Consider the following 115,343-nt stretch of genomic DNA (forward strand, 5'->3'; position numbering starts at 1 on the left):
GGCGAGCGGGCGCCACCCGGATTCTGGCCAGTACGCACGGTCACGAGGTCGGCTGGTCCATGCTGCCGGGTGCGCGGCAGGCATTGCGCGCGATCGGTGAGCACACCGATGTCGTCACCTATGTCAGCAGATATACGCGTGGTCGGTTCGCCTCGGCGTTCGGGCCCGATGCCGCGCTCGAATATCTTCCGCCGGGAGTGGATACCGATGTGTTCCGGCCGGATCCGGCCGCGCGTGCGGCATTGCGCGCGCGCTACGGCCTCGGCGATCGCCCGACCATCCTGTGCCTGTCCCGGCTGGTTCCGCGCAAGGGCCAGGACGCGTTGATCGTCGCCATGCTCGAGATCCGCGCGCGGATTCCCGGTGCGGTACTGGTGGTCGCGGGCGGCGGACCGTACGAGGAAAAGTTGCACGGGCTCGCGGCAGCCATCGGCGTCAGCGATGACGTGGTCTTCACCGGACGGGTCCCGTCCAGCGAGTTGGCGGCCCATCACACCCTGGCCGATGTCTTCGCCATGCCGAGCCGCACCCGCGGGGCCGGACTCGATGTCGAAGGTCTGGGCATCGTGTACCTGGAGGCCTCGGCATCCGGAGTACCGGTGGTCGCCGGACGCTCGGGCGGTGCGCCGGAGACCGTGCTGGAGGGCAAGACCGGCCGCGTCGTCGACGGACGCAAGACCACCGAGATCGCCGACGCCATCGTCGAGATCCTGTCCGACCGCGATGCCGCCGCCGAGATGGGCGCGGCGGGACGCGCCTGGGTCGAGGAACAGTGGCGCTGGGACGGTCTGGGCGCGCGACTGCGCCAGCTGCTGCAATAAAGGCGACGGCGGCTCACAGGTTCGGCCTGTGATCTACTACGCTCGGGCTGTGAACGAGCGTCAGCGAGTGAACCAAAGACACAGCGCGCATCTGCGCACGGCGGAGTCGAGTGTCAGCGAGGCGCAGCAGTGAGCGAGCGTAGCGAGCGAACCATGTGCCAGCGCGCTCTGCGCACGGCGGAGTCGAGTGTCAGCGAGGCGCAGCAGTGAGCGAGCGTAGCGAGCGAACCATGTGCCAGCGCGCTCTGCGCACGGCGGAGCTGAGCGTCAGCGAGGCGCAGCAGTGAGCGAGCGTAGCGAGCGAACCATGTGCCAGCGCGCTCTGCGCACGGCGGAGCTGAGCGTCAGCGAGGCGCAGCCGTGAGCAGTATTCAGATTGCTGATCAGACGTTTGTCGCCGCCCCCGGGGCCGCGGTCGCCGAGATCCTGGCCGGGGCGAACAATTGGCGCCGCTGGTGGCCCGATCTGACCCTCGGCGTCCGGGAAGACCGGGCCGACAAGGGTATTCGCTGGTCGGTCACCGGTGCGCTGACCGGAACCATGGAGGTATGGCTCGAGCCCGCACTCGACGGGGTGATCCTGCACTACTTCCTGCATGCCGAGCCGAAGGCGCCGACACGGGATCTGGCCGCCGCGAACCGGGCGCGCCGGGTCGCGGGCAAGGATATGTCGTTCGAGATCAAGGCCAGGCTGGAGGCGGGCCGCGCGGCCGGTGTCGCGCCGGCACACGCCGCACCGACCGCCCGCTGACGCACACGAGCACAGCACAGCAGCTGAAAGGAATCGTTGTCCGCCATGGCCGACAGGACCCAGAGGTCGATCATCATCGATGCACCGTCGCGGCGGGTGATGTCCGTCATCGCCGATCTGGAGTCCTACCCGGAGTGGGTCTCGGCGGCGAAAACCGTTGAGGTGCTGGAGAAGAGCGCCGACGGCCGGGCCCGGACCGCGCGCTTCGTGCTCGATGCCGGAGTCGTCAAGGACACTTACGTGCTGTCCTACACCTGGCGGCCCGATGATAAATCGGTCAGCTGGACGCTGATCAGCGGCGAACTGCAGAAGGCGCAGGACGGCACCTACGAGCTCGTCGACCAGCCCGACGGCACCACCGAGGTGACCTATGAGCTGACCGTCGACCTGAATATTCCGATGATCGGCATGTTCAAGCGCAAGGCCGAGAAGGTGATCACCGATACCGCGCTCAAGGAACTGAAGAAACGGGTCGAAGGCTGATCACGCACAAGCCCGAGGCGGCCGGTACTCGGGTCGAACTATTCATCGGCAAAGGCGGAGTCGGCAAGACGACGTTGGCCTGCGCTACCGCCATGGCCTATGCCCGGGCGGGGCAGCGGGTGCTGGTGGCCTCGCTGGATCAGGCGCATTCGCTCGGTGACGCGCTCGGCTTCCGATTTCCGCACGATCCCGGCACCGTGCCCGGGATCGCGAGCGTACTGTCCGGACTCGATGTGATCGAGGTCGATTCCCTTGCGCTGCTGGAGGATCGGTTCCGCGAGGTGGTGCGCGTGCTCGCGACCGGAACCGATCACGATCACGGCATCGACCTGGCCGCACTGGATCCGGCCGAGCTGACCGGACTGCCCGGTGTGCAGGAACTGCTGATGCTGGTGGAGATCACCCAGTTCGCCACCGAGGACGACTGGGATGTGATCGTCGTGGACTGCCCGCCCTCGGCGGATATGTTGCGCATCATCACCGCGCCGGAAACCCTGCTCGGATACGTGGAGCGGATGTGGCCGCCGCACGCGCGGACGATGAGCATGGTCGGCACCGATGTGCGGCGCGCGGTGCTGGCCACTACGGTCGAGCGGATCGTCAAGGCAGTCACCGAGGTGCGCGATCTGCTCGCCGATCACCGACGAACCGGTGCGCGACTGATTACCGTCGCCGAACAGGTCGCCATCGCCGAATCGGAACGGGTGCGTTCGGCAGCGGCACTGCTCGGTCTTCGGTTGGATGCGGTGGTGGTGAACAAGGTGCTGCCCGCCGTGCCCCCGCCGACCGCACTCGAGGTGGCCGCCCATCCCGCCGTGCAGTGGTATGTGAATCGACGCGCCGAACAATTGGATGTGGTGAACCGGCTGCAACGGGGTATGAACGGGACACGGGTGCTGATCGCACAGCACACCGGGCCCGAGCCGGTCGGGCTCACGTCCCTGTCCGCGCTGTCGTATGCGATGGATTCGGGTGAGCGGTTGAATGCCGACTCGAAGCTGAGCGACAATCCGGCTGAGGTTCGCACAGGTTCCGGCGAGCCGGTGGTTCGATTGGAATCGGGCACCGGTCTGCATTCGGTGTACGCGTTGCGGATGCACCTGCCCGTCGTCGATCCGGCGACGCTGCGACTGGGACGAGTGGAGGACGATTTGATCGTGGGAGCGGACGGGGTCCGGCGCCGGGTGCGCCTGGCGCCGGTATTGCGACGGTGCACGGTCGACGGCGCCGAACTCGACAGCGGCTATCTGATCGTGCGATTCCACCCGGACCCGGAAGCGTGGCCGGTATGAGCGAGCGAATCATGTCACAGCGTGCATCGCGCATGCCGGAGCCGAGCGCTAGCGAGACGTGGGTATGAGTGATTCGAACGGCTGGACCGGCGCTGCCGAGCCCGGTGACGGCCTCGGCGAATTCGCCGCGGAATTGAAACTGCTGGCCGAGGCGGTGCTCGAACGGGTCGAACCCGTGCTGCGGCGCGCCGCCGACGGAGAGCCGGACTGGTCGAGTTGCAGTTGGTGCCCGATCTGTGCCGCCGCGGCGCTGGTGCGCGGTGAGCATCACGATGTGCTCGCGGTGGTGGCCGATCACGGTACCGCGATCGTCACGGTGCTGCGCGAGGCGCTCGCCGGGGTGCCGGTCGATCCGGTGATGCCCGAAGACGATGTACCGCACGATCATTCGTTCGCCCCCGAAAGGCACGACGACCCACCGGACACGGAATCCACACCCGCCGACTCGGATACCCGCACCCGGCAGTCGAACTCGTCCGGGCGCAAGCGATCCCGCTATGTCGGCATCCCCGTGACGATCAAGGCATGACGGCGCGAGTAGCAGATGCGCGACCGCTGACCGTCGGAATCGACGTCGGCGGCACCAATATTCGCGCATCGGTGGTCGACGGCGACGGCGAGGTGCTCGACACCGTGGTCGCGCCCACACCGCATTCGGCGCGGGCACTGGAGAACGCGCTGGACCGCGCGGTCCGCGAACTGTGCCGCAGACATCCGATCAGCGCGGTCGGCCTCGCGGTGGCCGGATTCATCAACGCCGATCGCTCGACGGTGCGCTTCGCACCGCATCTGCCCTGGCAGGACACCCCGGTCGCGCAGCGGCTCACCGAACGCCTCGAACTACCGGTGATCCTCGAGCACGACGCCAATGCCGCCATGTGGGCCGAGTACCGCTTCGGCGCGGCGGCCGGCGGGCACAATTCGGTGCTCGTCGCAATCGGCACCGGCATCGGCGCGGCGCTGCTCATCGACGGCGAACTGTATCGGGGCACGCATGGCGTCGCACCGGAGCTGGGGCATCTGCAGGTGGTGCCGCAGGGCCGGTCCTGTCCGTGCGGTAAACGCGGCTGCTGGGAAAGGTATTGCAGCGGAACGGCTCTGGTCGACACCGCGATCGAAATGCTGGCCACCGATCCGGTGCATTCGACGGTGCTGGCGCGCGAGGTGCTGCGCGATCCTGGTTCGCTGACCGGACGCCGGGTGGCCGGGGCCGCCCAGGACGGCGACCCGTTGGCCGTCGCGGTTATGGCCGATTTCGCCCGCTGGCTCGGGCTCGGGTTGGCCTTCGTCAGCGATATCTTCGATCCCGGACTGATCGTGATCGCCGGTGGCGTAAGCAGTTCGGCGCCGCAGTTTTTGGACGAGGCACGCGAGGAGTACGCGCGGGCGATCACCGGCGCCGGGCATCGGCCGCTCGCCCGGATCCGGACCACACAGCTCGGTGAGGCGGCCGGGATGATCGGCGCGGCGGAGCTCGCCAGGGCCACCCTCGCCGAGACCGGCCGCGGCCGTTCCTGGGCGGCTCGTTCCACCCACTGAGCGGTCCGTTATCAGTCCTCGAGAACATGTGGTGAGATACGCCGCTCGGCTTGGATGTGATCTGTACCCAGCGGTAAAGTCGGCAACAGACGGTTGTACTCGTAAACGATCCCGGCCGCGGGGGTTAGGACGCCATGCTCTACTGGATGCTGAAGTACCTGTTCCCAGGACCGTTCATGCACCTCTACAACCGTCCGACGGTCGAAGGCGTGGAGCATATCCCCGCCGACGGGCCGGCCATCCTGGCCGGGAACCACCTGTCCTTCTCGGACTGGTTGTTCGCTCCGCTGATGAGCCCGCGTCGGATCAGCTATCTCGCCAAGGCCGAGTACTTCACCGCCCCCGGCTTCAAGGGTCGGCTGCAGAAGTTCTTCTTCAGCGCCACCGGCCAGTACCCGATCGACCGCAGCGGCGCCTCCGCGGCCGAGGACGCGCTCAATGCCGCACGCAAATTGCTCGACAAGGGTCACCTTGTCGGCCTCTACCCGGAGGGCACCCGCTCCCCCGACGGTCGCCTGTACAAGGGCAAGACCGGGTTGGCGCGGCTCGCGCTCGAGACCGGCGTGCCCGTCATACCGGTCGCCGTCATCGGCACCTTCGAGGTCTGCCCGCCCGGCCCGTTCCGCTGGCGCCGCCACAAGGTCACCGTCAAATTCGGTGCCCCCATCGACTTCTCCCGCTACGAAGGTATGGGCGGCAACCGTTTCGTCGAACGCGCTGTCACCGATGAGGTCATGTACGACCTCATGCAGCTCGGCGGCCAGGAATACGTCGATGTCTACGCCGCCAGCCTGAAGAAGGGCGTCCCCAGCGGCTCCGCCCCCGAAGCCACCCGCATCCCGGAAACGGCGGCGGGCTAGCCTCTTCCACTTCCCGAGCCCGGTGCCGAACGCACCGGGCTCGTTCGGTTTCGGCGGTTCCACAGCCCGGCACATATCGTTGAGTCGTGACGGTGCGCGCAAAGATTTGCGGGATCAGATCCGAAGACGATCTGCGGATCGCGCTGGCCGCCGGTGCCGACGCCATCGGATTCATCTCCGGAATCACCCATTTCAGCGAAGATGCCCTCGATGCCGCGCGCGCGGCGGCGCTGTCACGACTCGCTCCGGCCTTCGTCACCCGTGTCCTGGTCACCCATCTGGAAGACGCGGCCGCCATCGTCGACCTGGCCGACCGAGTCGCGGTGGATGCGATCCAGGTTCACGGACTCGTCACCATCGACACCGTCCGTGAAGTCCGCAAGACCGCCGGTGGCCGGAAGGTCGTCAAGGCGGTGCACGTCACGGGACCGGAAGCCGTCGATACCGCGCGCCAGGCCGCCGCGGATTGCGATGCGGTACTACTCGATTCGCGCACCGAGGACCGCTTGGGCGGCACCGGACGCACCCACGACTGGTCGGTGAGCGCGGCCGTCGTGGCAGCGCTGCACGAGCTGGGCTGCCCGGTGATCCTCGCCGGTGGTCTCGGTCCGGACAATGTCGCCGATGCCATCGCACGGGTGCGTCCGTTCGCGGTGGACGTCAATAGCGGCGTCGAAACAGCCACCGGGGATAAAGATCCCAACGCATGTGCGACGTTCGTGGCAGCGGCGCACGGGGCATTCGTACCTCGAGTTCCACGGCCATGAGCCACCGGTTCCGGCGAGCAGTGTCGCCGCGGCTGCCCGCAATCACAGGGCCGACAATGGCCTTTTGCCGCCGATGATCAGTGGCCGGCATTGGTGGCGGACTATCTGAGTACCGGACTGGTCGATCTGGAGGTCGACAGCGACCCGCTCGATACCGGCGACTTCGCGATGATGCAGGGGCGATTACACGCAACGCCCGTGGCCGGTCAGCCAGGACGTCTACTGGTGGCACGGCGGCACCATCGAGTTGGCCGCCGCCACGCAGCACACCGGTGAATCGCTCTGCATCTATCCGTCGGACGACTTCCGCGCCGCATTGAACGAACTCCCCGAGCCCTGACGAGATCTACGTCACACGGTAGTACCTCTCGCATCCCGGCCGTCACGTTTCGGACCGCTCGACCGTCTTATGCGTAGCCGGCTGTCGATCGAGAAGGAGATGACAATGCCTGTGCTGTTCATTCGTTACGACGTGGCGCCACGCGGCTCGGACAGGAGCCCGCGATGAGCTCGAAGGCGGCCCAGCATGCCGACGCCGCGGACGAGCGCTACCGCGCCGCAGCCTTCGTGAAACGGTCGATCAACAAGGTCTTCCCGACGCACTGGGCCTTCCTGCTCGGCGAGATCGCCTTGTACAGCTTCATCATTCTGCTGATCTCGGGTGTCTACCTGACGCTGTACTTCGATCCGTCGATGACCGAAGTGGTCTACGACGGCGCGTATCAACCGCTGCGCGGCGTGCACATGTCGGCCGCGTATGCCAGCTCACTCGACATTTCGTTCGAGGTGCGCGGCGGTCTGTTCGTCCGGCAGGTACACCATTGGGCCGCACTGATGTTCCTGGCCGCGATCATCGTGCACTGCCTGCGGATCTTCTTCACCGGTGCGTTCCGCAAACCGCGCGAAGCGAATTGGGTGATCGGCTCTACCCTATTGGTCCTGGCCATGTTCGAGGGCTACTTCGGCTACAGCCTGCCCGATGACCTGTTGTCGGGTACCGGCCTGCGTTCGCCGCTCGGCGGGATCACGATGAGCATCCCGATCGTCGGAACCTGGATCCACTTCGCCCTTTTCGGCGGCGAATTTCCGGGCGAGGTGCTGATTCCGCGGCTGTTCATCACGCATGTGCTGCTGTTCCCCGGCATCATGCTCGCGCTGATCGCCGCGCATATCGCGCTGGTCTGGTATCAGAAGCACACGCAATTCCCGGGGCCGGGGCGCACCGAGGGCAATGTCATCGGTGCGCGCATCGTGCCGGTCTTCGCCGCGGACCAGGGTGCGTTCTTCATGTTCACCCTCGCCACGGTGGCGATCATGGGCGGGGTATTCCAGATCAATCCGATCTGGGAGCTCGGGCCGTACAACCCGGCGCAGGTGTCGGCGGGTTCACAACCGGACTTCTACATGATGTGGACCGACGGCCTGGCCCGGCTCATGCCACCGTGGGAGATATACCTCGGCAACTACACCATCCCGGCGGCGTTCTGGGTTGCCCTGGTGATGGGCCTGGTGCTCGTGATCCTGCCCGCCTACCCGTGGATCGAGAAGCGGCTCACCAAGGATTACGCGGCCCACAATCTGTTGCAGCGGCCGCGAGATGTGCCGGTGCGCAGCGGAATCGGCGCGATGGCTATCACCTTCTATCTGGTGCTGACGCTCAGCTGTGTCAATGACATCATCGCGTTGAAGTTCGATATCTCGCTCAATGCCACCACCTGGATGGGCCGCATCGGCCTGTTGATCGCGCCACCGATCGCGTACTTCATCACCTACAGGTTCTGCATCGGTCTGCAGCGCAGCGACCGGGCGGTGCTCGAGCACGGCATCGAGACCGGCATAATCAAGCGACTGCCGCACGGTGAGTATGTCGAGGTGCACCAGGCGCTCGGACCGGTCGACGAGCACGGCCATCCGGTGCCGCTGGTCTACCAGGGCGCGGCGATCCCGAAGAAGATGAACAAACTCGGTTCGGCGGGCAAACCGGGCACCGGCAGCTTCCTGCGACCCGATCCCGTGGCGGAATCCGAGCGACACTTCGAGATCGAGCACGCCGAGGAACGCAAACAGCTCGCCGTGCTGCAGAAGTACCAGGACCAAAGCACCGACGGCGAAAGGCACACCCCATGATGTGGCTCACGCGCTCGCATGAGCCGGCTACCGAGGACTACGGCCTGCTCGTCGCGGCCGCGACGGTGGCCGCCGAAGCCACCGCCCGCACGGTCCGCGACCTGTTGCGCGACAACGGGATCCGCGCCACAATCGGCCCGGCTCAGCCCGCCCGACACCGGGTACTCGTCTTCCCGGAGGACGCCGTGCGCGCATTCGAAATCCTCTGCGACAACACCATCTGAGGGTTCGCACCAGAAGGCCCCGAGCCATCCGGGTTCGGGGTCTTCGGTCATCCGGCGTCCGGCCACGAAATGATCACCGAAGTGGAATGCTGTCAGGTAGACAGTTCCGAGCGGTATGGGAGCGAATCATGAGTTTTCAGAAGATTCCACCGGGGACCCGAGGGTCCCGACCGCCGTCACCCAATCCGGTGTTCCGTTTCCTCATCCAGGCGATGGAGCGATACCACCGATTCCGCCACGACCGATTCATGGGGATGGACCTGGTCTATCTGACCACCGTCGGCGCGAAGAGCGGTCAGGAACGTCGGGTGACGGTGAGCCGGTTTCCGGCCGATGACGGCGGCTGGCTGATCGTCGCCTCCATGGGCGGCGCGATCCAACATCCGGGCTGGTATCACAATATCGCCGCGCATCCGGATCAGGTGTGGGCCGAGGTGGGCGGTACCAAGTACCACGTCACGGCCGAACAGCTGGACGAGCAACGGCGTGAGCAGGCATGGAAGCAGATCACCGCTGTGCAACCGCGCTATCTCGGCTACCAGAAGAAGACCGACCGGCTCATCCCGATCATCGAACTCCGGCCACGTAGCTGATACCGGGCGCCTGTTGGCCGAGCCGACGATGGGAGTTCACACGGTGTTGGACTCCCTGCGCCAAGGTAGGCCAATGACTGGTTCGGACTTCGGCATCTCCCGGCGCACCCTGCTGCGCACCTCCGCCCTCGGTCTCGTCGCGGTCCCCGCACTCGCCGCCTGCTCGAAGGACGGGCCCACACTGGTCCGTCCGCGCCCGAAACTCACCCACGGCGTCGCGGTGGGCGATCCGCGCACCGACGGCGCGCTGATCTGGGCGCGCTCGGATCAGCCCGCGAAGCTTATCGTGGAGACCGCGGCCACCGAATCCTTCACCGACGCCAAACGATTCACCGGCCCGATGCTCACCCCGGACTCCGACGGCACCGGACGCGTGCGCGTCAACGGTCTGCCCGCGGGCCAGCAGGTGCACTACCGGGTCACCCTGGAAGGCGAGGACGGCGCCACCTCCGAACCGATTACCGGGGTGTTCCGCACCGTGCCCACCGGCGCGTCAGATATCAAGCTGCAGTGGTCCGGCGATGTGGTCGGCCAAGGTTACGGCATCAACCCCGAACTCGGCGGTATGAAGATCTTCTCGGCCATGGCCGCGCGCGACCCGCACCTGTTCATCCACTCCGGTGACTCGATCTACGCCGACGGCCCGCTGCAGGAATCGGTGACGCTGCCCGACGGCCGGATCTGGCGCAATACCGTTTCCGAGGCGAAAAGCGCTGTCGCGCAGACCCTGGCCCAGTTCCGCGGCAACTACGCCTACAACCTGACCGACCAGAACTACCGCCGCTTCAACACCTCGGTCGCCCAGGTGGTCCAGTGGGACGACCACGAAACCGTCAACAACTGGTACCACGGTGGCCTGGTCGCCGAGACCAAGGGCTACAGCGAGCGCAGCATGGACGCCCTCGCGACGCGCTCCTGGCAGGCCTTCCACGAGTGGATGCCGTTGGAGCCCAAGGAGGCGGTCGACAGCCGCCTCTACCGCAAGATCTCTTACGGCCCGCTGCTGGACATCTTCGTCCTGGATATGCGGACCTATAAGGACACCAACGACATCGACAACGGACCCACCGGTCGCATCTTCGGCCCGGAACAGACGAAGTGGCTCATCGAGGGTCTGCGCGATTCCAAGGCCACCTGGAAAATCGTCGCCAACGACCTACCGCTCGGCCTTGTCGTCAAGGACGGTGAACAAAAAGTCACGGCCTACGAGGGCCCGGCCAATGGCGACAACGGCGCCCCGTCCGGCCGGGAAACCGAAATCGCCCAGGTACTCTCGGCGATCAAGGCGAACAAGGTGGGCGGCGTGGTCTGGCTGACCGCGGATGTGCACTACACCGCGGCCCACCACTATTCGCCCGAGCGCGCCGCCTTCACCGACTTCGACGAGTTCTGGGAGTTCGTGTCCGGACCGCTGAATGCCGGTGCGTTCGGCCCGAATCCGCTCGACGGCACCTTCGGTCCGGAGGCGGTATTCGTGCACGCGCCGACCGTTCAGAACGCCTCACCGCTGGACAGCTTCCAACATTTCGGTGAGGTGCTGATCGATGGCAAGTCAAGGGAACTGACGGTCAACCTGTGCGATGCGACCGGATCCGTCCTGTTCAGCCAGCGGCTCGCGCCGCCGGTCCGGTAACCCTTGGAGATCGAACGAGCATCGGAGGCCCCGCTGTGGTTAGCTTTCGGTCCATGAGCACGCCGCACACTGTCGCCGCCGAAGAATATCTACCTCGTGACACCGCGGATGTCGTTCGTACGGTGCGGAATTCACGCGGTCGCGCGGAAAACCTCACGGTGCGTGGCGGCGAACCGATCGACGATGGTCTGTCGTTACCCGATCCGCGCGCGGTGGTCTCGCTGCGAAAGATGAATGCGGTGCTCGATATCAACCTCGGCAGGCGCACCGTGCGAGTGCAGGCGGGCGCCAAACTCTCCGATATCGATCGCCGCCTCGGCGCGCACGGGCTCGGTCTGCCGATCGTCGGCGACCACCGCGACATCACCGCGGGTGGTTTCGCCTCGGTCGGCGGTGTCAGCACGGCATCGCACAAGTACGGCATGTTCATCGATCAGATCGTGGACCTGGAGTACGTCGATCCGGACGGACGCATCGGCACCTGCGGTCGCAACCACCACACCGAGCGTTTCCACCGGATCCTCGGCGCCGGCGGACGCGCGGGCATCATCACCGCACTCACCCTCGATGCGGTCGATATCGATAAGGACCACACCTGGCTCACCACCGACGCCGACCGCTTCCTGGACTTCGACTCCTTCGTCGAACACGCCTATGCCGAAATCACCCGGCCGGGTAATGTCGCACTGCAGGTCGGTCGTTGGGTCGATACCGCGCCACTGAAGGTTTCGCGCCCGGTCGGCACCGGCCATGTGCAGTTGGGGACCGTGCGGTTCGGTCAGTGGTCGAGTCTCTACCCGACCACGCCCACCCGCTCGCTGCGGGCGCGCCGTGAAGTCGGCACCAAGACCAGGAAGTCGTTGGGCGTCATAGCCTCTGCCGCGGGCGGCCGCGCGGGTGCACCGGTGCGCAATGCCGCGGCGGGAGCGCTCATGTTCGCCCCGAAGGTGCTGACACTGCGCGATGCGGAGTATCTGGCCGATACGGTCATCAGCTCCTCCGAGCGCGGACCCGCCTACCGGGTCGCGATTTTCGCGCCGCTGTCGACCTACACCTCGGTTTTCTACAGACTGCACGATTTGTTTGCTGGACACCGGGAGCGGACCGGATGCTTCACCGTCATCTCCGCGATGACCTACGGCGTGCGCTCGAAGTACCTGCGTGAGGAGGCGCAAGCGCGCGGGCTCGCGGTCGAGGACCACGGGCTGATCACCTTCACCTGCCGTTTGCGGCCCTCTGCGCTGCCCTCAGAACTGTTGCGCGACATCGTTACCGGAATCGATGAGATCTGCGCATCCGAACGCGCCCTGCGGTACGACTCCACGGATTAGACTGTGTCGCGCCGCATATAGTCGCCAGAAAATAGCTTCACCGCCCATGTGGCGGTTCGGCTATCTGTGGGCGACGGCGGTCGACTTCGGCACTGTCGGCGGGGTGTCGATGCGTTGGTTCAGCCCATCTACGGTGAAGGTTGCTCTGATGCTCGAATTCCGCACTGCCCCGACCCGTTTGCCGGATCGTAAGCGTCAGCGGCCCGAATCCGTCGAGGGGCTGCGGGTTCTCGTGACGGACGCGTGTTCCGAGATCGGTCACGCCACAGCCACACTGCTTGCCGCACACGGTGCGCAGCTGCTGCTGGTCGCCCGGCGCGGGGATCAACTCGTCGCCGGCTGCAATCAGATCGTCGATGCGGGCGGTGCGGCGAATTGGTTCCGCTGCGATATCTCCGCACTAGGTGATGTCGATCAGCTCGTCGGCTGGGTGCTCAGCGATTTCGGCCGGGTCGATGTGCTGATCAACAATGCGGGCCGTCCGCTGCGCCGACCCGTATCGCAATCCCTGGACCGCTTCCGCGACTACCAGCGCATGATGGCGACCAACTACTTCGGTCCGCTGCGCCTGACGCTCGGCCTGCTGCCCGCCATGCTGGAATCGGGCTCCGGCCACGTGATCAATGTGGGCCCGTGGAGCCTGAAGACCGGTGCTACACCGAATTTCGCCTCCTACGCCAGCTCCCAGGCCGCCTGGACCACCTTCGGTCAATGCGCGGACGCCGAACTGGCACCTCGCGGCATTCAGGTGACCGCCGTGCACTATCCGGCCGTCCAGCCGGAAACGGGCACCATCGCGCACTATGTCACCGAACCCGCGCTGGAACCGACCGAGGCCGCCCGCCTGGTCGAAACGGCCATCCGCACCCGCCCGGCCCGCCTCGAACCCCGCTTCGCGCGCACCCTGCGCGGACTCGCGTGCGTCGCACCGCGCTCCACCAACCGCATCCTGTCCCGCTGGGCCCGAGCAGACGTATCCGCCTAGAACACCTCCTACGAGCGTCCGCGATTCGTGCTGCCCGCACCGATCGACGGGTCTCGAATCCCGATCGCGATCATTCGTTGCGACGCCGCGCCGGGCCACGGTCGTCAGCCCGTCGCATGCGTGAGATTGCGCCCGAAACGCCGAAGCGCCCCACCGGAATCCGGGGGGCGCTTCGTAAAGAGCTATTCGCTCAGTGCTTTTCCGGGCCGAGGTAGTACTCGAACACCAGACCGGCGGCCGCACCGAGGATGCACACCACACCGATGCCGATGAGCCAGAACTGGAAGAACGCCAGGCCCAGGGCGGTGATGGAGCCCGCGCCGGCCAGGGTGATGGGCCAGAAGCTGCCGGGCGAGAAGAAGCCCAGATCGCCCGCGCCGTCCACGATCTCGGCATCCTCGTAGTCCTCCGGGCGCAGGTCGAGGCGACGTGCGACGAATCGGAAGTAGGTGCCGATGATCAGCGACAGACCGGCGGTCAGCACCGTCGCGGTGGTGCCCGCCCATTCGACACCGGTCCGCGACTGACCGGTGAAGTAGCCGTAGACGATTGCCACGATGACGAAGAACACCGTGAGCAGTTCGAAAATCCGCGCTTCGATCTTCATTTCAGATCAGTCCTCACTTGCTCTCTACCGCGGACGCGCTCTTGGTGTCGCGCTTGGTGTTGAACGGCTGTGTGGTGGTCGCGACCGGGGATTCACCAATGGACTCGAGCGCCTCGGCGTTGGTCTTACCCGCCTTGCGCGCATCGATGTACTTGGTGAACTTCTCCGGCGATACCGCACGGACCTCGAAGTTCATCATCGAGTGGAAGGTGCCGCACATCTCGGCGCAGCGGCCGACGAACGCGCCTTCCTTCTCGATCTTGGTGATCTGGAAGACGTTATCCGAGTGGTTTTCCTTCGGGTTCGGCATCACGTCGCGCTTGAACAGGAACTCCGGCACCCAGAAGGCGTGCACCACATCGGCCGCGGCCAGCTGGAATTCGATGTTCTTACCGGTCGGCAGCACGAGCACCGGGATCTCGGTGCTGGAGCCGACGGTCTCGACTTTGTCGTAGTGCAGGTAGGACAGGATCTCGTTCTCCGGCTTGCCGTGCACCGGGCCCGGCTGCGGGTGACCGTCCTTGGTCCGCTCCTTGTACTCCTCGAGCTGCTCCTGGTTGGCGTCCTCGCGGGCCTTGTCGATGCCGTCGAAGCGGTAGCCGTCCTTGAAGTCGACATTGCGGTAGCCGAACTTCCAGTTCCACTGGAAGGCGGTCACGTCGACGGTCACGTCCGGGTTGGCGACCTTCTCGTGCACGTAGTTCTGCACGACCACGGTGAAGTAGAACAGCACCGCGATGATGACGAACGGCACGGCCGTGTAGGTCAGCTCCAGCGGCACGTTGTAACCGGTCTGGCGCGGGAACTCCGGGGAGTCCTTCTTCTTGCGGTGGAAGGCGACGGTCCAGAAGGTCAGACCCCACACCAGCACACCCATCGCCAATGCCGCGATGACCGACCAGGTCCACAGCTCCCGCATCCGGGTGGCCTGCGGCGTGATGCCCGAGGGCCAGCCGAATCGCAGCCAAACATTGTCGATCGAGCAGCCCGAGACGAGCATCGCGGTGATCCCCAAGGACACCGCCAGCCCGGCCCGTCGAAGGATGCGGCCCTGCCGACCCTTCACGGGGCGTGCCCCGATCTCGTCGCTCGCCTTGTGCGCCACGCTCACGCCTTCCTGGTCGCCACACATTCCGACAGTGCACCGCTCGGGGTGCGATCGCCCGGCGGTACGTCTTAAGCACGTTTCAGGGCATTCCGTCGGCCGCTTGCTTCGCGCGCGATCCAACTGAGAATGTCCTGAGTACTACGCAGCGTAGACCAAACCGGCGCCCCGTTTGACGTCGGGTCGCATTCGACACTCCGCCGCCCCGGGGGTTGATCCGGTCACCCGGACATCGTCGCAGTACAAGGCGTGCGATGCGGCCGGATCGGCCAGGTGCGATGCAGGCGGACAACATTTCGCAGTGCAACTGTCCGGTGGGCGCGACACACGAATCCGCCCGGTGCGGCATACTCGGACACGAGATTTCGTCCTGTGCGCCCACCTATCGGGCGCAGCCACCCAATGAATCGGGCCAGCGCCCGTACCGAAGCGGAAACGAGGTTGCCGACGCCGTGTGTGGACTGCTCGGATTTCTGACATCTGATGCGGCAACCGACGACCGTCGGGGACGGCAGCCAGCGGAGCTGGCGGGGTGGGTGAACACCGTGGAGCGGGTGTACGACGCCCTGCACTGCGTACGCCATCGCGGCCCGGACGAGCGCGGCACCTGGCACGACGATCATGTGATCTACGGCTTCAACCGGCTGTCGATCATCGATATCGAGCATTCGCACCAGCCGCTGCGCTGGGGTCCGGCCGAGAACCGGGAGCGCTACGCGCTGACATTCAACGGTGAGATCTACAACTATATCGAGATCCGCGAGGAACTCGCGAAGGCCCATGCCGAGGAGTACCCGGACGGGAAGATCTTCGAGACCGAGGGCGACAGCGAGGCGATCGTCGCGGCCTTCCACTACTGGGGTCCGGAGGCGGTGCGCAAGCTGCGCGGCATGTTCGCGTTCGCGATCTGGGATACCGAGACCCAGGAGTTGTTCCTGGCGCGCGATCCGTTCGGGATCAAGCCGTTGTTCCTGGCGACGGGGCCCGGCGGCACCGCGTTCGGCAGTGAGAAGAAGAGCCTGCTGGAGCTGCTGCCCGCACTCGGGCTGTCCGATGGGCTGGATCCGCGGGCTTTGGAGCACTACACGGTGCTGCAGTACGTGCCGGAGCCGGAGACCCTGCACAAGGACATCCGTCGCCTGGAATCCGGGCACTACGCGACCGTGCGGGCGGGCGAGGCGCCGCAGGTCACCCGTTACTTCGATCCGCAGTTCAAGGTGCGGGCCTTCGCACCCGGGTCGGCGGCCGCCCGCTACCGCGATATCGCCGAGGCCCTGGAGGACTCGGTCGCAAAACATATGCGCGCGGATGTGACGGTCGGATCGTTCCTGTCCGGCGGCATCGACTCCACCGCGGTCGCGGCGCTGGCCATGCGGCACAACCCGAAGCTGATCACCTTCACCACCGGCTTCGAACGCGAGGGCTACTCCGAGGTCGATGTGGCCGCCGAGAGCGCGGAGGCGATCGGCGCGCGGCACATCGTGAAGGTTGTCTCCCCCGCCGAATTCGCGGCCGCGATCCCCGAAATCGTCTGGTACCTCGACGATCCCGTGGCCGACCCGGCGCTGGTTCCGCTGTACTTCGTCGCCAAGGAGGCACGCAAGCACGTCAAGGTGGTGCTTTCCGGCGAGGGCGCGGACGAGCTGTTCGGCGGATACACGATCTACCGGGAACCGTTGTCGCTCAGGCCCTTCGAATACCTGCCGCGTGGCGTACGCAGGCTGGCGGGCAAGCTCTCGGAGCGGATTCCGGACGGCACCCGCGGTAAGAGTCTCCTGCACCGAGGCTCGCTTCCCTTGGAGCAGCGCTATTACGGCAATGCGCGCAGCTTCAGCGATGCGCAGTTGCGTGCGGTGCTGCGCGAATTCCGGCCGGAATGGACCCACCAGGACGTCACCGCGCCGATCTACGCGCAGTCACGCGGCTGGGACCCGGTCGCGCGCATGCAGCATCTGGATCTCTACACCTGGCTGCGCGGCGACATCCTGGTCAAGGCCGACAAGATGACCATGGCGAATTCGCTCGAGCTGCGCGTGCCGTTCCTGGATTCCGAGGTGCTGAAGGTCGCCGAACAGCTGCCCTACGAGCAGAAGATCACCAAGGAGACCACGAAGTACGCGCTGCGCCAGGCACTCGAGGGCATCGTCCCGCCGCATGTGCTGCACCGGGCGAAGCTGGGTTTCCCTGTCCCACTGCGGCATTGGTTGCGCGGCACCGAACTCTACGACTGGGCGCACCTGCAGATCGCCGAATCGCAGACCGATCACCTGCTGGACAAGGGCGCGATCAAGGGCATGCTCGAAGACCACCGCGCAGGCCGCGGCGACCACAGCCGCCGGTTGTGGACGCTGCTGGTCTTCATGGTCTGGCACGGGATCTTCGTCGAAAAGCGCATCACCCCCGACATTCAGGAGCCGGTCTACCCCGTCTCGTTGTAGCCACTCGCGCCGCGCACATTGTGTTGCGCAGCACGGCGGCACCGTCGTCTCCGCGCAATGCGACTGTGCCGCACATCTTTTCACACGCCGCGCATGGATGCGCCCAGCGAATTCGTGCGCGGCGCAACAAGACGCGCGCAGCACGTGGATCAGAGCGACGCGCCGCCATCATCTCGGTGCGACGCGACCGTGCCGCGCATTTTTCGCACGACATGCATGGGATTTGCCGGCGAATTCGTGCGCGGCGCGCTAAAGCGTGCGCAGCGGGGCGTTGGCCGAGCGCGGCGAGTGGGCAGATGCGAACGGCCGCACCGGATACGGTGCGGCCGTCGGGATCGGCGTCGGTCAGAGGAGGGGCTTGATATCGGCGGCGGCTTCGGGACCGTAGGCCTTGGTAAGGCGCTCGAGGGCGTCGTCCTTGTTGAGGGTCCACTCCTGGGTGCCCATGGTCTCGAGTACGAGAACCGCGATGAGCGAACCCAATTGGGCGCAACGCTGCAGCGAGAGTCCGGCGGTGTGGCCGGTGAGGAAGCCCGCGCGGAAAGCGTCGCCGACGCCGGTGGGCTCGACCTTGTTCACCTCGGGGACCACGCCGACGATCACCTCGGTGCCGTCGCGGTCGACGATCTGCACGCCGTCCTTGCCGAGCGTGGTGACCCGGATACCGACCTTGCGCGCGACCTCTTCCTCGCTCAGACCGGTCTTCTGCAGCAGCAGCGCCCACTCGTACTTATTGGTGAAAAGGTATGCGGCGCCGTCGATCAGCTGCACGGCCTGATCGCCGTCGAGGCGGGCCAGCTGCTGGGACGGGTCGGCGGCGAACGGAATGCCGAGTTCCCGGCATTCCGCGGTGTGGCGCAGCATCGCCTCGGGATCGTTGGCGCCGATGAGCACCAGGTCCAGGGTGTGCTGCTCGGCGAGTTCGCCGATCGAGATGTCGCGGGCCTCGCTCATCGCGCCCGGGTAGAACGACGCGATCTGGGCCATATCGTCGTCGGTGGTGCAGACGAAGCGCGCGGTATGCGCCTGGTCCGAGATCCGGACGGTGGAGCAATCGACACCGTGCTTCTCGAGCCAGGCACCGTACTCGGCGAAATCGGCGCCGACCGCGCCGACGAGCAGCGGCGTGCGATTCAAAACGCCCATGGCGTAGGCGATGTTGCCCGCGACACCGCCCTTGCGGATCTGCAGATCATCGACGAGAAAGCTCACCGAGACGTGGTCGAGCTGATCGGCCAGCAGCGCGTCGGCGAACCGTCCGGGGAAACGCATGAGGTGGTCGGTTGCAATGGACGCGGACACGGCGATAGACACGAGGCTGAGCCCCTTCGAGTAGGCGGCAGACGACGAAAGGCGCGGGACACAAAACCCGCGCCTTCACCGTATCAACTACTGCATCCGCCGAGCACGACTTCTTCGCCCGGCTGCAACCGGCCGGGGGCCGAGATGTCAGTTGAAGGAGTCGCCGCAGGCGCAGGAACCCGTCGCATTCGGGTTGTCGATCGTGAAGCCCTGCTTCTCGATGGTGTCGACGAAGTCGATCGAGGCGCCCTGTACGTACGGCGCGCTCATCCGGTCGACGGCCAGCTTGACGCCGCCGAAGTCGACGGTCAGGTCGCCGTCGAGCGAGCGGTCATCGAAGAAGAGCTGGTAGCGCAGGCCCGCACAGCCGCCCGGCTGCACGGCGATACGCAGGGCGAGGTCGTCGCGACCCTCCTGGTCGAGCAGCGCCTTCGCCTTGCTGGCGGCGGCGTCGGTCAGAGTCACACCGTGGGTGGTCGTCTCGTCTTGCACAGTCATGAACTCTCCTCAGGACAGCTGTGTTCAACCCGTGAACAGCGCACGGCTCGTGGCTACAACACCACTCAGCGGGCTGTTATTCCCCCATCTTGCCACCACCGGGTACTGCGGTGGACACAACCTCCCACGGACCTCATTTCCTGCGGGGTACCGCATCGAATAGCCTGGTCGCGTGAAATTGTTCCGTCGCGGCGAGTCCAGCACCACCGACGAGAGCGCCGACCAGACGGCGGGCTCGGACGGCGGCTCGACCGCAGTCTCCATCACGAAAGCGGCCACCGCCACCGAGGGCAAGGGCCGACCGACTCCGAAACGCCGTGACGCCCAAGGCAAGCGGCGCGGCCCGGTGGCTCCGGCCCCGCTCACCGCGAAGGAGGCGCGCGCCCGGCGCAAAGCCACCCGCGGCAGCCGCGAGGACCGCAAGACGGCCTCGGCCGAGCGTCGGCTGGCGGCCCAGGACCGGCGCGCCAGGATGCTGGCCGGCGAGGACAAATACCTGCTGCCCCGCGATCAGGGCCCGGTGCGGGCGTTCGTGCGTGACATCGTCGATGCCCGACGCAACCTGGTGGGGTTGTTCATGCCGATGGCGCTGGTCCTGATCCTGTCGATGTTCGTCGCGCCCGCGCTGCAGACGATTGTGACGCTCGCCATGCTGGTGATGATGTTCTTCATGATCGCCGAGGGCTTCCTGCTGGGCCGGATCGTCAACGGACGGGTGCGTGAGCGTTTCCCGGAGAGCACCGATACCGGCTACAAGCTGGGGTGGTACGCCTTCGTCCGCGCCTCGCAGATCCGCAAGATGCGGGCGCCGAAGCCGCGGGTCGGCCCCGGCGACAGTGTTTGATTTGCAGCGCCTTCGGCGCTGCGTGTTCGCGGCCCGGGAGAGCGGAAAGCGAACCGCCAGCCGAACGTGCATCCCTCAATGGTGATGTGAGTGGGCGATGATGGCGGATAGATCGGACTGCAGGCGCTGGGCGTCGCGATCGGTGACATTCGCTGATCCGGCGTGACCGCCGCCTCGTGTGATGAGGACCGCGAAGCCCACTACGACTGCCATGCTTACGAGAAAAGTTATCATGGCAGTAATTTTGCGCTCGGTGATTTACCGCCGAAAGTGGCTGTTCTGACATTGTTCGTAAAGATTCAGCCAGGTATGCTGTCCGCATGCTGTCCAAGGTCGCGGTGGTGCTGTCGGAGCGCCTGGCCATGTTCGAATTCGGCGTGGTCTGTGAGGTTTTCGGGCTCGATCGGACCGCGGACGGACTGCCCGGATTCGATTTCAAGGTGTGCGGGGCCGAGCCGGGGAAGCCGCTGCCGTCCACCACCCCCGGTATCACTGTCACACCGGAGTTCGGGCTGGAGGAGTTGGCGAAGGCCGATCTGGTGGCGATTCCGGCCTTTCCCGCTTCGGCCTCCGAACATGGGCTCGATCCGCGGGTCGTCGACGCGATACGGGATGCCTCGGATGGTGGGGCGATCGTGCTCACCGTATGTTCCGGTGCGTTCCTGGCCGGGGCGGCCGGTCTGCTCGACGGTCGCAAGTGCACCACGCATTGGCGCTATGTCGACCAATTGGCGGCACAGTTTCCGCAGGCCACGGTCGATCCCGATGTGTTGTTCGTCGACGAGGGCAATCTGATCACCTCGGCGGGCACGGCCGCGGGCATCGACGCCTGCCTGCATCTGGTGCGCCGGGAGATCGGCAGCTCCGTCGCGAATGCGATCGCCCGCCGGATGGTGGTGCCGCCGCAGCGTGACGGCGGACAGCGCCAATTCATCGAGCGTCCGGTGCCAGAGTGCACCTCCGACAGTCTCAGCTCCACGCTGCAGTGGATGAACGAAAATCTCGGCCTGCCGCACACCATCGACGATCTGGCCGCCCGCTCGATGATGTCCACCCGCACCTTCGCCCGCCGCTTCGCCGCCGAAACCGGAACCACACCGGTGAAATGGCTGACCAATCAGCGCGTGCTGTACGCCAAGCATCTGCTGGAGGACACCGACGAGGGGCTGGAACAGATTGCCGCACAAGCCGGTTTCGGATCCGGTGCGCTGCTGCGGCATCACTTCCAGAAGGTCGTCGGCATCGCGCCGACCGAGTATCGCCGCCGGTTCGGCGGCGCGGAGGCGACCGAGCAGCGCGCCTGAGCGAGCGAACGCCGCCGACGCGGTCATGCCGGAGCCGAGCGGCAGCGAGGTGCAGGCATGAGCGAGCGGATTGATACGGTGCTGCCGTGTCGGATCGCTCATCTACCAGCAGTCGCGCGCACCGCATCCTCGTGCTCGGCGGCGCGCGATCCGGTAAGTCGGCATTCGCGGAAGTGTTGGCGGCAGAGGGCGGCCCGGTGCGCTATATCGCTACCGCGATTCCCGATCCGGCCGATCTCGACTTCGCCGAGCGCATCGCCCGCCATCGCGACCGCAGGCCCGCGGACTGGACGGTCCTCGAAAGCGCTGATCCGGCAATGGTTCTCACCGCCGCTCCCCCGGCCGGAACCACACTGATCGACGATATCGGGACCTGGCTCACCGCCCGCATCGACGCGCGCGCGGCCTGGGATGCCCCGCGCGGCACCATCGCACCAGACACGGACGCCTTGGTCGCCGCGGTCACCGCCTACCCCGGCCGCTTGGTGATCGTGACGCCCGAGGTAGGTATGGGCGTCATCCCCGCCACCCGCTCCGGCCGCCTTTTCCGCGACGAGATCGGGACCCTCAACCAGCGCCTCGCGCAAACCTGCGATGAAGCCTTCTTAATTGTCGCCGGGCTTCCCCTCCGCTTGAAGTAGGACCGCACGGCAGCTGACGTCGCGACCTCGGCCAACTGCAGGGCACCGCGGTCCATGCCGCGGCGCAGGCAACTGGTGCGGCGACCACGCACCGCGAATCACTCGCGAGAGCCGCGCCCCTCCGCATGCGTCATGCGGAGGCCGAGTGGAACCGCGAGCGCGCGGTACGAGGCATCAGGTAGGGCGCGGGTGGTGTTGGTGCGATTCGCCTGAAATACGAGCGCACCCCTGCGGCGATCATGCCCCGTCACCAACGGGAGCCGCGCCCTGCGGGGCGTCGCGCCAGCCGTCCACGCTGCGCCGTACGGACCATCAGGTCCGACCGCGAGCACGCGAGACAAGACATCACGTAGGGCGCGGGTGGTGCAGCCCACCTGAAAAACGAGCGCACCCCTGCGGCGATCAACGCGTCACCAACGGGAGCCGCGCCCTGCGGGCCGTCGCGCCAGCCGTCCACGCTGCGCCGTACGGACCATCAGGTCCGACCGCGAGCACGCGAGACAAGACATCACGTAGGGCGCGGGTGGTGCAGCCCGCCTGAAATACGAGCGCACCTGCGATCATGCCGCGTCACCAACGGGAGCCGCGCCCTGCGCGAGTGTCGTGCCAGCCGTGCAGGATGCGCCGTCGGACCATCAAGTCCGACCGCGAGCACGCGAGACGCGGCATCAGGTGCCGGGGTGGTGGTGCGGACTGGCGGGGGTGGCGGCAAGATTGGGCCCGGTATGGACTGCGCGGTGTAGGAATGAACTGCCCCGACCCGGAAAGGCTCGATAGTGACAGACGGATTCGGACCGGTGGTGCCACCCGATGCGGGGGTTCGGGCGGCGGCGGAGCAGCGGCAGGCGCAGCTGACCAAACCCGGTGGGGCGCTCGGGCGGCTCGAGACACTCGGGAATTGGGTGTCGGCATGTCAAGGTGTGTGCCCGCCGAAGCAGTTCGAGCGGGCGCGGGTAGTGGTGTTCGCCGGAGATCACGGCATTGCGCGCCACGGCGTTTCGGCCTATCCGAGTGAGGTGACCGCGCAGATGGTCGCCAATTTCCTCGGCGGTGGTGCGGCGGTGAATGCGCTGGCCGCAGTGGCGGGTGCGAGCGTGCGGGTCGTCGATATTTCCGTCGACGCCGATACCGATCCGCAGGTCGCCAAGCACAAGGTGCGGCGGTCGAGCGGGGCGATCGATCGCGAAGACGCGCTGAGCGAGGATGAGATCCATGCCGCGCTCGCCGCCGGCAAGGCGATCGCCGACGACGAGATCGATGCGGGCGCCGACCTGCTCATCGCGGGCGATATGGGCATCGGCAATACGACACCCGCCACCGTGCTCATCGCGACCCTCACCGATACCGAACCCATCGCCGCTGTCGGCCGGGGCACCGGCGTGGACGATGCGGGCTGGATCCGCAAGGTCGCCGCGATCCGCGATGCCATGCGCCGCGCCCGCCCGGTCGCCAAAGACCCGGTCGAATTGCTGCGCGTAGCCGCAGGCGCCGACTTCGCCGCCCTGGCGGGCTTCCTGGTACAGGCCGCGACCCGACGGACTCCGGTCATCCTCGACGGCGTGGTCGTCACAGCGGCCGCCCTGGTCGCCGAGGACCTGGCCGCCGGTGCCAGCGCCTGGTGGCTCGCGGGCCACCGGTCCACCGAACCCGCGCACACCCTCGCTCTGCGCCACCTCCGCCTCGAGCCCCTCCTCGACCTGGACATGCGCCTCGGCGAAGGATCCGGCGCGCTGACCGCCCTCCCCGTCCTCCGCGCCGCCGTAGCCACCCTCGCCGAAATGGCCACCTTCGCGGAAGCCGGTGTGAGCACAGCAGATTCGGCCGCCGAAGCCGAAGCCGAAGCCGAAGCCGGGACCAGCATCGCCGCCGAAGCGACCGCGCAACCGGACTTGCGGAAATAGACCTTGGCTGCACGCGCCTCCAGCGACCAGCGAAACTCGCACCGCGAACCAACGGACCGCGCCCTCGGTCGGAAGTACCGCGACGACCGCCATCATCCGCAGACGATCCCGTCTTGCGGGTCGCCCCTGGCCGCTAGCGGCAACACACGCGTCGAGCCTCATGCGGACCTGGCGCTCCGAGCCGACGGAACGCCCGGCATGAACGGCGCGCGGCGTACGGCGGGCGCGGCGGCGGTTTCGCTGCGTGGATCCGGCGATGGCGACGGTCGAGCGATTACAGGTCGGCGAATATGAACGGTGTGCGGCTTGCCGTGTCGTGGCTGACGGTGCTGCCGGTGCGGGGGCCGGACAGTGTCGATCGGAGCGCGGCGGGGCGGGCGATTGCGTTGGCGCCGTTGGTGGGCGTGGGACTCGGGGCCGCCGGGGTCGGGTTGCTGTGGGTGCTGGCGTGGGGTGGGGCGAGTGCAGCGGTCGCGGGACTGGTGGCAGTTGCCGGGTTGGCGCTCATCACCCGGGGGATGCACCTGGATGGGTTGGCCGACACGCTGGACGGGTTGGGGTCGTATGGTTCACCCGAGCGGGCCAGGGAGATATCGAAGAGTGGTGACACGGGGCCGTTCGGTGTCGCGGCGATTGTGTTCGCCGTTGGGGTCCAAGCGTTTTCGTTCGCCGCGCTGGCCCAGGCCGAGCGTTGGTTCGCGGTGCTGCTCGCGGTGGCGGTCGGCCGAGTGGTGGTGGTCCTCGCATGTCGGCGTGGCATCGCCGCCGCACCCGGCACCGGCTTCGGCGCACTGGTCGCCGGGACCCAGCACCCGATCACCATTGCATTCTGGTCCGCATTCGCCGTTGCCGCGGGCATACTCGCCGTCCCGGACCATCGCTGGCTCGGCCCCGCCGTTGTCCTTGTCGCCCTGGGCATTTCAGCCCTACTGATTCGACACTGCAGCCACCGCTTCGGCGGCCTCTCCGGCGACATCCTCGGCGCGACACTCGAGATATCCGTCGCCATCACCGCCGCCGGGCTAACCCTGGGCACCTGAGTCGGCCAACGCGCACCAAGCACCGGCGAATGTGCATCGCCCCGAACGCAGCGCCGAGGTGTGCGGACTCGGCGGAAAGGTGAACGCTCGGGCCCGAACGGCGGCGGCATTCACTCGCATCGGGCGCCTGCCGACATCGCGGCTTCCTCAGTCCGCTTATTACGCACACGAGCATCGCATGCGGACGCACTCCCGCGACGAGATAGCTGGCACGGTGCGCGCATTGTCTGGGTCAGGCAATACAGTGGACGGTATGTCTTCCGAGCGTCTGTATTTTCGTCAACTGCTGTCCGGTCGAGATTTTGCCGTGGGTGATCCGATCGCGACGCAGATGCGAAATTTCGCGTATCTGATCGGCGATCGGGAGACCGGCGAGTGTGTGGTGGTGGATCCGGCGTATGCGGCGGGTGATCTGGTGGATATCGCCGAGGCTGACGGGCTGCGGCTGACCGGGGTGCTCGCCACCCATCACCATCCGGACCATGTCGGTGGCACCATGCTGGGATTCACCCTGCGCGGGGTGCGGGAGCTGCTCGAAAAGACGAGCGTTCCGGTGCACGTCAATGCCGAGGAACTGTCCTGGGTCGCCAATGTCACCGGTATCGCGCCGAGCGAACTCACCGGACACGAGCACTGCGACAAGGTCAGCGTCGGCGCCTTCGATATCGAACTGCTGCACACCCCCGGCCACACACCCGGCAGCCAGTGCTTCCTGTTCGACAATCGCCTCATCGCGGGCGACACCCTCTTCATCGACGGCTGCGGCCGCACCGACTTCCCCGGCGGCGACTCCGATGCCATGTTCCGTAGCCTGCGCTACCTAGCCGATCTATCCGGCGACCCGGTCGTCTACCCGGGTCACTGGTATTCCCAGGACCCCTCCGCGGCGCTCTCCACGGTCAAGGACGCCAACTACGTCATGCGCCCGCAAACCCTGGAGGAATGGCGCACGTTCATGCCCAGCTGAACCACGAACGGCACACGGCTGCGGCGTGCGCGAGACTGCCGCAGTCACATGCCGCGCATCCACCCGTGGATATCGGCGAAGGTGCCGCGCTGGATCCCGGTGAGAGTGTCACGCAGCGCCATGGTGACCTCGCCCGGCTCACCACCGCCGACGGTGAACTCACCATCGGCGGAACGAACCCAGCCGACGGGTGTGATCACGGCGGCGGTACCGCAGGCGAAAACCTCGGTGATCTCACCGGATTCGGCGCCCTTGCGCCACTCCTCCACCGAAACCTTGCGCTCCTCAACCACATAGCCCGAATCGGCGGCGAGGGTGAGCAGCGAATCGCGGGTGATGCCCGGCAACAGCGATCCGGACAGTTCCGGGGTGACCAGCCGCGCCTCGGAACCGGAGCCGAAAACGAAGAACAGGTTGTTGGTGCCCATTTCCTCGACATAGCGACGCTCACAGGCATCGAGCCAGACGACCTGATCGCAGCCCTTCTCGGAGGCCTGCGCCTGCGCCAGCAGCGAGGCCGCGTAGTTGCCTGCGACCTTCGCCTCACCGGTACCGCCCGGTGCGGCCCGCACGTATTCGGTCGACAGCCAGACCCGCACCGGCTTCACACCGCGCGGGAAGTACGCGCCCGCAGGCGATCCCAACAGCAGGTATTTATAGGCGGAGGCGGGCTTCACGCCGAGCCCAGCCTCGGTGGCGAACATGAACGGCCGCAGATACAGCGACTCCTCACCACCGGCCGCGGGAACCCAGCCGCCGTCGACCTCGAGCAGCTGACGCACGGATTCGATGAATAGTTCCTCGGGCAGTTCCGCCATCGCCATCCGGCGCGCGGACTTGCGGAAGCGCGTCGCATTCGCGTCGATTCGGAAGCAGGAAACGCTGCCATCGTTCTGCCGGTAGGCCTTCAGACCCTCGAAGATGGCCTGGCCGTAGTGGAACACCATCGTCGCCGGATCCATCGCCAACGGCCCGTACGGCTCGACCCTGGCATTACCCCAGCCTTCGCCCTCGGTGTAGTCAATGGAGACCATGTGATCGGTGAAGAAGCGTCCGAAGCCCGGTGCCGCCAGAATCTCCTGTACCCGCTGCGCCGGGGTGGGCGCGGGATGCGGAACATGGGTGAACTGTGCGGCAACGGTCATGAGGCAGATCCTATCGGGCGCGATCTCGCCGCGGTGCGAGTGTCGGCGCGCCGCGAATGTACCAGCGTCACCTGCCGACATCCGCAGTGCACAGCGCGACGCCGACTACTTGGTTTTCGTGTCGACGAACGGCGGACGCACGACCTCGCAGCGCAGGCGGCGGCCGCGCACGTCGACCTCGACCTCCGCGCCGGGTTCGAGGCCCGCCGCGGTATCGAGCAAGGCGAGGGCGATACCGATCTGCAGCGACGGCGAGAAGGTGCCGGAGGTGGTTTCGCCGACGGGCGCATCCGCACGCAGCACGGTCTGTCCCTGGCGCAGCACGCCCCGATCAAGTGCCTTCAGCCCCAACAGGATTCGACGCGGACCGGCCGACTTCTCCTGCTCCAGTGCGGCTTTACCCCAGAAGTCGGCCTTCTTCCAGCCGATCGCCCACCCGCAGCGCGCCTGCACGGGCGAAATCTCCAGCGACAGTTCATGTCCGTGCAGCGGATAACCCATTTCGGTGCGCAACGTATCGCGGGCGCCGAGCCCGGCGGGCTGCCCATCGTGCGCCCGGACCTGCTCGGCGAGCGCGCGAAACAGCGGCTCGGCATCGGCCCAGCGGGGCAACAGCTCGTAGCCGTGTTCGCCGGTGTATCCGGTGCGACAGACCCGAATCCGGCGGCCGTCCCATTCGGCGTCGGCGTAGGCCATGTACTCCATATCGGTCGGCAGCCCGAGCGCGGTGAGCACCTCCGTCGAGCGCGGCCCCTGCACCGCGAACACCCCGTAATCGCGGTGCTCGTCGGTCACCGTGATGCCGTCGGGCGCGACCTTCTGCAGTTCCGCGACCACCGCGGCCGTGTTGGCGGCATTGGGCACCAGGAAGATCTCGTCCTCGCTGACGTAATAGGCGATCAGATCGTCGATCACACCACCGTCGGGGGCGCAGCACAGCGTGTACTGCGCCTTGCCCGGCCGGATCCGACCGAGGTCGTTGGTGAGCGCCGAGTTCACGAAATCCGCCGCGCCCGCGCCGCGGACAGTGGCCTTGCCGAGGTGACTCACATCGAAGAGGCCGACGGTCGCGCGAACTGCCTGATGTTCGCCGACTGTCCCCGCGTATGACACCGGCATTTCCCATCCGCCGAACGGTGCGAACTTCGCCCCGAGTTCGACGTGGACGCCATGGATCGGGCCTTGCAGCAGGTTCGCTTCGGTCACCGGCCGAGCTTAGCCCGGCGGTGGCGTCGCGATGCGCCACCCGGAGCAGACCGAATAGCCTGTGCTCATGACCGCTGTTGCAGATCGCTCGCTCGGACCGGACCTGGACCTGGTCGACACCATCAGTGCCGACACCGACGTGTTGGTGATCGGCCTGGTGGCCGGTGACGACGGCCCGACGATCGCCACACTGGAGGACGAATTCGTCGACAACATCCTCACCCCGGAGGTCCGCGCGGCGCTGCAGGAACAGCTGCGCGCCGTCGGCGCGAAGGGTAAGGCCGAGGAGCTCACCCGGATTCCCGCCCCCACCGGCCTCGATGTGAAGAGTGTGCTCGCCGTCGGACTCGGCGCCGCGGACAAGATCGATGCCGAACAGATCCGCCGCTCGGCCGGTGTCGCGGGACGTGCGCTGACCGGTGTCGGCCGGGCCGTGACCACTTTGTCGGGTCTCGAGGGCGGCATCGGGCCCACCGCTGAAGGGTTCTTCCTCGGCGCGTACACCTTCACCGCGTTCAAATCCGACAGTGCCGACGGCAAGCCGGACGAGCAGCCCGTGCGCAGGGTCGAACTCCTGGTCGGCGATCCGAGCGTGTCCTACCGCAAGGGCTTCAGCCACGACTGGGTGATCGCCGAATCCATCGCCACCGCACGCGATTTCGTCAACACTCCGCCGAGTCACCTGTACCCGGCCGAATTCGCCACCCGCGCGAAGGCTTTGGCCGAGTCGGCGGGTCTGCAGGTCGAGGTGCTCGACGAGCAGGCGCTGGCCGACGGCGGCTACGGTGGCGTGCTCGGCGTCGGCAAGGGCTCCTCGCGCCAGCCGCGCCTGGTGCGCCTGACCTACAACGGCGGCGCCAAGAAGATCGCGCTCATCGGCAAGGGCATCACCTTCGACACCGGCGGCATCTCCATCAAGCCCGCCGCGAACATGGAAAATATGACCTCCGATATGGCGGGCGCCGCCGCGGTCATCGCCGCGACCATCGCCGCCGCCAAGCTGGAACTACCGGTCACCGTGATCGCGACCGTGCCGATGGCCGAGAACATGCCGTCGGCCACCGCGCAGCGCCCCGGTGATGTGCTCACCCAGTACGGCGGTAAGACCGTCGAGGTGCTCAACACCGATGCCGAAGGCCGCTTGATCCTGGCCGACGCCATTGTGCGCGCGGGTGAGGACGATCCGGAGTACCTCATCGACGTCGCCACCCTCACCGGTGCGCAGATGGTCGCGCTCGGCACCCGTACCCCCGGCGTGATGGGCACCGACGATTTCCGCGACCGGGTCGCGCGGCTGTCGCGGCTGGCCGGTGAAAACGGCTGGGCCATGCCGCTGCCCGCCGAACTGCGGGCCGATCTGAACTCCAAGGTCGCCGATCTGGCGAATGTCGCATCGCACCGCTGGGGCGGCATGCTCTCGGCCGCGATTTTCCTCAAGGAGTTCGTCCCGGAGGGTGTGCAGTGGGCGCACCTGGACGTCGCTGGTCCGGCCTACAACACCGGCGGCCCGTTCGGCTACATCGGCAAGGGCGGCACCGGGGTTCCGGTCCGCACTCTGGTTTCGGTGATCGAGGACATCGCGCACGAGGACGCGGCGGAGTAATCGAATGCCGGTGCGGCGTCCGGAATTTCCGGGCGTCGCACTCGGCGGGCCGCGAACAAATTGAACGAAAGTCTTACAAATCGCCCAATTCGCGTTCCAGCGCCCGCTGGCGCTCGATCCGCTTGCGGGCGTCGTAGTCGCGCATCCGTTGCGGATAACCGGTCTTGCGGACGTCGTAAACGGGAATCCGCAAATCTCCGGCTAGCCGCTGCGCGCCGCGCTCGCCGACGACGCGACGAGTCCATTCACCATCGGCCGCGACCAATACGACAGTGACATCGGTCACGGTCGTCTTGGGCTCCACGTAGCCCTCCACCCCGGTATGGGTACGCACCCACTCGGCGAGGTAGCGCGCATCGTCGCCGCTACCCGAACCCGCACGTAAAGCCCTGCCTCCCCGCGCCGCGCCGCCTCGGAAACGATCCAGCAAACCCAAGGACGCCGACCTCCTTCCACCGGTGACCCACTGCTCGGCATCGGTCATTCCATCTTGCCAGCCCTGTGTAGTTCGCTGCCCTGTGCTACACGTCTCGCGGGCGAGTGCAAGGATGGATCGCGGTACAAGAACCACACAGATCTCCGGTGCCACGCACAATGATCGGTGGCTTTCGGACACCCATCGCGACCCGCGGTGGGTGTTCGCAGTGAGATCAACTGTTGTAGAACCCGTCGAGCAGTCAGAGGAGTCAACGGACATGGCCTTCTCCGTCCAGATGCCGGCTCTTGGTGAGAGCGTCACCGAGGGAACGGTGACCAGGTGGCTGAAGCAGGAAGGAGACACGGTCGAGGTCGACGAGCCACTGCTCGAGGTCTCCACCGATAAGGTCGACACCGAGATCCCGTCGCCGGCGGCGGGTGTGTTGTCGAAGATCGTCGCCGCCGAGGATGACGTCGTCGAGGTCGGCGGTGAGCTCGGTGTGATCAGCGAAGCCGGCGAAGCGCCCGCACCCGCCGCCGCACCCGCACCTGAAGCCGCACCTGCACCCGCCCCCGCACCGGAGCCGGAACCGGCCCCCGCGCCGGCCGCCGCCGCTGCGGCCCCCGCGCCCGCGGCTCCGGCCGCCCCCGCCCCCGCCGCCGCGTCGGGCACCCCGGTCAAGATGCCGGAACTCGGTGAGTCGGTCACCGAGGGCACCGTCACCCGCTGGCTCAAGCAGGTCGGTGACCAGGTCGCCGTCGACGAGCCGCTGCTCGAGGTCTCCACCGATAAGGTCGACACCGAGATCCCCTCGCCCGTCGCGGGCACCCTGCTGGAAATCTCCGCGCAGGAAGACGATGTCGTCGCCGTCGGTGGACAGCTCGGCGTGATCGGCAGCGGCGCCCCCGCGGCCGCCGCACCGGCACCCGCCGCCCCCGCACCGGCCCCGGCAGCTCCGGCTCCCGCCCCGGCCCCTGCGCCCGCGCCCGAACCGGCTCCCGCCCCCGCGCCTGCTCCGGCGGCCGCCGCTCCGGCGCCGGCTCCCGCCCCGGCACCCAAGCCGGCTCCGGCTCCGGCCGCCACGGCTCCGGCGCCGACCCCGGACACCTCCGGCAACGGCGCGACCCCGTACGTCACCCCGCTGGTCCGCAAGCTGGCCGAGGAGAACGGCGTCAACCTCGCCACCGTCACTGGTTCCGGTGTCGGCGGACGCATCCGCAAGCAGGATGTGCTCGCCGCCGTCGAGGCGAAGAAGGCACCGGCACCGGCACCGGCCGCAGCCGCCCCCGCGGCGGCCGCACCGGCCGCGAAGGCGCCAGCCCCCGCGGCCCCGTCGCAGCTGGCGCACCTGCGCGGCACCGTGCAGAAGGCGAGCCGCATCCGCCAGATCACCGCCACCAAGACCCGGGAATCGCTGCAGACCACCGCGCAGCTGACCCAGGTGCACGAGGCGGATGTCACCAAGATCGCGGCGCTGCGCAGCCAGGCCAAGGCCGCGTTCAAGGACCGCGAGGGCGTCAACCTGACGTTCCTGCCGTTCTTCGCCAAGGCGGTCGTCGAGGCGCTCGGCGTGCACCCGAATGTGAATGCCAGCTACGACGAGGCCACCAAGGAGATCACCTACCACGCCTCGGTGCACCTCGGCATCGCCGTCGACACCGAGCAGGGTCTGCTGTCCCCGGTGATCCACAACGCCAGCGACCTGTCACTGGCCGGACTGGCCCGCGCCATCGCCGATATCGCCAACCGCGCCCGCACCGGCGGCCTCAAGCCGGACGAGCTGGCCGGTGGCACCTTCACCATCACCAATATCGGCAGCCAGGGCGCGCTGTTCGACACCCCGATCCTGGTTCCGCCGCAGGCGGGCATGCTCGGCACGGGTGCGATCGTCAAGCGTCCGGTGGTGGTCACCGATGAGACCGGCAACGAGTCCATCGGCGTTCGGTCCATGTGCTACCTGCCACTCACCTACGATCACCGCCTCATCGACGGTGCCGACGCCGGTCGCTTCCTGACCACGATCCGGCACCGGCTCGAGGAAGCGGCGTTCGAGGCGGACCTCGGTCTGTAGTCGGAAAGGGTCGTCTGTCGCGTATGAAAGTGGTGATCGCCGGTTCGTCCGGGCTGATCGGGACGGCACTCGTCGCGGCGCTGCGCCGCGAGGGGCACGAAGTCGCCAGATTGGTACGCCGCTCACCCAACGCGCCGGACGAATACCGCTGGGATCCCGCTCGCGCCGATCTGGACGAGCGGGCCCTGCGGAGCGCCGACGCACTGGTCAACCTCTGTGGGGCGAGCATCGGACGACGGCGCTGGAACGGCAGCTACAAGCAGGAGCTGCGTGACAGTCGGCTCACCCCGACCGATGTCCTGGCCAATGCGGTCGCCGCCGCTGGTGTGCCGGTGCTGGTGAATGCCAGCGGCGTGCACTACTACGGCGGCGCCACCGGCAACCGGGTGGTCGACGAAACCACCCCCGCGGGAACGGGTTTCCTCGCCACTCTCTGCCGAGACTGGGAGGCCGCGACCAAACCAGCCGTCGACGCTGGCGTGCGCACGGTGTTGTTGCGCAGTGCCGTGGTGCTGTCCCATCACGGCGGCATGCTCAGCATGCTGCAGCCGCTGTATTCGCTCGGCCTCGGCGGGCGACTCGGCAATGGACGGCAGTACACGCCGTGGATCTCGATGGCCGACGAGATCGGTGCGATCATCTTCGCACTCACCCACGACAGCATTGCCGGGCCGATCAATTCCGTCGGTCCGGCACCGGTCACCAATGCCGAATTCAATCGGGCCCTGGGCCGTGTGCTGCACCGGCCGGCCCCATTCGTGGTGCCCGCGTTCGCATTACGCGCGCTGATCGGCGAATTCGCCGAAGAGGCAATCCTGAACGGGCCGCGCGCGATTCCGACGGCGCTGGAAGAGGCGGGGTATCCGTTCCAGCACCAGACGATCGGTGCCGCGCTCGCGGCTGCCTTGGGCCATGATGACGACCGATGACGCTGGACCCGAAACCGGCGGTGCGTTGACCGCGCGCCGACATTCACCGGCAGCACAATGGTCCAGGCACCGGAGCCAATTGCCAAGCGTCCCCACGGAGTAGATCGATGACTGAGCTAGACACCCGAGGTGCCACCGTCATCCGTGACGCGCGCGCGGGCGATCTGCCCGAGATCCTGGTCATCCACAACGCGAATATCGCTACCTCCACCGCCATCTGGGATCACGAGCAGGTCGATCTCGACGATCGGCGCGCCTGGTTCAGCGACCGCACCGCCGCCGGGCTGCCGATTCTGGTCGCCGATATCGGCGGTGAGGTTGCCGGTTACGCCAGCTACGGCCCATGGCGGACCCGATCGGGTTACCGCTTCACCGTGGAGAATTCGGTCTACGTCGCCGACCGTTTCCACCGCCGCGGAATTGCGAGTGCCCTGCTCACCGAGCTGATCGAGCGTGCCCGCCAGGCCGGTACCGTGCACGCCATGGTCGCCGCAATCGAATCCGGCAATACCGGTTCGATCGCGCTGCACGAGCGATTCGAATTCCGCACGGTCGGGGAACTGCCGGAAGTGGGCCGCAAATTCGGGCGCTGGATGGACCTGACGCTGATGCAACTCACCCTGCCGGTCGAGGGCGACTGAGCCGCACGGACCAGCGCGCCCACTTGCACCGATGCCAAACGTGGCAACCATGTGGCATCGCCCACATCGGGTTGGTTTATCGAATCGACACACTCGGCGTACCGTCGAGGACGTGAACGACACGCGCACCACCTGGTCCGCCAGATTCGATACGACCCCGATCGTGGTCGAGGATCTCGGACTCATCGATTACCACAGCGCCTGGGAAATGCAGCGGTCGATTGCCGCGCAGCGGGCCGCCGGGGACGGCTCCGACCATCTGCTCCTGCTGGAGCACCCGTCGGTCTACACCGCTGGGCGCCGCACCGAGGCCGAGGATCTGCCGATCGACGGCAGCCCGGTGGTGCAGGTCGATCGCGGCGGCAAGATCACCTGGCACGGACCGGGCCAGCTGGTCGGCTACCCCATCGTGCGGCTGGCCGAGCCGGTGGATGTCGTGCACTACGTGCGCAGGCTGGAAGAAGCGCTGATCACCGTCTGCACCGGCCTCGGCCTGGATTGCGGCCGGGTCGAGGGTCGCTCCGGTGTCTGGCTGGCCGCGACCGAGCTCTACTCCGAGCGCAAGGTCGCCCAGATCGGCGTGCGGGTACAGCAGGGCGTCGCGCTGCACGGCATCTCGCTCAACTGCAATCCCGCGCTCGACGGCTTCCAGGCGATCGTCCCCTGCGGCATCCGCGACGCCGGTGTCACCACGCTGACGCGCGAACTCGGTCGCGAGGTCACGGTGGCCGAGGTCAAGCCGCTCGTCGCCGATGCGATCACCCGCGCGCTCAATGGCGAACTCCCGGTGACCGCACGCGATATCGTCCGCGCCGCACCGGCCGTGGAGCCCGCGAAAGCCGAATGAGCCGGCTGCTGTCGCGTTGCCCGAGACAGTGACGGACTGCATCCGACGGTGGCGCGCGGCAGGCGTAAGGTCGATCGAGTGACCTCAGCTTCAGCACCGGCAGGACGCAAACTGCTACGCATAGAGGCGCGCAACGCGGAGACCCCGATCGAGCGCAAGCCTCAATGGATTCGGACCCGAGCCAAGATGGGCCCCGAGTACACCGAACTCAAGGGCCTGGTGAAACGCGAAGGCCTGCACACGGTGTGCGAGGAAGCGGGTTGTCCCAACATCTTCGAATGCTGGGAAGACCGTGAGGCCACCTTCCTCATCGGCGGCGAACAGTGCACCCGCCGTTGCGACTTCTGCCAGATCGACACCGGCAAGCCCGCCGCACTCGATCGCGACGAGCCGCGCCGGGTCGCCGAAAGCGTCCAGGCGATGGGCCTGCGCTACTCCACCATCACCGGCGTCGCGCGCGACGATCTCGGAGATGGCGGCGCCTGGCTCTACGCCGAAACCGTCCGCGCCATCAAGGCTTTGAACCCGAACACCGGCGTCGAACTGCTCATCCCGGACTTCAACGCGGTCCCCGAGCAGTTGGCCGAGGTCTTCTCGTCACGCCCCGAGGTGCTCGCGCACAACCTGGAGACGGTGCCGCGCATCTTCAAGCGCATCCGTCCGGCGTTCCGCTACGAGCGCTCCCTCGCCGTGCTGACCGTCGCCCGCGAAGACGGCCTGGTCACCAAGTCGAACCTGATCCTCGGTATGGGCGAAACGCCCGAAGAAGTCACCCAGGCCATGCGCGACCTGCACGAGGCCGGCTGCGACATCCTCACCATCACCCAGTACCTGCGGCCATCGCCGCGCCACCATCCGGTGGACCGCTGGGTCAAGCCCGAGGAATTCGTCGAGCACTCCCGCATGGCCGAGGAAATCGGATTCGCCGGTGTCATGGCCGGGCCGCTGGTCCGCTCCTCGTACCGCGCGGGCCGCCTCTACGCCCAGGCAATGGCCCACCACGGCCGCGAAATCTCCCCTGCCATGGCGCATCTCGCACAGGAGGGCACCGCCGCACAGGAGGCCAGCTCCGTATTGGCCCGCTTCGGCGGCTAGTCGATCAACATCCCGGCTGGAACGGGAAGCACTGCGGTTCGGGCTGAGCCGGAGCCTGCGGTGCCAGCGGGGCAGCTGGTTCAGTACTCGACACGGGGCGCGGCTGAACGGCGCTACCGCGCTCGTTCACGCCCGCGGAAACCAGGATCCAGATCGTGCCGATGACAACCGCGACGATCAGCAAGGTCGCGAGATGTTGCGGGAGGCCGGGAATGAGCTCGACTCCTTTCGCCAGCGCGGTCGAAGTACGCCTGCGCACTGCGGACACCCGTCGGCGGAACAAATCCTGGGTCGACCGCTCCGCGGCGGGCGGGGTTGCCGGCCGCGGGGTTGCCAGCCGCAGGGGTTCCGGCTCAGCCTGTGGTGGAGTCGGTATCGATTGCGGGGCGGAGTCGACCCACGACGACCACGCGTCGGCGTCGGGCGACGACGACGGTGCCGACTGCGCCTGATCGGCATCGACAGCGGCGATCGGTTCCGGCTCTGCCGGTAGCACGGATACGTGCGAACGCCCCGCATCCGAGCGAACCGCAAGCCGCGAGCGTTGCGCACCCCTCGCCTGAGCCCCGACGATGTCGGCTGCCAGCCATGGCGGGTACGGAGCCGAGGGAGGCGGCTGCAGTCCGGCGGATACCGTCCCCGTATCCGCTATCGCGGACGAAACAGACTGCGGCCCATCGTGCTTCGACAGTGATACCGCTGCGACCAGCGCCGTCGAGTTGTCCACCGTCGTTGTCGAATGATCGTCGACAAGAACTTCGGTGATATCGGAAGGCCGCGGCAGGGCCGACTCGAACCGTGGTTCGGAAAGCCCATCCGCATCCGGCCGTCCGGCAGCCACACTCGAACTGTCGACCGAAGCCGAGATAGCACCGAGCGGAGCAGATGCGCGGACAGCGCCGACCAGCGCCCTGGATTCCGAACGCATACGACGTCCCGACTCCGACGGAAATCCCTCGGCCGCGAGATCCTCGACGGTGACCACGTGCGACAGGTGAAGCTCGCCGAGTAACGCGTGTACTTGCTCCGCGGTCCAGATCAGCTTCCGATTCGCCGTCCGATGAAACCAAGCCCGCAACCCGGCCGACGAACCGAGGACCACACAGTTGCCATGCTCGGACCCTTCGATATCCAGCACGACCGACGCGTCCCGAGGTGGCACGACCACGACCAATCCATCGACGAAGGCGTCCGGATGCCGCTTGCGCACCAACTCCTCGAGATCGAGCACATGGCTCGTCACTCGGTCGAACGGACTGGTGTCGCAATCGCGGACAGGAACCGGATCCCCCTGGAACTCGAGGAGCCGCGAGCGCCCGCCGGCCTGGCCCGAAACCCCGGTAGCCACCTCGGCGGCAGCCTCCTCGGCTTCGATCACGACCATCGCGCGTGGTGTGAACACCACCAGGCCCGCCTCCCGCACAGTCCCCTCGGAGTTGCGATCGGGCCGGTGACATCCCGAAATGGCAAGCCCCACAATGACATATTGACCGGTCCACGTTCGCATCCAGTCGAGCACGCACTGCTCGGATCGCGTAACCGCCGCCCGTTCGTTGACAACCAGCATCGAGGTCACCCTCCCTCTCGTCCGCACAGTCGACCCACCAACGGTATTCAGCGCGACCGCCTGACGAGAATTCGAAAGGCACCGTAAGAGTGTGGTTTTGGCGACAAAAGGTGTCACTACACCGGCGTGGCGGCGACAGACCGGAGTGTCGCGGCGAGCCGCCGGGTCGGTGTTGTCGGTTGAGAGGAGGCCGGATCCCCCCGGCGAGTCGAGTCTTCTCCCCCGAAGACATCGTCAAGAGCGGCAGCCGCGCGGACGAGCCGCCGAATTCTGGCGAGGTGCGCGGAGTGGGCGCACCCAACCGCCCACTCGAATTTCACTGCCGCACTTGACTTTATCCGACAGCAGCGAGGATACGGTGCAAGTCAGGTTGTTGCAGAGTGCGCCGCCTGGACGACACCGAGTTGCTGCATCATCCCGAGCGTGTCCCAGCACACCCAGTTTTCGACGATCTCGCCGTCCTGGAAGCGACTGATTGTGATTCCCTGAACGACCGCTGATTTGCCGGTCGGTGGCATGCCCATCATCTCGCCGTCGTTGGTGCCTGTCCCCGTCCATCGGGTAGTGACGAAATCGCCCTCGGCGATCTGTTCGTTGACCAAGAACCGTTGATCCGAGAACGCGGCGAGATACATCTGCACGAGCCTTTTGAAGCCGTCGGGGCCATGGACCTCGGCGAACGGGTTCTGTGGATCGTGGTTGATGCAGTCAGCCGCGATCACCTCGTCGAATACATCGAGATCTCGCGCGTTCCATGCGTCGAAGATGCGCTTGGCGGTGGCCTTGTTCTGCTCTGACATGGCGCTTCCCTTTCGATTGACGGTGCCGAACTGGCGGCGGCCGTAGTCGCTACAGGCAGCATTCGCGATGCCCGGCATCGAGTGTGGTTTGGCGCGCGGCCGCGATGCCAGCAGCGGATCCAGGCGCCGCGACCCGGTATGTGGACGCTCTCATCACGGCAGATGCCCGTCCGAATGTCATCGGCGGACATCAGCTACCCGCCGATCACAAACCCTGAAACCGGTGTACCGCAATCATTGTGCGCCTCTTTCGTACGCGAGGTAAGGGGCAACGGAGCTGTCCCGTGCTCGCATGATGTCTACCTGCGGGTGGATACCCCGGCGGTCACATACGCGCCGCACGTCACCAGCCTCGTGCAGACTGGTCGGTCGACCAATTTGCCGGAACGGCTCGCGCCCTGAGCTGTCGTACCCGATTACGCGCAACAGCCGACCACACCTGTCCCATCGCACACTTACACAGCCCCTGGGCCGCGTCTGGCCGGATGCTGAACCCCAGGTACACGCCAACCCGAACGCAAATGAACGCATCGGATCGCCCGATCCGTGCACGCGATGCGACCGCTGGTGGGAAGCTCGAAGGACCGTAAGTGTCGACCGAGAAAGCGAGACACATGGTCGAGAAAGCGAGTGCGTCCGCAGGGACCAACGGTAAAGGTGTGACGGCACAGCGACCGGAGGACATCCGGAATGTAGTGCTGGTCGGGCACAGCGGATCAGGTAAGACCACGTTGGTGGAGGCGTTGGCGCTCACGGCGGGCGCGGTGAATCGCGCGGGCCGGGTGGAGGACGGGACGTCGCTATCGGATTACGACGAGATCGAACACCGCCAGCACCGATCGGTGCAGCTGTCGGTGGTGCCGATGGTGTGGCACGGGATAAAGATCAATCTGCTGGACACCCCGGGATACGCCGATTTCGTCGGTGAGCTGCGCGCGGGTCTGCGTGCGGCGGATGCGGCCCTGTTCGTCATCTCGGCGGCCGAGGGCGCCGAGGCCGTGAGCGGTGCGACCCGCGCGCTGTGGGAGGAGTGCGCGGCGGTCGGGATGCCGCGGGCCATCGTGATCACCCACCTCGACACCGCACGCGCCGAATTCGACGAGATGACCGAGACCTGTCGACAGGTACTCGGCGGCGGTTCCTCGGAAAACATTCTGCCGCTGCATCTTCCGGTGTACGGACCGAAGAGTCCGGACGGTCATCGCCCGGTGACCGGATTGGTCGAGCTGCTGCCACACTGCATCGCGGACTACTCCTCCGGCGAGGAGGTCCAGTGCGAACCGTCCGACGATCAACTGCCGCTGCTCGAGGACGCGCGCAACCGGCTGATCGAGGGCATCATCGCCGAGAGCGAAGACGAAACCCTGATGGAGCGCTATCTCGGCGGTGAGGAGATCGAGCTGGCGGCGCTGGTCGAGGACCTCGAACGCGCGGTCGCCCGGGGCAGCTTCCATCCCGTCCTGTTCGGCGCGCCCGCCCCGGAAGGGGCCAAACAGGGGCTTGGCACCATCGAACTGCTGGAGCTGATCACCGGCGGATTTCCCACACCGTCGGAACACGCGGTCTCGGCGATCAACACCTCCGACGGCGCGGCGCCGACACCTTTGCACTGCGATCCGGACGGCACCTTGGCCGCCGAGGTGATCCGCACCGCCTCGGATCCATATGTCGGCCGGGTCTCGCTGGTTCGCGTATTCTCGGGCACCCTGCGACCCGACGACACCGTGCATGTCTGCGGTCACGGCCTGGAGGACCGCGGCCACGAGAGCCACGATGTGGACGAGCGCATCGGCGCCATCACCGCACCGTTCGGTAAACAGCAGCGTCCACTCGGCCAGGCCATCGCCGGTGATATCGCCTATGTCACCAAACTGAGCCACGCGGAAACCGGCGATACCCTGTCCGGCACCGCCGCACCGCTATTGATCGAACCATGGCAGATGCCGGATCCCCTGCTGCCCATCGCCATTCAGGCACGCAGCAAAGCGGATGAGGACAAGCTCTCCAGCGGCCTGGCCCGGCTGGCAGCCGAGGATCCCGCGATCCGGCTGGAACAGAATCCCGACACCCACCAGATCGTGCTGTGGTGTCTGGGTGAGGCGCACCGCGATGTCGCGCTGGAGCGGTTGCGCACCAGGTTCGGCGTGCAGGTCGACGTGATCGATCACAAGGTCGCGCTGCGAGAAACGTTCGCGGGCAAGGCGACCGGTAAGGGCAGGCACGTCAAACAGTCGGGCGGGCACGGACAGTACGCGGTCTGCGAGATCGAAGTGGAACCGCTGCCGGGCGGTTCGGGCATCGAATTCGTCGACCGGGTGGTCGGCGGAGTCGTACCGCGACAATTCATTCCGTCGGTGGAGAAGGGTGTCCGCGCCCAAGCCGGGCGCGGAGTGGCGGCCGGATACCCGCTCGTCGATATGCGCGTGACTCTCTTCGACGGCAAGGCGCATTCGGTCGATTCCTCCGATGCCGCATTCCAGACAGCGGGCGCGCTCGCGCTGCGCGAGGCCGCGGCCGCCGCCGGTATCGACCTGCTCGAACCGATCGCCGAAGTATGGGTGGTGGTAACCGACGACTATGTCGGTCCGGTACTCAGCGATCTGTCCGGACGCCGCGGACGCGTCCTCGGCACCGAACCGCACGGCACCGGCCGCACCCGCATCCACGCCGAGGTGCCCGAACTCGAACTCACCCGCTACGCAATAGATCTGCGCTCCATCTCACATGGTGCGGGTGATTTCACGCGCTCGTATATCCGGCACGAACCGATGCCGAACGCGCTCGCGGGCGCGGTCCGCGCCCAGGCCGGGAAATCGGGCTGATACCAAGCGCCACAGGATGATTCGCTAGCGTCGAAGGAGCCGGTTGATCAAACCAGAGCGTTTCGTTGTCGATACCGAGCATTTCGGCAAGATCGTGATCACGCGGACCGACGAAAGAGTAGTAACCACACCGGTATTCGACGATGCCACCGTGGTGACCATCGAACGCATCGGTCCGCGCACACGCCAGCGCGTGCCCATCGGTACGCGCAATGCCAAGCACCTACGGGCATCGATCAATGATCGCCCCATCAGATTGACGGTCGGGCGCGGGCATTTCTACTATCGGTGGACCTATCGCGCGATCGCCGAGGTCGACGGCAAGATTTGGCGGCTGATGCCGACGAATCTGCACTCCAGCACATTGATGCTGGGGCAAAAACACCAGGGCGATCATGTACTCGGCGAATTCATGCTGACGGGGACGCACCAGATCGATGTGGTGTGGGCGTTGCCGTTCACATCACGCGACCACGAGATAACCATTCAACAGCCGACTGCGCAGGATGCGCTCATCGCCTACGCCTTGGTTGCGGCGTTCGGCACCGGCGGTGTCTCGCTGTGGGAGATAGTCCACATGGTGCTCCCGATCTGAACTCCGCTGTCGTCCAGATACGGTGTCCGCGATCGTGAATGTTTTTGCGACGGCTCGCGTGTTCGGCCGCGGATACGATTGGCGGTAGTAGAAGGGCCGAGTGCTGGATGATGTCTTGCCGTAGATATGGAAGGCGGAGTGGGCGCGGTGTGCCTCGCACGGCATCCGCGCCTCCCGCGGCTGGTCGCACTGAAGCTGCGCGATCGTGAATTGCCCGCCGACAATGAGATTCGAGCGCGGTGGACAAGCGTTTGCGCCGAGCTGAACGTGCGGCGGGCCCACCCCCTCGGAAAGGGATGGGCCCGAACCGTTCTCGCTAGCTCACCAGGTTCTTCCGCAGTTGTACGAGGGTGCCGCCGTCGAGGCCCAGGCCCTGCGTCAGGAACTTCCCGAAATCGCCATAGGCCTGCTCCATCGCAGCGATCGCGGTATCCAGGTACTCGTCGCTGACCACTTGCAGCGGAATGAGCAGATCGGGATTCTGCATCAGACCCGCCTGCTTCACCTGCTCGCGCAACTTGGCATCCGCCGCGGCGCGATACTGATTCGACAGCAGATAATCCTGCCGCGCAGTCTGTTCGGGCACCCCGACGGCCCGCAACACCACATACGTCAGCCAGCCAGTCCGATCCTTACCCGAGGTGCAGTGATACAGCGTCGCCCGATCGGTCGCCGCCAGATCCCGAATCGTCTGCCCGAACTTCGCCCGCGAATCATCGGTGAAGAAACTCCGATACACGTTCGCCATGATCTCCTCGGCCTTCCCGTTCCCGAGCAGCTCCTCCTGCTTCTGCGGATCCCGAGACTGAATCGCCGCCAACATCTGCTGGAACAACCCGGTGTCATCAATCGGCCGCGCCACCTTCTGCACCCCCGCAGGCACCTTGTCGGCCCCCGCGAACTGCACCTCCGCCGGCGTCCGCAGATCAATAACGGCTTTGAGGTTCAGGGTTCCCAACTTCTGTACATCGGAGTCCGTCAACTTCTCCAACGAATCCGACCGAATAACCTTCCCCGCCTTGACCTTCCCGCCGTCATACGTCCGATACCCCCCGATATCCCGAACATTGACCGCCCCCTGCAAATCGATCTTCCCGCCGACCGCCGCAACACTTGGCTCGGCCACCGCCGAAGGCTGCACCCCCGTCGCAGTCAACGCCAACGCCGCCGCAGCAGCACCTATCAGTGAAACAAGTGAAATCCTCATGGCGCGGGACAGTAGAACCCACCCCACCCCTCGTGCGCGACTTCCCACCGATCCCGCCGCGGTTACCCCACTGACCGGTATTCCCGTGCCGTTCAATGGGATTGAGCCTGTTCCTTCGGCGCAGAACACCCCGGCTTGCGAGCGAAACCCCGAGATCGGTTGCGGCTGTGCCGAAGAAGTATATGCCTACCCGAAAGCAGCCGCACGGTATACAGGTTGCGACCAACTGCGGCGGAGACTGAAGCAACGTTGGTGAATCGCTCTGCTTCGGCAACATTTCCGTCGGCTTCGACTCAGGCGTCGTACTCGACGGCTTGGTCGAAGTGTCTGTACTCGACGGCTTAGTCGAGATGTCCTCGGTCGCCTTCGGCCGCGAACCATGCGGCTACCAAAGGTGTTGCGACACTGAAGGAGAAGACTTCTTCGGCCGCCCACGCTGCCAAACGGCCCACCGCTCGAGCGACGAGGTCGCGGACCACCATCCGGACCGCTGCGACGATTCCACCGGCCATGCGCACCGCATCGGAGGCCGCCTTCGCTGCGGTGACGCCGCCGACAGCTTCGCCTCCGTCCTCCCCCAATGCCGTTTGCGCTGATTCGATCGCATCGATCTCCACCGCATCCACGAATAACGGTGGGAGAAAGGCGCACAGCTTTCCGAACGCGTCGGTCGGCAGTGAAACCGCCTGTGCCGCTTCCAATTCCTGCGACAGGGACTGGCCGATCTTTTCCACATTCGTGGCGTGGTCCGCAGCTTCTCCGGCTCCACCGAAACTTCGCTCATCTACCCCCCGTACATCCCGGTTCCCGAAACGCCTTGCGGTCGAACCGGTGTGGTGCGCGATTACCCACTACAGCCAGGACTTCTGACGGAAAGCCCCCGGAAAACGACAGAGCCCCATCCGTCGAAACGGATGGGGCTCCATGCCTTCAACGCAGAAGCGAATCTGCGCAGCGACCGACTTACACGTCGAAGTAGAGCTCGAATTCGTACGGGTGCGGACGCAGGTTCACCGGCGCGATTTCGTTTTCGCGCTTGAGGTTGATCCAGGTCTCGATCAGGTCCGGGGTGAACACGTTACCTTCGGTGAGGTAGTCGTGGTCGGCCTCGAGGCGGTCGATGACCGAAGCCAGGCTGGTGGGGGCCTGCGGGATGCCCTTGGCCTCCTCCGGCGGGAGCTCGTAGAGGTCCTTGTCGACCGGGGCCTTCGGCTCGATCTTCTTCTTGATGCCGTCCAGGCCGGCCATCATCATGGCGGCGAAGGCCAGGTACGGGTTACCCGAGGAGTCGGGCGCACGGAACTCGATGCGCTTGGCCTTCGGGTTGTTGCCGGTGACGGGGATGCGGACCGCGGCGGAGCGGTTGCGCTGCGAGTACACCAGGTTGATCGGGGCCTCGTAGCCCGGGACCAGGCGGTGGTAGGAGTTCACGGTCGGGTTGGTGAACGCCAACAGCGACGGGGCGTGGTGCAGGATGCCGCCGATGTAGTGGCGCGCCAGATCCGACAGGCCCGCGTAGCCGGCCTCGTCGTGGAACAGCGGCTTGCCGTCCTTCCACAGGGACTGGTGCACGTGCATGCCCGAGCCGTTGTCGCCGAAGAGCGGCTTCGGCATGAAGGTGACGGTCTTGCCCTCGGCCCACGCGGTGTTCTTCACGATGTACTTGAACAGCTGCAGGTCGTCGGCCGCGCCGAGCAGGGTGCCGAACTTGTAGTTGATCTCGGCCTGACCGGCGGTACCGACCTCATGGTGGCCACGCTCGAGTTCGAAGCCCGCGTTCTGCAGGTTGGTCGAGATCTTGTCGCGCAGGTCGACGTAGTGGTCGTACGGGGCGACCGGGAAGTAACCGCCCTTGTTACGGACCTTGTAGCCGCGGTTCAGGGTGCCGTCCGGGTTGAACTCCGCGCCGGTGTTCCAGGAGCCCGAGATCGACTCGATCTCGTAGAAGGCGCCGTTCATGCCCGAGTCGTAACGGATGGAGTCGAAAATGTAGAACTCGGCCTCGGCACCGAAGTAGGCGGTGTCGGCGATGCCGGTGCTCTTCAGGTACTCCTCCGCCTTGCGCGCGACGTTACGCGGGTCGCGGCTGTAGGCCTCCCGGGTGAACGGGTCGTGCACGAAGAAGTTGAGGTTCAGCGTCTTGGCCTGACGGAACGGGTCCAGGCGCGCCGTGCTGAAGTCGGGGAGCAGCAGCATGTCCGACTCGTCGATGGACTGGAAGCCACGGACGGAGGAGCCGTCGAACGCTAGCCCTTCCTCAGCGAGGTCAGCGGTGAAAGCCTTCGCGGGGATCGAGAAGTGCTGCTGCACACCCGGAAGATCACTGAAGCGGATGTCGACGTATTCGACTTCCTCTTCCTTGATGTGCTTGATGACCTCGTCGGCCGTGCTGAACGTCACTTGTTCTCCTTACGGATCGGTTCCCAGCCAGTGTCGATTGCATGGGTTCGTCGCGTCCAGACGCTATGGACGCGATGTTTCCCAGCAATCAAGGCTGTGTTTCGCCAGTGTTACACGTGCGGCTGGCCGGGTGTTGATGGCCACCCGGGCTCGAACAGCATCGTAATCCTGTCCTTTTTACCAGCGCCCGCCGAGGTCACTCGGGTTAATGCGGTGTCCTACGACCGGTCGTAGAGGCCTATTCTGGGGATCATGGCACGCATCAGCGGATCCTGGCTCTCCGGACCTTCGGCCGACCCGGGCGATCCGGCAACCCCCGAGTTCCCCGGTCAGCACCTGGGTCTGCCGCGCTCGGGCGCGGGGTCACTGGTCGGCATGTTGCGGCGGATCGTCGCGCTCGTGGTGGACTGGTTCATCTCGCTCGGTGTGACCGCAATCATCGTTCGACCGAACCCGGACAAGATCATCGCCGGCATGGATATTCCGGCCGGGAAGCCGCGCCCGTCGAATTTCGAGGCGATTGTGAGTGCGCTCACGACTCCCAACCTGCTCGTCTGGTTCGTGATCGGCGTCGTCGCGGTGTCGTTGTTCGGGTATACGCCGGGGCAGTACTTCCTGCGCCTGCGCGTCATCCGCGTCGATGCACCGGTGGCCGTCGGCGTCCTGCGCGCGCTGGCCCGCCAGGTGCTACTGGTCTTCGTGGTTCCGGCACTGTTCACCGACGCCGACGGTCGCGGCATGCACGACCGCGCCACCGGCACCGCGGTCGTCCGCTCGCGCTAGTACCTCCGGGCGGGCGTCGGAACAGTACGCTCCGGCGGTGTCTCTGAATCCGGTCATGCTGGCGGTCCGCCTGTTCCTCGAACTCGCCGCCATTTCGTCGTTCGCGGTCTGCGGTTGGCTCGCGTTCGATTCGCCTTGGCGCTACGTGCTGGTTGTAGTGCTGCCGCTTGCCGCCGCCGCGGCTTGGGGCACGTTCGCGGTGCCCGGCGATCCGAGCCGCAGCGGAAATGCCCCGGTCGCGGTGGACGGCTGGGTCCGGCTGCTGGTCGAGATCATGGTGCTGTTCGGTGGCGCGGCCGCATTCTGGCTCGCGGGGCTGCCGCGTTGGGCCCTGGTCTTCACCGCGGTACTCGTCGTCTACCACGTCGTCGGCTACGACCGGATCACCTGGTTGCTCGGCGTCGGGCGAACCGGAACGACTCCTTAGAAATGCGAAGGCCCGCATCCCATGGGATGCGGGCCTTCAAACAGGATCAGCGCCGGCGGATGGTGCGCTGCACTCCGCGCATCTTGGCGCCCGCGGGCATCGGGCCCTTGGGCAGTGCGGGACCGCTGCGCGAACTCAGTGCGGCCAGGCGACCCTCGATGAGGTCCATGCGCTTGGCGTCGATATTGCGGGGCAGCTTGGTGAGGTGCTTCTGCAGCTCCTTCAGCGGGATCTGGCCCTCATCGTTGCCGATGATGATGTCGTAGATCGGGGTGTCGCCGATGAGTCGCGCGGTGCGCTTCTTCTCCTGTGCCAGTAGCGACTTCAACCGCTGCGGGGAACCCTCGCCGATCAGGATGACGCCCGGCAGACCGATTACCCGGTGCACCGCATCCATCTGAGTGGTGGCCGCGACGCCATTGCTGACCCGCCATTTGCCCTGCAGATTGTCCAGCACCCAGGCCGCCGCACCCGCTTGGCCCTCGGCCTTGGCGTAGACATTCCGCTGCACCCGGCGACCGAAGATGATGAACGCGACGAGCACACCGAGCAGCAGGCCGAGCGGCAGCAGGAACCACTGCAGCCCGAAGATCAGGCCGACCACCAGGAAAACGACCGTGATGCCGACGATGGCGCCGATCATCAAAGGCAGCAGCAGCTTGTCTTCCTTGCGCTGCATCTGGAACGCCTGCCAGAGCTGCTGGCGGCGTTCTTTCGACTGCTGCTTGCGGGCCGCCTTAGCCGCGGCCTTCGCTTCCTTCGACGGCGTGCCGCCCTTGCCTACTGCCATATTCACAGGATAGTGGCACGTCGGGTGGGTGCCCCCACCGCGTCAGTTGACGCCGCGACGCGCGATCTCACCTAAAGCGGTGAGATCCAGATCACCCGAGGTCTCGGTCCACCCCATGGCACGCAACTCCGCAGGAGTGCCGACACCGAGCGCGTCACGCAGGCCGACCGCGACCGAGCGGGCGAGTCCGCGCAAAGTGTCCAAAGACAGTGGCCAGAGCAGGGTGCGAGTCCAATTGTCGATCTCGCGCCGTGCGACGGGTTCGCGCCAGCCGAGATCGCGCAGCATGCGTTCAGCGGTCGGCGAGATGGGCTGCGCGAGATAGGAATTGCCCGCCAATTCGACGGACAGTTTGATGTCGTATTGCACGAATTGGACGTATCGATTGCCGGGCGCGGCAATGACCAGCGTTGCCCGCGAAGGTAGTTCCGACAGGCACTGTGCCAGCGACCGCACGAATAGGTCCCAATCCGTGGTCACCGGCTCACTCATACTCCCCCCGGGGACTCGCACTGGGCCGATCATACGCCGAGCTACCTGAGACACCAGCCGAAACTTATTGACCGAACATGACCTTCGCCGTGCTGATAGCGAGAGCGGATAGCCTGCCGTTCTCACGAACGACAGGCTCCTTCGTCACATGGTCGCGGCAATCCGCCGGGGCGTCACATCTTCCGATTCCGGAACCCGGCCGAGCCCGCGGAAAACGGGCACCTCCAGCTTGCGGCTCGCGGGCCGCAATCCCCACGACGCCACCACGCACAGCGCGAAAAAGCCGGTGTAGATCAGATGATTCGCGGCGGAACCGTGCGCGATATGCGAGGCGAATCCGCCGGTCAGGTCGAAAAACGCACCGGCATAGGCCCATTCCTTCACCAACGGAAATCGCGGGACAGCAAGTGCCATGGCGCCGAGCACTTTCCAGAATCCGAGGATGGTCATGACATAGGTCGGATAACCCAATTCCGTCATGCCCGCAGCGGTCCCGCCGCGATGCAGCAGGTCGGCGATACCGCCCGATGCCAGGACGAACACCGTCAACCCGGTAGTGGTCCAGTAGCCGATCGATCGTGCGTTGCTCATGGTTTCTCCTGCCTGCGCGAGCGTTTCCCGCTGTCACACCCCTGACCAGCGCGGGGCCCGAGATGTGACAGGCAAGGCTCAGCCCACCTGCAGTTCCATGAGTTCCAAGGTCTGCGGGTCGGCGAGCAGATCGATCGCCACGATCCGGCCTTCGGACACGGTGAAATCGAAGACCACGCGCGGTTGGCCGCCGACGGACCACACGAGGCCCGCCCGTCCATCGATGAGCGCGAGCTGCGCCGCCCTGGCCCGGCCGGAGAAGGTCTGCGCGACAGCGTTCGCACCGGACGCGCCCGCGGCACCGGTGGCGATGGCCGCGGCGTCGACGCGCAGCACCACATCCGGATCCAGCAGAGTCAGCAGCGCCTCGAATTCACCGCTGCGCGAGGCGGCGAGGAATGCGTCGACGACCTCACGCTGGCGATCGCGGTCGGCGGCGGCTCTGACACCCTGCACCCGCCGCCGCGCCCGACTCGCCAATTGCCGTGCGGCCGTGGGAGTTTTGCCGACGATCGGCGCGATCTCGTCGAACGGCACGGCGAACATGTCGTGCAGTACGAACGACAGCCGCTCCGGTGGGGCAAGGGTGTCGAGCACGACGAGTAGGGCCAGTCCGATCGAATCGCCGAGCACCGCTTCCTGTTCCGGGCCGTCGACATCGGGCACCGGTTCGAATTCGTCGAGCGGTTCCTCGCGCCGTGTCTTGCGGAACTGCAGCATATTCAGGCAGACCCGGGCGACCACGGTGGTGAGCCAGCCACCCAAATTCTCGATCTCGTCGCTATCGGAACGGCTGAGTCGCAGCCAGGCCTCCTGGACGGCGTCATCGGCTTCGCTGCCGGAGCCGAGCATGCGATACGCCACCGCGAGCAGATGTGTGCGGTGCTCCTCGAAGCGCTCGGCAAGAAATTTCTCGTCCACTTGTCACATTCTCCCGTTCGGGCTGGTCATGTACGTGAACTGGAAACCACAACCGCGAACAAGGAGCGAATGATGACCGCTGGACTGCAGACCATCGTGTACCCCGTCACCGACCTGGTCAAGGCGAAGAGCGTGTACGGCGCACTATTCGGCTCGGAGCCCACCGCCGACACCCCGTACTACGTCGGCTACCGGGTGGCGGGCCAGGACGTCGGCCTGGACCCGAACGGCCACAAGAAGGGTATGACAGGCCCGATCGGCTACTGGACCGTCGATGACATCGAGAAACAGTTGGCCACCCTGGTCGAGGCCGGTGCCGAGGTGACCCAGCAGCCGACGAATGTCGGCGGCGGAAAGCTGATCGCGACGGTCGAGGACACCGACGGGAATGTCTTCGGCCTGATGCAGCCGTAGGCGAGGATCGAACCATGCCCCACGAGACCTATGACGTGCGCCCGATCGGCCGGGTGCGCTCACCGTTGACCGATCCGGCGGATGCGCCGAAACAAGGCGACGAAGGCGCACCGCCCGCCGAGATCGTGCTCGATCCCGAGGTCACGGCGGGCGTGGCGGGCTTGCGGCCCGGCGCCGAGGTGTTGGTGTTCACCTGGTTGCACCGGGCGGATCGGGAGGTGCTCGCGGTGCATCCGCGCGGCGACCGCACCCGCCCGGTCACCGGGGTGTTCGCGACGCGCGCACCGCATCGGCCGAATCCGATCGGGCTGCATCGGGTCACGATCGCCGATATCGATGGGGCGACGCTCACCGTGCACGGTTTGGAAGCAATCGACGGCACACCGGTGCTGGATCTGAAACCGGTGCTCGGTCCGACCGCTGAGCGCTGAGTGACACCCCCGTTCCGGGGGCTGGACTATCGACCAGTAGCGGTCGATAGTTCTCGAGTGACTGTGCTGTTGCGTGGTGTGGCCGGTGTTTTGTTGATGCTCGGCGTGCTGGCGCCGGTGACGGCGGCAGACCCGGTCGGTGTGCCGTTCCAGTGGTCGCAGAGCTTCATCACCGCGCCGGACGGCACCCGGCTGCACGCCGATATCCTGCGCCCGCAGGGCATTTCCGCGGATACGCGCACGCCGGTGGTGATGACCGTCAGCCCGTATCGCTCACATGCCGCCTACTTGAGCGTGCCGCGTCTCGAGGGTGGGCCGTCCACCGACGACCTGCACGTCGCGATGTTCCTGAATGCGGGCTATACCTACGTCATCGTGGATCTGCGCGGCTACGGCGGCTCGTCCGGATGTCCGGATTTCGGTGGGCCGGGCGAACGCTCGGATGTGGCTGCCGCCGTGAAGTGGGCGTCGGGGCAGCCGTGGTCGACCGGTCGGGTCGGCATGATCGGCACCTCCTACGAGGCCTGGACCGGGATGATGGGGCTGGCCGCCAAACCCGCGGGCTTGGCCGCCGTCGCGGCGTTCGGACCCGATGTCGACCCGTACGCGTACATGTACATGCAGGGTGTCGCTTGGAAGTTCTCCGGTAAGCCGGTCACCGAGAGCGGCATTCGCCCAGCCGAGATGACGGGTTTCGAACACCTGCTCATCGCCTCCACACCGGGCCGACCCGACGACTCCCCCGAGTACCAGTCCAATGCCGTCCAGGTTTCGGCGGGGTGCTACGAGCAATTCGCGGCGAACACCACCAACCATGACGCCACCACTGCTTTCTGGCGTGAGCGCGATCTCGTGGAAGAGTTGCGCGGCAATACCATTCCGCTGTTCGTCGGCCAGGGCTTTCTCGATTACAACACCCGGGCGTATCGCATCTTCGACGTCTGGAATGCGCTCGGTCCCGGCGATCATCGCGCTTGGTTCGGCCAATGGGGCCACAGCGATTGCGACAGCAAATGCGGTGCACCGGATTTCGATACCCAATTACTCGCCTTCTTCGACAAGCATGTCGCCGACCGCGATATCGAGGTGCCCGGCCCGCGCGTGACGGTCGGCCAATTCGATGGCGGTTGGCGCTCCGAAACCGCATGGCCGCCCGCTGACTCGCGCCGCATTCCGATCGACCTGCGCACCGGGACCTATACCGATCGCGGCCTGCTGCCCGGACCCGATCGCGAGATCTGGTCCATTTCCGAGCCGCTGAGCACCACCCAGCACATCTCCGGAATTCCGACGGCGTCGCTGCGCCTGTCCGGTCCGCCGACCGCGACGGTCGCGGTCGAACTATTCGATATCGCTGCCGACGGCCGCGGCACCATCATCACCCGCGGCATCGCTCCGGTCGCCGATACCGCCGAGATCAGACTGTTGGCGCAGGACTGGCCGATCATTGCCGGGCACCGCCTCGGCGTGCGGATCACCGATGTCGTCGACGACGTCTGGTCCCATACCGCCGCCAATGCCCAGGTCACCGTCGTCTCGGCGCGCCTGGACCTGCCCCTGCTCAGCACCCCGCGTACCCCCGACCTCATCGGCGGGACCAGCGAGGCCTGGGCGAAGTGGCGCGACCAGAAGGTCCGCGCGCTCGGCCCCGAGGTGTTGAATGCAGTGGTGCCCATGAACTTGCCGAATGCGGCCGGCCCTCGATGACAGGTAACGCCGCGCAGACCCACCCCACGCCGGTGGTCGTCGATACGGACGTCGCCGAACGCCTCGCGCAGGCCTTGCGCTGCGCGACGGTTTCCTACGAGCCGTCGGATACCGCGGAGCCCACAGAACCCAGCGACTCAGCATTCGTCCGGCTGGGCGCGCACCTGGAACAGTCGTTCCCGCTGGTCCACGCCGAACTGGAATTGGAGCGGTTCGGACACAGCAGGCTGTATCGCTGGCCGGGCGTCGAACCGGATCGGGTGTCGGCGATTCTGCTCGCCCACCAGGATGTGGTGCCGGTCGACGATCTGCAGCGGTGGACGCATCCGCCGTTCGCGGGCGTGGTGGACGACGAATTCATCTGGGGCCGCGGGGCAATCGATGACAAGAGCCGATTGATCGCCATTCTGGAGGCGGTGGAATCCGCACTCGCCGCCGGAATCCGCCCGCGGCACACCATCTATCTGGCATTCGGGCACGACGAGGAAGTGTTCGGCGATGACGGCGCGGTGCGCATGGCGCAACGGTTGCGCGAATCCGGTGTGCACGCGGATCTGCTGCTCGACGAGGGCGGCGTCATCCTCGACGATATCGCCGACGGCATAGACCGGCCGGTGGCCTCGATCATGGTGGGCGAGAAAGGCTATGCGACCGTTCGCCTTTCGGTATCGGCGGTGGGCGGACATTCGTCCATGCCCGGCAGACAGACCGCGGTCGGACGGATCGCCCGCGCGGTCGGCCGAATCCAGGACCATCCGATGCCGCTGCGGTTGACGCCGGTGGTGTCCGACATGGTCACCAGACTGCGCCACGTCATGCCCGAATATCGCCGCCGCCTGCTCCGCTTCGCCGGACTGGCCACGCCGGTGATCATCCGGATACTCGCGGCCCGTCCGCAGACCGAGGCGATGGTGCGCACCACGACCGCGCCGACGGTCATCCGCGGCGGCGTCAAACCCAATGTGCTGCCGCAGCAGGCCGAGGCCCTGGTGAATTTCCGCATCCTGCCCGGCGATTCGGTCGAATCGGTGCTCGCACACTGCCGTAGGGTGGTGCGCGACGCGGACGTGCGGATCGAACTCGTCGGCATGACCTCCGAACCCTCCCCCGGCAGACCGCCCGGCCCGGCATTCGACATGATCGCGGGCCTGGCCGAGTCCGTCGTGCCGGGCATCGCGGTGACCACCGGCATCGTCCCCGGCGCCACCGATTCCCGGCACTACGACGACCTCGCCGCCACCCGCTGCAACTTCGCCCCCATCCTGCTGACCAAGGCGGATGTGGAAACGATCCACGGAACCGACGAGCGCATCTCCCTGGTGAACTACGCTCGGCTCATCGAGTTCAACCGGCGGCTGATAGATCAGCTCGCGGCGCCGCCACCTACCCGAGGAGCCGATGCATGACAACCGATCCGAAGGCCGGCGAGTCCGCCGAGCCGACACCGGTCACCGAGGGCCAATTCGACGGCATCGGCAGCCGAATCGCTTGGCGCGCATGGCTTCCCGATACCACCGCGCATGCGGTGATCGTGCTCGTGCACGGCGTCGCCGAACACTCCGGCCGCTATGCCCATGTCGGAAAGCGACTGGCGGACAATGGTTTCGCGGTCTACGCGCTCGACCATCTCGGCCACGGCAAGTCAGCGGGCAATAACGCGAATATCGGTTCGATGGCCGGCTCCGCCGACAATGTCGCGGAGATGCTGAAGATCGCGAGCCGCGAACATCCGGATGTGCCGCGGTTCCTGCTCGCGCATTCGATGGGCAGTCTGATCACGTTGTATCTGGCGGTCCGCGCGCCGATCGACGTCGACGGCATCGTTTTGTCGGCGCCGCCGCTGGATATCGCGGTCGGCAATCTGCTGCAACGCCTGCTCGGTCCGCTGCTGTCCCGGTTCGCGCCGAATGTCGGTGTGCTGAAACTGGATTCGTCGATGATCAGCCGCGATCCCGAGGTGGTGCGCGCCTACGACAACGATCCGCTGGTCTTCCGCGGCATGCTCCCGGCCCGAACCGGGATGGAGATGCTCAATGCCACCGAGTTCGTCAAGAGCCGTCTGGACCAGCTCACCGTGCCGCTGCTGGTGTTGCACGGCACCGCCGACGCCATCGCGGCACCGTCGAGCACCGATCTGATCGAGCAGGGCGCGGGTTCGAAGGATCTCACGGTGATCCGCTACGAGGGCCTCTACCACGAGGTCTTCAATGAGCCCGAACAGGACAAGGTGCTCGCCGATGTCCTGGAGTGGCTGCGGGCCCACGTAGCGGACCAGTGAGCCGCTAGCGGTAGTTCGTCAGGCAGGTCTGCTCGCCGTCGAGGACTCCGGTGCGGAACGCCGCCAACCGTTGGAAGCCGCTCGCCACCACTTTGCCGTCCACATCGCCGGCGACCAGACCGTCGGCGAGCAGTCCGGAGACCGCCTCGTCGAGATCGTTCGCCGACAGCCGCGGATCGCTGGCCGGCTCGCTCAGCTTGGTCGTCACGACTCCGGTGAGGCATGCGGTGCGCAATCCCGCGGTTTCGGCCCCGGTGACCGAGAGCTTGCGTTCCTGTTGCACCGCAAGGACATACCGCGAGATGAAGACCGCGAATGCGTTGTAGTCACCGTCCACCACCGCCGAGAGCGGTTCGTCGTCGCCCTTCATCGCCCCGCCGCGTTTGGCGAGTTCGGGCACATCGGTGCCGATCTTGTTCGAACTCGGGCAGTACGAGACCGGCTCGGTGGCGGTTACTTTCGAGCAGTTCTTGATGATCCCGTTGTAGTCGTACTGCGGCGCCTGCTGCAGCGGGAAGATCTTCGCCAGCGCCTTGCTCAGGCTGGTCAGCGATGCCACGTCGACCGGAAGCTGGGCGTCCTGTTCGCCGTCCTCATATGTCGTCGGCAGGGTGCCCCGACGCTGCTCGATCTCCTTCTTGTTGATCTTCTTGCAGCCCTGGGCGCCGTCGGTGTAGCCGATCTGCACCGCGGTCACCCGCTCGAAGGCCGAACCGTGCACATTCTTCGGGTTATCCGGATCGGTATCGCGCACCGCGATGGTCGCGCCGAGGACCGCATTGAGCCCGTCGGTCATATTCAGCGTGAAATGCGCCGAATTCCCTTCCGCCACATGGCGCAGGAACACACCGGCCAGGCAGTCGGCCTGCTGCTCCTTCACCAGTGTCCCGGTGAAGAATCCGGCGATCTTGGCCTGCCCCTGGATGGAGTGACCGTATTCGTGCGCGAGCACCATCACGATCGCCATATCGCTGTACTTCTCCTGCAGCAGCGGCAGCAGCACACCGCGGTCCCAGCCGATGGTGTGGTCCACGCTGCAGTAGGCGGCGTTGACCAGGTGATAGGTGCTGGACTTGCAGAATGTGATCGCCTGCTCCTTGGAGGCCTTGGCATCCCAGGAGATGTAGCGGCTCACCGGCTTGAAGGTGCCGGGAAAGTTCTTGCCGTACTCGGTCTTCCAGAAATCTTCCAGGTCGGCGATGGTGTTGAGGGCGAGTTTGTCGACCGCGCCGCCGTCGCCGTTCTCCGCGGTGAGCGGTGCGTCCGGCACCCCCCTGCGCGGGCCGCTCGGACCGCTATTGGAGACCGCGCCGGTCAGCTCCCACGGATTGTCCGCGGTCACCGCGCTCGCCCCCGGCTGGCCCGTCTTGCTGTCGCAGCCGACCAGCGCCGCGCCGACCAATAGCATTACCGCGACCACCCCGAACCGCAGCCGTCTAGTCCTCATCAGGTCTTTCCTCCCCGAACTCACTGTGGGTCCGTCCTCGGCGAACCCGACCCGATGGGGCAGCCGCCTGCCCGTCGAGCGATCACATGGTAATCGCAGAAACCCCTGCGCGCGTATACGTCTGAGCGCATTCGCTCCGTCAGGCGTTCAACTGCACCTGTGCCAGTATCGCGCGGTGATCGGATCCGGGAATAGTGAGCGAGCGGACGTCGGCCGCCGTGCCATCGGCGACCAGAATGTGGTCGATGCCGATCACCGGACCCCACCGACGATCCGCCGGATAGGTCAGCAGCGGCCCGGCACCCGCCTGATCCGCCGCAGCGACGAACCGGCCGCGCAGCAGATCGCGGAATGCCGAATGATCGCGGGTGGCATTGAAATCCGCGCCGACGATCGCGGGACCCTGTTGCGCGTCCAATATTTCGCGAATCCTGTCCAGCTCCGAACTCCAGGCCGGGAAGTCGACCGACGGCGGCACCGGATGGAATGCGAACACCGCGACCGGTCCGCGCTGTGGATGCTCCATGGTGGCGGACAGATTGTTCATCCAGAATCCGTCGTATTTCTTGGTGTCCCGCAACGGATATCGGCTGTAGATCCCGGTGCCGTTGCCGCCCCCACGTGGCTGTAGGAACTGATGTGGCAGCAACTCTTCGATTCCAGCTGCCGCGAGTCGCTGCGCGACCTCCGGTGTCAGCTCGTCGACGGTGAGCACCTCGACCCGGTTCTCCCGCACCGCCCGAACCACCGCCGCCGCATCCGCCTCGCCGAACAACAGATTCGACTGCATGACCGAAACTTCCGGCCCACTCGCCGCCCGACCCTCCGGAACGAACATCGGCACCTGCATCCACAGCACCGACGCGACGATCACCCCGGCCACCGCCGCACTCTTCCACCCCCGCGCGATCAGGAACAACAGCAAACCCAACCCCGCCCCGAGCATCAAATACGACGCACCCGACGCCAACAGCACGAGAGCCTGCCGCCGCCACGTCCCGAAATGCAGCACGATCCCCAGAACACCCGCCACCAAGGCGCACCAGCCCAGCCCGAGCACCACCCACTCCACCCATTTACGCATGCCCCGACCCTAACCGGCAGCGATGGAGACCCGGTGCGGCGATTGTGGAGATCCCGTGGGGAAACACTCCACCTACACTGGCCGGCAGAGAGTGAGGTGGTCGCGATGTATGTAGAGGAGTTCACGGCGACGGGTGCGCTCACCGCGGACGCGGCCGAGGATCTTGCCCACACCGCGGGCCGGTTCACCTCGCGAATCACGGTGACCTGCAGTGGGCACACCGTGCTGACACCGGTGCTGCCGTCGTGTTGGGACGAGTTGCGTGTGCGCGCGGGCAGCACGGTATCGGTCACCGCCGAGCGGGGGTACTGCCCGCTCGACGATGAGGACCGCATCGCGCTGCGGGAATTCGTGCGCCGCTTCCAGGTGCTGACCGCGGTCGGTCCGGCGCGACTTCCGCTCAGTGGCGGTGCATCTGCTCGACGAGCACGGCGGCGTCCGTGGTGAGCGAACCACCAGCGAAAGCCAGTGTGGCCAAGGAACGTTCGGCCGCGGCCGGATGGCCCGCGCCGCAGGCATCGGTAACCACAATCGGGAGATAGCCCAGGTCCAGGCTGTGCCGGACGGTGGGTTCGATGCCGACCTCCACAGCGATGCCCGCAATGGCGTAAGTGTCGATGCCCAAGTCGCGCAAGGCGATATCGAGCGGCGTCGCCGCGAAGGCCGACATGGTGATCTTATCGATGACCACCTCGTTCGCACCTGGCGTCAGCTCGGGGACGAGCTGATATTGGGGTGACCCCTGCGGGAAGCTGGAATTCACCTCGTTCGGGTTGTCTACCCGCTGCCACTCCATGGCCGTGCGCAGTTGCGCGACACCGGCCGCTGCGGGCGGCAGCGACATATGCCGGGTGTAGAAGACGCGGAAACCGTTCTCCCGCGCCGCATCCCGCAGCTGCACACAGGTCTGGACGATCTTGTCGCCGTCCGGCAGCTGCCGCACGATGCCGACCTGCATGTCGTAGACGATCAGCGCCATCCTGGTCGGATCGCAGGCATCCGCGAGGGTCTGCGGAATGCTCAGACCGTAGGCGTATTGCATCAGGCCGACCCCACCTTCGTCCGGTCATAGGGCTCGGCGACGTCGACGGCGGGATCCATCAGCGCCTCCAGCGGCAACGGGGCCTGCACCGGAACGTAGGTCCATTCCAGGTGACCGGCCTTGGTCAGCGGGAAATCGGCGACATAACGTTTCGCCTCCTCCACGCTTTCGACCTCGAATACGATCACCACGCCCGGCTCGTCGGCGCGCGCATAGTTCTCGCGCACGATGCCCGCCTTCCACAGCCGCCACACATTGGCGACCTCCTCGGGGAGATAAGGGGTGATGGTCTCCATCGTCACGCCGGGCTTGAAGCTGTCGAAAACGATGACTTTCACGGGAATCGAACTCCATGTCTGCAGAATGTGGTGCGGCCGCGCCGCAGTGCGAGTTCCATGTAAGCCCGATGATTACAGTGTTACAAGAACGCACTTTTTGGTGAGTACCGGGAGGCGAGCAATGCCGGAGAAGCGCTATTACTGCGCGGTGGAGGTGACCGTCGATCTCATCGACGGCAAGTGGAAGCCGGTCATCCTGGCCCACCTCAAGGAGGGCGTGCGCCGCTACGGCGAATTGCGGCGCCTGATGCCGAGCACCAGCGAGAAAATGCTCGTCCAGCAACTGCGCGACCTGGAGTCCGACGGCCTGATCCGCCGCACTACTTTCGATACCGTGCCGCCCCAGGTCGAATACGACCTGACCGAGGAGGGCTGGAGCCTGGTCCCGGTGCTCACCGCCCTCTACGAATGGGGACAGAAACGGGCCGACCGCGCGGGTATCACCCTGCCCTGAGCGAAATCGCCGACGGTAGTCCAATAGCGGCCGCCGTGCCCACTGAGAACCACCTTTCGACTACCGTCGGCGCGGGTCAGCCGCCGAAGACGCGCTCCACCACGGCTTTTGCGCGGCGGGTGATGCGCATGTAGTTGTCCAGGAACTCGCTGCCGTCATCGTTGGGCCACCCGGCGACCCGCGCGACGGCCGATAGTAGACGGCCCGGGCCGGGGAGTTGATCGGCCGGCTTGCCGCGCACGAGCACCAGTGCGTTGCGCGCCCTGGTCGCCGTGATCCAGGCTTCGCGCAGCAGCGAAACATCTTCGATCGCAAGCAATTTGGTCTGCTCGATGACATCGAGGGATTCCAGCGTCGAGGTGTTGTGCAGTGCACGCACATCGTCGGCGTAGCGCAGCTGCATCAGCTGTACGGTCCATTCGATATCAGCGAGACCACCGCGTCCGAGTTTGGTGTGGGTCGCCGGATTCGCACCGCGCGGCAGGCGTTCGGCATCCACCCTGGCCTTGATGCGGCGGATCTCGCGCACCGCCTCCGCCGATACCCCGCCCTCGGGATAGCGCACCTTGTCGATGATGTGCAGGAACCGGACACCGAGGTCCTGGTCCCCGGCCACCTGATGCGCGCGCAGCAGGGCCTGCACCTCCCACGGCTGCGCCCACTGCTCGTAGTAGGCGGCATAGGCGGCCAGCGTGCGCACCAGCGCACCGTTGCGCCCCTCCGGGCGCAGTCCGGCGTCGACCTGCAGCGGCGGATCGGTACTCGGCGCACCGAGCAACCGCTGTACCTTCTCCGCAATGCCGATCGCCCATTTCACGGCCTTGGTCTCGTCCTCGCCGGGACGCGGGTCGCAGACGAAGAGCACATCGGCGTCGGAGCCGTAACCGAGTTCCAGGCCGCCGAGTCGCCCCATGCCGATCACCGCGAAATCGGCCGGTGCCTGCGCCCCGAGTTCGACCTCGCTGGCTCGAATCACCGCGCGCAGTGCGGCTTCCAGCACCGCGACCCACACCGAGGACAGCGCCCGGCATACCTGGGGCACGTCCAGCATGCCGAGCAGATCGGCCGACGCCACCCGCGCCAATTCGTGTCGGCGCAGCGAACGGGCAGCGGCCACAGCACGTTTCGGATCGTCGTAGCGTGCCGCCGCGGTAAGGATCCCGCGCGCAACGTCTTCCGGCTGCGGGCTGAGCAACAGCGGCCCGCCCGGACCGTCGGCATACATCCGGATCGTGTCCGGTGCGTTGATCAGCAGATCCGGCAGATATTCCGAGGAGCCGAGCACGATCATCAACCGCTGCGCGATCGCGCCCTCGTCGCGCAATTCGCGCAGGAACCAGATCTGATCGTCCAGGCCCTCCGAGACCCGCCGGTAAGCGAGCAGTCCGGCATCGGGATTCGGTGTGTCCCCGAGCCATTCGAGCAGGGTCGGCAATAGCAGCGCCTGAATCCGGCCCTTGCGCGATACCCCGCCGGTCAACGCTTTCAGATGTCCCAGTGCGTTTTCCGGGGCCGCATAGCCGAGCGCCGCCAACTGGCGGATCGCCGCGTCCGGGCTCAGGCGCAGCGCGTCGGGATCCAACTTGACGACCGATTCGAGCAGTGGCCGATAAAAGAGCTTGGCGTGTAATCGCCGCACCCGCACCGCGTTTCGGCGAATCTCATTGCTCAGCACGCCGACCGCGTCCTGCCGTCCGTCCGGACGGATATGGGCCGCGCGCGCCAGCCAGCGCATGCCCTCCTCGTCATCGGCGGCGGGCAACGTGTGGGTGCGCTTGAGCCGCTGCAACTGCAGCCGGTGTTCGAGCAGGCGCAGGAACTCATAGGAAGCGGTGAGATTCGCCGCATCGTCGCGGCCGACATAGCCGCCCGCCGCCAACGCCGTCAGCGCCTCGATGGTGTCCTGCACATGCAGGGTCTCGTCCACCCGTCCGTGTACCAATTGCAGTAGCTGCACGGCGAATTCGACATCACGCAAGCTGCCGTGGCCGAGTTTGAGTTCGCGTTCGCGCAGATCGGCGGGCACCAGATCCTCCACTCGGCGCCGCATCGCCTGCACATCGGCGACGAAGTCGGGGCGCTCGGAGGCGGTCCACACCATCGGCATCAGCGCGTCGCGGTACTGCTCTCCCAGCGCCAGATCGCCGGTCATCGGCCGCGCCTTGAGCAGTGCCTGGAACTCCCAGGTCCTGGCCCAGCGCTTGTAGTACGCGATATGCGAGTCCAGGGTGCGCACCAGCGCGCCCGCCTTGCCCTCGGGCCGCAGTGCCGCGTCGACCTCGAAGAAGGCCGCGCTGCCCACGCTCATCATCTCGGCAGCCAACCGGGTGGCGGTGGCATCGGCCGGTTCGGCCACGAAGACGACATCGACATCGCTGACGTAGTTGAGTTCGCAAGCACCGCTCTTGCCCATGGCGATCACGGCCAGCCGCACCGGCACCGGCGCATCCTTGCAGACCCGGGACACCGCCACCGCCAGCGCCGCGGTCAGCGCGGCATCGGCGAGATCGGTGAGATGGCGGCCGACCACCTGATACGGCAGCACCGGCTCGTTCTCCACGGTGGCAGCCAGGTCCAGCGCGGCCAAGAGCATCAGCTGATCGCGATATCGCTTGCGCAGCAGCGCAACTGCCTCGGGACCGGACAGCTCGGCCCGGTACAGCACGGCATCCGTATGCGGACTCTCGGCCGGTACCGCTTGCACGGCAGCCAACAGATCAGCGATCAGCTCCTCGCGCGCGGGCAACTTGTCCCGCAGCAGAATTCGCCACGCCGGAGGGTCCGCGACCAGATGATCGGCGAATGCGCTCGATGATCCGATGAGCGCGAAAAGCCTGCCGCGCAAGGCGGTATCGATCCGCAGCGTCGAATCGAGTTCGGACCAGTCCTCGCCGAGCGCCGCCTGCAACCGCGTCAGCGTCAGCAGTGCGAGATCGGCATCGGGCGCGCGCGACAGCGCCCACAGCACCGGAATGGAGTCGATATTGTCCCAAGCCAACTCTCGTAACGAGGCGGCGGCGGTCGGCTCGAGCAAGCCGAGCCGACCGACACCGGGGACAGCAGAACGAGCAGACGGCGGCCGGACCATAACTCCAACTTAGATGGCCCTTCATCTCTTTCCACCCGGCCGGGGTGGAAAGAGTCGCAAACGTAGCCGACCGCGGCCGCTAGCGACTGCTTGCAGGTCGCTCGAAAAGGGGCCGCCAGCGACTGCTTGCAGGTCGCTCGAAAGGGTCAGCTTCAACCGGCTAGAGGCCGAGGTACTCCTTCAGCTCGTACGGGGTCACCTGGCTGCGGTAGTCCGCCCATTCCCGGCGCTTGTTGCGCAGGAAGAAGTCGAAAACGTGCTCGCCGAGCGTCTCGGCGACCAGCTCCGAGCGCTCCATCGACTGCAGCGCCTCGTCGAGCGTGCCGGGCAGCTCACGGAAGCCCATGGCGCGCCGCTCGGCGGCGGTCAGCGACCACACGTCGTCCTCGGCCTCCGGCGGCAGCGTGTAACCCTTCTCGATGCCACGCAGACCGGCGGCAAGCAGCACGGCGAAGGTCAAGTATGGGTTGCAGGCCGAATCTGGGCTGCGGATCTCGACACGCCGCGAGGATGACTTGTTCGGGGTGTACATCGGCACCCGCACCAGCGCGGAGCGGTTGGACCGGCCCCACGAGGCCGCCGTCGGCGCCTCGCCGCCGTGGATGAGCCGCTTGTAGGAGTTCACCCACTGGTTGGTGATCGCGCTGATCTCCGGGGCGTGCTCGAGGATGCCCGCGATGAAGGCCCGTGCGGTCACCGACAGGTTTTGCGGATCGTCGGCATCGTGGAAGGCGTTGGCCTCGCCCTCGAACAAACTCATATGGGTGTGCATTGCCGAGCCGGGGTACTGGGCGAATGGCTTGGGCATGAAGGTCGCGCGCACGCCCTCGTCGATCGCCACTTCCTTGATCAGGTAGCGGAAGGTCATCACGTTGTCGGCCATGGACAGCGCGTCGGCGTAGCGCAGGTCGATCTCCTGCTGTCCCGGGGCGCCCTCGTGGTGGCTGAACTCTACCGAGATGCCCATCGACTCCAGCGCGTCGATGGCGTGGCGACGGAAGTTGGGGGCGGAATCGTGCACGGCCTGATCGAAGAAGCCGCCGGAATCGGCCGGGGTCGGCATGGAGCCGTCCTGCGGGCCGTTCTCCAGCAGGAAGAATTCGATCTCCGGGTGCACGTAGCAGCTGAACCCGACGTCACCGGCCTTGTTGAGCTGACGCCGCAGCACGTGGCGCGGGTCGGCCCAGGACGGCGAACCGTCGGGCATGGTGATATCGCAGAACATACGCGCGGAGTGCTGATGGCCCTTGCTCGTCGACCATGGCAGCACCTGAAAGGTGGAGGGATCCGGCCGCGCGACCATATCGGCCTCCGACACCCGGGCGAAACCCTCGATGGCCGAGCCGTCGAAGCCGATGCCCTCTTCGAAGGCGCCCTCCAGCTCCGCCGGAGCGATGGCAACGGACTTCAGATAGCCCAACACATCGGTGAACCAGAGACGCACGAAGCGGATATCCCGCTCTTCGAGCGTCCGCAGCACGAATTCCTTCTGGCGATCCATGTCGCCGAGCGTAAGCACCCGGCGTTAAATCCGTGTTACATACACGCTTAGGGATTGCAATCCCATCATTCGGAATGAGTCGCACGGAGTGCAAGATCGCGTTGTGAGCGAGCGTCAGCGAGTGAACCAAAGGCACAGTGCGCCGCCGCGCACGACGGAGCCGAGCGTCGGCGAGGCGCAGTCGTGAGCGGGGAATCAGCAGGTCAGACCGGCCTCGGGCACCTTCAGATCGGTGAGGTAGGAGATCACCGCGTCGTCAAGGCACTGGTTACCCGCGACCAGCGCCGCGGTGTGTCGGGTGCCCCTGTAGGTGATCAGTGCGGCGCCCAACTGGTTGGCCAGATCGACACCGGCTTGATACGGGGTCGCGGGATCCTCGGTGGTCGACACCACCACCGTCTGCGGCAGACCCGGCGCCGAAACCTTGTGCGGTGTGCTGGTGTTCGGCACCGGCCAGACGGCGCACAGTTCCAGCGGTGCGCTCCCGGTGCCGCGGCCGTCGTCCAGGAACGGCGCCGCCTTGCGGTATTCCGTGTCCTGTCGACCCGTCACCGCACGATCGTTGATCGGCGGATCGTCGACGCAGCGGATGGCGTTGAAGGCCTCCTGCGTGTTGTCGTAGTTACCGTCGTCGCGGCGGCCGTCGTAGAGATCGGCCAGCTTCAGCAGCGTGTCGCCCCGCCCGTCGCGCAATTCGGACAGGCCGACGGTGAGCACCCGCCAGAAATCATCGGAGTAGAGCGCCTGCTGCACACCGGTGATGGCATCGCCGTAGCTGAGTCCGCGCGAATCGGTGGTCGCGGCCGGTTTGGTCTCCAGCGGATTCACCAGCGCGCGGAACTTCGCGACCGCCTGGGCCGGATCGGTGCCGACCGGGCAGTCCGCCTGCTTGGCGCATTCCGCGGCATAGGCTTCGAATGCCTGCTGGAAGCCCGCCGCCTGTCGCAGTGATTCCTGCACCGGATCCTGGGATGAGTCCACCGCACCGTCGAGCACCAGCGCCCGCACATTGCCCGGGAACTTCTCGGCGTAGGCCGAGCCGAGCTTGGTGCCGTAGGAGTAGCCGAGGTAGCTGAGCTTCGGATCGCCGAGGACAGCGCGAATCACATCCATGTCCTGCACCACCTCGCGGGTGCCGACGTGGGCCAGGAATTCGGTGCCGGTGCGCTCGACGCAGTGACCGACGAACTGACGGTTTTCGTCCTCGGCCTTGGCGATGCCGTCCGGGGTGTTGTCGGTGGGGGGTTCGGCGCGTTCGGCGTCGTTCTGCTGCGGGGTCAGACAGGCGATGGTCGGGATCGAGGAGCCGACACCGCGCGGATCGAAGCCGACCCGGTCGAAGCGCTCGGCCAGCGGCGTCTTACCCGCGATACCCGCCATCGACAGACCCGATACGCCCGGCCCGCCGGGATTGAGCAGCAGTGAGCCGATCCGCTTGCCGCTGGCCGGAATTCGGGCCAACGCGATCTGCGCGGTCGCGCCGTCGGGCTTGGTGTAGTCGACGGGCACGGTGATGCGGGCGCATTCGGTATTGGGCGCGGGGCGGTCGTCCGGGGAGCCGAAATCGTCGCAGGAACCCCAGTTCGCGGTCTGGCTGTAGAACTTCTCGAGGCCCTGGGGAGGTGTGGGTAACGCATTGCCCGGCCCGCCCTCGGATGCGCTGCATCCGGCCGCCACCACCGCCAACGTCACCGCGACCAGCACACCACGCGACCCACTCCGCACCACAGACATGGGAAAGATCCTGCCACTGCCGTGCGTGCGGCCGCCCGGCGGCGCGGATACGGCTGTGACCAAATGCACCGTCATCGCCCTTAAGTCGCGATCGCACGGGTGGCAGACTGGATTCGTCACACAACCCGGGGACCCGGACGGGCCTCGAGGCGACACCCACGAAAGGGACGATGATGTCCGTATCCGAATCGGAGACCCCTGCCTACGGCGCTGCCCCGGCTGCCAAGCCGGCCAAGCGCAAGACGCGGGTACCTCATCTGCAGCAGATGAAGGCCGATGGCGAGAAGTGGTCGATGTTGACCGCCTACGACTATTCCTCCGCTCGCATCTTCGAAGAAGCCGGAATTCCGGTGCTACTGGTGGGCGACTCCGCCGCCAACGTCGTCTACGGCTACGACACCACGGTGCCGATCACCGTCGACGAGCTCATTCCACTGGTGCGCGGCGTGGTCCGTGGTGCACCGCATGCGCTGGTGGTGGCCGATCTGCCGTTCGGCACCTACGAAACCTCGCCGCAGCAGGCACTGGCCACCGCGACCCGGTTCATGAAGGAGGGCGGTGCGCACGCGGTCAAGTTGGAGGGCGGTGAGCGGGTCGCCGAGCAGATCGCGCTGATCACCTCGGCCGGTATTCCGGTGATGGCGCATATCGGCTTCACCCCGCAGAGCGTCAATACCCTCGGCGGTTTCCGGGTGCAGGGTCGCGGCGACGGCGCCGAGCAGCTCATCGCCGATGCCATCGCGGTACAGGAGGCCGGTGCGTTTTCCGTGGTGATGGAGATGGTCCCCGCCGAGCTGGCCGGCCAGGTTACCCGCAAGCTGACCATTCCGACCGTCGGCATCGGCGCCGGCGCGGAATGTGATGCGCAGGTGCTGGTCTGGCAGGATATGGCGGGCTTCACCAGCGGCAAAACCGCCAAGTTCGTCAAGCGGTTCGGCCGGATCGGCGATGAATTGCGTTCCGCCGCAGCTGCTTACGCCGACGAGGTGCGCCGAGGGACCTTCCCCGGCCCCGAGCACAGCTTCTGAGTTCACGATGACCGGCCGAACAGTGCACGCACCAGCGGCACTGCTCGGCCAACCCGCGCGACCGATGCTCGATTGGGCCACGGGTGTACTCACCGATCGCGGCGTGAAAATCGTTGGGACGCCGGAGGAAACGCGACGGCGGGCCTGGTCGTTGATCGTGCGCATCCCGACCGATGCGGGTCCGACGTGGTTGAAGGCCAACGCTCGCGCCGGTGCACACGAGGGTCCGCTGCTGCAGGCATTGGCCCGGTTGCGGCCCGGCAGCGTGCTCGAACCGCTTGCGGTGCAACCGGATCACGGCTGGTTGCTCAGTCCCGACGGCGGTGCCACCGCGCAAGATTCCGCGGCCGCGTGGGCAGAGTTGGTTCGCCGCTACGCCGACCTCCAGTTGGCGATGGGCGATCACATCGATGAGCTGCGCGCCACCGGCACACCGTATCTGCCACCGTCCCAACTGATCACGGTGTATCGGCATTTCGAGCCGCGCGTTCCCGGCCTCGGCGCGGCGATCACCGAAGCCGGCGCGGCGCTTGCCGAATTCGGCAGGCTGAGCATCGAACACAATGATCTGCATCCGGGAAACGTGTTCACCGATTCGGACATGTTGTTCGACTGGGGCGATGCGGCAATCACCCATCCGCTGCTGTCCTGGCGCGTGCTGCGCGGTCCGCACCGCTCGGAATACCTGAACCGGTGGCGGCAGTCGTGCGCCGTCACCGATGCCGAAATCGCCCTCGTCGACCGGCTGGCACCACTGGTCGCCCTGCATCCGTGGCGCACCATCGACGCGTCACCACCGCGATTTGCGCGCTTCCTGCAGGGCTTGCTCGACGATCTGCGCGCGGGCTTCGGCTCGGTTTGATCGGCGGCACGCAGCAAACTCGCGCGGGCCAGGCGCGGCAAATAATGGCAGACTCGAAGCCGACAATGCCGACACGAGCAGAGGTACCGATGCCGCAACCCCGTTGGATTTCACGCAGCACGCTAGTGGTGGCGGGGCTATTCGCCGCCGCGGCGCTCACCGCCTGCGGGAGCGACACCAGCCCGGCCCCCACCGGCAGCTCGAGCTCCACCACCGGATCGGCGACAGCCACCAGCGCGGGCAAGACCACCAGCGCACCGACAACGACCCTGGAGATCTCCGACGCGTCGGCTACCCAGCTGTGCGACATGATCCGCCCGGAACTGTCGAACTGGCGGGTGCAGGGTCCGACACTCGGCCGGATCGGACTCAATGCGCTGGTGCACGAATGGGCGCTGCGCAATGGCGGCATCAACGGCCATGTGCTCGCCGATAAGGCGATGATCGACCGGATCACCACCAAGAGCTGCGCCGATGTACACCAGCAGGCAATCGAGGCGCTGGAACTGCCCGATCTGGCTTCGGGAATCGCCTTCTGATGCGAACCCTCTACCCCGCGATCGAGCCGTACGAAACCGGCATGCTCGATGTCGGCGCGGGCCAGTCCGTGTACTGGGAGGTCAGCGGCAATCCCGAGGGTAAGCCCGTGGTGTTCCTGCACGGCGGACCCGGTGGCGGCACCGAACCGTTCCACCGGCAGTTCTTCGATCCGGCCGCCTACCAGATCGTGCTGCTGGATCAGCGCGGCTGCGGACGGTCCACCCCGCATATCGCGGACGGTGCGACTCTGGAGACCAATACCACCGCACATCTGATCGCCGATATCGAAGCGCTGCGTATTCGTCTCGGCATCGACCGCTGGCAGGTATTCGGCGGCTCCTGGGGTTCCACGCTTGCACTGGCCTATGCGCAACAACATCCGGAGCGGGTCACCGAACTGGTGCTGCGCGGGATATTCCTGTTGCGGCGCAAGGAAATCGACTGGTATTACAACGGCGCCGCGGGCAACATCTACCCCGACGAGTGGGAGAAGTTCCTGGCCCCGGTGCCGGTGGACGAGCGCGACAGCGATCTGGTGCAGGTGTACCACCGGCTGCTGCACTCCCCCGACGAGCAGGTCGCCGCAGCGGCCGCCATCGCCTGGTCCACCTGGGAGGGCGCGACGAGTTCGCTACTGCCGCACCCGGATCGGGTGCAGGAGAGCGCCCAGCCACGGTTCGCGCTGGCCTTCGCCCGGATAGAGAACCACTACTTCGTCAATGGCGGATTCCTCGACGAGGGACAACTACTGCGCGATATCGACAAGATCGCGCACATCCCGGCCGTCATCGTGCAGGGTCGCCACGATGTCGTCTGCCCGGCGACCAGCGCATGGGAACTGCATCGCGCCTGGCCCGGATCGGTACTGCACATCGTGGACGACGCCGGTCACGCCGCCGCCGAACCGGGAATCACCCACCATCTCGTCGAGGCGACCGACGGATTCGCGAAAGTGAGCTGATCATGGTCAGGGCCGGAACCGCCATCGTCGCGGCACTGCGCGACGACGTCGACCGGCTGTTGGCCGCCGAACCGGACGTCCGCGCCGACGCCTGGGATTCGGTGCACCAGATGCGGGTCGCGACGCGCAGACTGCGCAGCGTGCTGCGCTCGTACCGCACGCTCTTCGAGGCCACGCCGATCGCCGAGATGCAGGACGAACTGAAGTGGCTGGCCGAACTGCTCGGTGTTGCCCGCGATGCCGAGGTGCGGGCGGAACGGTTCGCGGCACTGCTGGCCGCACACGCACCGCAGGATGAATTCGCCCGGCTCGCAACGGAATCAGCTGTGCCAAAGGCGGCGGGCAGCGCCTATGTGCCCGGCACCACCGAGTATGTGCGCACCGATCTGGTCGACGCGGAGCGAGCCCGGTACCGAAGCGCGCATGCCGAGATCCTCGACGCCCTCGATCACCATCGCTATCACGCACTGCGCCACCGTCTTTCGGCCTGGCGCACCGACCCGCCCCTCGATGCCGACAAGTCGAAGCAGCCCGCCGCCGAAGTCTTCGAACGTATCCTGCGCAAGGACCGCAAACGCCTACAGCGAATGGTCTACGCCGAGCCCGCCGTCTCCCCCGCCGAGCGCGTCGAACTGCTGCACGACATCCGCAAGGGCGCCAAGCGCCTGCGCTACTCGTGCGAGGGCGCGATCGACGTACTCGGTAGTGCCGCAAAGGATCTCGGTACCGAGGCGAAACGCCTGCAAACCGTACTCGGCGACCACCGCGACGCCGTCGAATCCCGCGAAGCCATCCTGGCGCGCGCTGCTCAGACCCACGCCACCGGCGTCAACGCCACCATCTACGAACTACTCGCCGACGCCGAAGAAATCGCTGCTGGCGAAGCACTGGCCAGGTATCCGGCCGCGGCCGCGTTCGTATCGGGTTGACCGGAGTCAACTGTGGGGTGGCACCGCCACCCCACAGTTGACTTCGAAACATGCCTAGGGCCGCAGCACCGACACCAGGAACTCGGTCTGGTCGTACACCGTCTGCTCGAAGACGTCGTCGAAGTAGACATCGAAATGCCCCACCGGATAACGCTTTACGATCGCGTGCTTGGTGCGTTCGGCCGCGCGCAGTGTCGGCTTCGCCGGTGCGATGGTGTCGTTGTCGGCGACCGCGTAGAAGACCGGCATCTTCAAAGCCTTCGCCCGGCGGCCGGGAGAATCGAACAGTGTCGAGAATGCCACGCGGGCGGCGACTTTCGGTTCGTAGGTCTCGCTCTCGTCGGCGAGCCTGCCATAGCCCTCCGGCGCGTCCGGCGCGCTCATCAGCGCCGCCGAACGCTTGCGCCCGGCCAACCGAACGCGAACGGGCTTGCGCCGGATGGGACCGACGAGCAGATCGGTGGCCGCGATGGTGGCCACCTTGGTCAGGCTGGTCGGCCCCTTCGCCATGGCCGATGCCCAGCCACTGGTGAACGGAACCTGGGCGACGACAGCCGCGATGTAGTCGTCGTCGGGCGCGACCGACAACACATGGCCGCCGCCGAAAGAGGTGCCCCACAGCGCGATACGGGTCGCGTCGAAGCCGCGCAGCGTGCGCGCGTAGGCGATGGCCGAGCGCCAGTCCTCGCGCTGCCGGGCGATATGTAGTAGCTGACGCGGTGCACCCTGACTGGCCCCGAAATGCCGGTAATCGAATACCAGCACACCCATCCCGGCGGCGGCGAAACGCCGTGCGTACCTATCCAGACCCATCTCCCGGTTGGCGCCGAGTCCGTGCCCCATCACGACAAGTGGGCGAGGCTTCGGGATGCCAGCCGGGGGATACAGCCAGGCAGCGCAGTGCTCGCTACCCGAGGGAAAACTGACCTCGACACGTTCCATGGCACCTCACCGTACTGTTTCGGTCCGAACTATTGCCCCCCGACCGGTCACCAGGTCAGGCCAGTGAACAAAGTACCCCTAGATCAAAGTAGGCTAAACGCTGCGGACGAGTTGGCCGGGCGGCCGCGGTGATGGGAACGGGCACGCGAGTGCCGCCGCCCCTCGCCGAGGAAAGTCCGGACTCCACAGAGCAGGGCGGTTGCTAACGGCAACCCGGGGTGACCCGCGGGAAAGTGCCACAGAAAACAGACCGCCCACGATCCCTCGGGATCGTGCGGTGAGGGTGAAACGGTGCGGTAAGAGCGCACCAGCGCCCCGGGTGACCGGGGCGGCTAGGTAAACCCCGCCCGGAGCAAGGTCGAAGGTCGCACCGTTCGCGGTGCGGCTGCGCAGGTGTTCGAGGGTTGCTCGCCCGAGCCTGCGGGTGGACCGCTCGAGGCACCCGGCAACGGTGTGTCCAGATGGATGGCCGTCACCCGGTGTGAACCGGGGACAGGATCCGGCTTACAGGCCAACTCGTCCGCCCCTGCAATCCGGTGCTCGCCGGTGCCATGATGGAAGTGACCGCTGAGCCGGAATTCGGTGCGGTCAGGCACTTCGCACGGGGTGTAGCCATGGATATTCTTTCTGTTATCGGTGCGATTTTCGGGATGGGGGCGATCGCGGGTGGGGTGCTCACCGCGATGAGCGCACGCATTGTCGCCCAATACGAGAAGGGGCTGGTGTTCCGGTTCGGCCGCGTGGTCGGAACCCGAGATCCCGGACTGCGCATGCTGATTCCGTTCATCGACCGGATGCGCAAGATCTCCACACAGATCGTCACCATGCCGGTGCCCGCGCAGGACGGCATCACCCGCGACAACGTGACGGTGCGCGTCGACGCGGTGGTCTATTTCCGGGTGATCGATCCGGTGTGCGCGGTGGTTGAAGTGCAGAATTATCTGTTCGCCGTCGGGCAAGTGGCGCAGACGTCCTTGCGTTCGATCATCGGAAAGAGCGATCTGGACAGCCTGTTGTCCAATCGTGAGGAGCTGAACAAGGGGCTCGAGATCATGATCGATAGCCCGGCGCTCTCCTGGGGTATCCATATCGATCGGGTGGAGATCAAGGATGTCTCGATTCCGGATTCGCTGAAGCGTTCGATGTCGCGGCAGGCCGAGGCGGAGCGGGAACGACGGGCGCGAGTGATTTCCGCCGAGGGCGAATTGCAGGCGTCGAAGATGCTGGCGCAGGCGGGCGCGCAGATGTCGGAATCACCGGCGGCACTGCAACTGCGATTGCTGGAAACCGTGGTTCAGGTTGCGGCGGAAAAGAATTCGACATTGGTGCTGCCGTTCCCGGTGGAATTGCTGCGGTTCCTGGAACGCGGTACACCGTCCGCGGCGACCACCGCTGAGTCCAACCCGACCGCATCCGAATCCGCACCGGAGATCAACCCGCCCGACCCGACACAGGCGCTCGGTCAGGGCAACACGCCAGCGGTCGAACAGGATGGAACGCGCCCGTAACACGACAGGCGTATACCGATACGGGTACGGCAGCTATTGCGTGCCGCACCACCGCATCGGTAGCACAACGTAAGGAAACCGGGCCGATGTCCATACTGATTCCCGTGATCGCGATCATTCTCATGATCACCGTGGGGTATGTGTTGAAATACCTGCCCAATTACTTTCCGTGGCTGAAGGATTGAAGTTTTCGCTCAGCAGAGCATCTTCGCCATCTGATAGATCGCCTGGGCCTCTTCCTTGGAGGCCTCGGTGGTGCCCTTCGTGCGCTTGATGACGTTCTGGACGACTTCGTCCTCGCCCTTGCCGCCCTTGATGTCCTTGCAGGTGTCGACCAGAATGCCGCTGATCTTGACGTCGTCTTTGCCCTCGGCGAGCTTGGGGAAGGCGCTGCGGTAGCTGACGACGAACGTCCCCGCCTTGACGTTGTCAATTGTCTCGCCGCCCGCGGACTTGGCCGCCGAGGTCGTCGCGGGAGCGGCGGAAGAGTCTTTGTCATCGCCGCAACCGGCAAGGAGCAGGGCTAACACGGCGGAGCTGGCCGCGATAGCGGCGGTAGTTCTGGTCACGCAGCGGGATGCTAGCGGCACTTGGGAAACGTCGCCTCCCGTCTGGTTAACGGAAGGCGACGAAAACCGCATTGTCGACGGTGAGGTCAGAGCGGGTTGACCATGAAAACCTGAGCCCAATACGCCGCCTGCTCGGGACCGAGCAGAGGCATCAGGTAATCGAAAAGAATCGTTGACATCAGTGGATAACTCCCAATTGTCGACGTACAGGTCACTTGCGAATGTGCGGGAAAAGCTCGATCCCGCCACGCCGGGGAACCCTAGCAGTCGGGGTGTGACCTCGCCGGGCTCGGCGTGTCCGGCATGGCGATTCGGTTGGAACTGGCCTAGAACGTGAGCGACGTCATAGAGTAGGCGCCGTTGGTAAGACCCGTTGCCGGTCCGCCACGAAAATCACATTCTTCGATCACGGAAGCAGGTCACAACTCTATGCGGATTGTTCGTTCACTGGTCGCCGGTGCGCTGATCGCCGGGGCCGCATCGGTTTTCGCCGTGCTGGGCACCGGATCCGCCTCGGCGGTCGCGGTCACCCCGCTGGCGGGTGGGGTCCAGGTCGACCTCAACCCGGCCGACACCGCCTGGGTGTACCAGAACCACATCGGGCAGACCATTGCCGGTCTGCCGCATCCGTCGGCGGCGTCGTTCGGCGAGGCGCTGGACGCGGCCGCGGGCGTTTCCACCAGCGTCCCGGGTGGCCGGGTGACCTTTACCGTGTACGGGCCGCTCAATGAATTGAACGGCACCATGTTGGCACTGCAGTAGAGACCGACTGCGACAGCGTGGAACTCCACCAGCGGATCGTGTCGGCGCCGGTCGATTTCGGCGCCATTCGATCCGAATTCGGATTGGCCTCGGCGTATCCCGCCGCGGCCACCGCGGCGGCCCGCGACGCGATCGACGCGTTCGCGGGCACTCGCGCCGATCGCACCGATATTCCATTCGTCACGATCGACCCGCCCGGTGCCATGGATCTGGACCAGGCGGTGCATATCGAACGCACCTCTTCCGGTTTCACCGTCCACTACGCCATCGCCGATGTCGGCGCTGTAGTAGACCCCGCAGGCCCGCTGGCTCAGGAAGCGGGCGCGCGCGGCCAGACCTTCTATCTCCCCGACGGCATCGTGCCGCTGCACCCGCCGATCCTGTCGGAGAATTCCGCAAGCCTGCTGCCCGACCAGACCAGGCCGGCCGCCCTCTGGACCATCGAATGCGATGAGAACGCGGAACCACAGCGATTCACGGTGATCCGGGCCACCGTGCGCTCGCGCGCCCGACTCGACTACGCGAGCGTCCAGGCCGACGCCGACACGAACCGCCTGCATCCCTCGATCGCGGCCCTGCCGGAATTCGGCAAGCGGCGCATCGAGGCCGGGCTGGCACGCGGCGCGATCGGGCTGCGCCTGCCCGCCCAGAGCGTCATCCGTGACGACAAGGCCGTCGGCCACTGGCGTCTGGTGGTGGAACCGCGCACCGCCGCCGACGATTGGAACGAGCAGATTTCCCTGCTGACCGGCATGTGCGCGGCGCAAATCATGTTGAACGGCACCGGATCCGATGGTGCGCCCAGTGTTGGTGAGCGCATCGCATTGCTGCGGACGATGCCGCCGCCCATTGATTCGGCGATCGCTTCGATGCGCAGGACCGCTGCGGCGTTGGGGGTTGACTGGCCTACGGAACAGTCCGTGGGGCGGATGTTGGCTGGGCTCGATCCGAATGCGCCGGCGACGTTGGTGTTGATGTCCGAGGCGACCGGGTTGCTGCGTGGTGCCGGGTACACGGTGCTCGATGGGGCTGTCGCAGGGGCGAATGGTTCTGGGGCGGGTGCTCAGTCATCGGGTCGTATGCGATCGGCGGGCGATACGCCCTCGACGGGCGATGCCGAATCGCTGGGCGGCTCTGGCGCACCAGACAGATCGGGTTCCGTCGGTGGTGCGGGCGCGCCAGGCAGTACCGGTGCAGTCGGCGGCGTGGGCTCGCTTGGCAGTGCGGGTACGGTCGGCGGCAAGGGCTCGGTGGGCGGTGGGCGGACCGGAGCCAAGCTTGCGAGCACCGCTCAGACCGCGAACAACTTGCAGCACAGCGCAATCGGCGCGCCCTATGCACACGTCACCGCTCCGCTGCGCCGCCTCGCCGACCGTTTCGCCACCGAGATCTGCCTCGCCCGCTGCACCGGAACCGAAGTCCCGCAATGGGTCCGCGATGGCTTGCTCCCCACCGCCGAGTCGATGAAGCGCAGCGACAGCCTCGCAGGCAAGGTGGAACGCGCCTGCATCGACCTCACCGAATCCACCTTGCTCGCCGAACGCAGCGGCTCGATCTTCGAAGCCGTAGTAGTACGTGAAGCCAACGGCACCCGCCCCGCCGAGGTCTTCATCGCCGACCCGCCAGTAGTAGGCCCCTGCATCGGCGCACCGCCAGAAGGCGAGCAAGTCCAGGTCCGCCTGGTCGCCGCCGACCCCACCACCCGCAAGATCAGCTTCGGCTACCCCATCTGACGCCCCTACTTCACGCACCATTGCGCAATACCGACGCTATGCTGGGACGATACGGCCGGTCGTCAGGATAACCGGCCACGTCGATGGCCCGGATGCGCCGCGAAGCATCTCCGTGATGGAATTCGTTGTCTGCCAAGACTTCCGCTCCCTCGGGAAGGGTATTCCCGCGCGCCGGTGACGGCGGCGCGGGTGCGCACCCGCCCCGAAATCCGCCGGCAGCGCCGTCCGCGTTCGCATGGGATCGATGTGGCGGATGAGCCTTGTCTGCGCGGTTGTCGTGGTGGCGACCGGGTGCGGTACCTCCGCGCCGTCCGACGCACTGCCGCTGCGTCAGATCGGGCAGCTCGATTTGCGGGTGCGGCAGTGCGATTCGACTATATGAGCCTCGACGCCGGATCCGGCCTGCTGTGGGTGGCGCATATGGGTGCGGGCTGCGGTTGTGGGGTTCACCTCGGAAGTGGGGAGCGTGGGATGACCGATCCATTGGCATTGGAGATTCGCCGACAGCAGATGATTCATCGGCTGCGGGAGTTGCGCGGGCAGCTGGCCAGGCTGGACGCCGACTACGGTTCGTTGCAGGCCTCGGGGATATTGGTCGATACCGAGGGGATCGGGGCGCTCACGACCCCGGCCTACTGCATTGCCGGGGCGCGAGAAGTCTTCGAGGAGACCATGATCGAACTCGATGCCGCCGCCGATGCACTCGATCGCGCCGGGGTGTACACGACCCGGCTGCGCCCGGTCGTGCTCGAGTAATAAATCTGTCGGTGCCTGCGGCTACAGTCACCTGCCATGAACCTCGCGACCGCGACCGTCGCCGATATCGTCGACGCGATCACGCCGCTCGACGCGCTCGAGCGGCAGCATATCGAGGACACCAGGGCCTGGTTGGCCTCGACCGATGATGTGTTCCGTCGCGTCAAACCCGACACTCCGCCACGGCATCTGGTCTCGTATGTGGTGCTCGTCGACCCGCGAGCCCGCGCCGTCCTGCTCGGCCGGCATCTCTTGGCGGGACTGTGGCTGCCGACCGGCGGCCACATCTCGCCGGGAGAACATCCGCTGACCGCCGCCGGACGTGAGGCCGCCGAGGAGTTGGGCATCGATCCCGAATTCACCGTCATCGGGACCGAACCGCTGTTCCTCACCGTCACGACCACGATCGGCATCCACAGCGGACACCAGGATGTCAGCCTCTGGTACGTCATCCGCGGCGACCGCACCCGCGAATACACCTTGGACCCGGGCGAATTCGCGCAAGCACGCTGGTGGGATATCGACACCTTCGACCGCACCGACGCCGATCCACATTTCGCGCGCTTCCTCACGAAACTCGAACCGTTACTCCCCGAAAGGATTCCGAACCCTTGAACGACTACCGATCGGCCTCGTCCGGCCCCACGTACTCGATTCCGGTGACAATGTCGGGCAGGATTCTGGTCACTCGATCACCGGCACCGACAGTGCGAGCGGGCAAGAACTGTTGGTAGTGCACGATTTCGTGTTGGTCGCGCACGGTATCGGCGATACCGGTCACGATCACACACCAGCCGAGGGAGGTTTGGTGGTCGATCGCGTCCACCTCGTAGGCCACGACTTGACGATCGAGCGAACCGGTCGTCGCGGCGTCGGCATAGATGACCAGATGCTCCTCGACCATCGCGTGGCTGACCGGGCGAATCGCGGGTAAGGCGTAGCGCGAGAAGGCGACACGCCCGAATCCGATCGTGCCCAGCAGGTGCAGTGCGGTATCGACCGACAGTTCGCGTGACTCCCGCACACCGTGTGCTGCCATACCCCATTGTCCACCAGTTCGCGGCGCGAAGCAGCCGGTATCGGTCACCTCACTCTGGACAAGCGGTGATCATGTTGCCTACCAAGCAATTACACGGTACGAAGGATAAACAGGTAGCGGTTTCCGAAGGAGCCGTTCGTACCCGCCGAAATCGGGCGCAGTAGAACGGCCACGTCTCCGGGTCCCGAAACGTGGCCAACCAATACTCAGGAGGAATTTCGATGCCCGACGATGTGCGGTCGAGCTCCCGGACCGGCGCCCGCGGCGGCAGCAGCCGAAGCACGTGGCGTAGTCGGCCGCGACGATCATTCGGTCCCGCCAAGGAGCTATCCGGAAACGCGACCGCGTTCGCCGATTCCAGCGATCGGCTGGTGCGCCGCCTCTTCGACACCGGGCTGCGGCTGCACAAACTCCGCATGGTCTTCGATCGGCCGGATCCGAGCGCCGCAGAGTTACGAACAGCCAGCGATGCGATCGCCGCGATGCTCGACGATCTGGATGGGCTGATCCGCGAAACCGGACTTGCCATGCTGGATCTCGCCCACGAACGCGACACCGAGACAACCGAATCACCGCACAGCCAAGCGATACACGCCGGCCGTCTGACGAACCGTCGCGGCCGACTACGCTGACAGAGTGTCTGGCACCCTGTGGGTGTTGCAGGCATCGGTTTGCGCGAGGTAGCGGAGTCGGTGCACCATCGCCGGATGAGGGTGCGGCAGTTGGGCGGGGACGAGTGGACGGTCGCCCGGGAGATCCGGCTAGACGCGCTGGCGGGATCGCCGCCGGGAACATTCGCCTCGACGTTCGAGGTGGCATCGCGGTGGGATGAACCGCGGTGGCGGCAGTGGATGGGTACGCGGCTGCTGTTCGTCGCCGAGCGCGACGGCGGGGTCGTCGGCTCGGCGGGTATCGTCACAAAATCCGATGACAGTCCACCGATCGTGGTGTCGGTCTGGGTGAATCCGCGCGCACGCGGCACCGGGGCGTCGGATCTCCTGCTGGCCGCCACCTTGGACTGGGCCAGGGAATATGGTCACAGCGAACTTCGGCTCTGGGTTGTCGACGGCAACCTGCCCGCCGAGTCTCTGTATCTGCGAACAGGTTTCGTCTTCACCGGCCGCCGACAGCGCTGTGGGGAGGATGATCCGCGGCTGGAGAAGGAGATGTTCATCGCGGTGCCGCCGGCTCGGCCTCTCGACGGACACGAGCTGTCATGAGATCCGCACTTGCCACACAGCACCGAAGTCCGGTCTTCACAACCCGGCCCGCCGCACCCCGCTGACCTCCAGCGCCGCGAAGACCGCAACCCACGCCGCGCCGATCAGCAGGAACGCGACGCCGAGCCCGGTCAACTCGAGCAGACCTGAGAACGGCAGCACCACCAGCGCCAGCGCCGAGACCACATTGACCCCGATAACAGCGACCGCATGGCTCGGCACGAGGTCCGGGTACCCGGCAATGAGCAATAGCGCGAGTCCGCCGCCGACCATCGCGACGCCGAAGGGAATGGACCAGGCGGTCGGCAGCCCCAACGGCCCGCTCAGCGCAGCCGCCCCGGCCAGCATGACGACGCCGAACACTCCGGTGCCCCAGCCGTCCAAGCGCAGTACGGTACGCAGGTAATCGGTGCGCGCGACGAGTGTGCTCATCTTCTTCTCCTTTGTCGATCCGGTAGCCGATCGGCTCCCGAAACCGACCATGCCGGACCTGAGGTGAAGGTCTCAATAACCTCTGAGGTCATGGCCGAGCGCACGCGACGCTGATTAGCCTGCCCAGGTGGCGGTAAATCAGACGGAATCGCGGGCCGGCGCCCTGCTGCGCGACTGGCGGCAGCGGCGCAGGCTCAGCCAGCTCGATCTGGCGCTGGCCGCGGACAGCTCCTCGCGCCACATCTCCTATGTGGAGACCGGACGGGCCAAACCCAGCCGAGCCATGATTCTGCGGCTCTGCGATGCGCTGGAGGTGCCGCTGCGCGAGCGCAACACCCTGCTGCTGGCCGCCGACTACGCACCCGCCTACCGGGAGAGCAGTCTCGACGACGCCGACCTGGCCTCGGTCCGCTCCGCCCTCGACATCATGCTGACCGCGCACGAGCCCTATCCGGCGGTCGTGGTGGACCGGCTGTGGAATGTGGTCACCGGCAATAACGCCATGGGCCTGTTCATGGCCGATATCCCCGAAGCGCTGATGCTGCCGGAGCCGAATGTCTACCGGCTGGTGCTGCACCCCGACGGCCTCGCGGCCCGTCTCGCCAATCTGACCCAGGTGCGAGAGTTGTTCCTGGAGCGACTGTCTCGCCAGGTCAATGCCACCGGCGACGCCGAGCTCCGGACACTCTACGACGAGGTCGCCGCCTATCCCCTTCCGCTGGGCTGCACCGATGAACCCGATGACGATGCGGCACAACCCAATCCGTTCGAGGTCCCGCTGCGCATCAGAACTCCGTTCGGCGAACTACGCATGTTCAGCACCATGGCCACCTTCGGCGCACCGGCCGATGTGACGCTGTCCGAGCTCGCGATCGAATTGTTCTACCCACTCGACGGATTCACCGCGACAGCACTGCGCGGGCTCGCGGCGGCGTACACCCCGTCGACGGATCAGATGGGTTGGAATCCGCTGCCGACACCGCCGGTGGCGTCGACGGCCTGAAGTATCTGATCGATCGGTGCGAAGAATGCCGGTGAGTGAATGGGATTCGCGGGGAAGATGCACGGGATATTGAGTCCGATGCCACCGATTCCGGTCAGCCGCCCCTGATTCATGCCGACCAGTCGATCACCGACGGTGACCGGACCACCGGAATCGCCCGGCTTGGAACAGGATTGGTTGATGGTGGTGCCCTCCAGCGAACCCCAGACCACACCGCAGTCGAATCCGCTGCTGCGCCCACTCGTACACACCGGTTCGCCGGGTGCGGGCGCCGCACCGAATCCGGCGATGGTGGTCGGCCCGACATTGCGCACGGGCGTGACCTTGGCCGGATCGAATTGCAGCACAGCGAAATCGAGACCTTCGCCCTCATCGGAGTACGCGACCGTGCCGATCACACCGACATCCAGGAAGCGCTCGGCGCCGAACCGCGCGCCGGTCGGGGCGCAGTGCCCCGCGGTCAGCCCGACCAGGCGCCCGTCGCTGTCGTAGCCGATCGTGGTCAGCGAGCACGCGGCGTTGGTATCGAACACCAGACCGGAACTGCCGCCGACCACCGCATTCCCGGCGGCCTGCGCGGTCCCGGCGAATCCCGTGGCGGCCACGGCCGCCGAACACAGCGCGATCGTCGCGAACCTCACGGCAACTACTCTCCTTCTCGAAAAGCGCTGGCCGACATCGCAATCGACTCAGGCGTTGGCCAACCGCACACGATGGAGAGCCGCCTACGACAGCTGCGGCCACTCCGGAAACTGTAGTTCACGCTTCGTGTGCAGGGTTAGGCCACACCGCTCAGGCGTCGAGCATTTCGGCGCCGAGCTCCCGGTCCGGGTCCGGATCGGCCGCCGCGAGCGCCGAGTCCAGCTGCACCGCGACCTCGCGAACGTGCGGTTCGGTCATCATGTGCAGGTGGTCACCGGGCACCGGAACCAGCGTGAAGCGCCGGGCCGCGTACTGCTGCCATCCGTTGTTCGCGCTGTCGAACATGCTGCCGACGGCCTGGTGCGCGAGATCCACACCCGGTGGCAGGCCCTCCTCGGCGCGCAGCAGGGTGATATCGCGGTCGTAGGGTTCGAGCTGGTACTCCAGCAACGCCGTGTAGTTGGCGTAGAACACTTCGTAGAGCCGCCGGATCGCCTGCGGTGAACTGTCGGCGGGCAGAATTCCCGACCGGATCGCCTCGGCGAGCATCGCATCGAAGAGCTCCTCGGATCCGTGCACGCCGGGTTCGAAATCGACGAGCGCGGCCTGATTTCCGCGGGCGTACCACAGCAATTCGAGGAAGAACCAGCGAATGAGCTGTTCCTCGGCGATGGGTTCGCGGGACTGCTGACGCAATGCCATGGTGTCCAGCAGTGTCACACTGGCCACCTCCCACTCGGGCAGTTGCCGCGCCATCTCCAGCGCGACATTCCCACCGAAGGACCAGCCGGCCAAGTGGTAGGGGCCCTCCGGATGCACACGACGCACCGCAGCCAGATAGGACTCGGCCATCCCGACGATCGTCTTCTCCGGGGTACTGCCCGCGTCCGCGCCCGCGGCCTGCAGGCCGTAGATCGCGCGATCCGGATCGAGATAGCGGGCAAGGGTCAAGTAGCACAGCACATTTCCGCCGATCGGATGCACCAGGAACAGCGGCGGCTTGTGCCCGCCGACGGTGATCGGCACCAGCGGGTCGAAGGTGCGCCGGGTACTTCCGGACCGGATCAGCGCCGCGAGTTGGGCGGCCGTCGGCGCGCCGATGAACAAATCCAGCGGTATTTCGGCGCCGAAGCGCCGGGACAACCCCATCACCACGCGCATGGCGCCGATAGACGTCCCGCCCGCGGCGAAGAAATCGTCGTCGAGGCCGATGGACCGTAGACCCGCGTATTCGGCGAGTAGCTCGACTGCGGAGTGCTCGTATTCGTCCGCCGGCTCCCGTTGTGCGGTAACCGATTCCGGTGCGGATTCGACGATCGAGCGCAATGCGCCGTCGTCGCGTTTGCCGCTGGGAGTGCGGGGCAATTCGTCGAGGAAGACGAATCGCGACGGCACCATATGCGCGGGCAGTACGCCGCGTAGATCGTGGCGCAATGCCGCCAGATCGGTCTGCTCGGGGTCGCCGACCAGGAAGGCGATCAGCGCACCGTCGATGCCGCCGAACCCCCGTGCCACCACGGCCGCCTCGGTGATGGCCGGATACTTCTCGACCAGTCCGAGAATGCACAGCTCCACCTCGGCGGGCTCCACCCGGAAACCGCGGATCTTCACCTGACTGTCACTGCGGCCGAGGCAGACGAGATCGCCGGAGGCCAGCCGCACGCCGAGATCGCCCGTGCGATAGAGGATTCCGCCGCCGTGGGTGGCTACGAACCGCTGTGCGGTCAGTGCCGCCCGGCCCTGGTAACCGCGGGCGAGGGACCGGCCGCCGAGGTAGATCTCACCGATCACACCATCGGTCACCGGACGCAGTGCGCTGTCGAGCAATTCGACGGTATCGCCGTCGACCGGGCGTCCGATCGGCGGCAGCGCCGGGTAGTCGTCGGGTGAGCCCGCAAGGGTGAATACCGTCGCGACATGGGATTCCGTTGGGCCGTATTGGTTTTCCAGCAATAGACCCGGCACTACTTCGCACAGCGCGCGGATCTCGTCGGTGATGCGCAATTGCTCACCGGAGGACGCGAGCACTTTGAGGTCGACCGGGAACTTGCGCCGGGCGACAACGGCCTCCGCGAAGGCCTGCAGTGCGACATAGGGCAGGAACAGCCGCTCGATACCCTCGCTGATCACGGTATTGAGCAATTCCTCGACATTGGCGCGCAGATCCGCCGAACTCACCCGCAGCGTGGACCCCGCGGCCAGGGTCGTGAAGATCTCCTGGAACGACACGTCGAAGCTCAACGGCGCCAACTGCAGTGTGCTGGCCAGATCCATGCCCGATGGGCTGCGGTTCTGCCAGTCCACCAGCGTGCTCAGGCCGCGGTGCGGCATGGCGACGCCCTTGGGCTCGCCGGTGGAGCCGGAGGTGAACAGCACGTAGGCGAGTGCGTCGGGCGATAGGTAGTCCGGGACAGCGAACTCTGTGCCACTGTCGGCCGTCGGATCGAACACTTCCGCCGTGTCCAGCACAAGTCGAACATTGTCGACGATTTCGGCATAGGCGGCGTCGGCGATCACCCGGTGCGGGCGGGCGCGGTCGATCATGAGATTCAGCCGGGCCCGCGGGTAGCTGACATCGAGCGGGACGCAGGCCGCGCCCATTCGCATGAGTGCCAGCACCAGCAGCACCAATTCCGGGCGACGGCTCATCAGGATGCCGATCCGGTCGCCGGGCCCGACCCCCAAACCGTGCAGCCATCGGGCGAGTCGTTCGCTGCGCTCGATCAGTTCGTCGTAGGTGAGGCTGGATTCGTCGCCCTGAACAGCGATGGTGTGCGGATTGAGCGCGGCCGCGTCGGCGACGAGTGTGCCGACATCGCGCGCGGTGGCCGGACCGGTGCCGCGATCGATCGCCGCATCCGGATCCGCGACGATCGCCGCCAGCATGCGCAGCTGAGTCACCGCGACGGTCTCGCACTGGTCCTTGGTCAGCGTGTGATCACCGTTGACCCGCACCCACATTCGGCCGTCGCGCGGATCATGGGCCACGGTCACCAGCAGCTGGAAATTGGTGTCCTCGCGAACGTCGAAGTCGCGCAGGGTGACTCGGTCCGTACCGAGGATCGGTGCGAAGACGTGGTAGTTGATGAAGTTGAATGCCGTCTCGAACGCCGGCCCGCCATCGGCGAGGATCGACCGCAGTGGATAGCGTCGGTGCGGGTAGGCGTCTCGATCCCGGCGCGCAATCTGCTCTACGGCCGCACGCCAGGTGGTGGCGGTGTCGTCCAGCCGCATCGGCAGCGTGTTCAGGAACAGGCCCGCGACGCTCTCCGCGCCCGCCCGGTCCGGTCGGCCGTGGCTGACCACGCCGGTGGTGATATCAGCGCGGCCGGTCACCGTGCGCAGGGTCAGGCAGTGCGCCGCCAGGTAGACCACCTTCTCCGGCACCTGATGCCGGGCCGCGAAGGCGGTGACCCGCTCGGCGAGCCGACGCGGCACCAGGGCGGCCGCCTGCGGGTCCTCCACTCCCGCGCCCTCGTGGACACCGAGGGCGGTCAGCGCGGTCGGCTCGGCTCCGGCCAGCGCCTCGCGCCAGAACTCGCGGGCCGAGTCATCGTGCAACGCGGCGATTTCGGACTGGGCGTACTCGGCGAGGACAGTCGTCGCATGCGGCGTGTCATCGATACCGGTTTCGATCAGTCCCAGCTTGTTCAGGTAGTCGACCAGCAGCTCGAGCACTGAGGTCGCGACACTCCATCCGTCGAGGATGGCGTGGTGGAAGCTGAGCACCAGGTCGACGGTCTGCAGGGTGCCCTCGGACGGCTGTAGGAATACCCGGACGGCATGTAGCGGTGCGCGTGCGAGGTCGTACCGGGCGCGCCTGCGTTCCTGCGTGTAGTCCTCGACGTCCTGATCGGCCAGCACCGGATCGAGATCGGAGACATCGACAATGTCCATCTCGTACTCGATCGCGGTATGCACGACCTGTAGCGGGACCGAATACCTGCTCAGCTCGAACGAGGAGCGCAGTGCGGGCTGACGGCGCACCAGCCGGTCGAATGCGGCGCGGAATTGCGCGGCGTCCCATGGCATTTCGAACCGGTAGCGGAATACGTCCTTGTAGGTGACCGAATCCGTGCGCTCGATGCTGTGGAAGAGCATGCCGAGCTGCAGCGCGGTGGCCGGGAAGGCGTCCTCGGCCTGATGCAGTGCGGCGCGGTCTATCAGCGGCACGGTCGCCAATGGATCGGCGATGCGAATCCGGTTGCCGTCCGGACCATCCGAGACTATCTGAGCCAATTCGGCGATGGTCGGATGCTCATAGAAGGCATCCACAGCGAAGAACAGCCCGGCGCGCTCGGCTGAAGTCCGTACCGAGAGCGCGAGTATGGAGTCGCCGCCGTGGGTAAAGAAGTTGTCGTGTACACCAATCGAGTCGATACCGAGCACGCTCCGCCAGAGGAGTGCCAGCTCGGCCTCGACCGGTGTCCGCGGTTCGATCGGCACGCCGACGAACTCCGCATGCTCCGAAGCCGCCGCCCGTGCCAGCGCCTTGCGATCGGTCTTGCCGTTGGGCGTCAACGGAATCCGGTCGACGCGCAGCAGCCGCGTCGGAATCAGGTAGCGGGGCAGGCGAAGCGCGATCTGTTCGGCGATCTCGTCACCGGTGACGGCATCTCCGACGAAATATCCGACCAGATGCAATCCATGTGTTTCGGACTGCTCGTCGACGACAACCGCGGCGCGCACACCCGCACAGCCCAGGATGGCGTTCTGCACCTCGCCGAGGGTGATCCGGTTACCGCGGATCTTGACCTGATCATCGAATCGGCCCAGGTACTCCAGGGTGCCGTCGGCCAGCCAGCGCGCCAGGTCACCGGTGCGGTAGCGGCGACGGCCCGGCACGGTCAGATCGTCGACGAATGCGGCCGCGGTCAACTCGGGGCGGCCGCGGTAGCCACGCGCGAGGCCGACTCCGGCGATATTCAGCTCGCCGGGAACGCCGATGGGCACGCGACGACCGGATTCGTCGAGCACCAGCAGGTCGATATTGTCGATCGGACGGCCGATCGGCACCAGATCCAGCGAATCACTTTGCGGGCAATCGAAATACGAGACGTCCACGGTGGCCTCGGTGGGACCGTAGAGGTTCACCAACTGCGGTGGTCGCTGAGCGACCGTGGCGAAGGCGGCGTGGAAGCGGCGGACCAGCGCGGGCGGCAGCGCCTCACCACTGCAGAAAACCCGGCGCAGGCCCGCGATGCGCGGCACGATCGTGCGATCGGCCTCCAGCTCGTCGACGAAGGCCGCCAGCATGGACGGCACGAAGTGCACGACGGTCACCGCATTCGCCTCGATGGCCTCGGCGATGCGGCGCGGATCGCGCTCGCCGCCGACCTCGAGCAGCGCGACCTTGGCACCGGTGATGGCCCACCAGAACAACTCCCACACCGAAACGTCGAAGGTGACGGGCGTCTTCTGCAGGATCACGTCATCGGCGAACAGTGGGTAGCGGCGCTGCATCCAGGTCAGCCGGTTGACCACCGAGCGATGCTCGACCATCACGCCCTTGGGCACACCGGTGGAGCCCGAGGTGTAGATGAGATAGCTCAAATCATGTGGATGCGAGACATTTTCGACGGAGCCGGGCGCGGTGTCGGCCACCGTGACACGGGTGATGCCGAGGTCGCGGTAGACCCGCGCATGCCCGCTTCCAGCGACCACGAACCGCGCTGCGCAGTCCGCGAGAACCGTCTCGATACGCGCCGCCGGGTAGTCCGGATCGAGCGGGACGTACGCGCATCCGGCACGCAGGATGCCGAGCACCGCGATGAGCATGTCGGTCGAACGGGGCAGCACCACCGGAATGCACTCGTTGCCGGTGGCACCGAGCTCATGCAGCCTGGCTGCGAAACCGTCGACCAGACCGGACAATCGGGCGTAGGTCAGTTCACGGGAGTCGGCGGATACGACCGCCACCCGGTCCGGATGGTCGGCGGCCTTTTCGGTGAAGAGCCGATCGATGGTGGTGTAGGGGAATTCGATACGCGGACCGGCCTCGAAGGCCGCGACTTCGGCACTCGCCTGCGTCGAAAGCAGCGGCAGCGCACCCACCGGGGTCTGCGGATCCGCCAGCGACGCGGTGACCATTTCACCAACGCTGCGCAGCGCCGATTCGATCGGGAAGCTCACGTCGAAAATGTCTTTGTCGTAGAACAACTGGAGGCTGAACGAGCCGTCCCGGCCATTTTCGGCAGTGACGATGGTGAGCGCGTTGGTCACCGAACCCGGATTGTGCACCGTCCATTTCGAGATCAGCTCGTGGACGTAATCGGCATCTGGCAGCTTCGTGTGGGAGAAGGCGACGTCGTACAGCGGGGGCGCGGCCGGATCCGGATTCAGCGCGCGGGTCAGCTCGCCGTACGGGAAGCGCTGATGCTTCTTGAGCTTCCGAATCTGCTGGGTCACCTGCTCGGCGATCCGCAAGAGCGGCACGTCGCGATCGACGCGCACGGGCAGCGGAACGACATTGGCGCGGTGGCCCTGCGTGCGATAGGTCTCCGCCGAGTGCCGGTTCAGCATCGGGACGCCGATCACCACCTGATCGGTGCGGTGGATCGTCGCGAGATACGAAGCCAGCGCGGCGGTCAGATAGGCGAAGACGGTGACACCGGTGGCGCGGACACGATCGAGGTACTCCCCCGAGATCATCGTGCTGTAGTGTCCGCGGGCGATTCTCGGCGAGCTGGTCCGGTTGGGGAACAGGGCGGGTTCGACGCCGTCGAGTGCGGCGAGCAGACCGTCGCGGTCCGCCGTGTACTGCTCGGAGGTCCGGTACGCCTCGTCGTCCTCGATGATCCGCCGATAGGTGGCCACGGAACGGTCGGTGTGCTCGTTGGCGGACTCGGGCACCGCAAGCTGTTCGAGCGGGACGTCTTTCATCTTGTAGCTGGTATCCAGCGTGGCGATGACCGTATTCATGCCGTAGCCGTCGGCCAGCGCGTGATGGAACGACATGAACAGGAAGAACCGGTCCGGCCGGTCCACCACCGCGGCCAGCCGCGCGGGCCGATCCGGGCGCTCCGGCGCGCCGACCTCGCGCCACAGCCACTCCTGGGCCGCGGCCTCGGGGTCCGGTGCTCCGGTCAGATCGACGACCTCGACCGCCGGAATGTCATTCGAAATCCATTGGCGGAATTCGCCGTTCTCGAACACGAAGCGCAGTCGCAATGCGTCATCGCTCATCAGAGCCCGCTGCCAGCAGGCCTGCAGCCGCTCGATATCCAGCGGCTCATCCATGCGCAGGCTATAGGTCTGCTGCGCAACGGGTTCCGGCGCCAGCCGGAATGCCAGGCCGAGTACGTCGCGCTGATATGCGCTGACCGGCCATGCTTCGATTGGTCTTTCGGGATTTGCGCTGGTTTCCGACGTCACAGTCACTCCTATCGCGACAGTCGCGGCACAGACCGTGCGCGAACTGTCCAGGACCCACCCCTGACGACGCCGAAACGCATAGCTGTTACCACTTGTATCCAGTTTTCAGATAGCGCGAATTACCGGCATCGACATAGATGCCGGGATTCGCCCTCGTTTATGGGTGCTGACCATTTCGAGCGACCTGCAAGCAGTCGCTACGGCCAGCCCTGTCAGATCACCGACAGCAGCGCGCGCACACTCTCATCGGCAAGACGTTCGGCACGCTCACGCGACACCGCGGGCTCGACATAGCCGATGTTCAACGACAACTCGCCGTGCGTGGCATTGGCGGTGGCCATGATGAAGCCGCTCACCGACATGCCCGAGACGAATTGCGCGCCCGAGAGCTGCCACGCGCCGATCTTGTCGGGGAACGCGTAGCGCCCCAGATATGTCATACACAGGTGACCTGGACCGCGGGTGTCCATCAGCTTGACCGTGGATGCACTGGCGGCCACCGATTTCGGTGCGGCGACCTTCAGCAGGCTCAATGCCGCGAGATGGTCGCGACGGTCCATTCTTGCGCCGTACTCGCGCTCGATCTCGCCGGCGATCTGCCACAGCGAGGACCACGGCGCGTACTTCGCCGGGGTCGCGATCATGCCCTGGTAGGTCCCGACCTCGGTATCGGCGACCGCGCCGTCGAGGTGGCCGCGGAAGTTCACCGAACTGCCAACGGTGTACCAGGATTCGGTGTGGGTGCCCGACTCGCGGGCCGCCGCGATGAGCAGCGCCGCCGAGAGTGCGGCCTGCAGGCCGACGCCTTCGCGCTCACAGCCTGCGGACAATGCGTCGAGTCGATCGGCGTCCAGGCTGCGGTGCACGACCCTGCTGCGTCGCCGCGACGGCGGTGCGAGTTCGGTCGGTTCGAGTCGGCGCGGCCGCTTCAGCTGCGACTTCTGGTCGCGCAGCAGCGATCCCACGGTGCGACCGAAGCCCTTGGCGCCCTGGAACTTTGCCGGGAACAGTTCCTCCGGGCCCGGCCGGATCGGTGCGGGCTCGAGATCGACGTCATCGCCCGCGGCGACCTGCAGCACCTGCTTGGCCACCGACATCGCGCTCTCGCCGTCGGCGATCGCATAGTGCAGGGTGAGGATCAGATCGCTGGTCTCACCGGTCGCATCCGTGATGAGCACGGCGCGCGCGAGCGGTCCGGAGTGCCAGTCGAAGGGTTCGCGCAACTCGACCTCGTCGACCTCGGTCAACCAGGCATCCGGATCGGCGGATTCGACCACACGCAGCGGAATCGGCGCGGGCACCGGCACGAAACGCGGTGCGGTGCCATCGGCTTCGGCCGCCACGGCGACACCGAGCAGCGGATGTCGGTGCTGCACTTCGTCGAGACCGGTGCGCACCTGCTCGGCGGTAATCGAGCCGTGCACCCGCACCCGGGCCAGAATATGCAGCGCCGCAAGCTGATCGGCGATCCAGTGCCAGCGCTCCACCGGGGACAGCTGGCGCGGCAGCCGCGCGGTCGGTCCCTCCAGTGGTGGGAACGACATCGGCTTGCCCAATTCGCGCAGGAAGAATTCGGTGGGTGCGTGCCGGAAGTAGGTGTCGCGCACCTTCACCAGCTTGGGGTCGGTCGTCTGCTCGATCTTGCCGAGCGACCAGGAGCCGTTGACGAACATGGCGGTGCGCTCGGCACGCACCTGCTCGTAACGGCGCAGGCCCGCAACAGGATCCAGCGAGGACTTCAGCGTGTGGGCGAGCACGACCGCGTCCTCGATGGCCGAGTTGGCGCCCTGGCCCAGGCTGGGCAGCATGGGGTGTGCGGCATCTCCGAGCAGGGTGACCCGGCCGCGGCCCCAGCCGTCCAGCGGCGGACGGTCCTGGCAGGGCACGGCGAGCACATCGGACCATTCGGTCTGATCGATGCAGGCGCGCACCTCCGGCGCCCAGTCGGCATAAAGCCGCCGCAGATCTTCCTTGGTGCCCTGCCAATCGGCGGCCTCGTCGCCCGGCATGGTCATGGTGCCCCACCAGTACACCCGGCCGTGGCCGATGTCGTGGATGCCGAAACGCATTCCGGTGCCCCAATAGTGGGCGGAGTAGCCGCGCGGCACGGCGGGATGTTCGAACGGGATGCAGGCCAACCAGGCGACGAAATTGCCGGGGCGCGGTTCGGCACGGCCGTGCAATTGGGCGCGCACCACGGAGTGTATGCCGTCGGCGCCGATCAGCAGATCGCCCTCGGCGATGCGGCCGTCGGCGAATTCGACGCGCACGTGCTCACCGTCGTCGATGAACCGAGTCGCTTGTGCGCCAACATGAGTCGGGGTGTCGCCGATCGCGCGCAGCAGGATCGCGTGCAGATCCTTGCGGTGCAGGGCGACGCTCGATGCGCCGAGCCGGTCGTCCTGGCGGTGCACCGGAAGCACTCGGATGGCCGTGCCGTCCGGGTTGTTGAAGCGGAAGGTCTCGACCTTGCCACCGCGCTCGAACAGTTCCTCCTCGATGCCGAGGCCGATCGCACGCAGCGCCTTGATCCCATTGGCCTGCACCGAAAGTCCGAATCCCTGGCCACGCAGCTCGGCAGCGGCCTCGTAGAGTTCGACCGCGAAGCCCGCCTGTCGCAATGCGGCGGCGGTGGTGAGCCCTCCGATCCCCGCACCGAGCACGATAACCTTGATCGGACTACTCATTCGAACCTGCGCTTCCATCGAATCACTCGACCGCACAGGGCTACTTCATCGTTCGAAGCGACCATCGAGCAACGCTGCTCGTCAGCTCTCATCCCCCCGAGCAGCACTGTTCGAAGACCTTCGTTATCCCCGACCAGACAGGCGGGGCGGGATGCCTGTGCCTGACCGACCCGAAGCCTACCGCTATAACCGTGTCTGAAACGTTACCGTGTGAGATTCAACCCAAACGGGTCGTTTCGACAGGCCGAATCCATTGCGATGCCCCATAATTCACGGTTCGCGAAAAGATTCGGGTTTGGTCCGATGCCCAACTTCCTCAGAGGTAGGACGTGTCGTTGACCAACCGAACCGACGAACCGCCGTCCGGATAGAACTCCGCGATCGAGAGCGACGCCAGATCCAAGTGCAGGTGATACAGCAGCGACGGACCGACGCCGAGCGCCAACTGCAGCAACGTCTTGATGGGGGTCACATGGCTGACCACCACGATGTTCTGGCCGGGATACCGGGCGAGCAGATCGCGCCGCGCCGCCTCGACTCGTTCGCGCACCTGGTCGAAACTCTCGCCGTTCGGCGCGGGAGTCGAGGGATCGCCGAGCCAGCGGGCGTGTAGTTGCGGATCTCGTTGTGCCGCTTCCTGGAAGGTGAGACCCTCCCAGTCGCCGAAGTCGGTTTCGGTGAGGCCGTCGAGGACGCGCACCGGGATATCGAGTGCGGTCGCGGCGGCTTCGGCGGTCTCGCGGGCCCGGCCGAGCGGGGAGGTGACCACGGCGGCGATACCGCCCTTCGCGGCGAGCATTTTCGCGGCGCGGGCGGCCTGTTCACGGCCGAGGTCGGTGAGTGGCGGGTTGCCGCGGCCGGAGTAGCGGCGCTCTATCGAGAGGGCGGTTTGGCCGTGGCGCAGCAGGAGGAACCGGGTCGGGCGGCCCGTTGCGCCGGTCCAGGCGGGCGGGTTTTCGGCGGCTCGGGTATTCGATGCGGTCGACTGGGCATCCCGGGCCTCGTCGATCCAACTCGGCAGGTGCTCCTCCACGCCGCGCGCGGAGGGCTGCAGCTCGTCGGTCCAGCCGAGCAGCTGTTCTTCGGCCTCGCGCACCTCCTCCGCCAGGGTGGCGGCCGCTGCGCCCGCGTCGAGCAACTGCCGCTCGGCGGCGTGCACCTCGCCGATCAACGTGGCGTCATCCATCGCCTCGTTCGCCAGCCGGTCGGCATGGGAGTTCTCGGCGCGTGGAATCCAGGTGAAGGTCACACTGTCGAAGCCGGCGACGAGCCTGCGTGCCCGGTCGGCCAGTGGAATCATGGACGCGTGCTTGACCTTCCAGCGGCCGGACATCTGCTCGACCACCAGCTTGGAATCCATCCGCACCGACACCACGCGCGCGCCCAACTCAGCCGCCGCCTCCAAACCCGCGATGAGCCCGCGGTATTCGGCGACATTATTTGTGGTGATACCGACGTATTCCCTGCGCTCGGCGAGAATGCGGATGTGATCGGCATCGAAGACGACCGCGCCGTAACCGGCCGGCCCCGGATTGCCCCGGGAACCGCCATCGGCCTCGACGATCACCTCGTGCTCGGTCATTGTTTCCCTCGTCCTCTTCGACAGCCGACCATCCGTCGCTGGGAGCGGACCGACGCGAGTACTGATACCCGCACCGGAAACCTCACAAACCCGACTCTTTGGTGCGCACCAGGATCGCACCGCACTCCGGACACCGCATGATCACATCCGGCGCGGTCTTGGCGATCCGCGCGATCTCACCGCGGTCGAGTTCGATCCGGCACGCGCCGCACCGGCGGGCCTGCAGCAGCGCGGCGCCGACGCCGTGCTGGGTGCGCTGCCGGTCATAGATGCTCAGCAGTTCGCCCGGGAACAGCGCGACCAGATCCTTGCGGTCGGAATCGCAACGGCCCTGCGCCACATCGAGATCCGCCAGCGCCTCGTCGCGCAGGCGCTGCGCATCGGCCAGCTCCTGCTCGGTCTTGCTGAGCCGCGCACCCGCGTGATCATGATCGGATGCCGACGCCTCGCGGCGCTCCATCACCTCGAGCAACTCGTCCTCGAGCACCGAACGGCGTCGCTCCAAGCTGCCCAGCTCGTGCTGAATTTCCGACAGCTGTTTGGCGCCCACCGAACCGGCGGTCAGCATGCCGCGGTCGCGCTCCTCGCGTTTGCGCACCGCGTCGACCTCGCCCTCCAGCTTGCGGATATCGCGGTCGAGATCATCGAGCATGATCTCGACCGCTACCGCCGCATCCTTGTGCGCATTCCGCTCACCCTCGAGCCGCGCCACCTCCTGCTGCTCGGGCAGCACGGTGCGCCGATGCGCGATCCGCGTCAGTTCGGCGTCGACGGCGGCGAGCTGGAGCAGCTTGGCCTGGACAGGTGGTTCGACATTCAACGCGGACAAACTCCTGGACGCTGTGGACGGATGGGGGCACCCGAGGTGACGATGCCAGTCTTCAACCGTACCCCGGATGGTGGGCGATCCGGTCCGGGCCACGACTAGTGGCGGTGAAGTGTGTGGCAGAGAGGCGGGGCGGGGATTCCTACCACAGCCGTATCGCCGTCTCGGCGGGTATAAAGAAGCGGTACACCCCGCCAAGCTGCGCCCGTACGTGCCCGCTTTCTTCGCTGGCATGCGGTGAACATGCCCGACCCGCGTCGTGCACGCTCTCGGCGCGCCGGGGGCGGGCGAGACGCGATCAGCCGATCGCGACGGTGGTAGCTCGCTCAGTCAGCTGCCGGGGGCGCGGGTCTTGATGGCGTCGCGGGAGATGAAGACGTCGTAGGTGCCGGGGGTAGCGATTACGGCGTTGCCGTACGCGGAGCGGACGAAGGGGTCGGTCCACCATTTGTGGTTGCGCATATCGTTGAAGAAGTCCTGGTCGTCGCCGTTGACGAAGATCTGGTTCTGGGTGGTTGCGACGCCGTCGAGACGTTGGCCGTAGAGGCGGGTGACCTTGTAGCCGGAGTGGAAGCCGAGGGCATTCACCCAGGGCTTCAATTCGACGATATTGGCCTGCAGCACCCACAGGTCACCCTCGACCTGATATTTCTCGTGCTTGTCGGGATGATGCTCGTCGCCGTAGAGCGTGAGGTCGACCTCGAGCCGATGGTCTTGGCCCGCAACCTGATTCACCACCACGTGCGCTGCCTTGACCTCCCCGCTCAGTCCGAGGAATGTCTGCACGAGCGTGATCACCCACAGCAGCAGTACCGCGACGACCAGCAGCGCTAGTCCGCCCGCGCCGCGCCCGAGCAAAACCCGCAATCCGACCTTGCGCACCATGACGAGCGCCGATATCAGCAACGCGACCGCGACCAGGATGATCAGCATCAGACCGATCTGCACGATCCCGAAGTCCACCGGGTAGTTCATGCGGTAGTTGTACCCCGAGCGGGCGCGTCAACTCACCTGAACCAGCTGCCCTTCCGGCGAACGATCACGACACGCCCCGAACACGCCGTCGCACTGGATGGTTCGGCGCTGCAGGACTCCTGCACTGCAACCGGTGCTGCGGCCCCGAAGGCGCACCTCCGCCCCGCACATCCGTTGCGTGAACCGCACACTCGGTGCCAGTGATGCGGGAATTCTCAACCTCCGCATTGGCCAACGGAGTTCACGCGTCCAGTGTGCCGGTGGTCAGATGCTCACGGGGTTGGCGCCGATCGTCCAGGGATCGGTGCGGAGGGTGGAGACTCGAGTTTCGAGGTCGGGCAGGGCCGTTCGGACCACCGCCTGTGCCTGTGCGCACCAAGGGAATTCGGTTGCCCAGTGGGCGGCATCGATCAATGCGGGGCCGCCGCGGCGCAGGTGTTCGTCGACCGGGTGGTGGCGCAGATCGGAGGTGACGTACGCGTCGACACCGAGGCGCGCCACCGTACTCAGATAGGAGTCGCCCGCGCCACCGCATACCGCGACCGTGTGGATCATCCGGTCCGGGTCACCAGCGGCGCGCACACCCCAGGTCGTCGCGGGCAACGCCGCAGCGACCCGAGAGGTGAACTCGCGCAAGGACTCCGGTTCGGGCAGCGTGCCGACCCGACCGATGCCGAGTCCGGATGGCAGCGCGGCGCGCTCGGTGACGTGATAGGCGGGTTCTTCATAGGGATGGGCCGACCGCAGCGCCGCGAGCACGGCCGTGCGGGACGAGGGCGGTGCGATCACCTCGAGGCGGTCCTCATCGACCTGTTGCAACTCCCCGATGGCACCGATCGCCGGATTCGCCCCTTCGACCGGGCGAAACTGCCCGACGCCCGGTACCCGCAAAGCACAGTCACGGTAGGTCGCGCTGCCACCGGCCCCGGCGGCGAACAGCGCCGTCAGCACGGCATCCGCATGCGAGCGCGGCACCTGCACCACCCAGTTGTCCAGGGCGGCTCGCGGTTTCGCATCCAATGCGCCGGTGACCGTGAGCCCGAGCGCATCGGCCAGCGCATCGGAAACTCCGGGATCGGCGGAGTCCGCATTGGTATGCGCCGCGAACAACGCGCACCCGGACCGGATGAGCCGATGCAGCAGAGCACCTTTGGGTGTATCGGCCGCGACAGTATCGACGCCACGCAACAGCAGCGGGTGGTGCACCACCAAAGCCTGTGCCCGCCAATCGATCGCCTCGTCCACCACCGCCGCGGTGGCGTCGACCGCGAACAGCACCCGAGTCACCTCATCGCCCGGGTCGCCGCACACCAACCCCACCGAATCCCAGGACTCCGCCAACTTCGGCGGATAAGCCGCGTCGAGCACCCCGATGAGATCCGCCAGCGTCGTCACCATCCGCCTACCTCCATTTCTCGACCGACTGCACCATGATCGCTGGTCATCCAACCTCCGCCGGGTCCGGGACCAGCGCCATCCCGTCACGCCGCCTGCCATAACCCCGCGCATTTCTGTGCGGCTGGGGAATGCGGTCGACACCGAGCGCCCGATACGAACGATCCGCTTCGCCGGCACCGCCCGCGCATCGCACAAGGACCACCCCCTCTGGGCAGACATCAAACTCCTGCCACAACAATCCCGGCTACCAACCGATCGACCTCGGCTGGACCGCGAACGGCAACGCGCAGGTAATCCGGTCCGAGCCCCGGGAAGGTGTCGGCGCGGCGGACCGCGATTCCCTGATCTGCCAGGTGCTTGCGCAGCAGTTCACCGTCCGGCACGCGCAACAGTAGGAATGGTCCTTGGGCAGGGGTGTGGACGTGTATGCCCAGCGCGGTCAGTCGCTCGATCATCGAATCGCGGTGCGCGGCGATCGTATGTGCCCGCTGGTGGGCCGCATCGACCGCATTCGGCTCGGCGGTCGCGATGATCGCTTCCAGTTGCAGCGTGCCGAGCGGCCAGTGTGCGCGCCCGTGATTCAGGCGGGCCAGCAGTTCGGGTGCACCGAGGAAGTAGCCGGAGCGCAGGCCGGCCAACGCCCAGGTTTTGGTGAGACTGCGCAGGACGAGGATGTCCGGGGTGGCCGATGCGGCCAGTGACTCCGGCTCGCCCGGAATCGCATCGGCGAAGGCCTCGTCGACCACGATGACGCGGCCGGGTCGGCGCAGCGCGCGGACGGTGTCGGCGGGGTGCAGCACCGAGGTGGGGTTGGTCGGGTTGCCGAGCACCACCAGGTCGGCGGCGGCGGGGACGAGCGCCGGGTCGATGGTGTACGGCGCTTCGAGTACGACACGGGTCACCGGGATGCCGGCCTCGCGCAGTGCCAGCTCGGGTTCGGTGAACGAGGGGTGCAACACCGCGGCCAGTTGCGGCGCGAGTCGGGGCAGCATCACGAAGCCCTCGGCCGCACCCGCCAGCAGCAGTACTTCGTCGGTCGAGCGACCGTGGCGGGCCGCGACGGCCCTGCGTGCGGCGAGTTCGTCGGCCGTGCTCGGATACTTGCCGAGGTCGCCGAGTCGCGCGGCCAGTCGTTTCCGCAACCAGTCCGGCGGCGCACTGCCCTGCACATTCACCGCGAAATCGAGCATGCCGGGGCGCGCATCGACGTCACCGTGATGACGCAATTTCGCGTGATCGACACTCTGCGCTGACACGAGAAAACACCCTACGTGGCGGTCCATCGGGACGACCGGCCAGAATGGCTGTCGTGGGTGAGTTGCACGTGTCGTTCGTCTGTACCGGCAACATTTGTCGATCGCCGATGGCGGAGAAGATGTTCGCGGTACACCTGTACCGCGCGGGGCTCGCCGACCGGGTGCGGGTCAGCAGTGCGGGCACCGACGGCTGGCATGCCGGAGCCGACGCCGACGCCCGCACCAATGCCACCCTGCTCCGCCACGGCTATCCGACCGGCCACGTCGCCGCGAAATTCGGCAACCAGCACCGCGACGCCGACCTACTGGTCGCCCTCGACTCCGGCCACGAACGCCGCCTCGCCACCCTCGGCATCCCATCGGATCGCCGCCGCCTACTCCGCAGCTTCGACCCCGCTGCCGACGCCCTCGACGTCCCCGACCCGTACTACGGCGACACCGCCGACTTCGACCTGGTCCACGATCAGATCGCAGCCGCCATCCCTGGGCTGTTGGACTGGGTTCGTGCCACCCTCACCGCGCGTACCGGCGACACGGGCCGAGCCGCGGGCTCGGCCCCCACCGACGCATTCGACCGCGGCCTGACAGTCGACGCATCCCGAGACGTCGCCGCATCCGCGGACGGCTCCCTCGCTGTCGAAGAGCCCGGACGCAAATCGAACCAATCGGTCTCTTGCGAACCCGCCCCCGATGGACGCCTGTGATGCGCCGACTGACCTTCCTGTTGCGCCCGAGCTGGCTGATCCTGGCCGTGCTCGTGGCGGCCTTCGCCTACCTCTGCTTCACCGTGCTCGCACCATGGCAGCTCGGCAAGAACACCACCACCTCGCACCGCAACCAACTGATCGCCGATTCGGTGGACGCCGCCCCGATCGACATAGCCACGTTGCTGGACGACCAGAGCACCGATTCGCACGCCGAATGGCGACGTGTCACGGCGACCGGCAGCTATATGCCGAACTCGACCGTGCTGGTTCGCCTGCGCCACCTGGACGGCGCACCGGGCTACTCGGTGCTGGCCACCTTCAAACTCGACGACGGCCACATCCTGCTGATCGATCGCGGTCTCGTCGCGGCCGTCGACGGCTCCCGCCCACCGCAGATTCCGGACGCGCCCGCCGGGCCGCAGAAGGTCGAGGCGCGAATCCGGATGTCCGAGGGCGTCACCCCAGGTAAGGACCCGATGGTCCAGGACGGCTACCGCCAGGTGTATTCGGTGGACACCACACAGGAGATGAGCGTCCTGCAGGTGCCCCTCACCGTCATCCCCACCGGCGAACGCGGTGGCTACCTACAGCTCAGCGAAAACCAGCCCGGCGCCTTCACCCCGACCCCCCTCCCGCAACTCGACGCGGGCCCCTACCTCTCCTACGGCCTGCAATGGCTGGCCTTCGGCATCATGGCTCCCCTCGGCCTCGGCTACTTCATCTACGCCGAGATCCGCGAGCGCCGCAAAGGAAAGGCTACGGTTACCCCGGAACCAGCCCCGGCCGAAACCCCAACCCCCGCACCGGCATCCACCAACGAGCAGCGCTTGGCCGACCGCTACGGCGGTACTCGCTGAGCACTAGCCGAGCGGGTCAGCGACGCAGAATTGCCCAGAGCGCTGCGGTCAGGACCGCCCCGACCTGGATAGCCTCCGACATGCGTACCGCGCGACGCAGATCCGCGACCTGAGGCGCGGGACCGTCACCCAGGCTTGGACGCATTTCGATGCCGTGCCGGTACTGAGTCCGCCCGCCGAGGCGGACACCGAGCGCACCGGCCATCGCGGCCTCGACGACCCCAGCATTCGGGCTGGGGTGTTCGGCCGCGTCTCGTCGCCACACGTGCAGCACGTCGGCCGGATGACCGCCCACGGCAGAGGCCACGACGGCGGTGAGCATGCCGCTGACGCGCGCGGGCAACAGATTCGCCAGATCGTCGATACGAGCGGCGGCCCAACCGAAGCGGAGGTACCGCTCGTTGCGGTAGCCGATCATCGCGTCCAGCGTGTTGATCGCGCGATACCCGAGCAAGCCGGGCGTCCCGGCGATCGCACCCCACACCAGCGGGGCGACCGTCGCGTCAGAGGTGTTCTCGGCAATGGATTCCAATGCGGCACGGGCCAATCCGTCCGCATCGAGCACCTCCGGATCCCGTCCGCACAGCGAAGGCAGCAGCGCTCGCGCACCCGCCACATCACCGGATTCGAGCCGGTCGGCCATCTCCCGTCCAGCGCGCACGAGGCTGCGCCCGCCGAGCACCGTCCAGGTCGCCAGCGTGGTCGCAACTACCCCACCGCGCCGTAGCCCGAAGCCGAACGCCGTTGTCGCACCGACCAACACAAGTTCGTGCACGACTCCCGCCGAACGCCGATCGGCATAGGTAACCCGCTCCAGCGCACTTGCCGCCGTACCGAATCCGGCCACCGGATGCCACCGGCGTGGATCACCGAATACCCGGTCGAGGGCGAACCCGAGCACCAGCCCGACCGCCGTAGAAGTCCCCGTTCGCACCCGGCGAGGGTAGCCCGCCGCCACCTCCCACCCACGCCCACGCCCGTCGTACGTGTTCGCCCCAATGGGCGCTCGCATCCGCAACCGATGCGTACCGCTCGTATGGCCTTACGACCGATCCCCCTGCGCCCTCGGTGCCGAACGCGGAATTGTCCAGGTAGCACTGCGCCGCCAGCCGATCGCTGCTCGACCCGCCAACTCGCCCGGAGAGCGGTGCTGTCACACTCGCTAGCCCCGCGTCGTCATCAGGGTGACGACGCATAAGCTCGCCCCTGACGGGGCCGTACGACCGAACGGCGAGACCAGTGACTGCAGACCACTCCTACGAACCCATCGACCAGGCCGAGTTGGCTCGGCGTTTCGAGGAGCACCGGCCGTATCTGCGCAGGCTCGCCTACAGCACGCTCGGCACTCTCACCGATGCCGACGACGTGGTGCAGGAGGCGTGGCTACGGCTGCAGCGCCAGTACGAGGCCGGGACCGCGGGCGAGATCGAGAATCTGCGGGCCTGGCTTTCCACGGTCACCGGGCGGCTGGCCCTCGATCAGCTCGGTTCGGCCCGCGCCCGGCGCGAGCAGTATGTCGGTGAATGGTTGCCGGAACCCGAGGTCACCACCTGGGACGATCCGGCCGACCGGATCACCCAGGACGAGCGCGTCACCACGGCGCTGCTGGTCGTGCTGGAATCCCTCTCGCCCGCCGAGCGCACCGCATTCGTGTTGCAGGATGTGTTCGGTATGAGCGGCCCCGAGGTCGCCGAGGTCGTCGGGCGTACGCCTGCGGCCGTGCGCCAGCTCGCCTCGCGCGCACGCAAGCGCGTCGAGGACGGCACGCCCCGCTTCCCCGCCTCGCCCGACGAGCAGGAGAAGGTCGTCTCGGCCTTCGCGGTCGCCTGGCGCTCGGGTGATCTGAGCGCGCTGCTCGGCGTGCTCGACGCCAATGTCAGCCTGACCGCCGACGGCGGCGGCAAGGTCCCCGCGATCCGCCAGCCCGTGCGCGGCGCCGAACTCATCGCCAAGATGCTGCTCGGCTGGTACCACGCGCCGTCTGCGGCGGGCGCCTGGGGCCGCGCGGTCCTGGTCAACGGCGCGCCCGGTCTGGTCGTCTTCGACGGCACCCACACCGGCGTCTTCTCCTTCACCATCGACAGCGGCCGCATCGTCGCCATCAATGTCGTCCGCAATCCGGACAAGCTGCACGACCTCCCCACCGAAGGCGCCCCCGACTGGTACCTCGGCCCGAACGCCGAATAACCCACGCGGCCCGCACATTTCCATGTGCGGGCCGCTGTCGGCTAGGCGGGTGCTCGGTCCGCGGGCGCTTCTCGCTCGATATCAGTCCCGGATCGATCGCGCCGCAGCATGATGAGCCGGACACCGCGAGCGAGAAGGACGCCCGCGCCCGCCGACGCGGCAATGCCGAGAAATACCACGAGACCAGGCCAGACGTAGGTCACCTGGAGGAAAGTCGGGGCCCGGCCGCGGAAGACCAGACCAGCGAGCTGTGGTAGCGCGATGAGGATCGGGATCGGTGCGAGATAGGGCAATTGGCGCAGGGCGATCAGCCAGCTGGGCCGGGCGGTCTGCCGATCGGCCCAGCGGCGCGACCGCACCAGGCAGAGCACACCGAGAACGAGAGTCGCCAGCGTCAGCAGTGCCATGCCCCAGTCGGCGTAGATGCCCCACGGGCGGTGCACATCCGGTGACTCGCCCCTGGTCAGCTCGACCAAGCCCTGCGCGATGATCCTGGGATCGTCCTCGAGCGCCAAGCCGGTATCGGCTATGACAGCGATCCCGTATCCGGTGTCGGGCACCAAGACCTGTGCGGCGGTGTAGGTGAACCAGTCACCGTAGTGCACGATCTGATCGGATTGTTCGCGCTGCCAACCCATTCCGTACTCGTCGTCACCGACTCCCGAAGGTGTGTGCATCTCGGTCACCGCCGCCGCGGACACCACCCGGTGCCCATCTGGTGCCACACCACCGTTGTTCTGTGTGATCAGCCACGCGGCCAGGTCGGCGGCCGTGGTGATCACGCCGTGGCTACCACCGACGAACCAATCGGGCTCGGCAACCGGAATCGCGAAGCCGTATGCCCGAATGTATCCGTGCGTCACATCCTCGGCCTCGCGCGGCGAATTCACCGTCGTGCTGTCGCGCATCCCGATGGGCCCGAATACATTTCGCCGCATATAGTCCGCGAACGGTTCGCCGCTGACCACCTCCACCAGCCGAGCGGCCACCTGGTAGTTCGGGTTGTGATAGTGGAATTCCGTCCCCGGATCGGCGGCCAGTTTCGCCGCGTGTAGTCGCTCGACCGCCCCGGCCAGTGAATCCGCCTGCGGCCGCCGCAGGTCGGGAAATGCGGTATCCGACATTCCCGACGTCTGATTCAACAACTCCCGCACGGTGATCCGATCACCGCGCGAATCGGCCAACCGAAAGTCGCTGAGGTACTCACGCACCGGCGCGTCGAGCCGTACCTTGCCCGCATCGACCAACTGCAGCACGGCCAACGCCGTCATGGACTTGCTCACCGAAGCGATCGGCATGCGCGACGTCGCGCTGATCGCCGCACCGCTCGAATCGTGACCGTAGCCCGCGACATACACCACCCGATCCCCATGGGTAATGGCGATCGAAGCCCCCGGCAACCGTGTCCGGGAAAGGTATTCGGACATATACCGATCTACGTCGACCGGATCGACGCCCTGCGCCGGTGCCGCAACCGCCGTACCGACCGACGGCAACAGCACCAGCAGTAATGCGATCACCACTACCCGCCGCAGGTATTGCGCAGTCACCGCTTTCGCCCTTCTCATCGCGCGTCCGCGGGACCACCATCGCACCACCTCAGCCTGCCAACCCAACCGGCTCGGGCATCGTATATCCGTGCGCCGCCGCAACCTCCGCCGACAACAGCCGCCCGTTGTCCGCAGTGACCCCGTGGGCGAGATCGGGGTACACCGTGCACGCCTCCCGCCACCCGTGGTCGGCGATCGCACGCACATACGGCAGCGTGGCATTGGTGAGCGCGACGGTCGCGGTGTGCGGCACCGCACCCGGCATATTCGCCACACAGTAGTACAGCGAATCAGCCACGCGGAAAGTGGGATTCGCATGCGTCGTCGGATGTGAACCGGCGAAGCACCCGCCCTGATCGATGGCGATATCCACCAGCACCGACCCCGGCCGCATACCGCCGACCAGTTCCTCGGACACCAGCTTCGGTGCCCGCGCGCCGGGCACCAGCACCGAACCGATGACGAGATCTGCCGCCAGCACGGCCCGTTCGACCTCGACCGTATTCGAGGCCACCGTCGAGATACGCCCTTCGAACCGCGCGTCGAGCTCGCGCAGTCGCGTCAAATTCGTATCCAGCACAGTAACTTTCGCGCCCATCCCGGCCGCGACCGTGGCCGCGTTCGTCCCCGCGACACCACCGCCGAGCACCACCACATCGGCCGGAAGCACCCCCGGCACTCCGCCGAGCAATAGCCCGGCACCGCCGAGCGGCGCCATCATGTGATACGCGCCGACCTGTGGTCCGAGCTTGCCCGCGACCTCGCTCATCGGTGCGAGCAGCGGCAGCGACCCATCCGCGGCCCGCACCGTCTCGTAGGCGATCGCGGTGATTCCGGACCGCAGAATCGCATCGGTGCATTCGCGCGACGCGGCCAGATGCAGATAGGTGAACAGCACCTGCTCCCGCCGCAGCCGCGGATACTCCAGGGCCATCGGCTCCTTGACCTTCAGCACCAACTCGCCCTCCCACCACACCTGCTCGGCGGCGGGCACCATGCGGGCACCCGCGGCAACATAATCCGCATCCGAAAATCCGGACCCCACCCCCGCACCGGCCTGGATCAGCACCTCGTGCCCGTGCCGCACCAGTTCCCCGGCACCGGCCGGGGTCAGCGCCACTCGAAACTCCTGCTCCTTGACCTCCCGCGGAATTGCGATCCTCATATCGCCATCGTGGACCACCGACGGTCCCGGCGCCATGACCGCCGCGCTGAGCGCACCGCTGGTTTTCCGAGGGCGCTCACACGGTGAACGTCTCACCCCGCTTCGGAATGCGCAGCTGCTCGCCCCGCCCCGCGTACCCGAAATTCCGCTCCAGGCGCTCGAGCGTCTCGCTGAAATGCGCCCAGCCCTCGGCATGCACCGGCACGATCACCGCGTCACCCAATATCTCGGCGGCCTGCACCGCGGTACGGGCGTTCAGGGTGAGATCGATATCGCCGAACCGGCCGACATTCGCGGCACCGGCGAACAGGATCGCGATATCAATCCGGCCGATCCGCGCCACGATCTGCTCGACGACCTCGACCGAGGCATTGTCACCGGATACATACACGGTCGGCAGCCCCTCGGCCTGCAATACGAACCCGGTGACCACACCGGTCTGCGACTCGCACCCCTCGGGCCCGTGCAGTGCGGGCACGGCCGTCACGCGCACGTCACCCAACGTGACCGTCTCCCAATTCGCCAGTCCCCGAACACCTTCGATGCGATCGGCCGCATCCGGCGTCGACAAGACGGTCGGCACGGTCGAGAGGAATTCCCGGCCGGAATGATCCAAATTGTCGTCGTGCTGGTCGTGCGACAGCAGCACGACGTCCACCGGCCCCACCTGGTCCACCGAAACAGCGGGGCCGGTGAGCTTGTGCAGCGTGATCGGGCCGGGGTAATCACCCGGAGCGTCGAAGGTGGGGTCGGTCAGCCAAGTCAGGGTGCCGTACCGGAAGCGCAGGGTGGGCCCGCCGATGTGCAGGGCCTCGATGGTGGTGCGTGCAATCGTCTCGGTCATGGGATCAATACTTGTCGTCCCGATATTCGATCAATAGTGGCCCGCGAGCCGCTCAGCGATAAGATCGGGCCATGCGTTCCGTCGCCGCCCTGGCCTTCGACGGGGTTATCCCCTTCCATCTATCGGTACCGACGCTGGTCTTCGGCCGGGTCGGCACCGAGGGCACACCCGACTATCGCGTCGAGGTGTGCGCGGAAAACCCCGGCACCCTGCGGACCCCGGCCGGTTTCGACATCGTCGTGCAGACCGGGCTCGAAGCCTTCGAGCGGGCCGACATGGTGGTGATCCCGAGCTGGCAGCGCGATATGGACATCTCGGCCGAACTGCGCGACGCACTGCATCGAGCCCACGCCCGGGGCGCCCGGATCGTCGGCCTGTGCCTGGGTTCCTTCGCGGTGGCGGCGAGCGGTCTGGCGGACGGTCGGGAAATCACCACCCACTGGGCCGCGGCCGGCGATTTGGCCGCGACCTATCCGAAGGTCCGGGTCCGCGCCGACACCCTCTGGACCGACCTCGGCGATATCGTCACCTCCGCGGGCGTCGCCGCCGCCCTCGACTGCTGCCTGCACCTGGTCCGCGACGACCTCGGCAGCCGGGCCGCCACCGAACTGGCCAGGTCACTCGTGACCGCCCCGCACCGCAGCGGCTCCCAGGCTCAGTACATACCGGTCGCCGTACCAGAAGCCGCCGACGACGATCCGATCGAACGCGCAATGGTCTGGGCGCGAACGAATCTCGGCGAACCGATCGACCTGGACAATTGGGCTCGCATCGCGCTCATGTCGCGACGCACCTTCACCCGCCGCTTCCGCGAACGCACCGGAAACAGTCCACAACAATGGTTGCTGCAGCAACGCGCCGACCGCGCCCGGCTGCTCCTGGAATCCACCACCGACACCATGGATCGCATTGCCGCCGAGACCGGCTTCGGCACCGCGGTCAGCCTGCGCCACCACTTCCACCGCATCCTCGGCACCAGCCCGGCCGCGCACCGCGCGCTGTTCGCGGGCACGCCGGTCCCGGCGGAGTAGCGCGGCGCCGGCTGCGTTCGTCCACCCCGCCGGCTCCGCCGCTTTCGGTCCCCTTATGTTTTCGGCATGAGGATCGAGGTAAGCGGACATACGCCCGAAATCGACGAGACCGCGTGGATCGCTCCGAATGCCACGGTAATCGGACGCGTGCAACTCGCCGCCGAGGTGAGCATCTGGTACAGCGCGGTTCTGCGCGGTGACCTCGAGGCGATCAGCATCGGCGCGCGCACCAATATTCAGGACGGCTGCGTACTGCACGCCGACCCCGGCTTCCCGCTGACCGTCGGCACCGGAGTTTCGGTGGGACACAATGCGATCCTGCACGGCTGCACCGTCGGCGACGATGTGCTCGTCGGCATGGGGGCCACGGTGCTCAATGGTGCGGTCATCGGCGCGGGCAGTCTGATCGCCGCCAATGCCCTGATTCCGGAGGGTGCGCAGATTCCGCCCGGCTCGCTCGTCGCGGGGGTGCCCGGCAAGGTGCGCCGCGAGTTGAGCGAGGCCGAGCAGGACGGCATCCGACTCAATAGCGCTGTGTACCTACACAACATGGCCAACCACCGAGACGCGAAACAGGTGTGAGACAGAACACACTGATCAATTGACCAAACTAAATCGCTGATAGCATTCTGCCAGCGTGCCCGGTATCCCGGGGTCTCCCGCCGACACAGCTGTCGAGTGGCCTGTAGCGCGGAGGGCGAGCCCACCGGGATGGTGGCCGCAGAGCGTGCAGGCAGGAGGTAACACGGTGGCGTACGTGCAGCAGATTATGCACCAGCCGTCGGGGCGGATCAGCGTGGCCGATATCGCGGCCCAGCCGGGTGGGATCGAGGCGCTACAGCGGCGAGTGCACGAGTTGCGCTCCAGCGGGGTGGATTTCGCCGCCAATGCGATCGAAAAGGAGATGGCGGAACTGGATCTGCCGCGCACATAGGCGCGCTTGCGCCTGTCGTCGGTCGAGCTCTGGTGCCGATCCGCGGTCGAACCGCCGCGACCCGGTGAAATAATGAACGGCACGCACCCGCACCGTCGCGACGCCCAGACACCATCGGCGTCCCGAGCCGATTCGACTGGAGCTTCGATGCCGACCGTTCCGCCCATCCTCCAGCGCATTCTGGAAAAGCCCGTCAGCGACGGTGAGAAGCTGCTGGAGAGCGCGCTGTCGGCGTTCCTGGACTTCGGCATCAAACGCACCAGCATGGGCGAGATCGCCCGGCGCGCCGGAATCAGCCCGGCCACCCTGTATCGCCGCTTCGAATCGAAGAACGATCTGGTCGAGGCGGTCAGCGTGCGCGAGGCACAGCGTTTCGTCGCCGAGATCGATAAGCGGGTGCAGAAGGTCGACGGCGTCGAGGAACAGCTGATCGAGATCTTCGTCGCGGTCATCACCGAGATCGCGGGCAACGAACTGTTGCGGCGGCTGCTGCGCACCGAACCCGATCTCATCCTGCCCCGATTGACTACCGAGGCCGGACCGATCATCGCGGTCGGGCGCACCTATCTGGCGGAGAAACTGCGGGAACTCCGCAGCGGCGCGGATGACGACTTCGACTTCGAACTCGTTGCCGAGATCATGGCGCGGCTGGCCCTGTCGCTGGCATTGACGCCCGATGGGCTCATTCCGATCGATGATGTGGCGGCCGGTCGGGATTTCGCGCGACGCACGTTGCTGCCGATGGTCGGTGTCCGGGCCACCGCATAACTCAACGCATTTCGAACATCCGGGTGCCGAAGGCGGCCGCCACCCATTCATCGAGCAGGCGGAGCGCATTCGCGTCGGGCTCCCTGCCGTCGTCGATGAATTCCCGCACCAGTTCGACGACGCCACCGGCCCGCATCGTGGTCGGATCCGGCAGCGGCAGCCGCGACACATACTGGGTGATCCACCGCCGCCGACCCGAATACAGCCGATTCCCGCACACCGCATCGTAGAACCGCAGGCCCAGCGCCGAATTCGCGACGCCCATCAGCAAATACGCCAACCGCTCCGCGGCCCCGTCCACGCCGAGATCGGCCAGCGATATCCAATAGCAATCCCCGTTCACCACCGCCCCGGACCGATCCAGGGCGAATCGCGGCCGCGCGCTGATATCGGGGAAGACCACCTTCGGCACCCGCCACAGATGCGGTCGCTGCGGCACCCAGATCTCGAACCACTGTCTGCCGCTGTCGGTCAGATACTTCCGGCCTGCCAACGTCTCCCGATGCGACTCCAAATATGCCGCTGCTCCGGGAAATTCTCGCAGGTCAACCGGCATCCGCGCGGGTTGCGCTGTGTCGTATGGATACAGCACCCGTACGTCGCGCTCACGCGAGATCCGCCACGGATCGACATCCTGATGGGTGATCAAATCGAATAGCAACTCCCCCTCCGGCCGCGGCCGCACCTGCGCCCACCGATCGGAAATGAACACCCGATCCGCAGTTGTCTTGATCCCCACCCGAATCCGCCCCACGGCGCCGAAGGTCCGCCAGGTCCCCGCCTGCACCTCGGCCAGCCACCTGTCGACCGCCGGCCGGGACATTCGCCACGCGCCGCTGTGCGCGTCCGCGTCACAGGCAACGGTTTCGGGCGCGTCCACATCGTCACCACGACCGGAAGTGGCAACCCGCCAGGCGACTACCTGGCCCGATACCACCGGATCGCTGCGGCTTGCTCGATCACCCGGTGTCCGATCGCCGGATGGCCCACGGATCACAGCCTGATCGCCCGTCGCCAACGTACCGACCTCGACCGCGAAAGTGCGCCCGCAGTGCTCGACACAGTGACTGTGTTCGGCCGCCAGCGCCTCGAAAAGATCTGTTCCGCCGACGATTTCGGCGGCATCGACCTCGTAGGCCGAAACATAGCGGCAGACCGCGCGGGCTGCCGTCCGGGTGGCGATGGTGACCGCGGGCAGCACCGCCGCCTCGAACAACTTCGTATCACCGAGGTCGTACAGCTCGACCGGAGCCAATTCGGTGCGCAGGAGGCTGCGAATATTCGCACCGGCCTTCGTGGTGAGAAACCGATTGGCACAGAGCAACCCGAGCACCCCACCCGGCCGCAGCAGGCGCGGCGCGACCGCGACGAACGGGTGGGTGAGATCGATCCGGCCCTGCAACCCGAATTGCTTGCTCAGCAACTGCGCGGTCGGCCCACCCAACTGCTGAGTCCGCACATACGGCGGATTGGTGATGATCGCATCGAACGACCCCGTCGCGATCCCCGCGGACTCGGTCAGGAAATCCCCGATATGCCACTCGATCGCGACCCCAGCGGCCGCCGCCCGCTCCCGCGCAACCGCCACCCCGGCCGCATCCAGGTCGTACCCCACCAATTCCACCCGCACCCCCGGCACCGACTCCCCCGCAACCTGATCCAGCGCGAGTAGCAGCTCACCGTCCCCGCAGGCCGGATCGAGCACCCGGAGCACCCCTGCGCCCGGCGCACGGCCCCCGGCGCCGAGGGCTGTCGTGTCCCGCACCCCTGCATCGGACGTCGCGGCCCCGGATAACGCGTCCCGTCGCGCCTGCTGAACAGGTCCCGACACTGCAGCCCGCACGTCCGGCGCCACAGCATGAGCGGCTCCCGACGTCCCTGCGTCAGCCGATAGCGGCGCATGTTCGAGCAGCCGCTGCGCGAGAAAGCGCGCCAGGGCGGGTGGCGTGTAGTGCCTACCGTGCCGTTTGCGGTCGCGCGCGGCCGGCTCGCCGGGAGTCATGCCTGGGATTCTGCCTCGTCACGGCCCGACCGAGGCGGTAACGCGGTCGACCGGATCTCGCGTCGTCGCGGGCGGACGCACGGCGCGGCGGCCGGCGAACCGACGCATCAGCGGTTCGTCCACCCAGCGGTAGATCGCGGCCGCCGCCGCAATTGCGACGATCAGGCTCAGCCCGGCGAACCCCAGCCAGCCCAGTGGGCCGAATTGCCGCCCACCGATGTACAACCGGGTGATCAGTGTGGGCCGTGCCTCGGCGGGATCCGCCGTGGGCTCGGTACTCACTTCCCGTACCGCTCGTACAGCGCTCCAGCGGTCACCGAATCCCCGTACGCCGATGGATGAAACGGAATCCCGACCGCCCGAACCTCGCTTCCGGCGCTCCGCGCGCCGCGTATCCCGAAGTGGGCCAAGCATTTTCGCTATCGGGACCGGTCAATGCGTATGCACCCCAACCGGTTCCACGAATGTAACCGCCATATTAACTCCGGCAAGCAACACCACACGCCCGATGATCCCACCTCGCCGATTCCAAAAAGAGACCAGCGATGCTAGCGTTCAGTCTCGAAATAAGACCAACTCGAGGGGTACCCATGAGCCCGACCAGCCTGCAGACCGACGAGTTCACGACATTGAGCCAGATCCTCGACAGCAGATGGACCTGTCGTCAGTTCAAATCCGACCGGGTCCCCCGCGACACCATCGAGGCGCTACTGCGACTGGCCCAGCGCACCCCGTCCTGGTGCAATACCCAGCCCTGGCAGATCGTGCTCACCGAGGGCGCAGGCACCGACCGATTCCGCAAGGAACTGCTCGAACACGTCGCAATCGCCGCGCCGGAACCGGATTTCGCCTTTCCCGCGCAGTACACCGGCGCCTACCGCGACCGTCGACGCGCATGCGGCCTGCAGCTCTACGACAGCGTCGGCATCGTAAAGGGTGATCAGGCAGGCACCATGCGCCAAGCCATGCGCAACTTCGAACTCTTCGACGCCCCGCACGTCGCGATCGTCACCACCGAGGCCGACCTCGGCGTCTACGGCGCCATCGACTGCGGCCTCTACATCGGCACCTTCCTCCTCGCGGCCCAGAGCCTCGGCCTCGGCGCCGCACCCCAAGCCGCCCTCGCCTCCTACTCGCCCTTTCTGCACACCTACTTCGACCTGCCCGAACACCGCCGAGTGGTCGCCGCGATCTCCTTCGGCTATCCGGACCCGGACCACCCGGTCAATGCCTTCCGCACCGCCCGCGAAGACCTGGACCAGGTCGCAACCTGGCACAGCGCCTGACGCCGCGATCCCCGACTCGCAGGCCAACCCGACACCGTGCGCACCCACCGATCGGAGCCCTCCGCCCGACTGAGCCGCCCCACCTGTACCCCGATCGGCACACCGACGGAACATTGCTTGCGCGCCGGCCCACCGCGCTAGGGTGGCGGAACGAATCGGGGGTGGGTTCGGCAACCCCCTGCCGTTGATTGCACAACGAGGAGGTCGGCTTTTATGCGTTCCATCAGTGCACTCTCGACAGTCATCGCGGCCGCGGTTCTCGTGCTCGGCCTGGCCGCCTGCGACAAGGAGGACAACAGCGCCGAGCCCACGAGCACCACCGCGCGAGCGACAACCACACACCCCACCACCACCTATGCGGCGGCAACCCCGACCACCGAGCCACCGACCACGGTCACCACCCCACCGCCGAGCACCCCAGCGGTCGCCGAGCCCACCACGATCTCCTGCGGCGCGGGCCCCTTCGACCTGGCCGTCTCGGCCGTCACCACCAGGGGCGACGCCGCCTGCGCCACCGCTGTCGCGGTCACCAATGCCTATGCCGTGCAATCGGATCTGTGGGACGTCGGCTTCGTCATCCCCATCACGGTCGGCACCACCACCTGGGACTGCCAGGAACATATCGGCACCCCGAACCCGTACCAGGAGTGCATCAGCCGCGACAACCCATCCGAAAAGGCCCGCCTCGGTTGATAATTGGGCCGCCGCCGGTTAGCCGACCTGACGTCCGTCATCGGAGGTGAAGCCGGGACCGGGCTCGGCGGAGATGTCGCGTGCGGTGAGTTCGGTTCCGCACGAGTCACATTCGAGTTTGATGTGTCCTTCGCCGGTGCAGTCCAAATGGCGGTAACGCACCGGCGGACCGTCCGGTGCCATATAGGTATCGCCCCAATCCCGGATCGCCATCAGGATCGGGTAGATATCGTGTCCCTTCGGCGTCAGCCGGTACTCCTCGTGCGTGCCGACGGCCGCCTTCTGTTTGACCAGAATCCCGTGTTCGATCAGCCGATCGAGCCGATCCTGCAACCGGCTCCGGGAGATGCCGAGCGCGCTCTGGAATGCGTTGAACCGCCGCACGCCCGCGAACGAATATTTCAGGATCACCAGGGTCCAGCGGTCGCCCAGGATCACCAGCGGCCGTGTGATCGAACACGGCTCATCAGCAAGTTCCTCGTAGCGCACCTGTCGATGCTACCGAGCCCGCGCTGCCCGGCGGCGGCTTTACCCGCCGGGCACCAATGCTCGAGCTTCCTTACCGGTGTAGGCGACCATCGGGTCCTTGTCTTCCAACGGCGGCACCTCTTCCCCGTCCAGCACCTTGCGCATCCGCTCCGAATCCAACTGTCCCTCCCACTTCGCGACCACGAAGGTCGCGACGCAATTGCCGAGCAGATTCACTGTGACCCGCATCGAATCCATCAGCCGATCCGCGCCGAGCAACAGCGCGACCGCCGCCACCGGAATCGATCCGTGCCCGATCGCGGTGATCGTCGCCGACAGCGCGAGGAATGACGAACCCGGTACGCCCGCCATACCTTTCGAGGTCAACATCAGCACGCCGACTGCCGTGATCTGCTCGCCGAGACTCAGATCCACCCCGAGCGCCTGCGCCAAGAACAGCACGCAGATGGACAGATACAGCGTCGCACCGTCGAGATTGAACGAGTACCCGGTCGGTATCACCAGCCCGGTGGTGGCTCGTGAGCAACCGGCTTCGGTCAGCTTGATCATGATCCGCGGCAGCACCACCTCGGTCGAGGCGGTGCCGAGCGCGAGGAACAGCTCGTCCTTGATGTATTTGAGGAGCTTCCACAGGCTCACCCCCGCGAAAACCCGCACGACCACCGCGAGCACCAGCAGGAACAACACCGCCGCCCCATAACAACAGGCGATCAGCTTGCCATAGCTGCTGAGCGCGGAAAGTCCGTACTGCCCAACGATGTAGGCCATCGCGCCGAACGCACCCAGCGGCGCCAATTTCATGATCCAGCCGATGATCGTGAAGAAGATCTTCCCGATGTGATCGACCGCCTGCAGAATCACCGGCGGGCTATTCTTACCCACCCCGCCGGCTGCCGTCCCCCGGTGCTCGCCGAACTTCGCCAGCGCCAAGCCGAACAGCACCGCGAAGAACAACACCTGCAGCAGCGCGTTCTCCGCGAATGCCGAAATAACCGATGTCGGAATAATATTCAGCAAGAAATCGACGGTATGCGGCAGCTCACCGTTCTTGGTGGTCTTGGCGATCTTCTCGGCACCGGTCGCCAGGGTCTGCGCGTCGACATGAAAACCCGCACCCGGCTGCACCAGGTTGCCGACCAGCAAACCGAAGAGCAGTGCGAAGGTGGTGATCACCTCGAAGTAGATCAGCGCCTTCACACCGATCCTGCCCACCGCTTTCATATCGCCGACATGGGCGATGCCCAGCACGACTGTGCAGAATATGATCGGCGCGATCACCATCTTGATCAGCTTGATGAACCCGTCGGCCAGCGGTTTGAGATCCGCGCCGAAGCCGGGCCACAGCTTACCGACCAGAATTCCGGCGACGATCGCCACCAGCAGTTGCAGGAATAGCGACCGGTACCAGGGCGGTTTGCGCACCGGGTCGGTTGCTGCGGTGGATTCGATCGTCACGCTCATGCGCGCAACATAAGAGCTATTCGTATCACCAAAGTTTCAACTACATTGCCGCGCGGAAACCCGATCGATATATGCCCGTCACCCCAGGTTCGACACCAAGAACAATACGAACGAAAGCGGGCCCCGGGAAATCCCGAAGCCCGCTTCTGCCATGGATTTACAGCGGAATGTTCTTGTGGTGACTCTTGCGCACCGGCGCCGCCGCCAATGCCGCGGCAATGGTGCTGCGGGTCTTGGCCGGGTCGATGACCTCGTCCACGACACCGATCGCGATGGCACGCTCGACACCACCGGCGATGCGCTCGTGCTCGACCGTCAAACGCTCGTGCAGCGCCTCACGCTCTTCCTCCGGCGCGGCCGCGAGAGCCTTCTTGTGCAGGATGCCGACCGCGGCCTTGGCGCCCATCACGGCGACCTCGGAACCCGGCCAGGCGTACACAGCGGTCGCACCGAGCGAACGGGCATTCATGGCGATGTAGGCGCCACCGTAGATCTTGCGGGTGACCAGTGTGACCCGCGGCACCCGGGCCTCGGCGAATGCGTGCAGCAGCTTCGCGCCGCGCCGCACCACGCCCTCCCATTCCATGCTGACACCGGGCAGGTACCCGGGCACATCGGTGAGCACCACCAGCGGAATGCCGAACGCGTCGCACAACCGCACGAAACGCGCAGCCTTCTCGGCACTTTCGGAGTTCAGGCAGCCACCGAGGCGGATCGGATTATTGGCGAGCACACCCACGGTGCGCCCGCCGAGCCGTCCGAGACCGGTGACGATGCTGCGCGCGTAACCGCCCTGCAACTCCTCGAACGAGGACTCACCGTCGACGTTGTCGAGCAGTTCGTGGACGATCGGCTTCACGTCATAGGCGCGCTTGGCCGATTCCGGCATCATCGCCTTCAGATCGACATCACCGTGTGCGGCCGCGACCAGATCGAATTCGCCCTGCTCTGCGAACATCGACACCAGGCGCCTCCCACGGTGCAGCGCGTCGGCCTCGTCATTGGCGACGATGTGCGTGACACCGGACTTCTTGCCGTGCGTCTCCGGACCGCCCAGGGTGGCCATATCGACCTGCTCACCGGTCACACTGCGCACCACATCGGGACCGGTCACGAAGACCCGGCCCTCCGGCGCCATGATCACGATGTCGGTCAGCGCCGGACCGTAGGCGGCGCCACCGGCCGCGAAGCCGAGCACCACCGAGATCTGCGGCACCAGGCCGGACGCGCGAACCATGGCCTCGAAGACCAGACCGACCGCATGCAACGCCTCGACACCCTCGGCCAGGCGAGCGCCGCCGGAATGCCAGATGCCGACCACCGGAATGGCGGAATCGATGGCGGTGTCGATCGCGTCGACGATGTGCTTGCAGCCCTCCACACCCATCGCACCGCCCATAACGGTGGCGTCGGAGCAGTAGGCAACCGTGCGGACACCGTCCACCTCGCCGATCGCGGCGAGCACACCGGACTTGTCGCGCGGGTGCAGCGGTAGGACGGTTCCGGGATCGAAGAAGCGCTGGAGCCGCCCGAGCGGATCACGCGGATCGGTGGCAGTTTCTGGTCGGAACGCGGGAGCCACAATCGTCATCGCGTTTTCTCCTCACCTCAAGGAAATGCGCCGCTACCGCGGCTGCGTATGTCGAACACCGGTGGGGTCGACCGACTTTGGCGTTGGTCGACCCCACCGGGGATCGTGTGCAGTCGATTAGGCGGCTATGCCCGACCGAAGGCGAGCGCGACATTGTGCCCGCCGAAACCGAACGAGTTGTTGATCGCGTACTCGATCTCCTGGCGGCGGGCCTCGCCGTGCACCACATCCAGATCGATCTCCGGATCCTGGTTCTCCAGGTTCAGCGTCGGCGGGACGAGCCCGTCGCGGATGCTGAGCACGGTGAGCACCGATTCGAGCGCACCGACGGCGCCGATCGAGTGACCGAGTGCCGACTTCGGCGCGTACACCGAAGCGTGGTTGCCCACGGCCTTGGTGATCGCGTTCGCCTCGGCGGTGTCACCGATGGGGGTCGCGGTCGCGTGCGCGTTGATATGGGTGATGTCCTTGGGGGTCAGACCCGCGGTCTGCATCGCCCTGGTCATCGCCCGGGCGGCACCGTCACCCGTGGGATCGGGTGCGACCAGGTGGAAGCCATCGGAGGTGATACCGGCGCCGAGCAGGCGCGCGTGGATCGTCGCGCCACGAGCCTTGGCGTGCTCCTCGGTCTCGAGGACCATCAGCGCACCGGCCTCACCGAAGACGAAACCGTCACGATCCTTGTCGAACGGACGCGAGGCGCCCTTCGGATTGTCATTGCGGGTACTCATCGCACGCATCATGGTGAATGCCGCGATCGGCACCGCGTCGATGAAACCCTCGACGCCACCGGTGACGACCATATCGGCGTCACCCATGACGATCATTCGCCACGCATTGGCGATGGCCTCGGAGCCCGATGAGCATGCCGAGACCGGAGTGACCACTCCTGCCCTGGCCTTCAATTCGAGACCGACGACGGCCGACGGACCATTCGGCATGACCATCTGAACAGCCAGCGGCGAAATCTTGCGATAGCCACCGTTCTTCAGCTTGTCGACCGAGTCGATGAGCGCATCACCGCCACCGAGCCCGGTACCGATCGCCACACCCAGACGCTCCGGGTCGACCTCGGGGCTGCCCGCGTTCTGCCAGACCTCGCGACCGAGTACGGTCGCGAGCTGCTCGACGTAGGCCATGCGCCGACATTCGACACGGCTCAGCAGGGTCTCTGGCCGGACCTTCAGGTGACCGCCGATGCGGACCGGAAGGTCGTACTCCTCGACGAAGGGGTCCTCGAGAACGTCGATGCCGCTCTCGCCGTTGAGGAGTCCCTTCCACGTCGCATCGACATCACCAGCGATCGACGTGGTCGCCGCCATACTCGTGACGACGACATTGGGGAAATTCCCGTTCAAGGTGGAAGGAGTGGTCACGGTGTCGGCCCTACTCGGCGTCGAACTTGGCCTTGAGCTCCGCGGCCGCGTCAGCGTTCTCGGCCTCGAGCTTCTGGATGTAGCCGACGGCGTCGCCGACCGTCTTCAGGCTGGCCAGATCCTCGTCCGGGATCTTCACGCCGTACTTGTCCTCGGTCTGAACCGCGATCTCGACCATGGACAGCGAGTCGATGTCCAGGTCATCGACAAAGGACTTCTCGATCGTTACCTCGGAGGGCTCGATACCGGTCACCTCTTCGATGATCTTGCCGAGTTCCTCGACGATTTGTTCCTGGGTCAGAGCGGCCACTTCGTGGCTCCCTTCTTATCTACTTTGTAGGGCTTCACTGTTGTTTTTCGAATCGAGCGAGCCGATGGTTACCGTCCGCTCGGTCACGATCGCGTATTGGGTTACACGGTCGCGGGGGGAAAGCTAGCCGGAAGTGGTGAGCCCGGCC

107 protein-coding genes, 1 other RNA gene and 1 pseudogene (2 of these 109 only partly in view) are annotated in these 115,343 nt (G+C 66.4%); 61 read left to right on the forward strand and 48 right to left on the reverse strand.

Annotated features, from left to right (window positions below; genetic code table 11):
• The 14 genes from ACQPYR_RS31700 to ACQPYR_RS31765 all read left to right on the forward strand — a co-directional run.
• Window positions 1-821, forward strand: the 3' portion of a protein-coding gene (locus ACQPYR_RS31700) for a glycosyltransferase family 4 protein (protein WP_433622545.1). 307 nt of this gene lie to the left of the window's left edge; 821 of the gene's 1,128 nt are visible here — the last part of the coding sequence; its start codon lies beyond the left edge, outside the window; the stop codon is at window positions 819-821.
• Between the two features lie 360 nt (window positions 822-1,181).
• Window positions 1,182-1,571 (forward strand): polyketide cyclase / dehydrase and lipid transport, encoded by a 390-nt coding sequence (locus ACQPYR_RS31705; protein WP_433622546.1) that lies wholly within the window; start codon window positions 1,182-1,184, stop codon window positions 1,569-1,571.
• A gap of 45 nt (window positions 1,572-1,616) precedes the next feature.
• The gene (locus ACQPYR_RS31710; protein ID WP_387294858.1) at window positions 1,617-2,054 is read left to right on the forward strand and encodes an SRPBCC family protein; all 438 of its coding nucleotides are present in this window, start codon (window positions 1,617-1,619) and stop codon (window positions 2,052-2,054) included.
• Window positions 2,054-3,346 carry an ArsA family ATPase gene (locus ACQPYR_RS31715; RefSeq protein ID WP_433635298.1) on the forward strand — a complete coding sequence of 431 codons (1,293 nt, stop codon included), beginning with the start codon at window positions 2,054-2,056 and terminating at the stop codon, window positions 3,344-3,346. The genes ACQPYR_RS31710 and ACQPYR_RS31715 overlap by 1 nt, the downstream gene beginning before the upstream one ends.
• 64 nt (window positions 3,347-3,410) lie before the next feature.
• Window positions 3,411-3,875: a hypothetical protein gene (locus tag ACQPYR_RS31720; protein ID WP_433622547.1), complete on the forward strand. Its 465-nt coding sequence runs from the start codon at window positions 3,411-3,413 to the stop codon at window positions 3,873-3,875.
• Window positions 3,872-4,885 carry an ROK family protein gene (locus tag ACQPYR_RS31725; RefSeq protein WP_387294855.1) on the forward strand — a complete coding sequence of 338 codons (1,014 nt, stop codon included), beginning with the start codon at window positions 3,872-3,874 and terminating at the stop codon, window positions 4,883-4,885. The genes ACQPYR_RS31720 and ACQPYR_RS31725 overlap by 4 nt, the downstream gene beginning before the upstream one ends.
• Before the next feature lie 134 nt (window positions 4,886-5,019).
• Entirely contained in the window at window positions 5,020-5,745 is a 726-nt protein-coding gene (locus tag ACQPYR_RS31730; protein WP_433622548.1) for a lysophospholipid acyltransferase family protein, read from the forward strand.
• Between the two features lie 86 nt (window positions 5,746-5,831).
• Entirely contained in the window at window positions 5,832-6,512 is a 681-nt protein-coding gene (locus tag ACQPYR_RS31735; protein WP_433622549.1) for a phosphoribosylanthranilate isomerase, read from the forward strand.
• A 504-nt stretch (window positions 6,513-7,016) separates the two neighbouring features.
• Complete coding sequence (gene qcrB, locus ACQPYR_RS31740) at window positions 7,017-8,639, forward strand: cytochrome bc1 complex cytochrome b subunit (RefSeq protein ID WP_433622550.1); 1,623 nt, start codon at window positions 7,017-7,019, stop codon at window positions 8,637-8,639.
• Window positions 8,636-8,863 (forward strand): hypothetical protein, encoded by a 228-nt coding sequence (locus tag ACQPYR_RS31745; protein WP_245567095.1) that lies wholly within the window; start codon window positions 8,636-8,638, stop codon window positions 8,861-8,863. Before qcrB ends, ACQPYR_RS31745 begins: the two co-directional genes overlap by 4 nt.
• 128 nt (window positions 8,864-8,991) lie before the next feature.
• On the forward strand, window positions 8,992-9,456 hold the full coding sequence (locus ACQPYR_RS31750) for a nitroreductase/quinone reductase family protein (protein WP_245720957.1): 465 nt from the start codon (window positions 8,992-8,994) through the stop codon (window positions 9,454-9,456).
• Window positions 9,457-9,529: 73 nt separating this feature from the next.
• Window positions 9,530-11,089 carry an alkaline phosphatase D family protein gene (locus ACQPYR_RS31755; RefSeq protein ID WP_433622551.1) on the forward strand — a complete coding sequence of 520 codons (1,560 nt, stop codon included), beginning with the start codon at window positions 9,530-9,532 and terminating at the stop codon, window positions 11,087-11,089.
• 53 nt (window positions 11,090-11,142) lie between these two features.
• Window positions 11,143-12,420, forward strand: a complete 1,278-nt coding sequence (locus ACQPYR_RS31760; RefSeq protein ID WP_433622552.1) for an FAD-binding oxidoreductase — start codon at window positions 11,143-11,145, stop codon at window positions 12,418-12,420.
• Between the two features lie 46 nt (window positions 12,421-12,466).
• Window positions 12,467-13,405 (forward strand): SDR family NAD(P)-dependent oxidoreductase, encoded by a 939-nt coding sequence (locus tag ACQPYR_RS31765; protein ID WP_433622553.1) that lies wholly within the window; start codon window positions 12,467-12,469, stop codon window positions 13,403-13,405.
• 190 nt (window positions 13,406-13,595) lie between these two features.
• On the opposite strand, the gene ACQPYR_RS31770 is transcribed toward ACQPYR_RS31765, so the two are convergent.
• A complete protein-coding gene (locus tag ACQPYR_RS31770; protein ID WP_433521963.1) occupies window positions 13,596-14,012 on the reverse strand; it encodes a cytochrome c oxidase subunit 4 in 417 nt (138 codons plus the stop codon).
• Window positions 14,013-14,025: 13 nt separating this feature from the next.
• Window positions 14,026-15,078, reverse strand: coding sequence for an aa3-type cytochrome oxidase subunit II (gene ctaC / locus ACQPYR_RS31775; protein ID WP_433635299.1), 1,053 nt, complete (start codon window positions 15,076-15,078; stop codon window positions 14,026-14,028).
• A gap of 491 nt (window positions 15,079-15,569) precedes the next feature.
• On the opposite strand from ctaC, the gene asnB reads away from it, so the two are divergent.
• Window positions 15,570-17,555, forward strand: a complete 1,986-nt coding sequence (asnB, locus tag ACQPYR_RS31780) for an asparagine synthase (glutamine-hydrolyzing) (RefSeq protein WP_433622554.1) — start codon at window positions 15,570-15,572, stop codon at window positions 17,553-17,555.
• Between the two features lie 345 nt (window positions 17,556-17,900).
• On the opposite strand, the gene ACQPYR_RS31785 is transcribed toward asnB, so the two are convergent.
• A complete protein-coding gene (locus tag ACQPYR_RS31785; RefSeq protein ID WP_433622555.1) occupies window positions 17,901-18,869 on the reverse strand; it encodes a carbohydrate kinase family protein in 969 nt (322 codons plus the stop codon).
• A gap of 135 nt (window positions 18,870-19,004) precedes the next feature.
• Window positions 19,005-19,355, reverse strand: a complete 351-nt coding sequence (locus ACQPYR_RS31790) for a HesB/IscA family protein (RefSeq protein ID WP_040688522.1) — start codon at window positions 19,353-19,355, stop codon at window positions 19,005-19,007.
• Between the two features lie 172 nt (window positions 19,356-19,527).
• On the opposite strand from ACQPYR_RS31790, the gene ACQPYR_RS31795 reads away from it, so the two are divergent.
• Complete coding sequence (locus ACQPYR_RS31795) at window positions 19,528-20,199, forward strand: DUF3043 domain-containing protein (RefSeq protein ID WP_357475081.1); 672 nt, start codon at window positions 19,528-19,530, stop codon at window positions 20,197-20,199.
• A gap of 75 nt (window positions 20,200-20,274) precedes the next feature.
• Here the strand turns inward: ACQPYR_RS31795 and ACQPYR_RS31800 are convergent, their stop codons facing one another.
• Window positions 20,275-20,412, reverse strand: a complete 138-nt coding sequence (locus ACQPYR_RS31800) for a hypothetical protein (protein WP_433622556.1) — start codon at window positions 20,410-20,412, stop codon at window positions 20,275-20,277.
• A gap of 107 nt (window positions 20,413-20,519) precedes the next feature.
• On the opposite strand from ACQPYR_RS31800, the gene ACQPYR_RS31805 reads away from it, so the two are divergent.
• The 5 genes from ACQPYR_RS31805 (at window position 20,520) to ACQPYR_RS31825 (ending at window position 26,052) form a co-directional block, all read left to right on the forward strand.
• Complete coding sequence (locus ACQPYR_RS31805; protein WP_433622557.1) at window positions 20,520-21,503, forward strand: helix-turn-helix domain-containing protein; 984 nt, start codon at window positions 20,520-20,522, stop codon at window positions 21,501-21,503.
• 86 nt (window positions 21,504-21,589) lie between these two features.
• A complete protein-coding gene (gene cobU / locus ACQPYR_RS31810) occupies window positions 21,590-22,144 on the forward strand; it encodes a bifunctional adenosylcobinamide kinase/adenosylcobinamide-phosphate guanylyltransferase (protein WP_433622558.1) in 555 nt (184 codons plus the stop codon).
• Between the two features lie 776 nt (window positions 22,145-22,920).
• Complete coding sequence (cobT, locus tag ACQPYR_RS31815) at window positions 22,921-24,045, forward strand: nicotinate-nucleotide--dimethylbenzimidazole phosphoribosyltransferase (protein ID WP_433622559.1); 1,125 nt, start codon at window positions 22,921-22,923, stop codon at window positions 24,043-24,045.
• Between the two features lie 290 nt (window positions 24,046-24,335).
• The gene (locus ACQPYR_RS31820; RefSeq protein WP_433622560.1) at window positions 24,336-25,085 is read left to right on the forward strand and encodes an adenosylcobinamide-GDP ribazoletransferase; all 750 of its coding nucleotides are present in this window, start codon (window positions 24,336-24,338) and stop codon (window positions 25,083-25,085) included.
• A gap of 253 nt (window positions 25,086-25,338) precedes the next feature.
• Window positions 25,339-26,052: an MBL fold metallo-hydrolase gene (locus ACQPYR_RS31825; RefSeq protein ID WP_040688590.1), complete on the forward strand. Its 714-nt coding sequence runs from the start codon at window positions 25,339-25,341 to the stop codon at window positions 26,050-26,052.
• A 44-nt stretch (window positions 26,053-26,096) separates the two neighbouring features.
• Here the strand turns inward: ACQPYR_RS31825 and ACQPYR_RS31830 are convergent, their stop codons facing one another.
• A complete protein-coding gene (locus tag ACQPYR_RS31830; RefSeq protein ID WP_433622561.1) occupies window positions 26,097-27,197 on the reverse strand; it encodes a branched-chain amino acid aminotransferase in 1,101 nt (366 codons plus the stop codon).
• A gap of 105 nt (window positions 27,198-27,302) precedes the next feature.
• Window positions 27,303-28,403, reverse strand: a complete 1,101-nt coding sequence (gcvT, locus tag ACQPYR_RS31835; protein WP_433622562.1) for a glycine cleavage system aminomethyltransferase GcvT — start codon at window positions 28,401-28,403, stop codon at window positions 27,303-27,305.
• 67 nt (window positions 28,404-28,470) lie between these two features.
• Between gcvT and ACQPYR_RS31840 the strand changes: the two genes are divergently transcribed.
• On the forward strand, window positions 28,471-30,006 hold the full coding sequence (locus ACQPYR_RS31840) for a leucyl aminopeptidase (protein WP_433622563.1): 1,536 nt from the start codon (window positions 28,471-28,473) through the stop codon (window positions 30,004-30,006).
• A 73-nt stretch (window positions 30,007-30,079) separates the two neighbouring features.
• Here the strand turns inward: ACQPYR_RS31840 and ACQPYR_RS31845 are convergent, their stop codons facing one another.
• A complete protein-coding gene (locus ACQPYR_RS31845) occupies window positions 30,080-30,442 on the reverse strand; it encodes a hypothetical protein (RefSeq protein ID WP_063042089.1) in 363 nt (120 codons plus the stop codon).
• Between the two features lie 259 nt (window positions 30,443-30,701).
• Between ACQPYR_RS31845 and sucB the strand changes: the two genes are divergently transcribed.
• The 5 genes from sucB (at window position 30,702) to lipA (ending at window position 36,007) form a co-directional block, all read left to right on the forward strand.
• Window positions 30,702-32,495 carry a 2-oxoglutarate dehydrogenase, E2 component, dihydrolipoamide succinyltransferase gene (gene sucB / locus ACQPYR_RS31850; RefSeq protein ID WP_433622564.1) on the forward strand — a complete coding sequence of 598 codons (1,794 nt, stop codon included), beginning with the start codon at window positions 30,702-30,704 and terminating at the stop codon, window positions 32,493-32,495.
• 23 nt (window positions 32,496-32,518) lie between these two features.
• Window positions 32,519-33,424 carry a TIGR01777 family oxidoreductase gene (locus tag ACQPYR_RS31855; protein ID WP_433622565.1) on the forward strand — a complete coding sequence of 302 codons (906 nt, stop codon included), beginning with the start codon at window positions 32,519-32,521 and terminating at the stop codon, window positions 33,422-33,424.
• 107 nt (window positions 33,425-33,531) lie between these two features.
• Window positions 33,532-34,065, forward strand: a complete 534-nt coding sequence (locus tag ACQPYR_RS31860) for an N-acetyltransferase family protein (protein WP_433622566.1) — start codon at window positions 33,532-33,534, stop codon at window positions 34,063-34,065.
• Window positions 34,066-34,177: 112 nt separating this feature from the next.
• Window positions 34,178-34,912 (forward strand): lipoyl(octanoyl) transferase LipB, encoded by a 735-nt coding sequence (gene lipB / locus ACQPYR_RS31865; protein ID WP_433622567.1) that lies wholly within the window; start codon window positions 34,178-34,180, stop codon window positions 34,910-34,912.
• Window positions 34,913-34,990: 78 nt separating this feature from the next.
• Window positions 34,991-36,007 carry a lipoyl synthase gene (gene lipA / locus ACQPYR_RS31870; protein ID WP_433622568.1) on the forward strand — a complete coding sequence of 339 codons (1,017 nt, stop codon included), beginning with the start codon at window positions 34,991-34,993 and terminating at the stop codon, window positions 36,005-36,007.
• 4 nt (window positions 36,008-36,011) lie between these two features.
• Here lipA and ACQPYR_RS31875 read toward each other — a convergent pair whose 3' ends face one another.
• Window positions 36,012-37,574 carry a hypothetical protein gene (locus ACQPYR_RS31875; protein ID WP_433622569.1) on the reverse strand — a complete coding sequence of 521 codons (1,563 nt, stop codon included), beginning with the start codon at window positions 37,572-37,574 and terminating at the stop codon, window positions 36,012-36,014.
• A 365-nt stretch (window positions 37,575-37,939) separates the two neighbouring features.
• Entirely contained in the window at window positions 37,940-38,452 is a 513-nt protein-coding gene (locus ACQPYR_RS31880) for an ester cyclase (protein ID WP_433622570.1), read from the reverse strand.
• A 536-nt stretch (window positions 38,453-38,988) separates the two neighbouring features.
• Between ACQPYR_RS31880 and ACQPYR_RS31885 the strand changes: the two genes are divergently transcribed.
• Both ACQPYR_RS31885 and ACQPYR_RS31890 read left to right on the forward strand, forming a co-directional pair.
• Complete coding sequence (locus tag ACQPYR_RS31885; RefSeq protein ID WP_433622571.1) at window positions 38,989-41,196, forward strand: elongation factor G-like protein EF-G2; 2,208 nt, start codon at window positions 38,989-38,991, stop codon at window positions 41,194-41,196.
• Window positions 41,197-41,239: 43 nt separating this feature from the next.
• Window positions 41,240-41,791, forward strand: coding sequence for a hypothetical protein (locus ACQPYR_RS31890; RefSeq protein ID WP_433622572.1), 552 nt, complete (start codon window positions 41,240-41,242; stop codon window positions 41,789-41,791).
• Between the two features lie 316 nt (window positions 41,792-42,107).
• On the opposite strand, the gene ACQPYR_RS31895 is transcribed toward ACQPYR_RS31890, so the two are convergent.
• The 3 genes from ACQPYR_RS31895 to glnA (ACQPYR_RS31905) form a co-directional block, all read right to left on the reverse strand.
• Window positions 42,108-42,998, reverse strand: coding sequence for a tyrosine-protein phosphatase (locus tag ACQPYR_RS31895; RefSeq protein ID WP_433622573.1), 891 nt, complete (start codon window positions 42,996-42,998; stop codon window positions 42,108-42,110).
• 341 nt (window positions 42,999-43,339) lie between these two features.
• A complete protein-coding gene (locus ACQPYR_RS31900; protein ID WP_433622574.1) occupies window positions 43,340-43,732 on the reverse strand; it encodes a hypothetical protein in 393 nt (130 codons plus the stop codon).
• A 229-nt stretch (window positions 43,733-43,961) separates the two neighbouring features.
• Entirely contained in the window at window positions 43,962-45,398 is a 1,437-nt protein-coding gene (gene glnA, locus ACQPYR_RS31905; protein WP_387294815.1) for a type I glutamate--ammonia ligase, read from the reverse strand.
• A 252-nt stretch (window positions 45,399-45,650) separates the two neighbouring features.
• On the opposite strand from glnA (ACQPYR_RS31905), the gene ACQPYR_RS31910 reads away from it, so the two are divergent.
• A complete protein-coding gene (locus tag ACQPYR_RS31910) occupies window positions 45,651-46,181 on the forward strand; it encodes an RDD family protein (protein ID WP_433622575.1) in 531 nt (176 codons plus the stop codon).
• 37 nt (window positions 46,182-46,218) lie between these two features.
• Window positions 46,219-46,608, forward strand: a complete 390-nt coding sequence (locus ACQPYR_RS31915; RefSeq protein ID WP_433622576.1) for a YrdB family protein — start codon at window positions 46,219-46,221, stop codon at window positions 46,606-46,608.
• A 46-nt stretch (window positions 46,609-46,654) separates the two neighbouring features.
• On the opposite strand, the gene ACQPYR_RS31920 is transcribed toward ACQPYR_RS31915, so the two are convergent.
• The 4 genes from ACQPYR_RS31920 to ACQPYR_RS31935 all read right to left on the reverse strand — a co-directional run bounded on the left by ACQPYR_RS31920 (window position 46,655) and on the right by ACQPYR_RS31935 (window position 49,402).
• Window positions 46,655-47,398 (reverse strand): DUF4191 domain-containing protein, encoded by a 744-nt coding sequence (locus ACQPYR_RS31920; RefSeq protein ID WP_433622577.1) that lies wholly within the window; start codon window positions 47,396-47,398, stop codon window positions 46,655-46,657.
• 42 nt (window positions 47,399-47,440) lie between these two features.
• Window positions 47,441-47,890, reverse strand: coding sequence for a TY-Chap domain-containing protein (locus ACQPYR_RS31925; RefSeq protein ID WP_433622578.1), 450 nt, complete (start codon window positions 47,888-47,890; stop codon window positions 47,441-47,443).
• 144 nt (window positions 47,891-48,034) lie between these two features.
• The gene (locus ACQPYR_RS31930; RefSeq protein ID WP_433622579.1) at window positions 48,035-48,481 is read right to left on the reverse strand and encodes a DoxX family protein; all 447 of its coding nucleotides are present in this window, start codon (window positions 48,479-48,481) and stop codon (window positions 48,035-48,037) included.
• A 78-nt stretch (window positions 48,482-48,559) separates the two neighbouring features.
• Entirely contained in the window at window positions 48,560-49,402 is an 843-nt protein-coding gene (locus ACQPYR_RS31935) for a sigma-70 family RNA polymerase sigma factor (protein WP_433622580.1), read from the reverse strand.
• Window positions 49,403-49,471: 69 nt separating this feature from the next.
• Between ACQPYR_RS31935 and ACQPYR_RS31940 the strand changes: the two genes are divergently transcribed.
• From ACQPYR_RS31940 to ACQPYR_RS31960, 5 genes are read left to right on the forward strand one after another with little or no spacing between them, the layout of a single operon-like run.
• The gene (locus ACQPYR_RS31940) at window positions 49,472-49,816 is read left to right on the forward strand and encodes a VOC family protein (RefSeq protein WP_433622581.1); all 345 of its coding nucleotides are present in this window, start codon (window positions 49,472-49,474) and stop codon (window positions 49,814-49,816) included.
• Between the two features lie 14 nt (window positions 49,817-49,830).
• Window positions 49,831-50,247, forward strand: a complete 417-nt coding sequence (tsaA, locus tag ACQPYR_RS31945) for a tRNA (N6-threonylcarbamoyladenosine(37)-N6)-methyltransferase TrmO (RefSeq protein ID WP_433622582.1) — start codon at window positions 49,831-49,833, stop codon at window positions 50,245-50,247.
• A gap of 57 nt (window positions 50,248-50,304) precedes the next feature.
• Window positions 50,305-51,954, forward strand: coding sequence for a CocE/NonD family hydrolase (locus ACQPYR_RS31950; RefSeq protein WP_433622583.1), 1,650 nt, complete (start codon window positions 50,305-50,307; stop codon window positions 51,952-51,954).
• A complete protein-coding gene (locus ACQPYR_RS31955) occupies window positions 51,951-53,360 on the forward strand; it encodes a M20 family peptidase (protein WP_433622584.1) in 1,410 nt (469 codons plus the stop codon). Before ACQPYR_RS31950 ends, ACQPYR_RS31955 begins: the two co-directional genes overlap by 4 nt.
• A complete protein-coding gene (locus tag ACQPYR_RS31960) occupies window positions 53,357-54,232 on the forward strand; it encodes an alpha/beta hydrolase (protein ID WP_433622585.1) in 876 nt (291 codons plus the stop codon). Before ACQPYR_RS31955 ends, ACQPYR_RS31960 begins: the two co-directional genes overlap by 4 nt.
• Window positions 54,233-54,236: 4 nt before the next feature.
• Here the strand turns inward: ACQPYR_RS31960 and ACQPYR_RS31965 are convergent, their stop codons facing one another.
• Both ACQPYR_RS31965 and ACQPYR_RS31970 read right to left on the reverse strand, forming a co-directional pair.
• Complete coding sequence (locus ACQPYR_RS31965) at window positions 54,237-55,679, reverse strand: metallopeptidase (protein WP_433622586.1); 1,443 nt, start codon at window positions 55,677-55,679, stop codon at window positions 54,237-54,239.
• Window positions 55,680-55,818: 139 nt separating this feature from the next.
• Entirely contained in the window at window positions 55,819-56,763 is a 945-nt protein-coding gene (locus ACQPYR_RS31970) for an endonuclease/exonuclease/phosphatase family protein (protein ID WP_433622587.1), read from the reverse strand.
• Window positions 56,764-56,868: 105 nt separating this feature from the next.
• On the opposite strand from ACQPYR_RS31970, the gene ACQPYR_RS31975 reads away from it, so the two are divergent.
• Entirely contained in the window at window positions 56,869-57,210 is a 342-nt protein-coding gene (locus tag ACQPYR_RS31975) for a hypothetical protein (RefSeq protein WP_433622588.1), read from the forward strand.
• Here ACQPYR_RS31975 and ACQPYR_RS31980 read toward each other — a convergent pair.
• On the reverse strand, window positions 57,164-57,805 hold the full coding sequence (locus tag ACQPYR_RS31980) for a cysteine hydrolase family protein (RefSeq protein ID WP_433622589.1): 642 nt from the start codon (window positions 57,803-57,805) through the stop codon (window positions 57,164-57,166). The genes ACQPYR_RS31975 and ACQPYR_RS31980 overlap by 47 nt on opposite strands.
• The gene (locus tag ACQPYR_RS31985) at window positions 57,805-58,143 is read right to left on the reverse strand and encodes a hypothetical protein (RefSeq protein ID WP_433622590.1); all 339 of its coding nucleotides are present in this window, start codon (window positions 58,141-58,143) and stop codon (window positions 57,805-57,807) included. The genes ACQPYR_RS31980 and ACQPYR_RS31985 overlap by 1 nt, the downstream gene beginning before the upstream one ends.
• 121 nt (window positions 58,144-58,264) lie before the next feature.
• On the opposite strand from ACQPYR_RS31985, the gene ACQPYR_RS31990 reads away from it, so the two are divergent.
• Window positions 58,265-58,597: a winged helix-turn-helix transcriptional regulator gene (locus tag ACQPYR_RS31990; protein ID WP_433622591.1), complete on the forward strand. Its 333-nt coding sequence runs from the start codon at window positions 58,265-58,267 to the stop codon at window positions 58,595-58,597.
• A gap of 76 nt (window positions 58,598-58,673) precedes the next feature.
• Here ACQPYR_RS31990 and ACQPYR_RS31995 read toward each other — a convergent pair whose 3' ends face one another.
• From ACQPYR_RS31995 to ACQPYR_RS32005, 3 genes are all read right to left on the reverse strand, one after another.
• Entirely contained in the window at window positions 58,674-61,685 is a 3,012-nt protein-coding gene (locus ACQPYR_RS31995) for a bifunctional [glutamine synthetase] adenylyltransferase/[glutamine synthetase]-adenylyl-L-tyrosine phosphorylase (RefSeq protein ID WP_433622592.1), read from the reverse strand.
• A 160-nt stretch (window positions 61,686-61,845) separates the two neighbouring features.
• Window positions 61,846-63,186: a type I glutamate--ammonia ligase gene (gene glnA / locus ACQPYR_RS32000; RefSeq protein WP_433622593.1), complete on the reverse strand. Its 1,341-nt coding sequence runs from the start codon at window positions 63,184-63,186 to the stop codon at window positions 61,846-61,848.
• Between the two features lie 195 nt (window positions 63,187-63,381).
• Window positions 63,382-64,920 carry an alpha/beta hydrolase gene (locus ACQPYR_RS32005; protein WP_433622594.1) on the reverse strand — a complete coding sequence of 513 codons (1,539 nt, stop codon included), beginning with the start codon at window positions 64,918-64,920 and terminating at the stop codon, window positions 63,382-63,384.
• Between the two features lie 173 nt (window positions 64,921-65,093).
• On the opposite strand from ACQPYR_RS32005, the gene panB reads away from it, so the two are divergent.
• The 5 genes from panB to ACQPYR_RS32030 all read left to right on the forward strand — a co-directional run bounded on the left by panB (window position 65,094) and on the right by ACQPYR_RS32030 (window position 69,240).
• Complete coding sequence (gene panB / locus ACQPYR_RS32010) at window positions 65,094-65,948, forward strand: 3-methyl-2-oxobutanoate hydroxymethyltransferase (protein WP_397051209.1); 855 nt, start codon at window positions 65,094-65,096, stop codon at window positions 65,946-65,948.
• A gap of 7 nt (window positions 65,949-65,955) precedes the next feature.
• On the forward strand, window positions 65,956-66,810 hold the full coding sequence (locus ACQPYR_RS32015; RefSeq protein WP_433622595.1) for a phosphotransferase: 855 nt from the start codon (window positions 65,956-65,958) through the stop codon (window positions 66,808-66,810).
• Window positions 66,811-66,899: 89 nt separating this feature from the next.
• Complete coding sequence (locus tag ACQPYR_RS32020; protein ID WP_433622596.1) at window positions 66,900-67,349, forward strand: hypothetical protein; 450 nt, start codon at window positions 66,900-66,902, stop codon at window positions 67,347-67,349.
• Window positions 67,349-68,311, forward strand: a complete 963-nt coding sequence (pip, locus tag ACQPYR_RS32025; RefSeq protein WP_433622597.1) for a prolyl aminopeptidase — start codon at window positions 67,349-67,351, stop codon at window positions 68,309-68,311. The genes ACQPYR_RS32020 and pip overlap by 1 nt, the downstream gene beginning before the upstream one ends.
• A gap of 2 nt (window positions 68,312-68,313) precedes the next feature.
• Complete coding sequence (locus tag ACQPYR_RS32030) at window positions 68,314-69,240, forward strand: CHAD domain-containing protein (RefSeq protein ID WP_433622598.1); 927 nt, start codon at window positions 68,314-68,316, stop codon at window positions 69,238-69,240.
• Window positions 69,241-69,294: 54 nt separating this feature from the next.
• Here the strand turns inward: ACQPYR_RS32030 and ACQPYR_RS32035 are convergent, their stop codons facing one another.
• Window positions 69,295-70,182, reverse strand: coding sequence for an alpha/beta hydrolase (locus ACQPYR_RS32035; protein WP_433622599.1), 888 nt, complete (start codon window positions 70,180-70,182; stop codon window positions 69,295-69,297).
• A 107-nt stretch (window positions 70,183-70,289) separates the two neighbouring features.
• Between ACQPYR_RS32035 and rnpB the strand changes: the two genes are divergently transcribed.
• Together rnpB and ACQPYR_RS32045 are read left to right on the forward strand one after the other, a co-directional pair.
• Window positions 70,290-70,705, forward strand: an RNA gene (gene rnpB / locus ACQPYR_RS32040) — RNase P RNA component class A.
• A gap of 127 nt (window positions 70,706-70,832) precedes the next feature.
• The gene (locus ACQPYR_RS32045) at window positions 70,833-71,690 is read left to right on the forward strand and encodes a slipin family protein (protein ID WP_433635300.1); all 858 of its coding nucleotides are present in this window, start codon (window positions 70,833-70,835) and stop codon (window positions 71,688-71,690) included.
• 194 nt (window positions 71,691-71,884) lie between these two features.
• Here ACQPYR_RS32045 and ACQPYR_RS32050 read toward each other — a convergent pair whose 3' ends face one another.
• On the reverse strand, window positions 71,885-72,259 hold the full coding sequence (locus ACQPYR_RS32050; RefSeq protein WP_433622600.1) for a hypothetical protein: 375 nt from the start codon (window positions 72,257-72,259) through the stop codon (window positions 71,885-71,887).
• Window positions 72,260-72,688: 429 nt separating this feature from the next.
• On the opposite strand from ACQPYR_RS32050, the gene ACQPYR_RS32055 reads away from it, so the two are divergent.
• The 4 genes from ACQPYR_RS32055 to ACQPYR_RS32070 all read left to right on the forward strand — a co-directional run bounded on the left by ACQPYR_RS32055 (window position 72,689) and on the right by ACQPYR_RS32070 (window position 76,125).
• Window positions 72,689-73,021 carry a hypothetical protein gene (locus tag ACQPYR_RS32055; RefSeq protein ID WP_433622601.1) on the forward strand — a complete coding sequence of 111 codons (333 nt, stop codon included), beginning with the start codon at window positions 72,689-72,691 and terminating at the stop codon, window positions 73,019-73,021.
• Window positions 73,022-73,038: 17 nt separating this feature from the next.
• Complete coding sequence (locus ACQPYR_RS32060) at window positions 73,039-74,754, forward strand: RNB domain-containing ribonuclease (RefSeq protein ID WP_433622602.1); 1,716 nt, start codon at window positions 73,039-73,041, stop codon at window positions 74,752-74,754.
• A 363-nt stretch (window positions 74,755-75,117) separates the two neighbouring features.
• Window positions 75,118-75,510: a hypothetical protein gene (locus ACQPYR_RS32065; RefSeq protein WP_433622603.1), complete on the forward strand. Its 393-nt coding sequence runs from the start codon at window positions 75,118-75,120 to the stop codon at window positions 75,508-75,510.
• Window positions 75,511-75,546: 36 nt separating this feature from the next.
• Window positions 75,547-76,125, forward strand: coding sequence for an NUDIX hydrolase (locus ACQPYR_RS32070; RefSeq protein WP_433622604.1), 579 nt, complete (start codon window positions 75,547-75,549; stop codon window positions 76,123-76,125).
• A gap of 4 nt (window positions 76,126-76,129) precedes the next feature.
• On the opposite strand, the gene ACQPYR_RS32075 is transcribed toward ACQPYR_RS32070, so the two are convergent.
• Window positions 76,130-76,549: a pyridoxamine 5'-phosphate oxidase family protein gene (locus ACQPYR_RS32075; protein ID WP_433622605.1), complete on the reverse strand. Its 420-nt coding sequence runs from the start codon at window positions 76,547-76,549 to the stop codon at window positions 76,130-76,132.
• Between the two features lie 221 nt (window positions 76,550-76,770).
• Between ACQPYR_RS32075 and ACQPYR_RS32080 the strand changes: the two genes are divergently transcribed.
• Entirely contained in the window at window positions 76,771-77,181 is a 411-nt protein-coding gene (locus ACQPYR_RS32080; RefSeq protein ID WP_433622606.1) for a hypothetical protein, read from the forward strand.
• Between the two features lie 75 nt (window positions 77,182-77,256).
• Window positions 77,257-77,769, forward strand: a complete 513-nt coding sequence (locus ACQPYR_RS32085) for an N-acetyltransferase family protein (protein ID WP_433622607.1) — start codon at window positions 77,257-77,259, stop codon at window positions 77,767-77,769.
• Window positions 77,770-77,805: 36 nt separating this feature from the next.
• On the opposite strand, the gene ACQPYR_RS32090 is transcribed toward ACQPYR_RS32085, so the two are convergent.
• Window positions 77,806-78,201 (reverse strand): hypothetical protein, encoded by a 396-nt coding sequence (locus tag ACQPYR_RS32090; protein ID WP_433622608.1) that lies wholly within the window; start codon window positions 78,199-78,201, stop codon window positions 77,806-77,808.
• A 127-nt stretch (window positions 78,202-78,328) separates the two neighbouring features.
• Here ACQPYR_RS32090 and ACQPYR_RS32095 point away from each other — a divergent pair, with 127 nt between their 5' ends.
• A complete protein-coding gene (locus tag ACQPYR_RS32095; RefSeq protein ID WP_433622609.1) occupies window positions 78,329-79,204 on the forward strand; it encodes a helix-turn-helix domain-containing protein in 876 nt (291 codons plus the stop codon).
• Here ACQPYR_RS32095 and ACQPYR_RS32100 read toward each other — a convergent pair.
• From ACQPYR_RS32100 to cobC, 8 genes are all read right to left on the reverse strand, one after another.
• Entirely contained in the window at window positions 79,153-79,845 is a 693-nt protein-coding gene (locus ACQPYR_RS32100; protein WP_433622610.1) for a S1 family peptidase, read from the reverse strand. The two genes, ACQPYR_RS32095 and ACQPYR_RS32100, sit on opposite strands and share 52 nt — an antisense overlap.
• Before the next feature lie 151 nt (window positions 79,846-79,996).
• Window positions 79,997-87,220 carry an amino acid adenylation domain-containing protein gene (locus ACQPYR_RS32105; protein WP_433622611.1) on the reverse strand — a complete coding sequence of 2,408 codons (7,224 nt, stop codon included), beginning with the start codon at window positions 87,218-87,220 and terminating at the stop codon, window positions 79,997-79,999.
• 212 nt (window positions 87,221-87,432) lie between these two features.
• Window positions 87,433-89,907: an FAD-dependent monooxygenase gene (locus tag ACQPYR_RS32110; protein ID WP_433622612.1), complete on the reverse strand. Its 2,475-nt coding sequence runs from the start codon at window positions 89,905-89,907 to the stop codon at window positions 87,433-87,435.
• A 316-nt stretch (window positions 89,908-90,223) separates the two neighbouring features.
• Window positions 90,224-91,489 (reverse strand): bifunctional RNase H/acid phosphatase, encoded by a 1,266-nt coding sequence (locus tag ACQPYR_RS32115; protein ID WP_433622613.1) that lies wholly within the window; start codon window positions 91,487-91,489, stop codon window positions 90,224-90,226.
• Window positions 91,490-91,571: 82 nt separating this feature from the next.
• A complete protein-coding gene (locus ACQPYR_RS32120) occupies window positions 91,572-92,309 on the reverse strand; it encodes a zinc ribbon domain-containing protein (protein ID WP_364476743.1) in 738 nt (245 codons plus the stop codon).
• Window positions 92,310-92,645: 336 nt separating this feature from the next.
• Window positions 92,646-93,290, reverse strand: coding sequence for a hypothetical protein (locus ACQPYR_RS32125; RefSeq protein ID WP_063040430.1), 645 nt, complete (start codon window positions 93,288-93,290; stop codon window positions 92,646-92,648).
• A gap of 264 nt (window positions 93,291-93,554) precedes the next feature.
• A complete protein-coding gene (locus ACQPYR_RS32130) occupies window positions 93,555-94,688 on the reverse strand; it encodes a Nif3-like dinuclear metal center hexameric protein (protein WP_433622614.1) in 1,134 nt (377 codons plus the stop codon).
• A 218-nt stretch (window positions 94,689-94,906) separates the two neighbouring features.
• On the reverse strand, window positions 94,907-95,944 hold the full coding sequence (cobC, locus tag ACQPYR_RS32135) for an Rv2231c family pyridoxal phosphate-dependent protein CobC (protein WP_433622615.1): 1,038 nt from the start codon (window positions 95,942-95,944) through the stop codon (window positions 94,907-94,909).
• Between the two features lie 44 nt (window positions 95,945-95,988).
• Here cobC and ACQPYR_RS32140 point away from each other — a divergent pair.
• Both ACQPYR_RS32140 and ACQPYR_RS32145 read left to right on the forward strand, forming a co-directional pair.
• Window positions 95,989-96,450, forward strand: a pseudogene (locus ACQPYR_RS32140) (low molecular weight protein-tyrosine-phosphatase); the annotation flags it as partial.
• A gap of 197 nt (window positions 96,451-96,647) precedes the next feature.
• Entirely contained in the window at window positions 96,648-97,508 is an 861-nt protein-coding gene (locus tag ACQPYR_RS32145; protein ID WP_433622616.1) for an SURF1 family cytochrome oxidase biogenesis protein, read from the forward strand.
• A 16-nt stretch (window positions 97,509-97,524) separates the two neighbouring features.
• Here ACQPYR_RS32145 and ACQPYR_RS32150 read toward each other — a convergent pair whose 3' ends face one another.
• Window positions 97,525-98,442, reverse strand: a complete 918-nt coding sequence (locus ACQPYR_RS32150) for a cobalamin biosynthesis protein (RefSeq protein WP_433622617.1) — start codon at window positions 98,440-98,442, stop codon at window positions 97,525-97,527.
• 305 nt (window positions 98,443-98,747) lie between these two features.
• On the opposite strand from ACQPYR_RS32150, the gene sigJ reads away from it, so the two are divergent.
• Window positions 98,748-99,695 (forward strand): RNA polymerase sigma factor SigJ, encoded by a 948-nt coding sequence (gene sigJ / locus ACQPYR_RS32155; protein WP_433622618.1) that lies wholly within the window; start codon window positions 98,748-98,750, stop codon window positions 99,693-99,695.
• 41 nt (window positions 99,696-99,736) lie between these two features.
• Here sigJ and ACQPYR_RS32160 read toward each other — a convergent pair whose 3' ends face one another.
• The 3 genes from ACQPYR_RS32160 to ACQPYR_RS32170 all read right to left on the reverse strand — a co-directional run bounded on the left by ACQPYR_RS32160 (window position 99,737) and on the right by ACQPYR_RS32170 (window position 103,254).
• On the reverse strand, window positions 99,737-101,245 hold the full coding sequence (locus tag ACQPYR_RS32160) for a serine hydrolase domain-containing protein (protein ID WP_433622619.1): 1,509 nt from the start codon (window positions 101,243-101,245) through the stop codon (window positions 99,737-99,739).
• Between the two features lie 49 nt (window positions 101,246-101,294).
• A complete protein-coding gene (gene ald / locus ACQPYR_RS32165; protein WP_433622620.1) occupies window positions 101,295-102,410 on the reverse strand; it encodes an alanine dehydrogenase in 1,116 nt (371 codons plus the stop codon).
• Between the two features lie 76 nt (window positions 102,411-102,486).
• Window positions 102,487-103,254, reverse strand: coding sequence for an MBL fold metallo-hydrolase (locus tag ACQPYR_RS32170; protein ID WP_433622621.1), 768 nt, complete (start codon window positions 103,252-103,254; stop codon window positions 102,487-102,489).
• Between the two features lie 71 nt (window positions 103,255-103,325).
• On the opposite strand from ACQPYR_RS32170, the gene ACQPYR_RS32175 reads away from it, so the two are divergent.
• From ACQPYR_RS32175 to ACQPYR_RS32190, 4 genes are all read left to right on the forward strand, one after another.
• On the forward strand, window positions 103,326-104,285 hold the full coding sequence (locus ACQPYR_RS32175; RefSeq protein ID WP_433622622.1) for a GlxA family transcriptional regulator: 960 nt from the start codon (window positions 103,326-103,328) through the stop codon (window positions 104,283-104,285).
• A 66-nt stretch (window positions 104,286-104,351) separates the two neighbouring features.
• Window positions 104,352-104,867: a gamma carbonic anhydrase family protein gene (locus ACQPYR_RS32180; RefSeq protein ID WP_433622623.1), complete on the forward strand. Its 516-nt coding sequence runs from the start codon at window positions 104,352-104,354 to the stop codon at window positions 104,865-104,867.
• Window positions 104,868-105,042: 175 nt separating this feature from the next.
• The gene (locus ACQPYR_RS32185) at window positions 105,043-105,219 is read left to right on the forward strand and encodes a hypothetical protein (RefSeq protein ID WP_433622624.1); all 177 of its coding nucleotides are present in this window, start codon (window positions 105,043-105,045) and stop codon (window positions 105,217-105,219) included.
• A 147-nt stretch (window positions 105,220-105,366) separates the two neighbouring features.
• On the forward strand, window positions 105,367-105,987 hold the full coding sequence (locus ACQPYR_RS32190; RefSeq protein WP_387294755.1) for a TetR/AcrR family transcriptional regulator: 621 nt from the start codon (window positions 105,367-105,369) through the stop codon (window positions 105,985-105,987).
• Between the two features lies 1 nt (window position 105,988).
• Here ACQPYR_RS32190 and ACQPYR_RS32195 read toward each other — a convergent pair whose 3' ends face one another.
• Window positions 105,989-107,989 carry an Eco57I restriction-modification methylase domain-containing protein gene (locus ACQPYR_RS32195; RefSeq protein ID WP_433622625.1) on the reverse strand — a complete coding sequence of 667 codons (2,001 nt, stop codon included), beginning with the start codon at window positions 107,987-107,989 and terminating at the stop codon, window positions 105,989-105,991.
• Window positions 107,990-108,007: 18 nt separating this feature from the next.
• Window positions 108,008-108,271: a hypothetical protein gene (locus ACQPYR_RS32200; RefSeq protein WP_433622626.1), complete on the reverse strand. Its 264-nt coding sequence runs from the start codon at window positions 108,269-108,271 to the stop codon at window positions 108,008-108,010.
• Between the two features lie 308 nt (window positions 108,272-108,579).
• Between ACQPYR_RS32200 and ACQPYR_RS32205 the strand changes: the two genes are divergently transcribed.
• Complete coding sequence (locus ACQPYR_RS32205) at window positions 108,580-109,275, forward strand: nitroreductase (RefSeq protein WP_433622627.1); 696 nt, start codon at window positions 108,580-108,582, stop codon at window positions 109,273-109,275.
• 213 nt (window positions 109,276-109,488) lie between these two features.
• Window positions 109,489-109,968 carry a hypothetical protein gene (locus tag ACQPYR_RS32210; RefSeq protein WP_433622628.1) on the forward strand — a complete coding sequence of 160 codons (480 nt, stop codon included), beginning with the start codon at window positions 109,489-109,491 and terminating at the stop codon, window positions 109,966-109,968.
• 18 nt (window positions 109,969-109,986) lie between these two features.
• On the opposite strand, the gene ACQPYR_RS32215 is transcribed toward ACQPYR_RS32210, so the two are convergent.
• The 6 genes from ACQPYR_RS32215 to ACQPYR_RS32240 form a co-directional block, all read right to left on the reverse strand.
• Window positions 109,987-110,457 carry a winged helix-turn-helix transcriptional regulator gene (locus ACQPYR_RS32215; RefSeq protein WP_433622629.1) on the reverse strand — a complete coding sequence of 157 codons (471 nt, stop codon included), beginning with the start codon at window positions 110,455-110,457 and terminating at the stop codon, window positions 109,987-109,989.
• 39 nt (window positions 110,458-110,496) lie between these two features.
• Entirely contained in the window at window positions 110,497-111,918 is a 1,422-nt protein-coding gene (gene dctA / locus ACQPYR_RS32220) for a C4-dicarboxylate transporter DctA (RefSeq protein ID WP_433622630.1), read from the reverse strand.
• A gap of 157 nt (window positions 111,919-112,075) precedes the next feature.
• Window positions 112,076-113,509 (reverse strand): acyl-CoA carboxylase subunit beta, encoded by a 1,434-nt coding sequence (locus ACQPYR_RS32225; protein ID WP_063040458.1) that lies wholly within the window; start codon window positions 113,507-113,509, stop codon window positions 112,076-112,078.
• A 125-nt stretch (window positions 113,510-113,634) separates the two neighbouring features.
• Window positions 113,635-114,885: a KasA/KasB family beta-ketoacyl-ACP synthase gene (locus ACQPYR_RS32230; protein WP_433622631.1), complete on the reverse strand. Its 1,251-nt coding sequence runs from the start codon at window positions 114,883-114,885 to the stop codon at window positions 113,635-113,637.
• 10 nt (window positions 114,886-114,895) lie between these two features.
• Window positions 114,896-115,195 (reverse strand): meromycolate extension acyl carrier protein AcpM, encoded by a 300-nt coding sequence (gene acpM, locus ACQPYR_RS32235; RefSeq protein WP_107655016.1) that lies wholly within the window; start codon window positions 115,193-115,195, stop codon window positions 114,896-114,898.
• Window positions 115,196-115,318: 123 nt separating this feature from the next.
• Window positions 115,319-115,343: the 3' end of an ACP S-malonyltransferase gene (locus ACQPYR_RS32240; RefSeq protein ID WP_040688301.1), read on the reverse strand. Its footprint extends 890 nt past the window's final position; only the last 25 of its 915 coding nucleotides appear in the window; the start codon falls outside the window, past its right edge; its stop codon occupies window positions 115,319-115,321.

Origin of the sequence: Nocardia sp. CA-120079, assembly GCF_050955745.1 — a bacterium.
Taxonomy (GTDB): domain Bacteria; phylum Actinomycetota; class Actinomycetes; order Mycobacteriales; family Mycobacteriaceae; genus Nocardia.

Excerpts from the sequence above, each read along its gene's own strand:
- ACQPYR_RS32225 (WP_063040458.1), bottom strand. The coding sequence starts at position 113,509 with ATGACGATTGTGGCTCCCGCGTTCCGACCAGAAACTGCCACCGATCCG.
- ACQPYR_RS32115 (WP_433622613.1), bottom strand. The coding sequence starts at position 91,489 with ATGACCGAGCACGAGGTGATCGTCGAGGCCGATGGCGGTTCCCGGGGC.
- ACQPYR_RS32045 (WP_433635300.1), top strand. The coding sequence starts at position 70,833 with ATGGGGGCGATCGCGGGTGGGGTGCTCACCGCGATGAGCGCACGCATT.
- ACQPYR_RS31875 (WP_433622569.1), bottom strand. The coding sequence starts at position 37,574 with ATGCTGGTTGTCAACGAACGGGCGGCGGTTACGCGATCCGAGCAGTGC.
- ald (WP_433622620.1), bottom strand. The coding sequence starts at position 102,410 with ATGAGGATCGCAATTCCGCGGGAGGTCAAGGAGCAGGAGTTTCGAGTG.
- ACQPYR_RS31925 (WP_433622578.1), bottom strand. The coding sequence starts at position 47,890 with ATGAGTGAGCCGGTGACCACGGATTGGGACCTATTCGTGCGGTCGCTG.
- ACQPYR_RS31745 (WP_245567095.1), top strand. The coding sequence starts at position 8,636 with ATGATGTGGCTCACGCGCTCGCATGAGCCGGCTACCGAGGACTACGGC.
- ACQPYR_RS31765 (WP_433622553.1), top strand. The coding sequence starts at position 12,467 with ATGTGGCGGTTCGGCTATCTGTGGGCGACGGCGGTCGACTTCGGCACT.
- ACQPYR_RS31730 (WP_433622548.1), top strand. The coding sequence starts at position 5,020 with ATGCTCTACTGGATGCTGAAGTACCTGTTCCCAGGACCGTTCATGCAC.
- ACQPYR_RS32125 (WP_063040430.1), bottom strand. The coding sequence starts at position 93,290 with ATGAACTACCCGGTGGACTTCGGGATCGTGCAGATCGGTCTGATGCTG.
- ACQPYR_RS31830 (WP_433622561.1), bottom strand. The coding sequence starts at position 27,197 with ATGACCGTTGCCGCACAGTTCACCCATGTTCCGCATCCCGCGCCCACC.
- ACQPYR_RS31790 (WP_040688522.1), bottom strand. The coding sequence starts at position 19,355 with ATGACTGTGCAAGACGAGACGACCACCCACGGTGTGACTCTGACCGAC.
- ACQPYR_RS32190 (WP_387294755.1), top strand. The coding sequence starts at position 105,367 with ATGCCGACCGTTCCGCCCATCCTCCAGCGCATTCTGGAAAAGCCCGTC.
- ACQPYR_RS31710 (WP_387294858.1), top strand. The coding sequence starts at position 1,617 with ATGGCCGACAGGACCCAGAGGTCGATCATCATCGATGCACCGTCGCGG.
- ACQPYR_RS32175 (WP_433622622.1), top strand. The coding sequence starts at position 103,326 with ATGCGTTCCGTCGCCGCCCTGGCCTTCGACGGGGTTATCCCCTTCCAT.
- ACQPYR_RS31940 (WP_433622581.1), top strand. The coding sequence starts at position 49,472 with ATGATGACCGCTGGACTGCAGACCATCGTGTACCCCGTCACCGACCTG.
- ACQPYR_RS32005 (WP_433622594.1), bottom strand. The coding sequence starts at position 64,920 with ATGTCTGTGGTGCGGAGTGGGTCGCGTGGTGTGCTGGTCGCGGTGACG.
- ACQPYR_RS32080 (WP_433622606.1), top strand. The coding sequence starts at position 76,771 with ATGCCCGACGATGTGCGGTCGAGCTCCCGGACCGGCGCCCGCGGCGGC.
- ACQPYR_RS31955 (WP_433622584.1), top strand. The coding sequence starts at position 51,951 with ATGACAGGTAACGCCGCGCAGACCCACCCCACGCCGGTGGTCGTCGAT.
- qcrB (WP_433622550.1), top strand. The coding sequence starts at position 7,017 with ATGAGCTCGAAGGCGGCCCAGCATGCCGACGCCGCGGACGAGCGCTAC.
- ACQPYR_RS32205 (WP_433622627.1), top strand. The coding sequence starts at position 108,580 with ATGAGCCCGACCAGCCTGCAGACCGACGAGTTCACGACATTGAGCCAG.
- ACQPYR_RS31750 (WP_245720957.1), top strand. The coding sequence starts at position 8,992 with ATGAGTTTTCAGAAGATTCCACCGGGGACCCGAGGGTCCCGACCGCCG.
- ACQPYR_RS31885 (WP_433622571.1), top strand. The coding sequence starts at position 38,989 with ATGGTCGAGAAAGCGAGTGCGTCCGCAGGGACCAACGGTAAAGGTGTG.
- glnA (WP_433622593.1), bottom strand. The coding sequence starts at position 63,186 with ATGGATCGCCAGAAGGAATTCGTGCTGCGGACGCTCGAAGAGCGGGAT.
- ACQPYR_RS31755 (WP_433622551.1), top strand. The coding sequence starts at position 9,530 with ATGACTGGTTCGGACTTCGGCATCTCCCGGCGCACCCTGCTGCGCACC.
- ACQPYR_RS32145 (WP_433622616.1), top strand. The coding sequence starts at position 96,648 with ATGCGCCGACTGACCTTCCTGTTGCGCCCGAGCTGGCTGATCCTGGCC.
- ACQPYR_RS31855 (WP_433622565.1), top strand. The coding sequence starts at position 32,519 with ATGAAAGTGGTGATCGCCGGTTCGTCCGGGCTGATCGGGACGGCACTC.
- ACQPYR_RS31930 (WP_433622579.1), bottom strand. The coding sequence starts at position 48,481 with ATGAGCAACGCACGATCGATCGGCTACTGGACCACTACCGGGTTGACG.
- ACQPYR_RS32020 (WP_433622596.1), top strand. The coding sequence starts at position 66,900 with ATGCCGCAACCCCGTTGGATTTCACGCAGCACGCTAGTGGTGGCGGGG.
- tsaA (WP_433622582.1), top strand. The coding sequence starts at position 49,831 with ATGCCCCACGAGACCTATGACGTGCGCCCGATCGGCCGGGTGCGCTCA.
- ACQPYR_RS32090 (WP_433622608.1), bottom strand. The coding sequence starts at position 78,201 with ATGAGCACACTCGTCGCGCGCACCGATTACCTGCGTACCGTACTGCGC.
- ACQPYR_RS31860 (WP_433622566.1), top strand. The coding sequence starts at position 33,532 with ATGACTGAGCTAGACACCCGAGGTGCCACCGTCATCCGTGACGCGCGC.
- ACQPYR_RS31805 (WP_433622557.1), top strand. The coding sequence starts at position 20,520 with ATGCTGTCCAAGGTCGCGGTGGTGCTGTCGGAGCGCCTGGCCATGTTC.
- ACQPYR_RS31760 (WP_433622552.1), top strand. The coding sequence starts at position 11,143 with ATGAGCACGCCGCACACTGTCGCCGCCGAAGAATATCTACCTCGTGAC.
- ACQPYR_RS31720 (WP_433622547.1), top strand. The coding sequence starts at position 3,411 with ATGAGTGATTCGAACGGCTGGACCGGCGCTGCCGAGCCCGGTGACGGC.
- ACQPYR_RS31880 (WP_433622570.1), bottom strand. The coding sequence starts at position 38,452 with ATGCCGGGCATCGCGAATGCTGCCTGTAGCGACTACGGCCGCCGCCAG.
- ACQPYR_RS31970 (WP_433622587.1), bottom strand. The coding sequence starts at position 56,763 with ATGCGTAAATGGGTGGAGTGGGTGGTGCTCGGGCTGGGCTGGTGCGCC.
- ACQPYR_RS31920 (WP_433622577.1), bottom strand. The coding sequence starts at position 47,398 with ATGGCAGTAGGCAAGGGCGGCACGCCGTCGAAGGAAGCGAAGGCCGCG.
- ACQPYR_RS31895 (WP_433622573.1), bottom strand. The coding sequence starts at position 42,998 with ATGAGGATTTCACTTGTTTCACTGATAGGTGCTGCTGCGGCGGCGTTG.
- ACQPYR_RS32035 (WP_433622599.1), bottom strand. The coding sequence starts at position 70,182 with ATGGAACGTGTCGAGGTCAGTTTTCCCTCGGGTAGCGAGCACTGCGCT.
- ACQPYR_RS31975 (WP_433622588.1), top strand. The coding sequence starts at position 56,869 with ATGTATGTAGAGGAGTTCACGGCGACGGGTGCGCTCACCGCGGACGCG.
- ACQPYR_RS32085 (WP_433622607.1), top strand. The coding sequence starts at position 77,257 with ATGAGGGTGCGGCAGTTGGGCGGGGACGAGTGGACGGTCGCCCGGGAG.
- ACQPYR_RS31995 (WP_433622592.1), bottom strand. The coding sequence starts at position 61,685 with ATGGTCCGGCCGCCGTCTGCTCGTTCTGCTGTCCCCGGTGTCGGTCGG.
- ACQPYR_RS32130 (WP_433622614.1), bottom strand. The coding sequence starts at position 94,688 with ATGGTGACGACGCTGGCGGATCTCATCGGGGTGCTCGACGCGGCTTAT.
- ACQPYR_RS31725 (WP_387294855.1), top strand. The coding sequence starts at position 3,872 with ATGACGGCGCGAGTAGCAGATGCGCGACCGCTGACCGTCGGAATCGAC.
- ACQPYR_RS31965 (WP_433622586.1), bottom strand. The coding sequence starts at position 55,679 with ATGAGGACTAGACGGCTGCGGTTCGGGGTGGTCGCGGTAATGCTATTG.
- ACQPYR_RS32070 (WP_433622604.1), top strand. The coding sequence starts at position 75,547 with ATGAACCTCGCGACCGCGACCGTCGCCGATATCGTCGACGCGATCACG.
- ACQPYR_RS31820 (WP_433622560.1), top strand. The coding sequence starts at position 24,336 with ATGAACGGTGTGCGGCTTGCCGTGTCGTGGCTGACGGTGCTGCCGGTG.
- ACQPYR_RS31840 (WP_433622563.1), top strand. The coding sequence starts at position 28,471 with ATGACCGCTGTTGCAGATCGCTCGCTCGGACCGGACCTGGACCTGGTC.
- ACQPYR_RS31770 (WP_433521963.1), bottom strand. The coding sequence starts at position 14,012 with ATGAAGATCGAAGCGCGGATTTTCGAACTGCTCACGGTGTTCTTCGTC.
- ACQPYR_RS32210 (WP_433622628.1), top strand. The coding sequence starts at position 109,489 with ATGCGTTCCATCAGTGCACTCTCGACAGTCATCGCGGCCGCGGTTCTC.
- ACQPYR_RS31960 (WP_433622585.1), top strand. The coding sequence starts at position 53,357 with ATGACAACCGATCCGAAGGCCGGCGAGTCCGCCGAGCCGACACCGGTC.
- ACQPYR_RS32015 (WP_433622595.1), top strand. The coding sequence starts at position 65,956 with ATGACCGGCCGAACAGTGCACGCACCAGCGGCACTGCTCGGCCAACCC.
- ACQPYR_RS31910 (WP_433622575.1), top strand. The coding sequence starts at position 45,651 with ATGGCACGCATCAGCGGATCCTGGCTCTCCGGACCTTCGGCCGACCCG.
- ACQPYR_RS32075 (WP_433622605.1), bottom strand. The coding sequence starts at position 76,549 with ATGGCAGCACACGGTGTGCGGGAGTCACGCGAACTGTCGGTCGATACC.
- ACQPYR_RS31825 (WP_040688590.1), top strand. The coding sequence starts at position 25,339 with ATGTCTTCCGAGCGTCTGTATTTTCGTCAACTGCTGTCCGGTCGAGAT.
- ACQPYR_RS32195 (WP_433622625.1), bottom strand. The coding sequence starts at position 107,989 with ATGACTCCCGGCGAGCCGGCCGCGCGCGACCGCAAACGGCACGGTAGG.
- ACQPYR_RS32055 (WP_433622601.1), top strand. The coding sequence starts at position 72,689 with ATGCGGATTGTTCGTTCACTGGTCGCCGGTGCGCTGATCGCCGGGGCC.
- ACQPYR_RS31990 (WP_433622591.1), top strand. The coding sequence starts at position 58,265 with ATGCCGGAGAAGCGCTATTACTGCGCGGTGGAGGTGACCGTCGATCTC.
- ACQPYR_RS31800 (WP_433622556.1), bottom strand. The coding sequence starts at position 20,412 with ATGGCAGTCGTAGTGGGCTTCGCGGTCCTCATCACACGAGGCGGCGGT.
- ACQPYR_RS32030 (WP_433622598.1), top strand. The coding sequence starts at position 68,314 with ATGGTCAGGGCCGGAACCGCCATCGTCGCGGCACTGCGCGACGACGTC.
- panB (WP_397051209.1), top strand. The coding sequence starts at position 65,094 with ATGTCCGTATCCGAATCGGAGACCCCTGCCTACGGCGCTGCCCCGGCT.
- ACQPYR_RS32170 (WP_433622621.1), bottom strand. The coding sequence starts at position 103,254 with ATGACCGAGACGATTGCACGCACCACCATCGAGGCCCTGCACATCGGC.
- ACQPYR_RS31980 (WP_433622589.1), bottom strand. The coding sequence starts at position 57,805 with ATGCAATACGCCTACGGTCTGAGCATTCCGCAGACCCTCGCGGATGCC.
- pip (WP_433622597.1), top strand. The coding sequence starts at position 67,349 with ATGCGAACCCTCTACCCCGCGATCGAGCCGTACGAAACCGGCATGCTC.
- ACQPYR_RS32180 (WP_433622623.1), top strand. The coding sequence starts at position 104,352 with ATGAGGATCGAGGTAAGCGGACATACGCCCGAAATCGACGAGACCGCG.
- sucB (WP_433622564.1), top strand. The coding sequence starts at position 30,702 with ATGGCCTTCTCCGTCCAGATGCCGGCTCTTGGTGAGAGCGTCACCGAG.
- dctA (WP_433622630.1), bottom strand. The coding sequence starts at position 111,918 with ATGAGCGTGACGATCGAATCCACCGCAGCAACCGACCCGGTGCGCAAA.
- ACQPYR_RS32110 (WP_433622612.1), bottom strand. The coding sequence starts at position 89,907 with ATGAGTAGTCCGATCAAGGTTATCGTGCTCGGTGCGGGGATCGGAGGG.